This window comes from Planctomyces sp. SH-PL62 (assembly GCF_001610895.1).
GTDB lineage: Bacteria > Planctomycetota > Planctomycetia > Isosphaerales > Isosphaeraceae > Paludisphaera.
In genome coordinates this window covers 5,867,731-5,983,073 of sequence record NZ_CP011273.1, presented here as the reverse complement: position 1 = coordinate 5,983,073, position 115,343 = coordinate 5,867,731, and the positions used below count along the sequence as shown (strand labels likewise).

The 115,343-nt window shown below is 69.6% G+C and carries 83 protein-coding genes, 2 tRNA genes and 2 pseudogenes (2 of these 87 only partly in view); 40 read left to right on the top strand and 47 right to left on the bottom strand.

Features of this window, described 5'->3' with window-relative positions; translation table 11 throughout:
* On the bottom strand, nt 1-3,537 hold the 5' portion of the coding sequence (locus VT85_RS23395; RefSeq protein WP_068420396.1) for a ThuA domain-containing protein. Its footprint begins 624 nt before the window's first position; only the first 3,537 of its 4,161 coding nucleotides appear in the window; it begins with the start codon at nt 3,535-3,537; the stop codon falls past the left edge of the window.
* A 424-nt stretch (nt 3,538-3,961) separates the two neighbouring features.
* Nucleotides 3,962-4,255, bottom strand: coding sequence for a hypothetical protein (locus VT85_RS23390; RefSeq protein WP_068420394.1), 294 nt, complete (start codon nt 4,253-4,255; stop codon nt 3,962-3,964).
* Between the two features lie 518 nt (nt 4,256-4,773).
* Here VT85_RS23390 and VT85_RS23385 point away from each other — a divergent pair.
* Nucleotides 4,774-5,949, top strand: a complete 1,176-nt coding sequence (locus VT85_RS23385) for a ScyD/ScyE family protein (protein WP_068420391.1) — start codon at nt 4,774-4,776, stop codon at nt 5,947-5,949.
* A 621-nt stretch (nt 5,950-6,570) separates the two neighbouring features.
* On the opposite strand, the gene VT85_RS23380 is transcribed toward VT85_RS23385, so the two are convergent.
* From VT85_RS23380 to VT85_RS28775, 4 genes are all read right to left on the bottom strand, one after another.
* A complete protein-coding gene (locus tag VT85_RS23380) occupies nt 6,571-9,603 on the bottom strand; it encodes an N-6 DNA methylase (RefSeq protein ID WP_068420389.1) in 3,033 nt (1,010 codons plus the stop codon).
* Between the two features lie 236 nt (nt 9,604-9,839).
* Nucleotides 9,840-10,211 carry a DUF5681 domain-containing protein gene (locus VT85_RS23375; protein ID WP_068420387.1) on the bottom strand — a complete coding sequence of 124 codons (372 nt, stop codon included), beginning with the start codon at nt 10,209-10,211 and terminating at the stop codon, nt 9,840-9,842.
* A 38-nt stretch (nt 10,212-10,249) separates the two neighbouring features.
* Nucleotides 10,250-10,798: a terminase small subunit gene (locus VT85_RS28780; protein WP_068420385.1), complete on the bottom strand. Its 549-nt coding sequence runs from the start codon at nt 10,796-10,798 to the stop codon at nt 10,250-10,252.
* A gap of 35 nt (nt 10,799-10,833) precedes the next feature.
* On the bottom strand, nt 10,834-11,241 hold the full coding sequence (locus VT85_RS28775; RefSeq protein ID WP_197490965.1) for a hypothetical protein: 408 nt from the start codon (nt 11,239-11,241) through the stop codon (nt 10,834-10,836).
* Nucleotides 11,242-11,716: 475 nt separating this feature from the next.
* Here VT85_RS28775 and VT85_RS23360 point away from each other — a divergent pair, with 475 nt between their 5' ends.
* Together VT85_RS23360 and VT85_RS23355 are read left to right on the top strand one after the other, a co-directional pair.
* Nucleotides 11,717-12,562, top strand: a complete 846-nt coding sequence (locus VT85_RS23360; protein WP_068420379.1) for a hypothetical protein — start codon at nt 11,717-11,719, stop codon at nt 12,560-12,562.
* A gap of 168 nt (nt 12,563-12,730) precedes the next feature.
* Complete coding sequence (locus VT85_RS23355) at nt 12,731-13,036, top strand: hypothetical protein (protein WP_068420378.1); 306 nt, start codon at nt 12,731-12,733, stop codon at nt 13,034-13,036.
* A gap of 125 nt (nt 13,037-13,161) precedes the next feature.
* On the opposite strand, the gene VT85_RS23350 is transcribed toward VT85_RS23355, so the two are convergent.
* From VT85_RS23350 to VT85_RS23315, 8 genes are all read right to left on the bottom strand, one after another.
* Nucleotides 13,162-13,554 carry a hypothetical protein gene (locus VT85_RS23350; protein ID WP_156513048.1) on the bottom strand — a complete coding sequence of 131 codons (393 nt, stop codon included), beginning with the start codon at nt 13,552-13,554 and terminating at the stop codon, nt 13,162-13,164.
* An 81-nt stretch (nt 13,555-13,635) separates the two neighbouring features.
* On the bottom strand, nt 13,636-14,568 hold the full coding sequence (locus VT85_RS23345; RefSeq protein WP_156513047.1) for a hypothetical protein: 933 nt from the start codon (nt 14,566-14,568) through the stop codon (nt 13,636-13,638).
* Nucleotides 14,569-14,802: 234 nt separating this feature from the next.
* Nucleotides 14,803-16,665 carry a DNA polymerase gene (locus VT85_RS23340; RefSeq protein ID WP_082858834.1) on the bottom strand — a complete coding sequence of 621 codons (1,863 nt, stop codon included), beginning with the start codon at nt 16,663-16,665 and terminating at the stop codon, nt 14,803-14,805.
* A 3-nt stretch (nt 16,666-16,668) separates the two neighbouring features.
* Entirely contained in the window at nt 16,669-17,403 is a 735-nt protein-coding gene (locus tag VT85_RS23335) for a hypothetical protein (RefSeq protein WP_068420375.1), read from the bottom strand.
* A 77-nt stretch (nt 17,404-17,480) separates the two neighbouring features.
* Nucleotides 17,481-17,804: a DUF1580 domain-containing protein gene (locus VT85_RS30115; RefSeq protein WP_068420374.1), complete on the bottom strand. Its 324-nt coding sequence runs from the start codon at nt 17,802-17,804 to the stop codon at nt 17,481-17,483.
* A 97-nt stretch (nt 17,805-17,901) separates the two neighbouring features.
* Entirely contained in the window at nt 17,902-18,540 is a 639-nt protein-coding gene (locus VT85_RS23325) for a hypothetical protein (RefSeq protein ID WP_068420373.1), read from the bottom strand.
* Nucleotides 18,541-18,640: 100 nt separating this feature from the next.
* Entirely contained in the window at nt 18,641-19,846 is a 1,206-nt protein-coding gene (locus VT85_RS23320; protein WP_068420372.1) for a tyrosine-type recombinase/integrase, read from the bottom strand.
* Between the two features lie 111 nt (nt 19,847-19,957).
* Nucleotides 19,958-20,030 (bottom strand) — tRNA-Ala (locus tag VT85_RS23315).
* An 88-nt stretch (nt 20,031-20,118) separates the two neighbouring features.
* Here VT85_RS23315 and VT85_RS23310 point away from each other — a divergent pair.
* The gene (locus tag VT85_RS23310; RefSeq protein WP_068420371.1) at nt 20,119-21,027 is read left to right on the top strand and encodes a glycosylase; all 909 of its coding nucleotides are present in this window, start codon (nt 20,119-20,121) and stop codon (nt 21,025-21,027) included.
* On the opposite strand, the gene VT85_RS23305 is transcribed toward VT85_RS23310, so the two are convergent.
* The 4 genes from VT85_RS23305 to VT85_RS23290 all read right to left on the bottom strand — a co-directional run bounded on the left by VT85_RS23305 (nt 20,999) and on the right by VT85_RS23290 (nt 25,665).
* Complete coding sequence (locus tag VT85_RS23305; RefSeq protein ID WP_068420370.1) at nt 20,999-21,433, bottom strand: DUF6508 domain-containing protein; 435 nt, start codon at nt 21,431-21,433, stop codon at nt 20,999-21,001. The two genes, VT85_RS23310 and VT85_RS23305, sit on opposite strands and share 29 nt — an antisense overlap.
* Nucleotides 21,434-21,484: 51 nt before the next feature.
* Nucleotides 21,485-22,900 (bottom strand): hypothetical protein, encoded by a 1,416-nt coding sequence (locus VT85_RS23300; protein WP_068420369.1) that lies wholly within the window; start codon nt 22,898-22,900, stop codon nt 21,485-21,487.
* Nucleotides 22,901-23,031: 131 nt separating this feature from the next.
* Entirely contained in the window at nt 23,032-24,906 is a 1,875-nt protein-coding gene (locus VT85_RS23295; RefSeq protein WP_197490964.1) for a M6 family metalloprotease domain-containing protein, read from the bottom strand.
* Nucleotides 24,907-25,101: 195 nt separating this feature from the next.
* Entirely contained in the window at nt 25,102-25,665 is a 564-nt protein-coding gene (locus VT85_RS23290) for a DNA-3-methyladenine glycosylase I (protein WP_068422541.1), read from the bottom strand.
* Nucleotides 25,666-26,007: 342 nt separating this feature from the next.
* Between VT85_RS23290 and VT85_RS23285 the strand changes: the two genes are divergently transcribed.
* Complete coding sequence (locus tag VT85_RS23285; RefSeq protein ID WP_156513046.1) at nt 26,008-29,955, top strand: Ig-like domain repeat protein; 3,948 nt, start codon at nt 26,008-26,010, stop codon at nt 29,953-29,955.
* A gap of 3 nt (nt 29,956-29,958) precedes the next feature.
* Here the strand turns inward: VT85_RS23285 and VT85_RS23280 are convergent, their stop codons facing one another.
* From VT85_RS23280 to VT85_RS23275, 3 genes and pseudogenes are all read right to left on the bottom strand, one after another.
* Nucleotides 29,959-30,735, bottom strand: coding sequence for a sugar isomerase domain-containing protein (locus tag VT85_RS23280; RefSeq protein ID WP_068420367.1), 777 nt, complete (start codon nt 30,733-30,735; stop codon nt 29,959-29,961).
* A 133-nt stretch (nt 30,736-30,868) separates the two neighbouring features.
* Nucleotides 30,869-31,600, bottom strand: a pseudogene (locus tag VT85_RS30110) (SDR family NAD(P)-dependent oxidoreductase); the annotation flags it as partial.
* A gap of 7 nt (nt 31,601-31,607) precedes the next feature.
* Nucleotides 31,608-32,069, bottom strand: coding sequence for a RidA family protein (locus VT85_RS23275; RefSeq protein ID WP_068420366.1), 462 nt, complete (start codon nt 32,067-32,069; stop codon nt 31,608-31,610).
* A gap of 230 nt (nt 32,070-32,299) precedes the next feature.
* Between VT85_RS23275 and VT85_RS23270 the strand changes: the two genes are divergently transcribed.
* The 11 genes from VT85_RS23270 to VT85_RS23225 all read left to right on the top strand — a co-directional run bounded on the left by VT85_RS23270 (nt 32,300) and on the right by VT85_RS23225 (nt 44,246).
* Complete coding sequence (locus VT85_RS23270; protein WP_068422538.1) at nt 32,300-33,193, top strand: carbon-nitrogen hydrolase; 894 nt, start codon at nt 32,300-32,302, stop codon at nt 33,191-33,193.
* Nucleotides 33,194-33,395: 202 nt separating this feature from the next.
* Nucleotides 33,396-34,505 carry an agmatine/peptidylarginine deiminase gene (locus VT85_RS23265; protein ID WP_068420365.1) on the top strand — a complete coding sequence of 370 codons (1,110 nt, stop codon included), beginning with the start codon at nt 33,396-33,398 and terminating at the stop codon, nt 34,503-34,505.
* Nucleotides 34,506-34,546: 41 nt separating this feature from the next.
* Nucleotides 34,547-37,486, top strand: a complete 2,940-nt coding sequence (locus VT85_RS23260; protein WP_068420364.1) for a DUF5060 domain-containing protein — start codon at nt 34,547-34,549, stop codon at nt 37,484-37,486.
* Nucleotides 37,487-38,069: 583 nt separating this feature from the next.
* Nucleotides 38,070-38,279, top strand: a complete 210-nt coding sequence (locus VT85_RS23255; RefSeq protein ID WP_156513045.1) for a hypothetical protein — start codon at nt 38,070-38,072, stop codon at nt 38,277-38,279.
* Nucleotides 38,280-38,362: 83 nt separating this feature from the next.
* On the top strand, nt 38,363-39,409 hold the full coding sequence (locus VT85_RS23250; protein WP_068420362.1) for a DUF1559 domain-containing protein: 1,047 nt from the start codon (nt 38,363-38,365) through the stop codon (nt 39,407-39,409).
* Nucleotides 39,410-40,144: 735 nt separating this feature from the next.
* Nucleotides 40,145-40,351, top strand: a complete 207-nt coding sequence (locus VT85_RS27970) for a hypothetical protein (RefSeq protein ID WP_156513044.1) — start codon at nt 40,145-40,147, stop codon at nt 40,349-40,351.
* Nucleotides 40,352-40,522: 171 nt separating this feature from the next.
* Complete coding sequence (locus VT85_RS23245) at nt 40,523-41,566, top strand: DUF1559 domain-containing protein (RefSeq protein WP_068420361.1); 1,044 nt, start codon at nt 40,523-40,525, stop codon at nt 41,564-41,566.
* A gap of 210 nt (nt 41,567-41,776) precedes the next feature.
* Nucleotides 41,777-42,469 carry a M15 family metallopeptidase gene (locus VT85_RS23240; protein ID WP_197490963.1) on the top strand — a complete coding sequence of 231 codons (693 nt, stop codon included), beginning with the start codon at nt 41,777-41,779 and terminating at the stop codon, nt 42,467-42,469.
* A 79-nt stretch (nt 42,470-42,548) separates the two neighbouring features.
* Nucleotides 42,549-43,028 (top strand): fluoride efflux transporter FluC, encoded by a 480-nt coding sequence (locus tag VT85_RS23235; protein WP_082858833.1) that lies wholly within the window; start codon nt 42,549-42,551, stop codon nt 43,026-43,028.
* On the top strand, nt 43,025-43,756 hold the full coding sequence (locus VT85_RS27060; protein ID WP_082858832.1) for a DUF190 domain-containing protein: 732 nt from the start codon (nt 43,025-43,027) through the stop codon (nt 43,754-43,756). Before VT85_RS23235 ends, VT85_RS27060 begins: the two co-directional genes overlap by 4 nt.
* Nucleotides 43,757-43,787: 31 nt before the next feature.
* On the top strand, nt 43,788-44,246 hold the full coding sequence (locus tag VT85_RS23225) for an EamA family transporter (protein ID WP_231871431.1): 459 nt from the start codon (nt 43,788-43,790) through the stop codon (nt 44,244-44,246).
* 18 nt (nt 44,247-44,264) lie between these two features.
* On the opposite strand, the gene VT85_RS23220 is transcribed toward VT85_RS23225, so the two are convergent.
* Nucleotides 44,265-45,968 (bottom strand): ABC-F family ATP-binding cassette domain-containing protein, encoded by a 1,704-nt coding sequence (locus VT85_RS23220; RefSeq protein WP_082858831.1) that lies wholly within the window; start codon nt 45,966-45,968, stop codon nt 44,265-44,267.
* A 432-nt stretch (nt 45,969-46,400) separates the two neighbouring features.
* Here VT85_RS23220 and VT85_RS23215 point away from each other — a divergent pair, with 432 nt between their 5' ends.
* From VT85_RS23215 to VT85_RS23205, 3 genes are all read left to right on the top strand, one after another.
* Entirely contained in the window at nt 46,401-47,441 is a 1,041-nt protein-coding gene (locus VT85_RS23215) for a DUF1559 domain-containing protein (RefSeq protein ID WP_197490962.1), read from the top strand.
* Between the two features lie 1,247 nt (nt 47,442-48,688).
* Nucleotides 48,689-50,674 (top strand): pseudouridine synthase, encoded by a 1,986-nt coding sequence (locus tag VT85_RS29780; RefSeq protein WP_156513043.1) that lies wholly within the window; start codon nt 48,689-48,691, stop codon nt 50,672-50,674.
* Nucleotides 50,671-51,564, top strand: coding sequence for a dihydroorotate dehydrogenase electron transfer subunit (locus tag VT85_RS23205; RefSeq protein ID WP_068420358.1), 894 nt, complete (start codon nt 50,671-50,673; stop codon nt 51,562-51,564). Before VT85_RS29780 ends, VT85_RS23205 begins: the two co-directional genes overlap by 4 nt.
* Nucleotides 51,565-51,571: 7 nt before the next feature.
* On the opposite strand, the gene VT85_RS23200 is transcribed toward VT85_RS23205, so the two are convergent.
* Complete coding sequence (locus VT85_RS23200) at nt 51,572-52,342, bottom strand: UvrB/UvrC motif-containing protein (RefSeq protein WP_068420357.1); 771 nt, start codon at nt 52,340-52,342, stop codon at nt 51,572-51,574.
* 208 nt (nt 52,343-52,550) lie between these two features.
* Here VT85_RS23200 and VT85_RS23195 point away from each other — a divergent pair.
* Nucleotides 52,551-52,623, top strand: a tRNA-Lys gene (locus VT85_RS23195).
* Between the two features lie 1,205 nt (nt 52,624-53,828).
* Here VT85_RS23195 and VT85_RS23190 read toward each other — a convergent pair.
* Together VT85_RS23190 and VT85_RS23185 are read right to left on the bottom strand one after the other, a co-directional pair.
* Nucleotides 53,829-54,611 (bottom strand): Calx-beta domain-containing protein, encoded by a 783-nt coding sequence (locus VT85_RS23190; protein WP_068420356.1) that lies wholly within the window; start codon nt 54,609-54,611, stop codon nt 53,829-53,831.
* Between the two features lie 1,307 nt (nt 54,612-55,918).
* Nucleotides 55,919-56,521 carry a PEP-CTERM sorting domain-containing protein gene (locus VT85_RS23185; RefSeq protein ID WP_068420355.1) on the bottom strand — a complete coding sequence of 201 codons (603 nt, stop codon included), beginning with the start codon at nt 56,519-56,521 and terminating at the stop codon, nt 55,919-55,921.
* A gap of 684 nt (nt 56,522-57,205) precedes the next feature.
* Between VT85_RS23185 and VT85_RS23180 the strand changes: the two genes are divergently transcribed.
* From VT85_RS23180 to VT85_RS28770, 3 genes are all read left to right on the top strand, one after another.
* The gene (locus VT85_RS23180) at nt 57,206-60,157 is read left to right on the top strand and encodes a zinc-dependent metalloprotease (RefSeq protein WP_197490961.1); all 2,952 of its coding nucleotides are present in this window, start codon (nt 57,206-57,208) and stop codon (nt 60,155-60,157) included.
* A gap of 108 nt (nt 60,158-60,265) precedes the next feature.
* Nucleotides 60,266-61,030: a TolB family protein gene (locus VT85_RS23175; RefSeq protein WP_068420353.1), complete on the top strand. Its 765-nt coding sequence runs from the start codon at nt 60,266-60,268 to the stop codon at nt 61,028-61,030.
* A gap of 43 nt (nt 61,031-61,073) precedes the next feature.
* Entirely contained in the window at nt 61,074-61,547 is a 474-nt protein-coding gene (locus VT85_RS28770) for a ribosomal protein L7/L12 (RefSeq protein ID WP_068420352.1), read from the top strand.
* A gap of 12 nt (nt 61,548-61,559) precedes the next feature.
* Here the strand turns inward: VT85_RS28770 and VT85_RS23165 are convergent, their stop codons facing one another.
* Entirely contained in the window at nt 61,560-62,585 is a 1,026-nt protein-coding gene (locus tag VT85_RS23165; protein WP_068420351.1) for an SDR family NAD(P)-dependent oxidoreductase, read from the bottom strand.
* Nucleotides 62,586-63,013: 428 nt separating this feature from the next.
* Here VT85_RS23165 and VT85_RS23160 point away from each other — a divergent pair, with 428 nt between their 5' ends.
* Together VT85_RS23160 and VT85_RS23155 are read left to right on the top strand one after the other, a co-directional pair.
* Nucleotides 63,014-63,868, top strand: coding sequence for a response regulator (locus VT85_RS23160; protein ID WP_068420350.1), 855 nt, complete (start codon nt 63,014-63,016; stop codon nt 63,866-63,868).
* A gap of 208 nt (nt 63,869-64,076) precedes the next feature.
* Nucleotides 64,077-65,918, top strand: a complete 1,842-nt coding sequence (locus tag VT85_RS23155) for a diguanylate cyclase (protein ID WP_197490960.1) — start codon at nt 64,077-64,079, stop codon at nt 65,916-65,918.
* Between the two features lie 31 nt (nt 65,919-65,949).
* On the opposite strand, the gene VT85_RS23150 is transcribed toward VT85_RS23155, so the two are convergent.
* Nucleotides 65,950-68,241, bottom strand: coding sequence for a putative PEP-binding protein (locus VT85_RS23150; protein WP_068420348.1), 2,292 nt, complete (start codon nt 68,239-68,241; stop codon nt 65,950-65,952).
* A gap of 383 nt (nt 68,242-68,624) precedes the next feature.
* On the opposite strand from VT85_RS23150, the gene VT85_RS23145 reads away from it, so the two are divergent.
* Both VT85_RS23145 and VT85_RS23140 read left to right on the top strand, forming a co-directional pair.
* Nucleotides 68,625-69,749: a family 16 glycoside hydrolase gene (locus tag VT85_RS23145; RefSeq protein WP_082859041.1), complete on the top strand. Its 1,125-nt coding sequence runs from the start codon at nt 68,625-68,627 to the stop codon at nt 69,747-69,749.
* Between the two features lie 118 nt (nt 69,750-69,867).
* Nucleotides 69,868-70,311, top strand: a complete 444-nt coding sequence (locus VT85_RS23140) for a hypothetical protein (protein ID WP_068420347.1) — start codon at nt 69,868-69,870, stop codon at nt 70,309-70,311.
* 114 nt (nt 70,312-70,425) lie between these two features.
* Here the strand turns inward: VT85_RS23140 and eno are convergent, their stop codons facing one another.
* From eno to VT85_RS23115, 4 genes are all read right to left on the bottom strand, one after another.
* A complete protein-coding gene (gene eno, locus VT85_RS23135) occupies nt 70,426-71,721 on the bottom strand; it encodes a phosphopyruvate hydratase (protein ID WP_068422530.1) in 1,296 nt (431 codons plus the stop codon).
* Between the two features lie 735 nt (nt 71,722-72,456).
* Nucleotides 72,457-73,218 (bottom strand): serine aminopeptidase domain-containing protein, encoded by a 762-nt coding sequence (locus VT85_RS23130; protein ID WP_068420346.1) that lies wholly within the window; start codon nt 73,216-73,218, stop codon nt 72,457-72,459.
* 169 nt (nt 73,219-73,387) lie between these two features.
* Nucleotides 73,388-74,434, bottom strand: coding sequence for a DNA integrity scanning protein DisA nucleotide-binding domain protein (locus VT85_RS23125; RefSeq protein WP_082858827.1), 1,047 nt, complete (start codon nt 74,432-74,434; stop codon nt 73,388-73,390).
* Nucleotides 74,435-74,720: 286 nt separating this feature from the next.
* Nucleotides 74,721-75,536, bottom strand: a complete 816-nt coding sequence (locus VT85_RS23115) for a hypothetical protein (protein WP_197490958.1) — start codon at nt 75,534-75,536, stop codon at nt 74,721-74,723.
* 419 nt (nt 75,537-75,955) lie between these two features.
* On the opposite strand from VT85_RS23115, the gene VT85_RS23110 reads away from it, so the two are divergent.
* A complete protein-coding gene (locus VT85_RS23110) occupies nt 75,956-78,064 on the top strand; it encodes a hypothetical protein (RefSeq protein ID WP_197490957.1) in 2,109 nt (702 codons plus the stop codon).
* Nucleotides 78,065-78,160: 96 nt separating this feature from the next.
* On the opposite strand, the gene VT85_RS23105 is transcribed toward VT85_RS23110, so the two are convergent.
* The gene (locus VT85_RS23105; protein ID WP_068420342.1) at nt 78,161-78,589 is read right to left on the bottom strand and encodes a hypothetical protein; all 429 of its coding nucleotides are present in this window, start codon (nt 78,587-78,589) and stop codon (nt 78,161-78,163) included.
* A gap of 222 nt (nt 78,590-78,811) precedes the next feature.
* Here VT85_RS23105 and VT85_RS23100 point away from each other — a divergent pair, with 222 nt between their 5' ends.
* The 4 genes from VT85_RS23100 (at nt 78,812) to VT85_RS23085 (ending at nt 84,663) form a co-directional block, all read left to right on the top strand.
* Nucleotides 78,812-81,787 carry a DUF1549 domain-containing protein gene (locus tag VT85_RS23100; protein WP_197490956.1) on the top strand — a complete coding sequence of 992 codons (2,976 nt, stop codon included), beginning with the start codon at nt 78,812-78,814 and terminating at the stop codon, nt 81,785-81,787.
* Nucleotides 81,788-81,832: 45 nt separating this feature from the next.
* Entirely contained in the window at nt 81,833-82,441 is a 609-nt protein-coding gene (locus VT85_RS23095) for a hypothetical protein (RefSeq protein ID WP_068420341.1), read from the top strand.
* A gap of 113 nt (nt 82,442-82,554) precedes the next feature.
* Nucleotides 82,555-84,027: a DUF1501 domain-containing protein gene (locus VT85_RS23090; protein WP_068420340.1), complete on the top strand. Its 1,473-nt coding sequence runs from the start codon at nt 82,555-82,557 to the stop codon at nt 84,025-84,027.
* 57 nt (nt 84,028-84,084) lie between these two features.
* On the top strand, nt 84,085-84,663 hold the full coding sequence (locus VT85_RS23085) for a hypothetical protein (RefSeq protein ID WP_068420339.1): 579 nt from the start codon (nt 84,085-84,087) through the stop codon (nt 84,661-84,663).
* A 49-nt stretch (nt 84,664-84,712) separates the two neighbouring features.
* Here the strand turns inward: VT85_RS23085 and VT85_RS23080 are convergent, their stop codons facing one another.
* Nucleotides 84,713-85,948 carry a M14 family zinc carboxypeptidase gene (locus tag VT85_RS23080; protein WP_068420338.1) on the bottom strand — a complete coding sequence of 412 codons (1,236 nt, stop codon included), beginning with the start codon at nt 85,946-85,948 and terminating at the stop codon, nt 84,713-84,715.
* Between the two features lie 247 nt (nt 85,949-86,195).
* Here VT85_RS23080 and VT85_RS23075 point away from each other — a divergent pair, with 247 nt between their 5' ends.
* The 4 genes from VT85_RS23075 to VT85_RS23060 all read left to right on the top strand — a co-directional run bounded on the left by VT85_RS23075 (nt 86,196) and on the right by VT85_RS23060 (nt 93,027).
* On the top strand, nt 86,196-88,109 hold the full coding sequence (locus VT85_RS23075) for a DUF1549 domain-containing protein (RefSeq protein ID WP_197490955.1): 1,914 nt from the start codon (nt 86,196-86,198) through the stop codon (nt 88,107-88,109).
* Nucleotides 88,016-88,990, top strand: coding sequence for a DUF1553 domain-containing protein (locus VT85_RS28765; protein WP_068420336.1), 975 nt, complete (start codon nt 88,016-88,018; stop codon nt 88,988-88,990). The genes VT85_RS23075 and VT85_RS28765 overlap by 94 nt, the downstream gene beginning before the upstream one ends.
* Before the next feature lie 284 nt (nt 88,991-89,274).
* On the top strand, nt 89,275-91,254 hold the full coding sequence (locus VT85_RS23065; protein WP_082858826.1) for a S9 family peptidase: 1,980 nt from the start codon (nt 89,275-89,277) through the stop codon (nt 91,252-91,254).
* Nucleotides 91,255-91,362: 108 nt separating this feature from the next.
* Nucleotides 91,363-93,027, top strand: a complete 1,665-nt coding sequence (locus VT85_RS23060) for a SpoIIE family protein phosphatase (RefSeq protein ID WP_082858825.1) — start codon at nt 91,363-91,365, stop codon at nt 93,025-93,027.
* Between the two features lie 66 nt (nt 93,028-93,093).
* On the opposite strand, the gene VT85_RS23055 is transcribed toward VT85_RS23060, so the two are convergent.
* The 6 genes and pseudogenes from VT85_RS23055 to VT85_RS23035 form a co-directional block, all read right to left on the bottom strand.
* On the bottom strand, nt 93,094-94,185 hold the full coding sequence (locus tag VT85_RS23055; protein WP_068420334.1) for a hypothetical protein: 1,092 nt from the start codon (nt 94,183-94,185) through the stop codon (nt 93,094-93,096).
* Between the two features lie 80 nt (nt 94,186-94,265).
* Complete coding sequence (locus VT85_RS23050) at nt 94,266-97,535, bottom strand: AsmA-like C-terminal region-containing protein (RefSeq protein WP_068420333.1); 3,270 nt, start codon at nt 97,533-97,535, stop codon at nt 94,266-94,268.
* Between the two features lie 33 nt (nt 97,536-97,568).
* On the bottom strand, nt 97,569-98,873 hold the full coding sequence (locus VT85_RS29775; protein WP_068420332.1) for an ArnT family glycosyltransferase: 1,305 nt from the start codon (nt 98,871-98,873) through the stop codon (nt 97,569-97,571).
* A 317-nt stretch (nt 98,874-99,190) separates the two neighbouring features.
* A complete protein-coding gene (locus VT85_RS30105) occupies nt 99,191-99,394 on the bottom strand; it encodes a tRNA lysidine(34) synthetase TilS C-terminal domain-containing protein (protein ID WP_409999955.1) in 204 nt (67 codons plus the stop codon).
* Nucleotides 99,395-100,030: 636 nt separating this feature from the next.
* Nucleotides 100,031-100,623 (bottom strand): annotated as a pseudogene (gene tilS, locus VT85_RS30100) (tRNA lysidine(34) synthetase TilS); the annotation flags it as partial.
* 54 nt (nt 100,624-100,677) lie between these two features.
* Nucleotides 100,678-100,965 carry a hypothetical protein gene (locus tag VT85_RS23035; RefSeq protein ID WP_068420331.1) on the bottom strand — a complete coding sequence of 96 codons (288 nt, stop codon included), beginning with the start codon at nt 100,963-100,965 and terminating at the stop codon, nt 100,678-100,680.
* 191 nt (nt 100,966-101,156) lie between these two features.
* On the opposite strand from VT85_RS23035, the gene VT85_RS23030 reads away from it, so the two are divergent.
* A complete protein-coding gene (locus VT85_RS23030) occupies nt 101,157-102,116 on the top strand; it encodes a methyltransferase domain-containing protein (protein WP_068420330.1) in 960 nt (319 codons plus the stop codon).
* A 209-nt stretch (nt 102,117-102,325) separates the two neighbouring features.
* Here VT85_RS23030 and VT85_RS23025 read toward each other — a convergent pair whose 3' ends face one another.
* Together VT85_RS23025 and VT85_RS23020 are read right to left on the bottom strand one after the other, a co-directional pair.
* Entirely contained in the window at nt 102,326-103,513 is a 1,188-nt protein-coding gene (locus VT85_RS23025; protein ID WP_068411429.1) for a transposase, read from the bottom strand.
* A gap of 571 nt (nt 103,514-104,084) precedes the next feature.
* Nucleotides 104,085-105,095 (bottom strand): zinc-binding dehydrogenase, encoded by a 1,011-nt coding sequence (locus VT85_RS23020; RefSeq protein WP_068420329.1) that lies wholly within the window; start codon nt 105,093-105,095, stop codon nt 104,085-104,087.
* 161 nt (nt 105,096-105,256) lie between these two features.
* On the opposite strand from VT85_RS23020, the gene VT85_RS23015 reads away from it, so the two are divergent.
* Entirely contained in the window at nt 105,257-105,499 is a 243-nt protein-coding gene (locus VT85_RS23015) for a hypothetical protein (protein ID WP_068420328.1), read from the top strand.
* A 156-nt stretch (nt 105,500-105,655) separates the two neighbouring features.
* Here VT85_RS23015 and VT85_RS27955 read toward each other — a convergent pair whose 3' ends face one another.
* The 5 genes from VT85_RS27955 to VT85_RS22990 all read right to left on the bottom strand — a co-directional run bounded on the left by VT85_RS27955 (nt 105,656) and on the right by VT85_RS22990 (nt 110,592).
* The gene (locus VT85_RS27955; protein WP_156513042.1) at nt 105,656-106,174 is read right to left on the bottom strand and encodes a hypothetical protein; all 519 of its coding nucleotides are present in this window, start codon (nt 106,172-106,174) and stop codon (nt 105,656-105,658) included.
* Between the two features lie 7 nt (nt 106,175-106,181).
* Complete coding sequence (locus tag VT85_RS23005; protein WP_068420326.1) at nt 106,182-107,018, bottom strand: hypothetical protein; 837 nt, start codon at nt 107,016-107,018, stop codon at nt 106,182-106,184.
* A 168-nt stretch (nt 107,019-107,186) separates the two neighbouring features.
* Entirely contained in the window at nt 107,187-108,128 is a 942-nt protein-coding gene (locus VT85_RS23000; RefSeq protein WP_197490953.1) for an SMP-30/gluconolactonase/LRE family protein, read from the bottom strand.
* A gap of 41 nt (nt 108,129-108,169) precedes the next feature.
* Nucleotides 108,170-109,630, bottom strand: a complete 1,461-nt coding sequence (locus tag VT85_RS22995; protein ID WP_068420324.1) for a DUF1501 domain-containing protein — start codon at nt 109,628-109,630, stop codon at nt 108,170-108,172.
* Between the two features lie 152 nt (nt 109,631-109,782).
* Nucleotides 109,783-110,592, bottom strand: coding sequence for a PEP-CTERM sorting domain-containing protein (locus VT85_RS22990; RefSeq protein WP_156513041.1), 810 nt, complete (start codon nt 110,590-110,592; stop codon nt 109,783-109,785).
* 410 nt (nt 110,593-111,002) lie between these two features.
* Here VT85_RS22990 and VT85_RS22980 point away from each other — a divergent pair, with 410 nt between their 5' ends.
* Together VT85_RS22980 and VT85_RS29770 are read left to right on the top strand one after the other, a co-directional pair.
* Complete coding sequence (locus tag VT85_RS22980; RefSeq protein WP_156513040.1) at nt 111,003-113,015, top strand: arylsulfatase; 2,013 nt, start codon at nt 111,003-111,005, stop codon at nt 113,013-113,015.
* Nucleotides 113,016-113,539: 524 nt separating this feature from the next.
* Nucleotides 113,540-114,727 (top strand): transposase, encoded by a 1,188-nt coding sequence (locus VT85_RS29770; RefSeq protein WP_068414114.1) that lies wholly within the window; start codon nt 113,540-113,542, stop codon nt 114,725-114,727.
* 161 nt (nt 114,728-114,888) lie between these two features.
* On the opposite strand, the gene VT85_RS22970 is transcribed toward VT85_RS29770, so the two are convergent.
* A protein-coding gene (locus VT85_RS22970; RefSeq protein WP_068420321.1) for an NAD(+)/NADH kinase crosses the window boundary here: on the bottom strand, nt 114,889-115,343 show its 3' portion. It continues 448 nt past the right edge of the window; only the last 455 of its 903 coding nucleotides appear in the window; its start codon lies off the right edge, out of view; it ends in the stop codon at nt 114,889-114,891.

Here is a 115,343-nt window from a genome sequence, read left to right as displayed (position 1 = left end):
GAGGGGATAGTCGTGCTCGTCGACCCCGTGGTCCTTCGGCCCGGCGGCGAGCGTGATCCTCAGCGGCTTCGCGGCTGCGTCGGCCGGGGCCTTGCGGCCCTTCGTCGCGGCGTCCCACTCGGCGCGGCTGCGGGGCGGGAGGGCGTCGTCGCGGTGGATGGGGGCCGGGCCGGGGGGAGGAAGCAGGAGGAACGCCATCAGGTGTTTGAGGTCCTCGGCGCCGATCGCGGCGGAGAGGCCCTCGGGCATCGTCGAGATCCCGGTCGGCTTCAGCTCCTCCACGTCGTTCCGCGACAAGACGACCTCCTCGCCCGTGGTCAGTCCCACGTGGAGGCGGTCCCCCTCGGAGCGGAGCGAGCCGGTCAGGGCGCGGCCGTCGGCGAGGGCGACCTGATAGGTCACGTAGTCGGGATTGATCGCGACGCTGGGCTGCGAGACGTCGCGGAGGACGGACGCGAAGTCGCGCTCGACGAGGTTCGACAGGTCGGGGCCGATGCGCCCTCCCTCGCCCCGCACCGTATGGCACTTGGAGCACTGGCCGACCGCGCCGAGGAAGACTTCGCGGCCCTTGCGACGGTCGCCGCCGGCGAACTCGGGCGGGAACGTCGCCTCGCGCGAGGGCTCCGGCGTGCCGTCCTCGGACGCGCCGGCCCAGGGGACCAGGATCCGGCCCGGCGAGAGCAGGCGAGGCCGCGAATCCTCGTTGGTGTGGTAGGCGACTTCCAGCGTCGCGCCGGGGCCGGTCGGGCAGGTCACGACGATCGGGATCGGATCGTCGGAGACGGCGTCGAAGGTCAGGGCGATCTCGACGAGGCCGTCGCCGGCGTCCCGGGTCTCGACGCGGGCGCCGGGGGCTTCGGCCCGCGTGCCGGAGCGGCCCTTGACGGTCAATGTCGGCTGCTCGGCGGGCAGGCCGGAGTCGACGGTCGAGCCGGGCTGGACGGCGGGCCTCAGCAGGTCCTTGAGCCGGACCTGCGCGCGGAGCGTCAGGACGCCGGGGGCTTCGAGGTCGGCCCAGAAGTGGTCGTGCTCGGCGCTGGCGAGGGTCAGCCCGCGCGCGGCGGCCAGGTCGAGGTGGGGGAGCCAGAGGGTCGTCGCGCGTCCGTCCGCGTCGGCCTCCCAGCGGGCGTCGACGCCCGCCAGCGCGAACGCCAGGTCGGTCTCCGGCCGCTGGGGGAGGGCGCCCGTCCCGGCGACCGGATCGGTCCGTCCCAGGCCGGGGAGGGTGATCGCGTGGGGGAGGGGGGACGACTGGGCGTCGGTCGTCAGGAGGAGCGTCCGGCGGTCGGCCGAGAGCCCCACGCTCCGCACCGCCAGCAGGTCTCGCGGCGCGGCGAGCTGCATGGCGACGACGGCGTAGCCGGGGCGGAGGGCCTCGAAGCGGTCGGCCGGCGCGACGGCGCGGCCGAACTCGATCTGGACTCGTTTCGAGACGTCATGAAGCGTTTTCGGGTCGATCGGCCGGTCGAAAGCGATGCGGACCTCGTGCGGGCCGCTCGACCAGGCGAGCGTCGGCTGCGGCAGGTCGGGGGCGGCGTGGCGGATCTTGTAGAGCTTCCCCTTCCCCTCGGGGCCGCTCCCCCAGTCGGGCATGCCGCTGTGGGCGGCGACGACGAGCGAGCCGTCGGCCCCGACGCACGCGTCGATCAGCAGCATGCCGGCCGTGGCGATCTGGTCGGTCCGGGCGACGTACTCGCCCCGCACCTTGACGAGGTGCGTGCGATAGAGCTTCCCGCGCGAGTAGCCGGTGACGAGGGCGTCGCCCCCCCACCAGCTCGGGCCGAACCTCGGTTCGTCGCCCATGCCGTTGAACGTGAGGCCGCAGGTCGACTGGTGCTGGGGCGCGTAGTCGAACGTCGAGGGCTCGTCGATCACGTCGGGCAGGTGTCTGGCGTGCCGCGCGGGGAAGCCGTAATGCCGGCCCGCGCGGATGTGCAGCAGCTCGTCGAACGGGTTGCCGTTGGGGAGCCACGTCGCCCCCTCCTGGTCGGTCGCGAACAGGTCCCCCTCGGCGTTGAACTCCAGGCCCACCGAGAAGCGGACGCCCGTCGCCACGATCTCGCGGCTCTTAAAGTCGGGGGAGACCTTGAGGATCGCCCCGCGCTCGCTCCGCACGTCGTACCGGGCCTCGCCGGAGGGGTCGAGCTGGTAGGCGTTGACGAAGTCCTGACATCCCGTCCCGAGGAGGATCGAGCCGTCGGGGGCGAGGGCGACGCCCATCGCGTCGACGCTGTGGACCAGCTCGGGCCAGCCCTCGGCGACGACGATCTCCCGGTCGGCGCGGTCGTCGCCGTCGCCGTCGACGATCAGGACGCACTTCCCTTTGCAGGGGATGAACAGCCCCGCGCCCAGCGGGTATCCGGGGGGCGTGAGGGCGGCGTCGAGGGGCGAGACGATCGAGCCCCGACCGTCCCAGAAGACTTCCGCGCGGTCTTCCAGTCCGTCGCCGTCGGTGTCGGACAGGAGGTGGATCATTCCGTCGTAGCCGACGGCGAGCAGCTTGCCGTCGGGCCGTCGCCGCACGTTGTTCACGTTCTTGAGATCAAGGGGGAGTTCGAAGACCTCGAAGCCGGGGACGAGCATCTGGAACGGCGGGGGATTCTCGACCAGCTCCAGCCGGCGGCGGCCGTCGGGCTCGGGAAGCTTGCGGAGGACGTCGGTCAGGCCGCGATGCTTGGCGTCGAGATAGTCGCGGACGGCGTCGGCCTCGGCGTCGGGGAGCGCGCGGTCGTAGAGGAGGACCTCGGCGAGGTCGCCGTGCAGGAAGCCCTGGACGTACGGGGGCCTGGCTTCATTGCTGTAGAGCCGCGCGCCGAGCGTGAGGCGGTCGAGCCGCATCGGCTCGATCCGGCGCGGCCGGGGCTGCTGGGGGCGGCCGTCGATCGTCGTGGCGATCTCCGCGCCCGGAGGTCCGGTCCCGATGCGGACCATGATCGTGACGAACTCGCGAAAGTCGCGCGGGGCGTCGACGACGTTGAAGAAGCCCTGGAAGCCGCGGCCCTCCACATTGATCGCGTCGAGTCGCGTCGAGGCGAAGGGGCCGAGGTCGATCGTCAGGCCCGAGGTGTAGTCGTTGCGGCCCCGCTCCGCACCGGCCAGGAGCCCTCGAAACATCCCCAAATTCGTCGTGGGCGCGACGACGAGGAAGGCGGTGGCCTCGCTCGCCCCGGCATCCAGGCCCTTCGCCTCCAGGAAGTCGTCGACGCCGTCGAACCGGACGAACGCGCGGCCGTCGGCCTCGACGAGTCGGGGACGAGATTTCGCCTCGGGCTGTTCGAAGGAGCGACCCTCGCCAGAAGCGTCGGGCCAGGCCGCCAGGGGGGCATCGGAGGCGCTCGCGACCCCGTCGGGCCGCCTGCCGGCGTCGAGCCAGGCCCGCAGGCCGTCCCGCACCGGCAGCCCCGGGTCGGCCCAGGGCTCGACCCCGGCCCCGGACGCCGAACCCGCCGCCAGCGCGAACGCCGCCAGCGCCGACGCGACCCACCGACGCCATAGTCGCGGGCCGTGCGCCCGACCCTGGAATCCTTCGATCGTCATCGGCCCGGCCCCCCTTTCGAGACGAGGCCGCGCGATCCGCCGACGCCCGGCGACCGCCTCGACCCCGCCCGTCGATGTTATCCGCGAACGGACCGGAGAGGAATCCGCCGAACCGGCCGCGCCCGCCCCGGGCCTTGCGTCGACCCGACGCGACGGATCATGCCGGATCGCGACGCGCGCGGACGTACCGGCCAGGCGACGCCGTCACGGGGTCAACAATGCGTACGCGCCGGTCGAGCCGACCGGCTGGTATTACGACGGCCTGCGGGCCGGGGCCACGGTCGGGATCAACACGGCGAACCCGCGCAGCGGCAACGGGTCCATCCTGTTCAAATCGACCGTCGGCACGGCCAAGGCCGCCGTCTTCATTCCCGCGTTCCGATCGAGCGAACCGAGGGGGGCCGAGCCCCTTGGCGAAGGCGAATCAACGACGTCTTCGATCGGCGTCGGATCGGAGGCCCTGCCCTCGCTCTCGCAGGATCGCCCTCAGCCGCTCCGCGATCGGCAGCAGCCAGAGGATCAGCCGGAGCCGCGACAGAAGTTGCGTGAGCGCGAGCCCTCCCAGCAGCGCGACGACGGCCAGGAAGATCGAGATCCAGGCCAGGGCCCCCGGCCAGTAATACCAGCCGCCGAAGGCGCCGACCAGCGCGAGCCCGATCGAGGCGCCGTAGGCGATGCGGATCGCCCGGAGGATGAACGCGCCGGAAGGTTGCATCATGGCCGGTTTCATGGGTCGTCGCGGTGGAGGTGGAACGGCCCCCGAGGCCCCGGCGTCCACGGCCGCGGTGAGGAGCACGGGTCGAAAATCACGATCCTCGCGTCGGCCGATCACATTGCAAACCGTGTTCCGCGGGCGTTGGGCGGGATGGCTTCGGCACGGCTTACGAATCGGAGCCCCCTGCGGACCAAGCCCGAGGCTGTCCTGATGGCGCGGCTCGCCCTCCGGATGCGCTTCAGTTCCCGACAAGATTCGTCGCGTGCCTCCCCGGGATGATGCATCCTCGACGATCTTTCGGTAGAGTCGCTCCTCCTCAGGGGCCCCCCGAGGACTCGCCGGGATCGTCCGTCGCCGCGGATGCGATGGGGCGATCTCCGACGCGACCCGCAGGAGGACGTCGATCGGGCGGGGCGGGGGGCTTCGAGGCGGATCGAGCGTGAGCGAGGCAGGACGGCCCGCCTGGCTCGATCCGGAGCGGAAATGGAAATTCCGGAATTCAGCGTTAAGAGGTTGCTTGCATGATGCGCGGAAGATTCGGCTTCTTGGTTGGGATCGTCGGCCTGGCGCTCTGCCTCTCGCCGACGGGCGCCGGGGCGGGATACACGACTGCCGTGGTGATGGTCGGCCTGGATAACCCCCGGGGCCTCGCCTGGGGCCCGGACGGCAGCCTCTACGTCGCGGAGGCGGGCCGCGGGGGCGACGGCCCCAGCATCGTGTCCGGCGACGGCCAGACGGTCTCCTACGGCGCGACCGGCGCGCTCAGCCGGTTGCGCAACGGGGTGCAGGAACGCGTCGTGACCGGCCTGCCCTCGCTCGCGGCCGCCGGCGGCGGCAACGCGTCCGGCCTGCAGGACATCGCCTTCAGCAGCTCGGGCGAGCTTTACGGCGTGATCGGCCTGGGCGCCGATCCGGCCTCGCGCGCCCAACTCGGGGCCGTCGGCGACGAATTCGGCCGACTGGTCCGGCTGCCCCTGGACGGCGCGCCCGTCGCGGGCCTCGCGAACCTCGCCGACTACGAAGCCTCGCAGAATCCTGACGGGGGGGCCGTCGATTCCAACCCGTTCGGGCTGGCGGCCGCCCCCGGGGGCGGGTTCTTGGTCACGGACGCCGGCGCGAACGCCGTCCTCAGCGTGACCGATCAGGGGGTCGTCACGACGCTGGCGGTCCTGCCGCCGCGCCCGAACCCGCTGCCGTTCGGCCCGCCGGTCTACCAGTCCGTGCCCACCGGCATCGCCGTGGGCCCCGACCAGTCGATCTACTTCGGCGAGTTGACGGGCTTTCCGTTCCCCCCCGGGGCCGCGAACATCTACCGCATCGACCCGATGACGGGGCAGCCGATCGTCGCCTTCGACGGCTTCACGAATCTCATGGACCTGGCCTTCGGCCCCGACGGCGCCTTGTACGCGCTGCAACTCACGACCAACGGCCTGGCCTCGTCGACCGGCCCCGGGTCGGGGATCCTCAGCCGGATCGACCTGCTGACCGGCGAGCGGACCGTGATCGTCGGCGACGGTCTCGGCTTCCCGACGGCGATCGCCTTCGGCCCGGATGGCGCGATCTACGTGACCACCCAGGGCGCCTCGGCGGGCGAGGGCCAGGTCCTGCGGATCTCGGCCGTCCCCGAGCCCTCGACCCTGGTGCTGCTCGGCCTCGGCCTCGCCGGCCTGGTCGGCTGCTCGCGCCGCGGTCGCTAAGCTCGCCGGGGGGATCGACGCGTCGATCCCCCCTTCACCCGATGTCTGAAGCCCCCGGCACCGCTTCGCGCCGGGAGGCCGACCTGGATCGGCCGAGCGCGCCGTGGCCTAAGCCCGTTCCTTTGATGACAGGCGAGCGGGATCTTGAGGGCGAGGCACTCGGACCGTCGAGGTCGGGCGAGAGCTTCACCGGCTTCTTACCGACCTGGAGCTGGTCGACTAACGTGCGGCCCATCAGAACGGGGCCGGATCTCGGCGATTGCGGGGCATGAGCAGTTCCAAACGCCGCCAGATGACTCTGTCAGACGTCGGGAAGTGCCTGATTGCTCGCCGTGGATCCTTGCGGGGTGAGTGAAGTGGAGCGGAAGGGGATCGAACCCTCAACCTCAGCATTGCGAAGCGGCCGTCGGTGACAGTCAGAAAGCCGTGTAAACCCTGTCACTGTAGCCAGTTTACCCGCTTTCGAGCCTGTTGCAAAGGCTCTCAGACGCTTGCGGGAAAAGGCAGGGGATCGCGGTAGTGACAATCGGCCATCCGGTAGACACCCGGTAGTGTAAACGGTAGTGGACAAGGGCCGCCCCATGACGGACGGCTCGGGGCCGCCGCCGCCGCCGCCGTCGCTCAGCTCAGCAACTCTTCCACCAGCGCTTCCACGTCTCGGCCCGCCTCGCTCTCGGCAATGAACGCGCGGACGTCTCGCCTGACGGCTGCGAAGTGCCGACCGGGATCGATTTCGAGCGCCCCCACGGCCGCTTCCAGTTCTGCCCCCCGGGCGGAAAGGCGGGCATGGAGGTCGACGGTCGGATCGTACAGGGGAACCGGCACCTGCCAGATATGTTTGTCGAAGTGCCGCTCGTCCTTCCCGTAGCTCATGAACGGCCGCACGAGTTCCGTGAGGCTTGCGGAATTCAGGATGGCGCAGAGGTATTGAGCCTCGGCCGTCGAGGCGGCGGTCGCCCAGTAGAGCCCATGTTCGATCACGGCCCGACGATCGCTGAGCCGTGAGGCCACGAGGTGCATTCCCGAACCGGCGTACACGATGCGTTCCGGTTGGAGGGGGAATTGATGCTGGAATTTGTGTCGGTAGTCAAGCTGGCCACATAGCGTCAATCGGTCGCTGGATCGGTGCTTCTCCCAGATCGCTTCCGCACGACGCCACCAATTGGCCAATCCTTCATAAGCGTCGAGCCGATCGGATAGGCCGTCCATGAGCCCCTCTCGATCCCAGGGAAGCACCGCTTCGAATGCCTCCGCGATGCGGTAGGGGATGACGCTTTCGCCTAGCAGGACGGGCCGGATGAACTCCGTTTCGACGACGCCTTCCAGGGCCGGCAGGTCTTTCCAGGGTTTCTTGTCGTTGTTGCGTTGGAGCGAGCGAACGGCGACCTTGCCTGCAGGCATCCCCAGCGGCCCCGCGGCCTGGCGCGTGACGAAGAAGAGGAATCGTGGAAAGATCGTCGCTCCATTCCGGAAGCGTTCCGCCCACGGCGAGGTGGGGTCGTCGCCCGACGGACGAGATTTCCCCGAGGCTTGCATGAGACTGCTCGCGACCGCATCCCAGTTGGCGTTCTGCTCGGAGACTCGGCCGGACCAGATCGTCACGTCCGTCGGTAGCGGTCTCGGCTGGTCGGCCCGCGTCCCGAACAGCACGGCGGAGCCACGGGGGAAGAAGTGCGGTCGGATGCGGCGCAGATCCCAGGCCGGATCGAACGCGATGGATACGGGAGCCTGTGCGTTCGGGAGCTTGTACCTTCCCGTGCGCAGCCCCTGGAACTGTCCCCGGTCGACGGCCGCGTTCGGCATGACGAAGCCGAACCGCCCGCCGATCTTCAAATAGCGCTCGACCGCCCGCACCAGGAACAGTCCGGAAAGATCCTGATGCGTGGCCACCTTAGCCCCGTGCCAGAGGCCCCGTTCGTCGCTGTATTCGCGGAACGCCTTCTGCATCGCCTCGGTCATGAACCGGAAGGCCAGCCAGGGCGGGTTTCCGATCAGCGCGTCGACGCGGTTCTGAGGCAGGGCCAGCCACCAAGGCCGGGCCAGGTTGCGAACGTAGTAGCTCCAGATGTGGTCGCGACCCTCATCGTGGAGGTCGCACAGGGTCTGGAACGTCTCGTCCAGCGTCTTTTGGGCGGTGAGAGACACGGCGTATCTCTGGTAGAGCGCCGAGAGCTTCGGAACGGAGCTGCCCGGCTTGCGACCACCCGCCAGCTTCGTCATCGACTCGACGATCTGATTGAATCGCCCCGGGTCTTCGAGGACCTCTTCCGGGAAGCGGAGTTCCGATTCGAAGAGTTGTTTGCGGTCGTCGGTCTCGATGACCAGATTGCCGCCGGAGAACAGGTCCTGCGCCTCGCGTTTCCACTGCACGGCGTCGCCCAGGTACACGGGCACCTGGATCGGGCCGCGCTCCGGATGCGTGAGGCGATCGCGGCCGATGGCCAGCAGGTACGTCACGCGGGCCAGAGTCACGGCCACGGGGTGCAGGTCCATGCCCAGAACGTGGCGCGTGAGGCCGGACAGGGCCGTCGGAAGGGGGAGGCCCGCCGCCTCGGCGCTGGCGAGGTATCGCCGGGCGGCGTGGAAAAGGAAGGTGCCGGAGCCGCACGAGGGATCGAGAGCCCGTGTCTCCAAGGGCCGCTCGATCGTGGCCGAGACGACGCGCTCGGCGAGCCAGTCGGGCGTGTAGTATTCGCCGAGCCGCTTCCGCGTCGGGGCCGTGATGACGGACTCGTAGAGCACTTTGAGGACGTCGCCGCTCACATCCTGCCAGCGGAACCGGCCCACGCGACGGGCCAGGGAGCGCACGAACGGCTCGCCCCCCGGGACGTGGGCCACCCAATCGAAGAAGTCCGCTTCGACGACGCCGGTGATGCCGCTCTGTTCGAATTTGCCGCCGCTCAGCAGCGACGCCGGCGCGATGGATTCGAGGTCGAAGCCCACTAGAGCATGGGCGATGATCTCGGCCGTGTTCACCAGGTAGGTGTGTTCGACGAAGAGGTCGTCGCTGTCCTCGAATTGCGTCCCGAGGGCGGTTGTGAGCAACCGGGCCCAAAGCTGTCGCTTCATGAGCACGGCGGGGTGGTCGCGATGCCGAGTGAAGAGCGCGAGCAGCGTATCGCGGTCCAGGTCGTGGGCCGAACTCCCCGCCCCCAGCCGCCGACGGATCTCCCGTGGGGTCGCTGGGATGTCCCGCGCCGTGGCCAGCACGCCTTCCAGCCAGATCAGGAACGGCTCGGGGTCCGGTTTCGTGGCCGACAGCTTGTAGGCCGAAACCTCGCGCGGCGGACCCGCTTCCGCCTCGCCCGGCAGGCAGACGCACCGCCAGTCGGCGCCGTCGGTGAGGATGCCGACGTATCGACAGCCGGTCTCGATCTGTCGGGCCGCCAGGTAGCCGGCTATCTGTGAGATCGCATCGGGCAGGACGTTGCCCGCCGAGAGGTCCCGCTTGACCTCGATCAGACAGCTCCCGACCTCGATATCGATCCGTCGGCGGAGGCCGACCGGCGTTTCCAGGTCCGCGGTGACGACATCCTCCGCCCTAAGCGACAGCGGAGCCGTCAGGACGAGTTGTCGGATATCCGCCTGTAGAGTCGCCTCGGATCGAGTGTTGTCGCGCCGGGCGATCTGGGCGAGGAGTTCGACGACCGTCATGGAGCAACCACTGTTACCTGATGGAGCCGATTGTTACCTGACCGGGAACGGAACATATCATCGGCTCGACGGCCGTGGCAATCGGACGGGAGCCGCCGGCGCCGGTGGGAATCGGATTCGGTAATCCGGATTTTTCCGCGGCGGGGAGGTCGGGGCGGTCGGCGGAGCACCGCGGCCGAACATCTTGCAGCCCCCGGGGTGTCGAAGGAAGCGGCTGAGTTGAACTCATTCGCCGCTCACGTCTCGTCGCCCGAGATGGCTTCCCGCTCGGATGCCGAGGCCGCTCGGGCGACGCCCGGGATGTTGATCCGGGGGAATTTCTCGGCCATCCTTCTCGCGACGTCGGCCAGCGTGGTCTGCGGTTCTCCGGCTCCGGCCGGAGGCGACGCGCCTTCGAGCCACTTGAGTACGGCGAGCCGGTCCCCGACCGTGGTCGCGCCGTTCACGATCTCGGCCGCCCACGCGTCCAGGGTGGTCCGCTCCGGTGCCGTCGGGTCAGGTTGGGCGAGGACCCGCCGGAACGCGTCTCGGGCGCTCCTGGAGCCCTTGGGGCGGCCGGCGGGGTTGCCGCTCCGTCCGGCCTGGAATTGCGTGTCGGATGAAGGCATGGGCCGATCTCCTGTAATCGCCCTGCAAGATCAGGGCGTCATACCGCCGGGATGCGAGGTCCGGGGGTGGTCGGGTCGATTTCGGGGATGTCGTCGGCCAGCAGCGCCTCCAGGTCGAACAACGACGATTCCCGGCGTTCGCGGTACAGGCCGTGATAGCGGGCCAGTTTGTCCAGCGCGTCGAGCTTGTCGAGCAGTTCCAATTCCACGCGCGTTTCCACGGTCTCACCCTCCCGGGTCGTCGTCGTGCGGGTCGTGAGCTTGAACCGCTTGATCAGACGGAGCCGGTCTTCCCGCTTCGCCCTCACCAGGTCGAGCGAGACCCGACCCTCGTCGTCGAAGCGGAGGAAATGCCGCATGTCGCTGGTGGCGATCTCGGCGAGTCGGGCGAGGATCTCGTCCGCGTCCAGCGCTGCGGAGGCCGTCCGGCCCGAGATCGCGGCCCGGATTACATCATTCGCCATCAATCTCGGCCCAGCCATGTGGGGCTGCCGATATCCGGCGCGTCTCGCGGCCTCGGTCGAGTTGCCCAGCGCAGGGCCGACGAACGCTTCGACGAACAGGCGTCGACGATAGGTCAGGTCCATCGGGGAGTCTCCAAGTCTTGATCTTGCCTCATGATCTAGGCTTCGACGTCCAGGATCGTGACGACCGGAGACCGGCCCGGCGATCGGACCGCCGAGACCAGTCCGGCCCGCTCCAAGAGGTCCAGGCCCGGGGAGGCCGAGAATCGGGAGAGGCCGAGATCCGGCCAACCATCCAGGGCCAGTTCGAACTCGGCCGACCGTTCCCATCCGGCCAGCAACCAACAGACCGCGCCGACGTGGGGCGCACGCCGGGGGAGCCGAGACGCGGGGAGCCACCAACGCCAGGGGATCGGGCCGTACAACGGCCGACGGGCCGTTCCGGACCCCGGGGCGTCCGAGACCGAGACGGCGAGCTTGCAACCCGGCTCCCTTTCCACGTCCAGCAGCCCGGCCGATTCGGCCGCATGGAGGCCGCGTCGGGCCGAGTCGGACGATATCTGCAAACCTCTCGCGATGGCGTCCAAGCCCCATCGGTTCGGCGGTCGGTAGCGACAGCAGAGGAACCGGAAGGCCATCGCGACGTGGAAACCCGAGCCCGGGAGCCGACAGGCCGACGCCAGCCAAGGGTAGGGGATCGGCCCCTTGATGAATGGATCTCCCGGCCGATGGCGGGGAGGCCGCCTCCGGGCCGGAGCCTCGCCTGTCAGCTCAGGCGGGAGCCGGAGCCGCTCCAGATCCCAAGCCCCATCCTCCGACGCCGGGGAAGGCTCCATAGATCGCTCCTCAGAAAAGGGACCGCACTTTCCGAGTTTACAACCGAAGTAGAATATGCTCAAGCGAGGTGGCATGCGTGGGTACGGGGCGAATCCGCGAATTCCCAGAAGGCACAGCGGGAAGCAGGCGGCTCCTATGGACGCGCCTGGAGGCCGTCGAGTGGGGCGGCCGGGACGACGTGGGTTACGAAGCGGAAGGGCAGTCATGCACCTGAAGCGGATCGAGGGCCGGTACTACGCCTATGAGTCGGCACGCCGGGACGGGCGGTCCACCTCCCGCTGCTGGGGCCGCATGCCGGATCTCTTCGTCCCCGCGTGCCTGGAAGTGGCGAGGGACTGTCGCGAGACGCGGGAGGCCGACGCCGCGATAGAGAGACGCAAGCAGGCCCGTCTGCTGGCCCCGCTCGTGGCCTTGCGGGACGGGATCGCCGCATACGGCGCTGAGGTCGACGCGGCGGTCGCGGAGGCCCTGGGGTCGCTCGGATACCACCGCCGGAGGCGTGGGCCCTGGCGAAAGAAGAGGGGGGCCGACGTGGGCGAGACGACGACGATTCAAGTGACCCGGACCAACCTCGGCCAGCTACTCCATCTGGCGAACAAGGGGGATGCTCTGGCGGCCGAGAGGCTGCCGGCGGCATTAGACGCGGCGGCGAGGTCGGGCGGCGACATCGAGACGGAGACGGCTTCTCTGGTGCTGGACGTACTCCCGGCCCCGAAAGAGCCGGCCGAGGCTCGGGTCGAGCTGATGCGCCGCGAGCTGGCCCCGCCGGGATCGTCGCCGGTCGTGCGGCTGATGGCCTCGCGCGTGGTGTGCGACTGGCTGCACGTCCAGACCTGGGAGCGTTATCTAGCCCTGGCTTGGGGGAACAAACACCCGATGTCGGCGGGGACCTTGCGGCTCATCGAGAAGAACTTCGACCAGGCCGTGCGGCGCTACCAGGCGAGCTTGGTCGCCCTCGCCCGAATCCAGCGGCTGAGGCTGCCTGTGGTTGCCCAGGTCAACATTGCCGAAGCCGGATCGCGGCAGGTCAACCAAGCGGCGGTAAGGTAGGGCCATCCTTAGACGGGACGTCAGGTGGGTATTTCAGTGACGACGCCAGTACCGGAATTCCCGAGTCGCGGGGAACTAGGAGCCGGTTCCTGCTAGCAGCGAAAGAATCGGGGACTGCATCTAGGATTCCTGACCCGTCCCCGCCGCGTCACCTGGGAGAACGCAGCGATGAGCCGAGCCGACCGGCAGTTCCTCAAGCTCGTGTCGAAGATCGAACGGGCCCGACGGAAGCAGAAGCTCCCTCGCGTCCCGAGCCTCACCGAGAAGCAACGGGCGTTCATCGACGCGTACCTGTGGAAGACCACCGGCAACGCGACGGAGGCGGCCAGTCTGGTCGGCTACAAGTGGCCCGCCAAGGTCGGACCGGCGCTGGTGTATCACCCGCTCGTCAATCGCGTCCTACACGCCCAGGTCGATCTTATGGACGCCTCGCATCGGGGGCCGCTTCGGGTGGGACTGCTGACGTTCAGGTGAGGGGGTCGGAGCCGCTCGGCGCGGCCTCGACGAGAGTCCTGGACTCCGAGGAACTGGCTCCGCGATCAGGTCCGCTGGCTGACCGGCGGGGTCGGCATCCAGTGGGCGGCCTAGGGCGTGATGGTTCAGCCTACCAGTTCGGCGGTGAGTTCTTTGAGCGTCGCTTCGTCGAGGATCTCTTCGGCGACCTCCTGATTAAGGACGTCGGGACCCTTCGGAGAATCGGGATCGACGACGTCCTTCACCCGCTCGCGGAAAGCCTGGGCGATCTTCGTTTGGAGGGAAATGAAGCCGATCTTGCTCAGATGTGGTTCGTCGATGGGAATGGAGATGCTGAGGATCTTGCGACTGTACTTGCCTTCGCGGATCACCACCCCGTTGATCGACCTCGGGTTTCGCGAAGCGGGCTCGTTGTCGATGTACCTGAATTCGATCAGGAACGAGCCTTTGGCCTTCTCGTACCTTCCTACCGCCGCCTTAGGCATGCTGTAAGGCGAAACCTCGACGATCAACTCCATACCGTCGACATCGCGGACGGCTCGGCCGCGTTCCAGTCGATCGGAGTTGACCCAGACATGGCGAGGCATTTCGGATCTCCCTTACTTCAGGAAGGTGCTCAGGAGTTCCGTGGCGTGCTCAAGGCGTCCAGTTCGCTGCTTTTTCTGCTTCTCTCCGGGGGCAGCCTTCAGATCCGTCGTGTCGAGGACGAGGACGCCCCATTTCTCACCGTCGATTTTAATGCAGGTGGCCAGGAAAACGCAGGACCTCATCGATAGCCTGGAATACTCTTCGTCCGTCAAGAACGTCCTCCTCTTGTAAACGTTGCAAACCTCGTCGCGTGCCTCGGTATTTTCCGATGTAGCGACCTCTCCGCTTTCGCCGGTAAGCTCGATAGGTTCGGCGACGCAGACGATCGTCCGCGCCTTCCAGTAGCACGTCCCGGCGACGCCCGTGTTTCCTCTTTCGTCGTGGTCGTCCACCGAGAAGATGGATCGCATTCGACGGTGGTTTTGCCCCGAACGGTCGACGACGCCCAACCAGCAGCCTAGGCCCGGGAACCATCGTTTCTTGAACAGGGTCGCCCTAGCGCTGTGCGAGTTGAGATCCACCCCAGGGAAATGATTCTCCGCGATCGAGTCGAGCGCTTTATGAATTTTCTTTAGGTTCTGTTCCTCGAAGAATCCCAGAACCCAGATGGCCAGTTGACAGAGGGTCTGGAGGATGAGCAGGCCGAGAATGAAGACCGCTTGCCTCCCGGAGATCCACTCAAGAAAGGGATAGCCTCTGAAATCGCGGCCTTCGCTGAACTTGAAGTAAGGAATTGCTATTAATGTGGACCAGATCGTCCACGCAGCGACCACCCTGACCCAGTTTGCTAGGCGATTTGTGCTGAGCCACTTCAGCAGCCCGTTGACATGCCAACGAAGCCAGTGTTTCGGGTGATGTCGTTTCTTGGCCGACACTGATTCGCCCTCTTCCGTCTCGTCTGAAATCAGGCGCGCCAGGATAGGCGACGAGGCGGGGCGGAGCAAGCATGCAGGTCGGTGCAACGCATCAGAGGGCGGAAAAGGGACAGGCCGTCAGTTTATCGCGCCACGGCTTGGGTCCCCGCAGGGGCAGCCTGATGCGGAGGGAGGACAGGGCAACTACCAGTCCCCCTGCCAGAACCCCGATCAGGCAGCGGAAGCTCGACAGCCCCGGCCAAAACGATCACGCTGCCGACCGACCCTCCCTACATTCAGAAAAGGAAGATAGAAGAGTAAGAGTTAGGCGGGGGTGGCGATTCCGCACGGGTCCGCTTGCAATCCAACACGGCCCCCCCCGGCGATCCCGCTCGGGTCCCGGACCAACGGGAGCCAAGCCTGGCATGCTCGGACGGGGGGCCGGCGGTCGGCCTCCCGGCTCTCGGGAAGCAACGCCATGACGCGGCCCCAAAACTCCCGGCCCCGATCGTCCATGTAGCGTTCCGGCGATCGGACGATCTTGACGTCGGATCGGAGGCGGAACCCGTCCAGGACGACGGCCGACGCCTCCGCCATCGCCTCTTGAGTCTCGGCCGCGATTTCCTCGATCGATCCGGCCGGCCCCTCCGCCAGAATCGCGTCATGGACCGGAGCGATGATCGGGAGACTCCGATCCGTCGCCAGGCAGCAAGCCAACCGCAGCATCTCGGCCCCGTTCGCCTGGCATGGGTAGTTCCGGAGCGAACGCGGGTTGGCGTCGGGCCCGACGTGAAGGGTCCAGCCGAACACGGTATGGAGCCGGCCGAGCAGCATCGCGTGGGTCTCGGCCCCCCCCGACCATCGCCAATAGGCCGGGTAGGTTTCGCGATGGAGCCGCAACAGCTCCCGCCCGTAGGCCGTCGGTTTGCCGATCCTCCGGGCCAACGCCTCCGGGCCCATGCCGTACTGGACGCCCAGCACGCAAGCCTTGAAGAGTTCCCGATCGGCCCCGTGGGTTTGCTTGGTCCCGACCTTCGGAATCCGCCCGGCTTGCTTGCCGAACGCGAGGTAGGGGTCTCCGGATCGGTAGGCGTCCGCCATCGCCTCATCCCCGGAGAGGGAGGCCGCGATCCCGAACTCCTGTTGCGACCAATCGAGGTAGGCCACGGCCCGGCCCGGCCCTGGCTTGATGAGCCCCCGGAGCCATGTGGACGGTCCGAAGATGAAACGGGAGTTGGAGGGAGCGTTCCGGCCCGTCTTGGCCCGGTAGGGGCTCAGCAGGGTGCGGTTCCTGCCGTCGGACCCGACCGCCAACTCGCGGAGGCGCAGTTGGGAGAGGGAGATGCGGAGTTCCCGCATGAGGGCCACGTCGGGGTGGCTCCGGGCCATCTCCCGGAACGTGTCGTCGTCCAGCGCCAGCTCCCCGGATTCGAGCCTCGGCCACGACACGCCCGATCGGGCCAGCCAACCGGCCCAGCGCTCGGCCTTGAACGTCCGGCCGTCGAACACGCCGAAGCGGGAGTCGACCGACCGAATGAGCCGCTCCTGGACGGAGTCCCAACCCTCGCGGAGCCGGGAGAGGGTTTCCGTGTCGATCGGAACTCCGGCCCATTCCATCGTGGCCACGGCCCCCATGTATCGGCCCCGGCAGGCCACGGCCCGGGGGAGATCGAGTTCCGGCAGCATCCGAGGGAGCAATTTCGACAACGCCAGGACGTCGGATTCGCAATAGGCCAGCAACGCCTCCCGTTCCTCCGCCGTCCAGGGGCCGCCCCGGATCGCCAGCTCCCGCATGGCTCCCTTCTCGGTCGCGTCCATCGCGTCCAAGCCGTACCGCATCAGCGCCCCCAGCAGGCCGAACCCGTTGGGCGGACAGAGGCCGTTGGCGACGTTCCGGAACTCCGCGTAGAGATCCAGGACGCGGGCCGGGAGCGGCCAACCCAACGCCAGATGGCAACCCAGCTCGGCGGATGCGAAGTAGGCGACGAACAGCGCATCGGGACCGATCGGATAGGGCGGGAGCCGACGGCCCCGGAGGTCGTCTTGCCATAGCCGGATGGTCCGGCCCGACCGGAACTCCCGAGCCACCAGACAAACGGGGGTGGGCCGTTCGCCTGGTGGGGCCGAGAACTCGAAATCGGCGAGCCAGACCTCCCGGTAGGCGTCCAAGCCATGTCCGGGAGGCATCGATCAGACCTCCCCGCGCAGGCGTTGGAGGACGGGGTGGGACCAGTCGGAGACCATCTTGTCCCGGAACGCGATCTTGATGATCTCCTGGAACGTCGGGTCGGGCCAACTCGGCTCCGTCGCCGGGCCCGTGGCGACGGCGATGTCATAAGCGCCTGCGCTCATGTTGGCCGTGATTCGGACCCATCGAGACTTGGCCTCCTCGGCCGCGTCCAGGGCGGATCGGCTCCAATCGTCGATCTTGCCGTCGGGCCCTGGCAGACGGATCGGCCAGAGGAACAGCACGCCTTGCCGGTTGACGGCCGTCACCAGCAACCGGGGGGAGAACGTCGCCTCCGAGGCCAGCTCCGGCCAGAGGCCCTGCGCGACGAGGTAGACCTCCCGGTCCTCTTTCAGATCGAGGACCGACGTCGAAAGCCGATACGACGAATCGGGGTGGGTCCGGACGAACCACTCCCGGGATGGCTTCCGGACCGGAATCGTCGTAATGAGCCGTTTGACGCTGACGGCCGACGCGTAATCCTGAGAGAGCCGGAGCGAGGCCAGGTTGAACGGATCGGCCGAACCGGGCCGTAGCGTCTCCGCTGTGTCTGGGAGGCCGACGGAGGCCGCCTGGCCATCGGCCCCGACGTCCGGCGAGGTTTCGTCGTCGGCCCCGTAGCGGTCAAGCGGGAGGCCGTTCTGTCCATGATCCGCATCGCGGGATTCCCCGCGCGTAGGTCTCTTGCTAGGATTCATCTGGCTGAACTCCTTCGTTAGCGAGACGTGAGTCATGAGAGGCCGTCGGGATCACCTCCCCGACGGCCTCTCCCGTTTCAAGCCCCCAGTTCGCTCAGCTTGCGGTCGGCCTCCGCCGAGGCTCGCTGACGTTGGGCGAGAGTCCGGCCCAAAGGGCTCGGAGCGCTCCCGGCTCCGGCCTGGACGGGAGCCGAGAGGCGCTCGAAGAATCGTTGCAACGCCTCCCGACTCGTGCACCGAGTCGCACCGATCTGAATGGACTCCAACACGACGCCCCGACAACCGGCCGTTGCCCAACGGTAGATCGTGCTGACGTGGGTTTTCCGCCCCCGACGCCGACGGGGGAGTTCCTCCGCCGCTTGGGCGAGCGTGACGACGCTTTCGCACTGGGAATCAATCATGTGATGCCTCCGGCAGCGATACACAATCGTTCGCCGCTAGATCCATCACATCGCGAATCGCGGGGAGTTGAACCGGGAGTTGGGCGGGAGATGCGGGTTATCTAGGAGATGGGAACCGGGTTTCCAGTCGCCAAATGGCTCGATTAGGTCCGCAGATGAACCGCAGCGGCGCAGGCTTGGGCAGCTTGCGTCCGATATCCTTGATCGTCTGATTCAGCTGGAACACGCTGCGGAATGGTGACGGGATGGACTCTGGCCAGCGGGCTGACTCAAAGGCTTCCAAGAGTATGAATTGGTTGTCGGCACGCCTGGCGTATTCGAGACAGATCGCTGTTCCAAGGTACAGACGCCTCGACTCCTGGTCCCACCTCGGCCTAGCGTACCTCCCGCGCTCCTCGGGGTCGTCCTCCAGTTGCCACAGACGACGTTCCCATTCGTGGTATGTCCCGAAATCCCCGAACTCGCGGTACGGTTCGAGTTCGGGACAGAGGCGCCCCCTATTGGTCACGTCTTCTAGCAAGGCGTGCGCGACCTCTTCGGGACGTGTTTCGAAGTAGGATCTGGTGATGCCGAAAACCGGCCCACGCGTCGACTCATCGATCAGGTCTTCTTCCTCCTCGCAGCCGATCCATCGGCCGTCTCGTGTCATGTAGTAGGATAGGCCGGTGGCGCCGACATCCGGGTCGAAGGATCGGACGTGGAACCATCGACATTCATGCAGATCGATCGCCAGCATCCCGAATCGGTCGAGTGGGCGATACCAGATATAATCGGACATTCATGCGACCCCTGTGCAACGGCCGGCCATGCTCGGCCGGCCGCTCGGATGTCCCCGGTTATCCAACTCGTTCCATAGCCTCCGCCGCCTTGGCCCCATCCAACTCCGCATACAGTTCCGTCACCACCGGGGAGCTATGGCCGAGGACGGCCCTCGCCACGTCCAGGCTGAACTCCTTCCGGAGCCGGGTCGCGGCCGAGTGGCGGAGTTGGTGCGGGTGCCATGACGGGATCTCCGGCTCCCCCCGTTTCGCCCGATCCGCGTTGGCCCGCTTGACCCCGTAGGCGATCGCCCGGCGGTAGCTCTCCGTGGTGTAGACCTCGCCCGGCTCTTTCTCCGGCCTAGCCTTTGCCCGGTTCCGTTGCGAGGGCTGGACGCGAGTTGTGCGCCGCTCCCGCATCGCGGCCCGCCGCTCGGCCGTCGCCTCCGCCGGAGAGAAGAGGTAGGCCGTCAGCTCGGTCCGGAGCCACGGTCGGAGGATTGCTTGGGCCGCCGGGCCGAGATAGATCCGCCGCTCCCGGCCGTGGTGCTCGGTCTTGTGCCGCTCGGGAGTGTAGGTCCAGACCTTGCCCGAAGTGTCGATGTCGGCCGTTCGCATGACGCAAACCTCGCCGGGTCGCATGCCGGTGAGACGCTGCAACTCGACCAGCGCCCAGACCTGTCGCGAGACGTAGGGCTTGATGGCGTCGACGAAGGCATCGGGGACCGGCCGAACCGGCTCCGACTCCCGAACGTCGGCCCGGCCGCGCCGGAGGCCCGGGACGGTCTGCAGGGCTTGATGGACCGACGGGGGGACCATCTCCTCCGAGACGGCCCACTTGAAGACGCGAATGATGCGGCCGATGCGGCGGTTGATCTCGGACCGGCAAATGTCGGCCTCCGCCATAGCCCCCCGGACCGCCTTCAAGGCCACGGGGCCGAACTCCCGGGCCGGGGTGTGGCCGTAGAGCTGCCGAAGCGGCCGGACGGCCAACCGGATGTTCCCCGGCTCGACGGTGGGCCTGCCGTTCTTGACGTAGTATCCGTCGGCATGCCGGAGGTAAGCCAGGAGCAGTTCGTTGACGGAGAGATCCGCCTCGGCCGTCGGAGTCGCGAGCCGACGGCCGTTGGAGAGCCATTCGGCCAAAAGGCGATCGTACTCCCCCCGACTTTCGGGGGAGCCGTGCCGGCCGAGGTAGAAGTCTCGGCCGTCGAAAGTGACGACCGCCTGGCCGGAGGGCTTGTGATGCCGGTAGGTGGGCGTCCGGCGGGTGGGCGTGGACATGGGCCAAATCTCCAAATCCGGTAGACTACCGGCTTTCTTGGAGTCATTCGGCCGCACCGCCGAGCGACGGCGGGTATCCTAACGCAAGGATTCGGCGAGAGTTAGGACTAGTGGAGCGGAAGGGGATCGAACCCTCAACCTCAGCATTGCGAACGCTGCGCTCTCCCAATTGAGCTACCGCCCCGATCTGCTTCGGGTTAGGAATAGAGTAGCGACGGCGGGCCGTCGTTGCAAGGCGAACCTGGGCGATTCAGGGCGAGAGGATGATCGGAATGCGGAAGTCGCTGGTGCGTTGGGTTTTGGGGATGGGATGCCTGGTCCTCGGCGGGGCGGGGCGGGTCGCCGGCGAGGAGCCCTGGCGGTTCACGTCGTGGCGTCCGGTCGCGGGGAACCCGGTGTTCCAGGGGACGGGGGAGGGGACCTGGGATCGAAATATTCGCGAGCGCGGGTTCATCCTGCCGGAAGGCGACGGGTACACCCTCTGGTACACCGGCTTCGATTCGGAGCGGTCCGGGGGGATGGCGCTGGGGAGGGCGACCTCGCGCGACGGCAAGGCCTGGAGGCGAGACCCCGGAAATCCGGTGTTCGCGAAATCGTGGGTCGAGGACGTCTGCGTCGTCCGGGCCGACGGGACGTACCAGATGTTCGCCGAGGGGAGGGGCGACATCATCCACCGACTGAGCTCGCCCGACGGCGTCCACTGGACCGACCACGGGTCGCTCGACGTCCGCAAGGTGGACGGCTCGCCGATCGGGCCCGGCTCGTTCGGCACGCCGACCGCCTGGTATGAGGACGGCGTCTGGCATCTCCTCTACGAGCGCCGGGACGACGCGATCTGGCTGGCGACCAGCCGCGACTTCAAGGTCTGGACGAACGTCAAGGACGAACCCGTCCTGGCCCGGGGCCCCGAGCCCTTCGACCGCGGTGCGGTGGCCGTCAACCAGGTCGTCCGCCGCGACGGCTTCTACTATCTTTTCTATCACGCCCTCGCCGAGGCCGGCGGCCGCGACTGGACCACGAACGTCGCCCGCTCCAGGGATCTGATCCAGTGGGAGAAGTATCCCAGGAATCCGATCATCGGCGACAACTGCTCGAGCGCCGTGCTCGTCCCGACGCCCCAGGGAGACCGCCTCTACACGATGCACCCGAACGTCAAGGTGTTCGAGCCGGCTGGGGACTGAGCCGGGTTTCTCGGATCGCGCGCAGGCGTCGCAGGAGCCTGACCATGTGGCCCTCGGCGAAGACGACCGCCAGGTGGTCGTCGCAGAAGCGGTCGTAGCGGACGTGGGTTGTGAGCAGCTTGCGGATCGTCTCGGCGTCGGCGGCCTCGATCGCGCCCGGCGTCTCCGTGAGCTGCTGCGCCGCGTCGATCCAGCCGCCCCAGTCGAAATCGGTCGCGATCCATCCGTGGTCGTAGAGGGCCCGGAAGAACGCCCCGGCCGTCTCGTCGAAACGGAAGCGGGGCAGGGTGATGACGTTCGGGTCGCTCGACGGCTCGTATCTTATCCCATAGCTCGGGCCGGCCGCCTCGAAGTGGTCGAGGTACGGCAGGATGGCGTCGATCTGCTCGTCGGTGATGGGCGACATGAACGCAGGCCTCGCGAGACGAGGGGGGCTGGAGGGACGGCGCGACCGGGCTCACCTCGCCTGGATCTTGAGGACGAGGTCCTCGGCGAAATCGGGCGATTCGAGGCTGGCGACGGCCTCCGCATCGGCGAGGATCAAATCGCCGTGCGCGAGTTCGTCGCCCGACCTCGGGTCGATCCACTCGAAGTGGTAGGACGCCGGGGGGAGTCGGAGGGCGAGCGCGGCTTTCGGGCCTCGGTCGATGTAGATCGCATACACGCCGGGGCGGGCCAGGGTGCTGGCGCGGGCGCCTTCGGCCAGCTTGCTCTCCTGGGGGCGGAGGATCTCGGGCGCGGGCTTCATCGTCCAGACTTCGAGGGTCCGGAGGAACTCGGCCAGGATGGCCAGTTGCTTGCGGAGCGCGAGGCCGCCGCCGCCCGGGGTCGGCTCCTTGACCTCGGCCGAGCCGTCCGGGTGGGCCGGGGTGAACGAGTAGTCCAGGTTGTTGTAAAGCGCCCCGCCGGCCAGGAGGAACTCCCAGGCCTGCGTCCGGTAGACGCGGTCGTCGTTCCCCTTGAATCCGGTCTCGTTGTCGCCGATCGGCCGGTTCAGGTGGGCGTTCGCCGTCACCGCCTCCGGGACGGCGTAATGGAAGTTGTAGAACGACACGTTGGGGTCGGGACGCTCGATCTTCCCCTTGTCGTTGGCGAAGTTCTGCGAGATCAGGTGCTTCTTCGGCAGCGTCCGCTCGGTCTCGACGATCGTCGCGGCGATCTTCGCCTGCCATTCGAGGCTCGCGCCGAAGTAGGGCTCGTTGCAGATCTCGTAATAGAGGTTGTCGAAGTCGTTCAGCTCGGTCACGGCCTTCTTCACGAACGCGAGCTGACGCGCGGTGAGGTCGTCGTGCCGGAGCGTGAGGACCTCGCCTCGCGGGCAGCCGCCGACTCCGTTGACGTTGTTCGCGGCGTTCATCGGGTTGATCGCCCAGAGGCCGTCGTCGTAGAGCACGCAGAAGAGGTTGTACTCGACGACCACGCCGCGCTCGGCGGCCAGCGTCAGGAAGTCCTTGAGCCTTGCGAAGTAGGCGTCGTCGTAGCGGTCGAGGTCGAACTTCTCGGGCTCGCCCGGCTGCTGGACCTGGAGCCAGGGAGAGGCGAACCGGCCCGGTTTGGGCGCCAGGGTGTTGTCGCGGATGTTGAACGAGCCGGGGGTCTCCCGGTACGTCCCCGCGAAGGTCCGGGTGTTGTTCAGGCCGTGGCGATGCAGCTCGTCGAGATACGCGCGATAGTCGAAGTCCAGGTTCAGGACCGCGCCGTAGTGCTCGCCCGAGGTGATCAAGAGCGTCGGCCGACCCCGGAATTCGAAGTACCGCGGGTTCTCGGCCAGGAGCTTGATCGGCTCGTCGGCGCGGGCCGGCGTCGGGGCGAGGGCGAGCGCGGCGGGGATCGCGAGCACGACGAACATCGACGCGACGGTCGGTCGGCGCATGGCAAAAGCTCCAGGGGCGTTCTCGTTGGGGCCTCGCGGGCGAGGAAGGGTCCATTGTCGAGGGGCGGCGCGGGCGTGGCAATCGTCTCGATCGTTCGCGCGTCCGATCCTCGCCCGCGTCGCGGCGGGCCTCAGGCCGAGGCGGTCTCGGCCTCCAGGCTCCATTTCACCAGCCGGCCGACGTCGCGACGGGCGCGGTCGGAGACGCGGAGCACCCAGTTCCCCCGCAGCGGCTGGCCGACCAGCGAGGCCAACTCGCCGGGGCGCTCGGAGTCGAACGAGGCGATCAGGTCGTCCTGCGCCCCGCCTCGTCGCGAGTGGAGGATGGAGCGGGTTCCCGAAGGCGCGAGAAGCTCGACGACCAGGTCGCCGATGAAGGGGTGGCGGATCTCCAAGTCGACCTTGATGCGACGGACGATCCCCGAGGCGGTGATCGAGATGATGCTGGAGACGCCGCCGGTGTTGTTGTCGGGGATTCGCACTTCCGTCGCCTGTTCGCCGCGGACGCTCTGCGACGCGGCGCGGCCGCCGACGCGGAAGCGAATCCGATCGTCGTCGTCGAACTCGATGTCCGAGAGGATCAGGCCGGACTCGCGGCCGTCCCACTCGCGGGAGTGCGGGTTCGACATGCTGGAGACGACCACGCCTCCCATCGGCCCGAAGAGGTCGCCGCCGTCCCCCTGATTCCCCCCCACTCTCGGGTTGGCCTCCAGGTCGCGGCGGCCGTCGGCCTGGAGCAAGGCGCACTGGTAATGCCGATCGGCCGTCCCTTCCTGGCGCTCGTTGGAGCCGAGGATGTCGCAGTGATAGATCGCCAGGCCGCTGGAGGGGCAGGCCCGGTCCAGCCCCACGCGGGTCCGGTTCTCGACGAGGAAGTACTCGTTGCGCTTGCTCGTCCGATACTTGAAGACGACGTCGTACCGGCCGGCCTCGGCCACCTGCGCGCCGGGGGCGTTCAGGTCGACGACCGTATCGACCCAGCCGGCCAGGTCCCGCAGGTAGGCGCAGACCGGCGCCGGGCTGCGGCCGTCGTCGAGGTGGTTGCCGGCCCCCATCAGGCAGTAGTAGCCGATCCCCGAGCTGTTCTGCGAATCGCCGTCGCGGCTGCCGTAGTCGTACATGTCCGGGAACCGGCAGAGGAGGTGGCCGTTCTCGTGGCAGAAGGTCCCGATGGTCAGCTCCGAGGGGTTCCGTCCGAGCCCGGTCAGCAGGTACAGATTCGTCCGTATCGGGCCGAACTGCAGGTCGATGAGCGAGTTGTGCGGCCAGAGCATGTTCTCGTAGAGGCTCTGACCCGCGTACAGGATGTTGATCGCATCGATGATCCCCTCGCCCCGGGAATCGAATTGGCGGAGGTCGAGGCCGCTGGCGACGGCCAGCCGGAGAGCCTCCTCGACCAGCAGCGTGTTGACGTAATCGCGCCGATTCCGGCTCAGGGTGAACGGGCCGACGACGGTGTTGGTGTAGTCCAGCATGCCGTTGGAGACGCGGAGGAAATACTGCCGAACCGAGGAGATGTTGCCGTTCTCGGTGTAGTCGTCGCCGTTGAGCATCTCCTCCACGTCGCTCGCGGTCGTCGTGCTGGAGACGTCCTGGAAATTGACGAGGATCGTCAGCCCGCGCACGGTCCCGATCGAAAGCTGGCGTCCGTTGAGCAGCCCCTGGTTCGGCCCGAAGGTGCGGACCACGCTCTCCATGGCGGCGGCCTCGGGCGGGTGGTGGAGCATCTCCCGCTCCTCGATCCGGGCCTGTCGGACCGTCAACGACTCCTGGAGGTGTCGGACGACCCCCGGAGGGGGAGGCCCGTCGATCGTCACCCCGGTCGACACCAGGCGATTGCCCGCCAGGTCGGCGTAGCAGAAGCGTCCCAGCGCCTCGTCGTAGACCACCGTGTAGCCCTCGACGTCCTCGTAACGGGCGTAATGCTCGTCGCCGAAGACCCGAAGCTGGACCTCGGGGCCGTTCGCCTGCGGAAACGTCAGCATCTCTCCAAAGATCGCGCTCATGGCCGAGTCCTCAGGTCCCTCGCCGTCAGGCGGGTTCGACGTTCGCCGCGCGACGCCGATTCGCCTGATCAGGAAGAATCTGGAGAGTGCTTAAAAGGACCGGCGTTCGCAAGGAAATTCGCAAACGATTTCAATGGAAATCAGATCAGGCGGGAAGGCGTCGTCCGAGAGCCCTGGCGACGACGCGGCGGCGGGCTAGTGATCGCCGAGGTTCCCGTGCCGGAAGCAGTCGACGAGGTGGTCGTCGACCAGGCCGGTGGCCTGCATCATGGCGTAGCAGATGGTGGAGCCGACGAAGTTGAAGCCGCGCTTCTTGAGGTCCTTGCTGATCGCGTCGGAGACGGGGGTGCGGGGCGGAACTTCCTGGAGCGAGCGCCAGGCGTTGCGGATCGGGCGGCCGTCGACGAATCGCCAGATGTAGGCGTCGAATGTCCCGAATTCGTCCTGGACCTTGAGGAAGGCCCCGGCGTTGCGCACGGCGGAGGCGATCTTGAGGCGGTTCCGCACGACCCCCGGATCGGCCAGGATTCGCGCGAGCCGATCGGCGTCGAACCGGGAGACGGCTTCGGGGTCGAAGTCGGCGAAGGCGCGGCGGTAGTTCTCACGCTTGCGAAGGATCGTATCCCAGCTCAGGCCGGCCTGCGCGCCCTCCAGGATCAGGAACTCGAACCAGCGGCGATCGTCGCGGACCGGGACGCCCCACTCCTCGTCGTGATAGCTGATCGCCAGATCGTTCCTCGCCCACCCGCAGCGTTCCATCGGCCCCTCCCACCCTCGATGCTCATTCGGACGACGGATCGCATCGCCCGGTTCGGCATCGTATCCCCGGGGCCCGCGGGGCGCCATGATGCCGCCGTGGATCATGCTGGAGGCGACGGTCGAAGACGTGATAAAATCGCCTACTCGTCGTCGCTGGGGTCGAACCGCCACGTCGGCCGCGAGCGCTTCCTGGAAGCCGTCTCAAAGGAAGAGAGCCTGGCCATGCCCGCCCCCCAGCCGAAGCGTACGGGCCGCGTCCCGACGAGTCCGGATCGTGCCGCCCGCGGGAGGGGGAAGCGAGCGAATCGGCTCCGGCCGGCGCTCGACCGGCTGGAGGGACGCGTGGCGCCGGCCTCGGGCTTCGCGGCCGACCTGCCGCTCGCGGCCCGGTACGCCGTGTCGGAATCGCTGGGTCGGGGCGACGCCTCGTACGCGGCCCGGGGGGCGGGGGACGTCGGCTTCGCGATCCAGAACCCCGCCAACGCCTACGCCGCGACCGTGGCCGCGAGCGGCTTCCGGATCGCGTCCGGGGCCGAATCCTGGTCGCTGACCGTCCAGGGGCTCGGGTACGGCGAAGACGTCCGGGCGCTGGGCTCCGGGGTGGCGACGGCCTTGGCCAACCGCGTCGAGTACGACCACGGCGCGGTGACGCAATGGTTCGTCAACGGCCCGCTCGGGCTCCAGCAAGGTTTCACGCTCGACGTCCGTCCCGAAGGCTCCCCGGCGGACGGCCCGCTCACGATCCGCCTGGCCGTGGAGGGCCTGACCGCCCGGGCCGAGCCCGGCGGGACGTCCATCGCCCTGGCCCGCGCCGACGGGGCGAGGATCGCCTCGTACGGCGGCCTGATCGCCTACGACGCCGAAGGCCGCGCGATCCCCGCGACGATGACCGTCGACGCCTCGGCCGGCGGCCCGACCGTCTCGATCCGGGTCGACGACGCCGAGGCCGTCTATCCCCTCGTGGTCGACCCCTACGTCCAGCGGGCCGCGCTGCCGGTGAACTCCCCGAGCTTCGCGATGAGCGCCGACGGCCGGACCCTCGTGGTCGGGGTCCTGCAGCACACCGAAGGGGACGGCCCGTCCTGGGCGGGGGCGGTCTTCGTCTACGCCCGATCCGGCGAGTCCTGGGTCGAGACCGCCCGGGTCCAGGCCGACGTCCCGATCGAGGGGGCCTGGTTCGGCCTCTCGACGGCGCTGAGCGGCGACGGCCAGACCCTCTTCGTCGGCGCCGCGCGCGCGTCGACCGACGTGATCGAGAACGGCGTCGTCTACGTCTTCGTCCGCTCCGGGTCGGGCTGGGAGCAGGTGCGGACCATCGAGCCGGAGACCGACGCGCCAGGGGGCTTCGGCGTCTCGATCGCGACGAACTCCGACGGGAGCGTCCTGGCGCTGGCCGACGTCCGCGACGTCCAGCAGTACGACCTGTACGGCCCGGACGAGGTCCGGATCTACTCTCGCGACGGGTCGACCTGGGACCTCGACGCCGTGTTCGTCTCGCCGGCCGGCCCCTCGTTCACGTCCAACGGCCCGGCGATGGAGTTCGACGCCTCCGGCCGGACGCTGCTGGTCGGCGCTCCTTATGAGAGGAGCTTCGCCGGCCAGGTCTTCCTCTTCACGAGTGGCCCGGAGGGGTGGTCGCGGCATCTCCTGACGGACGTCGACCCCAACGTCCAGTTCTCCCACATGCTCGGCCGCGGCGCGGCGCTCAGCGGCGACGGCGGCACGATGCTGGTCTCGGGGGCCTGGGCCTTCGACGCGAACGGCTTCCCTCGGTACTCGGCGCTGATCTACGAACGATCCGGGGACGACTGGGTCCGCGCCGGCGAGCTTCCGCTGCCGACCGGATTCGGGGTGGTGGGGGGCGACGGCCCGGTGGCCCTCAACGCCGACGGCACGCTCGCCGTCGCACTGGCCAGGCCGGCTCGCGAGGTCGGCCCGATCCCCGTCGCGCTCGCGCACGTCTTCGAGAAGGAGGCGGGGGCCTGGAGGCTGCTGTCCACGTTCCTCTTGCGGGGGGCGGGCGATTTCACGCTCGCCTTCGCGGCGGACGTGCTGGCCGTCGGCTCGGACGGCGGCCTCGCGACCGACCCCGTGGCCGGCCCCGGAGGGCTGCGGATCTTTTCTTATGAGCCGGGCTTCGAGGTGACGGCCCCCCCTCGGGACCTGACGACCGTCGGCGGACGCCTCGCGACGTTCACCGCCGAGGCGGGCGCCCCGGGGCTCACGGCCGCCTGGCAGGTGAGCACCGATAACGGGTTCACCTGGGCCGATCTCGACGGGGGCGAGGTGGTCGCCACGGTCGACGGAACCACCCAGAGCTGGATCGCCGCGACGACCCCCCCGGCGGACGGCCCCCAGTACTATCGGGTGGTCTTCACGGACCCGGAGACGGGCCAGGTCCAGGCGAGCTTCCCCGCCGCGCTGAAGAGTCGGGCTGCCGAGGTGACCGTGGAGCTGGAAGCCCCCGGCGCGCCGATCCGGGTCGGCGAGTCGACGACCCTGGCGATCCGGGTGAGGACCAACTCGGCCGGCCTCCCCGCTCCAAGCGGGAGGATCGAGGTCGGGGTCGGGAGTCTCATCCTCGAAGCGACGCTGGTGGACGGGCGGGCCGTCGTCACGATCCCGAACACGCTGAAGGTCGGCGACTACGACGTCTATGCTCGATATTTCGGCGACGCCTATTTCCAGCCGATGGTCTCGACCCAGTTCATCGTCGTCGTCGAGCGGCGGGGGAGCCTCCTGACGGCCGAGATTCCGGCCGAGACGGTCGCCGGCCTCCCGACGACGCTCACGGCGGTCCTCTCGCCTCGGGACCTCCCGCTGGAGCCTTCGGGGGGCGTCGTCTTCCTCGACGGCGGGCGGCCGATCGCCTTCATCCCCGTCGTCCGGGCGGGCGGGCGGTTGACGGCCACGTTCTCGACGGCGGGCCTGGCGGCGGGGAATCATTATTTCCAGCTCGTCTTTCTGGGCGATGCCAGGACCGCCGCGGCGTCGTCCGGGGTCTACCGGATCACGGTCAAGGCGAAGGGGACGACGGCCGCCCCCGGACTCGCCCTCCCCCTCGCCCTCGGAGCCCTGTCCTCCCCCGCAACGGCCGAGGCCCCGTCCGGGACGACCGGGCCGGTCGGCTCGATAGATGCGGACGCGACCCACTTCGTCGACGTCGGCGACGAGGTCGCCCTCGCGATCCCGGACGGCGGGACGTTCGCCTCCATCCAGTGGCAGACCAGCGACGACCAGGGGGCGAGCTGGCGGGACGCGCCGGGCGCGACCGGTGCCTGGTACCGGCTGACGGCCCTGGCCGACGACTCAGGCCGATGGTTCCGCGCCCGGCTCGTCGACGGCGAAGGGACGACCGTCTTTTCCTCGCCCGAGGTCCTCGAGGTCGCCCTCCGGCCGGTCCGCCTCTTCCTGGAATCCTTCCCCTCGCGTCCGATCATCGGCGACGGCTTCACGATCGCGGTCCGCGCGACCCCCCTTTTCTCGCATGGCGAGCGACCGCCGGAGGGGAACGTCACCCTGACGTTGGGGACGTTCACGCAGACGCGCCCGCTGGTCGACGGCACGGCCCGGTTCGACATCCCCGGCACGACCCCGGCGGGATATCGAACGGCCCGCGTGACCTACGAGGCGTCCAGCCCCGAGTTCGCCGCGGCGTCGATCGAGGCGCCCGTGGCCGTCGGCCGGGGCGCGGCGGGCTTCACCGCCGCCGTGCCGCTGGACGTCCGCCTGCCCAACGCCCTGGAACTCATCGTCAACGTTCGGGCGCTGGAAGGGAGGGAGATACCGACGGGGGGCGTCATGGTGCTGGACGGCGGCCAGCCGATCGCCCTGCTCCCGCTGGGCCCCTACGGCTATTACGCCACGACCGCGGCCTCGTTGCGGCTCACGGCCGGCGATCATTACCTCCAGTTCGTCTACCTGGGAGACCCGAAGACCCAGATGGTCTCCTCGGGCGTCTACCGGGTGGTCGTCTCGCCGGAGCCGACGACGAGAGGTGGGGCGGCCCCCGCTCCCGCCCCCGTCTCGCTCCCGGTCGCGGTCGCGGGGCCGACGAGTCCCCAGCCGGGCCGCGCGGATTCTCTCGCGCCGACGACCTCGACCGCCGTCGTCGCGGACTCCCCTGCGACGCCGTCCCGGCCGCGAGGCGTGGCGTCGGCGTTCGCGGCTCGCGCGACGCGGGGCCCACGGTCGATCCCGACCGCGGCGCCGATCCGCCCACGCCCTCGGGCCGTCGATCCGACGCTCTTCGCCTCCGGCCGGCTCGGCAAGCGGCCCGGCTCGGCGTGAGGGTCAGCGGTAGAGGACGCCGATCCGGCGGCGGTAGTCGTCGTAGGTTTCCTCGAACAGGCGGCGGGCGGCCTCGGGGCCGAGGTGGCAGGCGGAAGTGAGGACCTTGGGGGGCTTGCCGGCCTCGGTGAGCAGCCGGGCGACCTCGGCCTTGATCAGGTTGACCAGGGTGCAGCCGGTGACGGTCGAGACGGGGGAGACCGGGGTCGGAAGGCCGTCGATCCAGACCGCCGAGTCTCCCGGCGGGGCCTGCTGGTCGACCACCAGGTCGGCGATCTCGTGCAGCTTCCGGCCGGATTCGTGCCGGGACGTGGAGACGTCGGCGTTGGCCCGCGAGGTCAGGGCGACGACGGCCATGCCCAGCCGTTTGGCCTCGGCCGCCACGTCGATCGTCACCGCGTTGCAGCCGCTGCTGGAGATCGCCAGCAGTACGTCGGCGGGGCTGGTCGCGAAGTTCCGCCACAGGACCGGGCCGAAGCCCTGGACGTTCTCCAGGAACATCGCCTGCCGCTGGCCGTTCGCGCCGACGACCGGGTTGTGGAAGCTCATCGAAAGTTCGACGATCGGGTGGAAACCGGGGAACGACCCGTAGCGCGGGAACATCTCCTCGACGGCCATCCGCGAGTGCCCGGTGCCGAAGACGTGGACCAGGCGGTCGGCCAGGATCGCATCGGCGAAGAGCTTCGCGGCCTGGCGCACCGCCGGGAGCTGCGTGGACTCGATCGCGTCGAGCCCCGCGCGGGCGGCGCGGAGGTACTGGGAGAGGACGTCGTCGCTCATGTCGGCTCGGTGTTCGGGGGGGAGGGAGAGGGAGAAGGGGAGGGGGGGCGTCCGGGAGGCGGCCTTCGGAGACGCTCCAGCCGCCGTCGACGCTCAGGACGACGCCGGTCGTGAACCGCGAGGCGGGCTCGCAGAGGAACAGCGCGGCCTCGGCGCAGTCCTCGGCCGAGCCGGGGCCGCCGGCCATCGGCTGCTTGGCCGCGAGGTAGCCGAGGATGGCCGGGTCGCCGCAGGCCCTCGCGGCCATCGGCGTCTCGATCAGGCCGGGCGCGATCAGGTTGAACCGGATGCGGTCGCGGGCGTACCGCGAGGCCGCCGCGCGGGTCATCGCCTCGACGGCCCCCTTGCTCGCCGCATAGGCGATCGTCCCGAAGAAGTCGGGCGCGGGGGACCGGGCCAGCACGGAGCCCATGTTCAGGACCGTCCCCCGCAGGCCGTGGACGTCGACCTCCTGGCCGAGCATCCGTTGCGTCGCGGCGCGGTTGGTCAGGAACGTCGAACGGGCGTTGGCGGCGAGCACGGCGTCCCAGCCCTCCACCGAGCATTCGTGGAGCGGGCCGTCGCCGAACCGCCGGCCGCTGATCCCGGCGACGTGGAACAGCAGGTCCAGGCGGCCGTCGAAGAAGTCGAGCGTCCGGTCGAAGAGGCCGTCGACCTCGTCCGGCGCGGTCGCGTCGGCCGGGATCGCCGCGAAGTTCGGCGGGGGCGAGGGGCCGAGCGTCGCGAGCGCGGCGGCGCACGAGCCCGCCGAACGTCCGCAGACGACGACCGCCGCCCCCTCGGCGAGGAACCGGCGGGCCGACGCCAGGCCGATCCCGCTGGTCCCGCCGACGATCAAGCAGCGCGTGCCGTCGAGGCGCCCCATGATCCGGTCAGTCCTTCACCTGGAAGATGGCCTCGATCTCCACCGCGATGCCGCCCGGCAGCGAGCCCGCGCCGACGGCGCTCCGGGCGCCGACGCCGGCCTCGCCGAAGACGTCGCGCATCAGGTCGGAGTAGCCGTTGATGACCTTGGGCTGGTCCTGGTAGTCGGCCGGGCAGTTGACCAGGCCCAGCGTCTTGACCAGGCGGACGACCTTGTCGAGCGAGCCCAGGTGGTCCCTGAGCGTCGCCAGGATCGCCAGGCCGGTCTGCCTCGCGGCGACGACGCCGGCGGCCAGGTTCAGGTCGACTCCGACCTTCCCCACGATCAACGAGCCGTCGGACTTCAGCGGCCCGTGGCCCGAGACGTACAGGAATTCGCCCACGCGCAGGGCCGTGACGTACGTCGCCACCGGCTTGGGGGCGGCGGGCAGCTCCAGCTTCAAGGCGGCGAGGCGTTCTTCGGCTCCCATGGGCGGCGAGTTCCTTCGTCTGGCGGCTGGCGGTCGGGGGGAAACCCCCGGGGCGGCGGTCGCGGCCTCGGGGACATCGAACGAGCCTAACGGCGCGACGCCCGCGATTCAACCGGGCCCGCGCCGGGAACCCCGCCGCCGGCTGGCCTTAGCCCCCCCTCGATCGTTCTGTTACCATGGCGTCGAGGGGATTTTTCGACCGCCAACCGCAGAAATCGAGGCTCGACGCCATGAGGGCGAACCGCCCGCCGTTCCGCGTGGGATTGATCCAGATGAAGTGCTCCACCGACCCGGCCGAGAATCTCGACCGGGCCTCGGAGATGCTGCGCGAGGCGGCGGCGAAGGGGGCGCAGGTCGCCTGTCTCCCCGAGCTGTTCCTCACGCAATACTTCTGCCAGACCGAGGACGCCGCCACCTTCGACCTCGCCGAACCGATCCCCGGCCCGACCACCGACGCCCTGGCCGCCGTGGCGGTCGAGACCCGGATGACCATCGTCGGCTCGATCTTCGAGCGGCGGACCGCCGGCGTCTACCACAACACGGCCGTCGTCCTCGAAGCCGACGGCTCGGTCGTCGGCAAGTATCGCAAGATGCACATCCCGGACGACCCCCTCTACTACGAGAAGTATTACTTCACGCCCGGCGACCTGGGCTTCAAGGCCTTCGACACCAAGCACGCCCGCGTCGGCACGCTCGTCTGCTGGGACCAGTGGTATCCCGAGGCCGCCCGGTTGACGGCCCTGCAAGGCGCAGACGTCCTCTTCTACCCCACGGCGATCGGCTGGCACCCCAGCGAGAAGGCCGAGTTCGGCGAGGCCCAGGCCAGCGCCTGGGAGACCATGCAGCGCGCCCACGCGATCGCCAACGGCGTCTTCGTAGGCGCCGTCAATCGCCTCGGCCACGAAGGCGCGCCCGACGGCGGCATCGAATTCTGGGGCGGCTCCTTCCTCGCCGACCCGTTCGGCCGCATCCTCGCCCGAGCCTCCCGCGACCGCGAGGAAGTCCTCGTCGCCGAATGCGACCCCCGACTCCAGGAAGAGACCCGCCGCAACTGGCCCTTCCTCCGCGACCGCCGCATCGACGCCTACGCGCCGATCACCCAGCGATTCCTGGACGGGGGGTGAAATCCACGATCGCAACCCTTCCCCCCTTGCGGGGGAAGGTGGCCCGCAGGGCCGGATGAGGGGGAAGACGAGCATGAGAAGCGTCGGCGTTCCAGTTCGTCCGCCTTGATGGTCCCGCTCATCCGCCGCTGCGCGGCACCTTCCCCCAGCGGGGGGAAGGGATCAACGAAGAACCCGAACCACCCCACGCCCGGACGCCGCCATGACTTTCACGCCCGCCCAGCTTGGTTTTCGGATGCCCGCCGAATGGGAGCCGCACGAGGCGACCTGGATCGCCTGGCCGCACAACCGCGAGGACTGGCCCGGCAAGTTCGCGCCGACCCCCTGGGTCTATACCGAGATCGTCCGCGTCCTGAGCGCCCATGAGACCGTCGTGATCGTCGTGGCCGACCGCGACATGAAGCGCCGGGTCTCCAAGCTGCTCGAGAAGGCGGCGGCGGATCTGGACCGCGTCCGGTTCTTCAGGGCCGCGACCGACCGCGTCTGGCTCCGCGATTCGGCGCCGTCGTTCGTCGTCCGCGACCGCGCGCCGATGGGCGTCGAGGGGGAGCCCGACTCCGCCGTGGCGATGGTCAACTGGAAGTTCAACGCCTGGGCCAAGTACGACAACCATCATGAGGACAAGCGCCTGGGCCGTCGGATCGGCCGCAAGACGGGCCTGCATCGCTGGGCCCCGCGCGCCGAGATCGACGGCGCGTCGCGCCGCGTCGTCCTGGAAGGCGGCGCGATCGACGTCAACGGCAAGGGGACGCTGCTGACGACCGAGGAGTGCCTCCTCAGCTCCGTCCAGGCGAGGAATCCGGGGCTCGGCCGCGAGGGGATCGAGCGGGTCTTCGCCGACTACCTGGCGATCTCGAACGTGATCTGGCTGGGCCGCGGCGTCCTCGGCGACGACACCCACGGCCACGTCGACGACATCGCCCGGTTCGTGGACGCGAAGACCGTCGTCGCGGCCGTCGAGGGCGACCCGGACGACCCCAACCACGAGCCGCTCCAGGACAACCTCCACCGGCTCCGCGCGGCCCGCGACCAGGACGGGGAGCCCCTCCGCGTCGTCACGCTCCCCATGCCCGGCCCGGTGATCTTCGAGGGCGAGAACCTGCCGGCCAGCTACGCCAACTTCTACATCGCCAACGGCGTCGTGATCGTCCCCACGTTCAACGACCCCAACGACCGGATCGCCCTGAACACGCTCGCCGAGCTGTTCCCCGACCGCCGGGTCGTCGGCATCCACTGCCTCGACCTCGTCCTGGGCCTCGGCACGCTCCACTGCCTCTCCCAGCAGCAGCCGGCCGCCCCGGCCGTCGACTGACCGCGTCCCTCCCTCGTCCGTCCGCGCGAAAGGGTCGTCTCATGAAGACCGCGTCCTGGACCGCCTTCCTCCTGTGCCTCGTCCCCGCGATCGCGCGAGCCCAGCTTTCCGTGGAGGCCGACGCCCGAGGGGTGATCGAAGCTCGCGTGGGGGGGACGGCGTACCTGTCAGACCTGGCGGTCTCCGTGGTCGCGCCGGGGTGGAGCGGCGACCTGGCGAACCAGCGGGCGGTCGACCCGGCGGCGGTGAAGGTCCACCGGGAAGGCGCGACGACGACCTACACGATGCCGCTCGCCGGGGGGGCCCTCTCGGGCCTCCTCATCGAGCGGATCGTCCGGGACAAGGACGGCGCGACCCTGGAGTTCGAGGTGATCCCCGACCGCGAGGTCGAGCTTGAAGCGGTCCTGCTCCGGGGATCGCTGGCGACGGCCGAGCACGCCGGCAAGACCGCCTATCTCGTCGACGACCCGGACGGCGCCCGCGGCGTGTTGCCGGCCTCGCTCGACGCCGACCGCCACATCGCCTGGTCCGGCGAGCCGGACTGGCTCGGCCTGGAACGGCCCGGCGCCGGGGGCCTGCGAATCTCTCCCCAGGGCGCGCGGCTCCAGCTCCAGGACGACCGCAAATGGAACGCGCCCCACTTCAGCCTGCTGGCGATGACCAGCGGCGGAGAGGTGCTGGCGCGCAAGCCGATCCGGCTCGGCGTCGCGCTCCGCGCCGAGGCCGCCGGCGCGCTCGCGCAGGAGGCCGCGAAGCCGGTTCCGGCCGCGGGGACGGACGACCGGCCGCTGGCGATCGTCGCCCCCCGGCTCGATCGCGATCGGGTCGACGTCTTCGCGACCGTCACGCTCGACGCCGACGTCCACGCCCGGTACGACAACCCGTTCGATCCCGAGCAGATCGCCGTCGACGCCGAGATCCTCGCCCCCGACGGCCGCAAGGTGGACGCGCCGGGATATTATCACGTCCCGTTCCGGCTGGAGACCCGGGGCCGGGCCGAGTCGCTGAAGGTCGCCGGGGCGCCGGGCTTCCGCGTCCGCTACGCGCCGACCGTCGCCGGGGCGCATCGAATCACGCTCAAGGTCAAGGACGCGAGCGGCGAGGTCCGCGCGGAGCCCTTGACGTTCACGGCCGTCGCGTCGAAGTCGCCGGGGTTCGTCCGGGTCGCGCCGAAGTCGCCGCGATACTTCGCCTTCGACGACGGCTCGTCGTACTTCGCCGTCGGCGAGAACGTCTGCTGGGCCAACGGCCGCAACCCGCTGGCGACCTACGGCGCGTGGTTCGAGGGCCTGGGCAAGGCCGGCGGCAACTGGGCCCGGCTCTGGCTGGCGTTCAATGAGAAGGGGCTCGAATGGAGCCCCGCGCCGACGCCCAAGGGGGGGATCGGCGCCTATCAAGGGCTCGGCCGCTACGCGCTCGACAACGCCTGGCGGCTCGACGAGGTGCTGCGGATCGCCGAGGCGAACGGGATCCGCCTGATGTACTGCATCGGCACCTACGGCGAGTTCAAGGACGGCGGCTTCTTCAACGAGGGAAGCTGGATCAGCAACCCCTACAACGCCCGCAACGGCGGCCCCTGCGCCCGTCCCGAGGACTTCTGGACCGACCCGACGGCCCGCAAACTCTACAAGCAACGCCTGCGGTATCTGACGGCGCGCTGGGGGCATTCCCCGTTCGTCTTCGCCTGGGAGTTCTGGAACGAGGTCGAGCCGAGCCCGGTCGTCGAGGCCTGGACGAGCGAGATGGCCGCCTATCTCAAGGCGATCGACCCCAACCGCCGTCTCGTCAGCACCAGCTACGGATCGCCGCCGATCTGGAACGATTCGAACGTCGATTTCACGATGACTCATATGTACGGACAGGGGGGCGGCACCCTGGATTTCACTGATCGGATCCAGGGCGAAACGCACGCCAACCTGAAGTTCGGCAAGCCGTACCTGCTCGCCGAGTTCGGCATCGACTGGCAGGCCGGCGACGAGAAGTGGGACCCCGAAGGCCGGGGCCTGAACATGCACAACGGCGCGTGGGCCTCGATCGCCTCGGGCGCGGCGGGCACCTCGATGCTCTGGTGGTGGGACGGCTACGTGCATCCCAAGAACGTCTATCACGTGCTGACCCCGGTCCGGTCGTTCGTCGACTCGATCGACTGGGCCAGGAACCCCATGAAGCCCCTCGGCAAGATCGCCGTCGAAGCCCCCGCCGACGCCCCTGAGACGTTCGCCGACCTGACCATCTCCTCGTCGCAGGGCTGGGGGCGTACCCCCTCGAACCGCTACACGGCACTCCGCGACGGCACAATCGAAGGGGGGCCGGTCGCAACGACGCTCGGCAGCCCGAGGCGCGGGGGGGACGGCAAGGAGCTGTATTCCGAGGTCGCCTGGACGCTCGACCTGCCCGAGGCCGGAAAGGTCCTCGTCCGCATCGGCGAGGTCTGCACCGCCGCCCGCCTGCGGATCGCCCTCGACGGCCGCGAGGTCGTGGACCGGGCGCTCCCCGCCGGCGAGCCCGGCAAGGGGCCGTGGAAGGGGGCCAGGCTCCTCGAACCTTACAAGGTCTGGGTCGCCGACTACGACGAGGACGTCGCCGTCGAGGTCCCCGCCGGCCGCCATGCGCTGACGATCGCCAACGCGGACGGGGACTGGATGCAGGTGAAATCGATCACCCTCCCCGCGTACCGCTCCAGCCGCTTCCCCGACGTCGACGCCCTGGGGATCGCCGGCGACGACCTGATGGTGCTCTGGGTCCACGACCGCCGCAGCACCTGGCGCGACCCCTACGCCGGCGAGCCCCCCGTCCCCCGGAAGGGCCTGAAGCTCGCCGTCCCGACCGACTCGACGGACGCCTGGCGCGTCGAGTGGTGGGACACCTTCCGGGGCGTCGTCGTCCGCACCGACGAAGCCCGCGCCGGGGCGGGGGCCTTGACCCTCGCCCCCCCCGACTTCGAACGCGACCTGGCCGCCCGGATCGCGCGCACCCCCTGAACGGTCGCCGCGCTCGAAGCCCGACCAGCGTCCTGCCGCCGACGGACCCGGCCCCGCACGGGCGCTCGAACGTACGCCGCCGGCCGGATCGGGTCGGGGCGGGCGGGGCGTCACGCCTCGACCTCGGCGAGAGCCGAGGACGGCGACGGCTCGCCATTTCCGCGGAGGGGGATCTCCGGCTTCGGGCCGGGCGGAAGTGGGCTTGGAACGGAAGTTGCGTTAACGAACCTCGTCGTTGTGACTCGGCTTTGAGTCAAGGTTCGCCCCGGAAACGAGTTAGGTAGCTTCCTCCGCCCCGCTCCTCGCATCGACGTCGATTCGTTGGGCCCAACCTGCCCGAAAGCGCGTCAGCCGACCAGGCCGCCTCGCCGAATCCTCCTCAGACCCCTTGTTCCGACGTATACACGCCTTTAGGCTGTGCGAGCTATTTCGTGTGGCGTGCTGGCTGATGGCGTGTTCATGAAGCGGTGCCAGCGAGCCTTGCGTTTCAGGTCGGGCGAATTCGCATGCAGATATGTTCGTTCGATCACTACGTTCCAAGAAAGAAGGAGTCCTGATGCTCGGTCGTCTGAGAATCGTTTCGATGTCGTGCATGCTGGCCGCTTTCGCCGCCGCGGGCTGCGGGTCGGGGGGGTCCACGTCAGAGGCCGCCGCGCCTCGGGATGAGAAGAGCTTCGGCCCCTCGGGGGCGCAGCACGCCCTGGGAGCGGACCCGAAGGAGGAAGTGAATCGGATCAAGAAGGCCGGGGCCGCGGCGGCGGCGCCCACCCCGGGCCACCTGCCGGGCCGCTGAGCCTCGCCTTCGCCTCGCACCCGTCCCTTCTCCGACCCCGTCGGTTTCCAACCTTCGCGATTTCAGTTCAAGGAAAGTTTCGTATGAATTCACGTCCGTCCCGCGGCTTCACGCTGATCGAACTGCTGGTCGTCATCGCCATCATCGCGGTCCTGATCGCCTTGCTCCTCCCGGCCGTGCAGGCGGCCCGCGAGGCCGCCCGCCGTTCCCAGTGCATCAACAACCTGAAGCAGATCGGCCTGGCGTTCCACAACTACGAGAGCACACACGGCTCGTTCATCCCGAGCTGCATCTACCCCTCGCCGACCGACAACTGGGGCTGGGGCCCCAGCGGCATCCTGAGCATGCTGCCGTTCATCGAGCAGGGGACGCTCTGGAACGCCTATAACGTCGGCCCGGTCTCCAGCAACGCCAGCGGCTTCGCCGAGTACAACAAGAACACCACGGTGTTCAACACCCAGGTGGCGTCGTTCCTCTGCCCGTCGGACGGTCCCGAGCGGAACGTCACCCTGTGCAACTACGTCGGCAACTACGGCGGGCCCTTCCAGCTCCAGGCGTTCAGCGGGACCTTCATCCCGACCCCCCACACGGATTTCCCCGGCTCCGTCCCGGTCAAGATGGCGTCGATCACCGACGGCACGAGCAACACGGCCCTGTTCAGCGAGGTCCTCACCGGGACGCCGAACACCGCCCAGACGACGCCCGGGGCCATGCCCAAGGCCAAGCGGGTCCACTTCATCGCCCCCTCGATGTCGAATTTCGCGGCCACGGCCGACGCCGTCAACGCCAACATCGCCGCCTGCCAGAGCCTGCCGCCCACCACCACGGGCGCCGGCGGCGAGCGCGGCGACTGGTTCCGCGCCTATCCGTTCTACGTCAACTTCTGCGTCTACAACCACGTCTCCCCGCCCAACTCCATCGCCTGCGCCTCCTCGCAGACCGGGGCCGGCAACACCTGGGGCCAGGACTACTATGGCACGGCCCCGCCGAGCAGCAACCACTCCGGCGGCGTGAACATGGCCCTGGCCGACGGTTCGGTCCGGTTCGTCAAGGACTCGATCAACCGCACCGCCTGGTGGGCTCTCGGCTCCCGGAACGGCGGCGAGGTCCTCAGCTCCGACCAGTTCTGACCCCCCCGCCTCTCGAATTTTCCAAAATTTCCCAACCGCCCCGCCCGGTCCTCGCGACCCGGCGGGGCTTTTTTCGTGGCCGGACCGCGCGACCGATGGGCGGGCCGCCGCCACGAGATCGGGCGGCCGTGCCCGGAATTTGATCGCGAGCCGCCCGCGCGGCGCAGGATTCCAGAGCTGCCGCAATCGCCTCCCAACCGTCCCGCGCCCCGATTCGCCCACGACCTCCGGCGGCGTCCGGGTCGCCGTCGAGGGCGGGGGACGACGGCCTCTCCGGGCGTCGGCGCGATCGGGGGCGAGCCGCAAGACGGCGTCCGTGTAAGACTAGAAAATCCGAATGACTTCATGGGTAGGAGGCCGGACGGCCCGCGCCGCTGACGCCGGCCCGACGGTCGCCGCGGCCCGCCGCCCCCTCGATCTCGCGCCGGCGGCGCGGCCCCGGGGGAGGGGCTCGGCGGCGTCGGAACGACGTTTGCTGAAGGAGCGGGCTTGCAACGCCCGACCGGTCGGCGAGCCTGCGTCGGGCCTCGAAAACGGGCCGTCGTCGTCGACGAGCCTGCCGACCGGAAGGCCCGAAAAAATCGGAGAAGTTGGATCTTGGCATGTCCGGTGGGACGGGATATATCTTGAGTCAATGTATAAGCGAATGCAGATCGGCGCGGGGGCTCGCCGGCTTCCGGCGTCCCCGACGATCGGCGTTCCCGCCATCTCGTCCAGGCACCCAGGAGGAATCGAATGTCCGGTCGCCTATGCCGTCGCCTCGCCTTGATGTGCGCCGTCCTTCCGATCGCGTCGATGGGCTGCGATTCCGGGACCACCCCCTCCCAGGGGACCGGCTCCTCGGTCACGGCCGACGGCTCGCCCACCCCCGAGGCGCTCAAGAACGCCACCCCGCCGGCCGGCAAGAAGGGCGGGGGCGCCCCGATCATGCCGGGACGCTGAGCCCGAGGCCCGGCTCCGACGCCGGTCTCGAGTCGCCGTCGCAACGCCGCCTGGCCGCGGTCGCCGCGGCCTCAGACTCTCCTCGCACGTCTCTCGGGCTCTCAAGTCCCACGCCTCTCCACGTCGAATGCACCTCCGCTCGAGCGTTACATCTCATAAGGAAGTCGATCCATGGACAAGAAATCGTCCCGAGGCTTCACGCTCATCGAATTGCTGGTGGTGATCGCCATCATCGCGGTCCTCATCGCGCTCCTGCTCCCGGCGGTCCAGGCGGCGCGCGAGGCCGCCCGCCGCTCCCAGTGCACCAACAACCTCAAGCAGATCGGCCTGGCGTTCCACAATTACGAGAGCACGCACGGCTCGTTCATCCCGAGCTGCATGTATCCCTCGCCGGTGGACAACTGGGGATGGGGGCCGAGCGGCCACCTGAGCATGCTCCAGTTCATCGAGCAGGGGACGCTCTGGAACGCGTATAACGTGGGACCGGTCGCCTGCAACGCCAACGGCTGCGGCCAGTACTATCAGAACACCACGGTGTTCAACACGCAGGTGGCGTCGTTCCTCTGCCCGTCGGACGGGCCGGAGCGGACCGTGAGCCTGTGCAACTACGTCGGCAACGTCGGCGGCCCGCACCAGCTCCAGGCGTTCAGCGGGACCTTCCTCCCGACCCCCAACACGGACTACCCCGGCTCCGTCCCGGTCAAGATGGGGACGATCACCGACGGCACCAGCAACACGGCCCTGTTCAGCGAGGTCCTCACCGGCGCCAACAACGTGGCCACGGTGCTCGCCGGCTCCCCGCGCTCCCGGCGCGCCCACTACAACGCGACGGGGATGACCAACTTCGCCGCCACGCCGGTCGCCGCGAACGCCGAGGTCGCGGCCTGCCAGGCCGTCCCCCCCACGACCGAGGGCTGGGGAGGCGCGCGGGGCGACTGGTTCACGGCCTTCCCCTGGTACATCAATTACGCGGTCTATAATCACATGGGCACGCCGAACACCCGGACCTGCGTCACCAGCCAGATCTGGGCCGGCAACACCTGGGGCGTGGACTACTTCGGCTCGGCCCCGCCGAGCAGCAACCACCCGGGCGGCGTGAATCTCGCCATGGCCGACGGCTCGGTCCGGTTCGTCAAGGACACGGTCAACCGCACCGCCTGGTGGGGGATCGGCACCCGGAACGGCGGCGAGGTCGTCGGCTCCGACCAGTTCTGACCCGCGCCCGGACCACGTCCCCAGGGCTCCTCGGACGGCCCCGCCCGGTCCTCGCGACCCGGCGGGGCCGCCTCGCGCCGGGGTCGGCCGCCGGGGCTGGAAATTGCGGCGGGCCCGCCGGGTCGGCTACACTGGACGCGGCTCGACGGGGCCTCGTCGGCGCGGCCGACGGCCGCCGGTCGACCGCCGGCCCGACCTGGGGGGGACGACGTGGGAACGACGAGCGGAACGGCCCGCGCCTGCCGCATGGGGATCATCGCGGCGGCCCTGTTCGGCGGACTCGCCGCCGGGAGGGCGATCGCCGATCCCCCCGCGGGCACGATCGACGACCCCGTGATCGACAGCGCCATGACCGAGGCCGAGGCGTTCGACGGCCTCCGCCCCGGCTGCCCGGACGCCATCCGCGACGCCCAGCGGCTCTTCGACGTCCTCTATCTCGGCTTCGACGGCAAGGTCCACAAGGGCCAGATCGTCGCCCACCAGGACCTCGTCGACGACATCCGCCACGCCTTCGCCGTCGCCCTCCGCGAGAAGTTCCCGATCCAGTCGGCCGTCCCGGTCTCCCACCCCAGGTTCCGCAAGAACGGGTTCTGGGATGATGATCTCTCGATGGAAGCGAACAACTCGTCGAGCTTCAATTACCGCCCGATCACCGGCGGGACCCGGATCTCCAACCACGGCTACGGCCGCGCCATCGACCTCAACACCGTCCAGAACCCCTACGTCAAGGGGAAGCTCGTCCTGCCGCCGGGCGCGACCTACGACCCCAGGGCCCCCGGAACCCTGACCCGAGACCACCCCGTCACCCGCGCCTTCGTCGAACGCGGCTGGACCTGGGCCGGCGACTGGAAGTCCCCCAGCCCCACCGATTATCAGCACTTCGAGAAGCCCGAGCGCCCCTGACTGATCGGCGAGCGGCCCGAACCCCGCCTCGCCTCGCCTCGTTCCTCACCCTCTCGCAACGATCGTCGGGAGCCGCGCCGTGGAAGTCTGGAGCCGTGTCCTGGTGTTGTCGCTGGGGGGGATGCTGGGCGTCAACGCCCGCTACTGGGTGGGCGTGGGCCTGAGCCGGTGGGTCGCCTCGCACTGGGGGACCTTCGTCATCAACGCGAGCGGCTCGTTCGCCATCGGCTTCCTCACCACCGCGCTGACGCACTGGCTGCCGCATCCCCACGCCCGGCTGGCGATCCTGACCGGCTTCCTCGGCGGCTACACGACCTTCTCCACCTTCGCGTTCGAATCGGTCACGCTCTGGCAGCGCGGCGAGCGCGGCGCGGCGGCGTTCAACATGGCGGGGAGCGTCGCGACCGGATTCCTGGCCGCGTTCCTGGGCATCATCCTGGCCCGAGACCTCTTCCCCTCTTACGGGGCCTCTCAGGCGAGCGCCGACGCCCCCCGGTCGGCGGCGTTCGAGCAGGGCGCGAACGACGCGACCGCGACCGTGGACGAGGAGGGATCTTGATCCCGCCGGACGCCGTACTCCTGCGGCTCCTCCTGAACGCGAGCCGGCGATGGCGCGGTCGGCCCGTCTACCGGGCCGTCGTCGAGACGGCCCGTTCGCGGCAAGTGGCGGGGGCCTCGGTTTTCCTCGTGGACCTCAGCTACGGCGCCCGCCGCCGGATCCACGACGCCCGCAGCGAGTATCAGGGCCTCGACGTGCCGGTCGCCGTCGAGGTGGTCGACGGGGCCGACCGCGTCGACTCCCTGCTCGGCGACCTCTCCGCGATGGAGCCCGCCGGGCTCGTCACGGTCGAGCCGGTCCGGGTCGTCGTTTATGCATCCCATGCCGGCGTCGCGGGCGTCGGAAGTCCCGCCGCCGTCTCTCCGCTCCCCGGAGTCTCGTCGATGACGCTCGAAGGCGAAGCGCGGCGCGTGACCCTCTACCTCGGCAGCTCGGATCTGTGGCGGGGCCGCAACCTGGCCTCGGCGATCGTCATGCGGTGCCGCGAGCTGGGCCTGGCCGGCGCCACGGCGAGCCTCGGCGTGATGGGGTTCGGCCGCACCTCCGTCATCCACCGCGCCCACCTCCTCGGCCTTTCCGAGGACGTGCCCGAGAAGGTCGAGATCGTCGACCGGCCCGAGCGGATCGACGCGATCCTCCCGATCCTGAAAGAGATGGTCGACGGCGGCCTGATCGTGGTGCAAGACGTCCGGGTCGTCGACTTCCGGCCCTCGTCCCCCTTGAAGTGAAGCCCGCCCGACCCTGCCGGAGTCCTTCGCGATGATGGACCTGAACTGGCCCGCCTGCGCCGCGCTGTCGGCCGTCTTCGCCGGGCTCACGGCGCTGCTCGCGAAGATCGGCGTGAGCCAGGTCCCGTCGAACCTGGCGACCCTCATCCGCACCCTCGTCGTGGTCGCCTTCGCGACGGTCCTGGTCCTGGCGCGGGGCGAGCTGCGCGGCCTCGGCGCGCTCACCGCCCGCGACTGGACGGCCCTGGTCCTCTCGGGGGTCGCGACCGGGCTCTCCTGGCTTTTCTACTTCGCCGCCCTGAAGACCGGCCCGATCTCGGGCGTGGCCCCCATCGACAAGCTCAGCTTCGTCATCGCCATGTCGCTCGGCTTCCTGATCCTCCGCGAGCCGATCAAGCCCCTCACCCTCCTCGGCGCCGCCCTCATCGTCGTGGGCGTCCTCCTCACCCTCCCCACGATCCAGGAGAGCCTCAAGCGGGCGTTCGGGTGAGGTTTCCTCGGCCCGACCTCAGCCGACCGAAGACGCCCGGCGGCCGGCCTTGGGATCGGCGCCGTTGGGGGAGTCTTCGGTCCGGGGCTTGACCCTGCGCGTGAGCACGGCGAAGGGGCTGTCGGCCTCTTGCCGCTTGAGCTTGGCGTAGAGGTAGTCGTCGTAGCTGCAGGGGTAGACCGTCAGCTTGCCCGCCTCGACCTCGATCACCTTGTTCGCCACGGCGCGGATGAAGTGCTCGTCGTGCGAGATGAAGCAGAGCGAGCCCGAATACTCGTTCAGGGCTTCCTCGAGCACGTCGCGGCTGGCGATGTCGAGATGGTTGGTCGGCTCGTCCATCATGATGAAGTTGTGGGCGACGGTGAGGATCCGCGCCAGGCAGAGGCGGGTCTTCTCGCCGCCGGAGAGCGACCCGACGGTCTTCTCGACGGCGTCGCCCGAGAAGAGGAAGGCGCCGAGCATGTGCCGCAGGGCGCCTTCGCTGGCGCCGGGGTGGACGTCGCGCAGGTTGGCGATCACGGTCGACTTCATGTTCAGGCCTTCGACCCGGTGCTGGGCGAAGTAGGTGGCGAGGACGTTGCTGCCGAACGCGACCTCGCCCCGCGTCGCCGCGTGGACGCCCGCCAGCAGCTTCATGAGCGTCGTCTTGCCGGCGCCGTTGGGCCCGACCAGCACCACCTTGTCGCCTCGCTCGATCTCCAGCGAGAGGCTGCGATAGACCTCCCTGGCGCCGTAAGAGAACGCGACGTCGACGAACTTGGCGACGATGTGGCCGCTCCGGGGCGGCTCGGGCAGGCGGAATCGGGCGGTGGCGTTGTCGGTCCGGGGCGCGTCGATCCGATCGATCTTGTCCATCGCCTTCAGCCGGCTCTGGGCCCGCGAGGCGGTCGCCGCGTTGGCGCGGTTGCGATCGACGAAATCCTGCATCTGGCGGATCTTCTTCTGCTGCGTGTCGAACGACGCCTGGTGGACCGCCAGCCGGTGCTCCTTCTGCGGGATGTGGGCCGAATAGTTGCCGGGGTAGGAGTGGAGCTTGCCCAGCTCCAGCTCGAACGTCTTGGTGATCACCCGGTCGAGGAAGTCGCGGTCGTGGCAGGTGATCAGGATCGCGCCGGAGTAGGAGCGGAGGAAATCCTCGAACCACTTGACGCTTAAAAGGTCGAGGTGGTTGGTGGGCTCGTCGAGGAGCAGCAGGTCGTGTTCGAAGGCGAGCAGGCCGCCGAGCGCCAGCCGCATCGCCCAGCCCCCCGAGAGGGTGGCGACCGGCGCGTCCAGCTGGGCGACCGAGAATCCCAGGCCCAGCAGGATCGCCTTGGCGCGGGCTTCCATGTCGTAGCCGCCGGCCGAGACGAACGCTTCCATCGCGTCGTCGTAGTCGTCCAGGGCCTGCGGGTCGCCGTCTTCCAGCCCCTTCATGACCGCCTTGAGCCGAACGTCGGCCTCGGTCCAGGGGCCGAGATGGTTCAGCATGTTCTCGAAGACCGTCCCCTCGCGGAGCGGGTGCATCTCCTGCGAGAGATAGCCGATCGAGCACTTGCGGTCGCGGAGCATCTCCCCGGAGTCCAGCGACTCCTCGCGCATCAACACCTTGAACAGGGTCGACTTGCCGGTGCCGTTCTTCCCGAGCAGGCCGATCCGCTCGCCTCGGGTGATCGAGGCGTCGATGCCGTCGTAAATCGTCTGATGGCCGAACTTCTTGTGGGCGTTGACCAAACGGATCATCGGGGGGTTCGTCTCGCGGATGGCGGGCAGGAAGGGGGGGACCGAACGCCGAATCGAAGTCCGGCCGGTCCCGTCGTCGAAATCAGGCGTCGAGAGTCGGAATAAAGTTCATAAGAGTAACTTTATCGATGGTCTTCGGCAAGGGACGTTCGCGAGGCCACGATCGGCCAGGCGCCGAATTTGGGAGGGCGGGGCGTTCCGTCGGCGCTTCGATTCCACCCATATCACCTCGCTTTCCCTCTTCGAGCTCCCAGCCGACGCTTGCCGAAATTGTGGGCGAGTCGAGCGTTCCGCACGGTCGGGGCCGGCGACCAGAAGTCGATCGTCCCGGCGATCTTCGCCTCAACATCGATATTGCCACGCCGTACCTCATCTCCGATGCTTGTCATGGGTTCGTTGGCGTCGTTCTCATGCCCGGGCGGGGGATTTGTCATGGCGGATACCAACCCCACCACAGTCCGCCGTGGTTTCAGCTTGATCGAGCTACTGGTGGTGATCCTGATCATCGCCGTGTTGATCGCGCTCCTGCTGCCCGCCGTGCAAGCCGTGCGCGAGGGGGCCCGGCGGGTCCAGTGCACGAACAACCTCAAGCAACTCGCCCTGGCGGCGGCCAACTACCACGACGTCAACGGCGTCCTCCCGGGCAGCCAGTACGGGGCGGCCACGCTCGGCCAGTTCGTCCGCCTCCTGCCCTACCTGGAGCAGGGCCCGGCCTATGCTTCGGCCAACTTCGACCGGCAGGCTCTCTACCCGGAGAACAGCACGATCGCGGGTCAGGCCATCGGCGGCTTGATCTGTCCCAGCGACACCGATTCAGCCCCGGTGTCGGTGGACGCGGGCGAGTGGTTCGCACCTTCCATCGGGTTGTGGCGGCAGTGCTTCTCCAGCTACGCCGGGTTCTCGGGCACCTGGACGCTGAGCCTGGGCAGCGACGGATTCGCCCAGCGATATGCCAGCATGAATGGCGTGATCTATGGCGAGGGCGCGGTCGGGCTCTCCGGGATCACCGATGGCGCGAGCAACACCCTGCTCTTCGGCGAGTGCGCCCATGGCGTGCTGACCGGGGGGAAGGTGAACACCGACGGCCTCACCCGGCCGCCGTCCGGCTACCACTGGTGGCACCTGGGCGCGGGCAAGCATTCGCAGGTCGAGACGTTCTTCCCGCCGAACGGGTCGGGGAAGATCGGCCCGACCACGGTCAACCATGTCCCGAGGAACCCGGCGAGCTTCCATCCCGGCGGGGTCAACGCGGCCTTCTGCGACGGCTCGGTGCGGTTCATCAAGGAGACGGTCGACAGCTGGCGGAACGACCCGGCGACCGGCTACCCGCCGGAGGTCGGCCGTGACGGGACCGGCGAGCCCGACATCGACGGCATGAGCCTGTACACGATCGCTCCGGGGACGTACTTCGGCGTCTGGCAGAAGCTCTCGACCCGCAACTTCGGCGACGTCGTCGCTACCGACGAGTTTTGACCCGGCGGGCGGTCGACCAGGGCTCGGGGTGCCTTGGCGCAAACCCCCTCCCGGGGTTTCGTCAGTGCTTGCAAGACCGTCGGCGCTTGGGGCCGTCCGTCAGGACGACCTACATCAACTTCTCCAGCAGATCCTCCGCTCGTCTCAGGGCCCGTTCTCGAACCGGAAGGAACACGTGTCTCACCCAGTCTGGGTGAGGTGGCAAGGCCTTGCCGTCCCGGACCTTGGGGACGAAGACGGGACGAAAACCAGGCCAGTGTGCATGTGCGCCGGTTTCCAGGAACTCGCGCCCCCTCGCGATGGCGTTCTCCAGGGCCTTGATGCGTTCAAGTACGGCCTTTTGCTTTGTGTTCATGGTCGGAGGCTCACCGTCGTCGACAGGGAAGGGACGCTCGACGACGACATCCTATGAGGCCGTACCAGGATGACGGACGCCGAGGCGGCTCGCGATCCGTCGACGGATTCCGCAGATCCCTGCGATCAACCCGCGCATCCGGTCGTACAATCTAAATTGGGATGATGTGCCGATCCCGAACCGGGACGAGGCACCGTGGGATGACATGACGGCGAGCGTCTTGACGGCGTGACGCGCCGAGGTCCATCAAAAGCGCCGAACGAAGCCAATTCCGGAATGCTCCTCGTTTGACTCCACTACCTCAAGGGGGGCAGGAGACGGCGATCGATGTTGTGACGTAAGGGATTTGCCTGGTTAAGGATGCGTGAGTCGAATCCGTCCCCGGCCCGAGCGATCGAACCCAATCGCGTTGCGACGCCCCGAGATTCATCAAAAGCGCCGAACGAAGCCAATTTCGACGGCCGAGGTTTTGACGAAAGAGCTTGTCTTGTCAGGGGATGCATAGGTTGGGTCCGTTTGTGGGCGGCGCGATCGAACCCAATTGCGGGAGCGATCGAACCCAATCGCGGCGGCGTCCCGGAGCGTTTCGCTGAGCGGTTTGGGAGCAGTCGACCGGAGCCCCCCTTTAGGGCCGGAGCCGGTTTCGCAACCTGGGACGTCGACGAAATTTGCAGGATGGGGAGTTGGACGGGGCGCCGGTTTTCGGGGGGCGCCCGGCGGCGAGGCGAAAGTCGGATCCAATCGCACGCCCGTGCTGGTCGAATGGGCCCCGAAAATCGTAAGATGGAAGGCTATCCAACCGCCCTGAGCGCGAGCAGCCTCGGGGGGTGGTCGAATCGGTTCCGGTGGCCCGTTCGCTGCCGTGCAAGAGAGAAGACGAGGAGCGTGGGCCATGGCGGAGCGACGATCATTCCAGGGAGGCGGAAAAGGCCGACCGGCGCGAAAAGAAGGGGGCGGACCCAAACCGCCCGGCGGCCCCCAGCGGAGCCTTTCCGGGTCAGGACCTCGGCGATTCAACAAGGGGGCCAAGCCGTTTCGCCCCGGCCAGCCTCAGGGATCGCAGTCCAACTACGGCGATCGTCGGCCCCCTCGGCCCGGCGGACCGGGGCAGGGGCCGGGGTCGAATTACGGCGACCGCAAGCCCTCTCGCGGCCCCGCCGGCGGTGCCCCGCGCCAGCCCCGACGGTTCGAGGCCCAGGGCGGCCCCGAGAATGAGAAGGGCGACCGCCTCCAGAAAGTCCTGGCCCAGTCCGGGTTGGGGTCGCGCCGCGCCTGCGAGGAATACATCCTCCAGGGCCGTGTCACGGTCGACGGCAAGACCGTCAAGGAGCTTGGCGCGCGGGTGCACCCCGGCTCCTCCGTGATCGCCGTCGACGGCGAGAGGCTCAAGGCCGAGCGCCACGTCTACTTCGCGGTCAACAAGCCCAAGGGGTACGTCTCCACTAACGAAGACCCCGCCGGGCGTCCTCGGGTCGTCGACCTGCTCTCCGAGATCCCCGAGCGCGTCTACACCGTCGGCCGGCTCGACGAGGACAGCACCGGGCTGATGATCCTGACCAACGACGGCCAGCTCGCCAACCGCCTCGCCCATCCCAGGTTCGGCGTCGAGAAGGTCTATCGCGCCGTCGTCGCCGGCAGCCCCGGGCCCGACATCCTGGCCCGGCTGACCGAGGGAGTCTGGCTCTCCGAAGGCAAGGTGCGCGCCAAGCGGAGCCGCATCGTCGGCTCCCAGGGCGAGGCGACCATCCTGGAACTGGTCCTGGCCGAAGGCAAGAAACGCGAGATCCGCCGGATGCTCGCCAAATTCGGCCACAAGGTCATGATCCTGACCCGGATCGCGATCGGCCCGATCACCCTCAAGGGGATCAGCGTCGGTGAGCACCGGCAGCTCACGCGGACCGAAGTCGACATGCTCCGCAAGGTCGCCGCCGGCGTCGCCATCTCCCCCACTCGCTTCCTCCCGGACAACGCCCGCCCCCCCGGCAAGGGCCCGCGGCCGAATCAGGGCTACGGCCAGAACCGCCCCAATCAGGGCTATGGCCAGGGCAGGCCGAACCAGGGCTACGGCCAGGGTCGCCCGAATCAGGGTTACGGCCAGAACCGTCCCAACCAGGGCTACGGCCAGGGTCGCCCGGCCGCCGGACCGCGAGCGGCCGAAGGCCGAGGTCCGGGACATGAGATCGACATCGAGGCCCTGGGGCCGCCCCCCTCCCAGCGCCGGGCACGCCCCGAGGGACGGCCCAATGACGACCGACAGAATCAGCCGGTCCGGTCGCCCAGCGGCGTCGTCCCGCCTCGCTCGCATTACAGCGAAGGTCCCCAGGGAGGCCCGCCGTCGCGTCCCTCCGGTCGAGGCCGCCCGGGAGCGCCGGGAGGCCGTCCCCAGGGCTATCGTCCCGAAGGGCCGTCGTCGCGTCCCCAGGGCTACCGCCCCGAAGGAGGTCCGTCGCGACCCCAGGGCGGCTATCGCGCCGAAGGTGGCCCGCCGCGTCCCCAGGGAGGCTATCGTGCCGAAGGGGGCCCGCCGTCGCGCCCGCAGGGCGGCTATCGTGCCGAGGGAGGCCCGCCGTCGCAGCGGCCCCCCCGTCCCGAAGGTGGGGGTCGCCCCGAGGGGCCTGGCCCGCGTCCGCCGGGTGGTCCGGGGCGAGTGCCTCGTCCGGCCGGGCCGCCGCCGTCGCAGCGACGGAGCACGGAGCAGGGACCGCCGCCGGGACCCGCACCGAAGGGGCGTCGGGTCATCGGCCTCGATGCCAAGATTTATCGCGAGACGACCGAGGCCGTGAACGAAGGCCAGGCCCCCAAGCGGCCCATGCCGAAGCGTCGGCCTTTGCGTAAGGCGATGGGTATCAAGAGGAAGCGACCGGGCGGCAAAGCATGAGCGACGCGACCTGCCAGAGTCGGGCCGTGATGCGTCCCACCGCGACCATCCTGGAAAACCAGGAGGTCGCGCGGGGCACGTTCCGCCTCCGGGTCGCCGACCCGGAGATCGCCCGGCGCATCCTCCCCGGCCAGTTCGTCATGGTGCGAGGCGTGGACGAAGGGACCGACGATCCGCTGCTGGGTCGGCCGTTCGCCCTCTACGACGTCCAGCGCGACGGCGAGGGCGAGCCGGTCTCGTTCGATGTCGTCTATCTGGTCATCGGCCGGGGGACCGCCGCCCTGTCGCGCCGGAAGCCCGGCGATCGGGTCGACGTCTGGGGACCGCTGGGCAACGGCTTCGGCCCCTCGCCCGGGCCGGGCTCCGCCCTTTTCGTCGCCGGCGGGATCGGCCAGACCCCGTTCGTTGCCCTCGGTCGAGAATGGCTGGGACGAACGACTTACGGCGACCAGGCGGGCGAAGATCGGCGTCCGCCGGTCGATTCCGCGACCCTCCTTTACGGCGTCCGCTCGGCCGGGCTGCTGGCCGGGGTCGAGGATTTCGAGCGGGCGGGCGTCGGCGTCGAGATCGCCACCGACGACGGCTCCGCCGGCCGTCACGGTTTCGTCACCCAACTTCTGTCTGATCGGCTTCAGGCCGGGGAACGGCCCGCCAAGATCGTCGCCTGCGGTCCCCCGCCGATGCTCGCGGCCGTCGCCCGACTGGCCCAGGAGTACGCCGTGGCTTGCGACGTATCCCTCGAAAACCACATGGCTTGCGGCTTCGGGGCCTGCTTCAGCTGCGTGACCCCGATCCTCCAGGACGACGGCCGGCCCGACCTCCGGCGCGTCTGCGTCGAAGGGCCCGTCTTCCCCTCCCACCGCGTCGACTGGTCGCGACCGTCGCACTGAGCGACGGTCAGCGGTGGGTCCGGGCCTGCTCGCGGATCTGGTCGCGGATCCGGGCCGCCTGCTCATAGTCCTCTCGCGCGACGGCCTCATCGAGCTGCTCGCGCAAGGTCTTTTCTACGGCGAAGTTGCGGCGAATCTCCTGCTCGTTGAGCCGAAGCTGCTCGATCAGAGAGGGGTTGGGGGAATCGGTCGCGTCACGTTCCTCCCACCAGGCCCGCTGATGACTCAGGAGCCTCTCGACGCCGTCGCGGAGAGCGTCGATCGCCTCCTCCGGACGCCTGTGTTCGAGGGAGAGGGCCGCCTGGGCCTGGGCCCGGTGAAACTGGACGAGCCCCCGGAACTGCTCGTGCGAGGCGATGTAATCCTCGTCCGATCCATGCTTTCGCACGAAATCCATGAGCGCCAGCGTGTGGTCGGAATCGCGGATCGCCAGCTCATAGCGCCGGAGCGACAGCCAGGCCATGCGGCGGTGGTAGAACTGGACGAACTCGCGATCCGCCTCGACGCAATGATGCTGCGACATCAGCCAGTCCGAGCCTTTATCGCCGTCCGTCGCCTGGTTGGCGGCGTGGTAACGCAGGTAGTCCAGGTAGGTGGACGCACCGTGCGGCCGCGATCCGTCGGGCCGGCCTGCGACCTCAAGCTGGAGTACGCCGAGCTCGATCCGGATCTGCAAGACGTTACGGCCATCCCGCGCCCGGACCTCGCGAGCCAGGACCTCGCCCGGTTCGGGATCATAAGGCCACCCCTGGATGACGTCGTCCAAATCCTTCCGCATCCTCGAGCCCCCCGAGCGCGTCCCTGACCGCCTCGTTCCCGTTTCCTCTGAAGGATTATAGCCCCTCGATCGCCGGAATTCTAACTGCCGCGACCCGTCCCCCACCCGCGACGCGCCAGGAGACGAATTCCCGAAATCTCGCCCGCCACCCCCTTGCAAAAGAGCCGGAAACCGGTCATGATACCCCAGTCAATCACACCTGCCACTCGCCCTCCTAGCTCAATTGGCAGAGCAGCTGACTCTTAATCAGCGGGTTGATGGTTCGAGTCCATCGGGGGGCACTTCCAACATCGTCCGCCACAGGCCGTCCCGGCCCGTCGGACGCTGTCTTTTCTCGGGTGAATTTCACTTTGCCCATCGGCTCGTCCGGGCCGTCCATGGCGACTCCAGTCGATCAAGTTCGACCCATGTCGTCCGTTGTGTGCGACGACCAGGCCGCCACCGGCCTCGAGTCTACCTGGATTTCCAGGCTGGGCTTGCGCGATCTCCCGAATAAGGGTCCTGGTATCGCGGTCGCTCAAGTTGGGCGAGTTAGGATCCAGGGATTCGCCCGCACGATACGGGCGATGGATGAGCGTCCTCGACCGATCCAGCCGACGGTGCGAGGACGGGACGTCCCACCGCATTCTGGGCCGGGACGTCCCGATCGCGGAGTGGATCCTCGCCAGGTTCGGCTCGCGTGCCTGGCACCTATTCCTGCGGGGCCATTCCGGTGAGGTCGGCGCGGAGGGGGTTGAACGGGCCGCCTCATGCCTCGGTCAGCACGAACACGGGAGGCTCGTTAGAACGATCCCTACGGGCTACCCAAAGTGTGGACCGGTCGCTGGCTACCTGGCGGCCCCGGAGCAATTTCACGAAACCGCCGGGGGCCCGACGGAACGGGTCGTGAGGGAACCCGCGCGACTCGGGATCGAGGTCGTCGACGCGGTGGGCCGGGGCCTCCTGGGCATCGCCGACCGCGTCATGCTCGCAATGCCGCGAGTCCGATGGCAGGCTTCGTGCTACGACCGCTGTTCACGATGCCGTTCGGCCCCACCCTCGACAACAGGGCCGCTTTCCCTCCGGGATGCTTTGAGGAACGACGCGCGAAGGCACCAGTCCGATCCATCGCGATGTTCGGGCCGCCACGCGGTGGCAAGGCCGCCTACCTCGCTACGCCCTACATGGGTCGAACGCGAACGGTGGAACGCCAGCGGCCGGGTGTTGCGCCGCCTCGGCGGCTTCGAACTCGGGGCGGGGCCGAGCGTGTCGGATTTGTGTCGCGAATGAGGCCTGGAGCCTCACCACGTTCCGTCGGTCGCAAGCCGAGATGGCGTTTCAGCTTCCCTGGAGATCACGAAGGCGTCCGCATGCCGGGCGGGCGCGATCGCGAGATCTTGATGATTGCGAGAATGATGATGATTGGCTGATGCGAAGGTGTTGGGTCGATGGATGCGACCGGGGACGTCGAGGGACGTCCCCGGCCGGGATTTGGCGGGACCCTGGGTCACGCGCCGTAGGCCATCGTGCCGGCGGCGGTCCCGCGGGCGAGCGACGCGCTCGTGCCGCTCAGCGTCACGAGGAACTTCTTGTCGCTCGTCGCCGTGGAGGTCCCGAAGATCGTCACGGTGAACGACTTGGTCGTCTCGCCGGGGGCGAACGTCAGCAATTCCGCCTTCGCCGTATAGTCCACGCCCGCGACGGCCGACCAGTTGGACGTGGCGGCCTTCACCGATACGGAGGTCCGCTGCGCCGAGTTGAGGGTGATGTTGAAGGTCATGGTCCGGGGCCCGGTCATGCCTCGCAGCATCCGGACGTCGGCGACGGCCAGCTTCGGGGCCAGGACGGTGTCGTCGTCGACGATCTTCCCGGTGGCCGACTTCGTGAAGATCGTGCCGTTGGTCGAGTTGGACAGATTCAGATTGAAGAGTTCGCTCAACTCGGGGGTGGCGTCGGGGACGATCGAGACCGGGACGACCTTGGTCTTCTCGCCCGGGGCGAACGTCAACGTCCCGGAAGCGGCCACGTAGTCCGAGCCGGCGTGGGCCGTCCAATCCGCGGTGTCGTAGTCGACGGAGACCGACTGCGTGGAGGGGGCCGAGAGGCTGACCACGAAGTTCGCCGTGGATGTGCCGCCGGTCCCCTCGGTCATCGTGACGTTGCCGACGGTGATGTAGGTCGCCAGGAGCTGACGCTGCTCCATGAGCTCGACGGCGGGGCGGCGGGACCGGACGTTGGCGCGGACGGCGGCCTGGCGGCGACGCCGGGCAATGAATCTGTCGAAGAACATACGTTGTTCTCGCTCATATCATGTTAGAGGGCCGGGTGTGGTCCGTCATGAAGCTGGAGCTGGCGCCTGTGCGAGAATCCGCGGCGGCACCGGTCGACCACCCAGAACATAGTTCAGGGATCGAACGAAGGTTGGCGATCGTGTCGAATTGGATCTGAAAAAGCTTGGGAGACGTTCAAGTCAGTGCGTGGAGGCGCCAAACGTCGGCGCGTCCGCGGACGTCCTCGATGCGTCAGGTACGGATGGTTGGAGTGGAAGGCCGTCGAACGGCCCCCCTCCGATTCATTGCAGTCGACCACGCTCAACGTGGTCTCGGCGGGATGCGACTCGAACTGATCGGCGAAGTCACATCTAAAGGTCGACACGAACCTAGCGGCTTTCGACGGCCGCGTCAAGAATCTGATCGAAGATATGTCGGTTTTTTTACGGAATGCTTCTGTGCCTGAATGCACCCTTGGCGCCGTGCGCCGGCTTGATCGAGCGGGCTCGATCAAGCCGGCGACGCGATGATTCTCCAGGGTTTTCGTCGATCGAGGCATGCGAGCCGCAGCCTGCCCTCTATAAAGAATAAGCAGTGAAAATATGCGGATACGGATGTCGTGTCAGTCGACGGACGGTTTCGGTCGTCTCGATCGCTCTGGTCGATATGTGCATGAAACGTGTTGAGAACGGCGGCGCGAGGGGCCGATCGGGTCTCTTCAAGAGAGAGCCCGGCCCGGTCGCGGCCGCGATGCTTCCGCGTCGAAGTCGGGCGACGTGCGGGCCGCCTCGGCGGGGCTCCTGCAGGGGGATCCGGTGGATTTTGGCGGCTTGAACGGCTTCCGGCGCGCGAATGGGGGGCGGGCCGGGAGAAGGATCGACTCGCGTACGACAGGGCGGGCGGAGCGTCGGAGCGAGTTTGGGCTCGTGGAGCTCGGCCGGGAATCCGCGAACGCTGGCGACGGGAACGGTCGCGCCGGACGATGGGGGGAAGTGATCAATTTCGTGCGTAAGGAGACGTCTGGATCCAGGACGTCGACCCTGGCGATCGCGATCAGGAGGCTCGCCGTTCCTCCCCGAAGTTCGAGGTCGAGCCTGCTTTTCCGTGGCGAGCAGTGGCGTCATCGGTCGAGGAGGGCGACGAAAGGCCACCCTCCATCGTCGACGGACGCGGTCCGATGCGGCCGAGGGGTGGAGCCCTGAGGGGTTCGGCGGCAGGAAGTGTGGTGAAAGTCGGCGTCTCATCGTCTCAAGAATCGAAAAGGCACGCTCCCGGACCTCCGGGAGCGTGCCTTTCACGCTGATCGGCGAGTGAGAGAGGTCTGTGGTCAGGCCACCGTGGCGGTGCGCCGACGGTAGAGGAACGCCGCCGGGGCGGCGAGGCCCATCAGGATGAAGGCCGACGGCTCGGGGATGGCCGTGATCCGGGCGTTGATGCTCGTCAGGCCGTTGTTGATCTCCGGAGGAGACAGGACGAGTGTGCCGGCGCCCAGGTCGGAGGAGAGGATCTCATACTTGATGTTCCCGATCATCACGGCCAGCGGCGAGGTGAACGTGAGGACCACGCCGCTGCTGGAGACGGTCAGGTTGCCGGCGATGGTGCCGATGAACTGGGCCTCGCCGAAGGTCGGCGCCAACTGGCCGATGGTCAGTTCGAAGCCGGTCGTGACCGGGGTTTCGATGTCCGTCGTGAAGCCGCTCGTGTCGAACTGGCCGAAGGTGGCGAAGGTGAAGGGGTTGGGGTTGGCGGTGTTGAACCCCTGGCCGTTGAACGAGATGGAGTTGCCATTCCCCAGGTCGAGCGTGCTGGTGCCGCTCGACGTGAAGACGCCGTCGGTGCCGAAGAGCACCGTCTCGGCCTGGACGGCGGGGGCGACCGCGACGGCTGCGGCCAAGGCGGCGAGCAGCGCGAGGGGACGAAGAGTTCGCATGGTGTGGGCCTCGAGAGAATCCGTTGTTTGTTGCATCCTTGACCAATCGGAACGACCACTGCGGATTCGGTGTCTCAATCAGCGTGTGTCGCGTCACTCGCAGGCGGGTTGCATTCTTGGAAGTGCGAGGGACGCTGCTATAAGACACTTGCCCATGTGGTGTTGTCAAGGATCATGTCGGTTTGTGGAGTGTTTCGATTGGATTTGCGAAGGCGATGTCGACAAATGGAAACATAAAGCTTTACGCTATGATAAGCAGTGGCATTTTCGGCGGCTTTCTTGTCCTCCTCAGTATCGATATTTGTCTTGGTAAGCCTGGTTGTTTGCGTAAGGCTGATGCCTGGAGATTTCGCTGCAGGATCCTCCGGGATACGGGAATTCGCTGCTATTCAAAGCGTTCTTCGTCGGGTCGAAAATGGGGACCTGAGCTCGATGTAAGTGGCGGGGGGCCTCCTCGGGGGTTGGGGGGATCGACGTGGCGGCCGCGATCGTAGGCGAACGAAGCGGAGGCCGGGGAAGGAGGGTCGTGCGGAAGGACGCCGGGACCGAGGTTAGGTTCTTGCAATCGACTTGGACTTTTGTCAAAGATCGGAGATGCGCGGGCTGCGGGGGTTGTGCGGTCGCCGGGGCGCCCGCGACGGGTCGCTGATTCCTCGGGCTTCATTCGGGAGGCGATGTATGGACGTGTCGAGGCGATTGTCGGACTCTGCGCGGGCGTCGGCGTTCCTGGCCGTGTTGCTGGGGGGGGTGGGCGCCTGGGGGCAGGAGGCGGCCAAGCCGCCCGACGCGGCGGGTGAGAAGACGCCCACGGCCGCCAAGCCGGCCGAGCCGAAGAAGTTTCAGGACTTCGCGGAACTGACGAAGGACTCGAAGAAGTACGAAGGGTTTCTCACGCTGCATGAGAAGGAGCAGCACCTTTACGCCGAGATCAAGCCGAATCAGCTCGATCAGCCGATCCTGGCGCCGATCGTGATCGCGCGTGGAGGGGCGAGCGCGGGGAACCCTTTGAATTTCGGCGACGAGTGGGTGCTCTCGTTCCGTCGGGTCGACGACAAGTTGCAGCTCGTCCGCAAGAACATCCACTTCACGGCGGCGGCGGGGACGCCGCTTGAGAAGGCGGTCAAGCAGAACTACACCGACTCGATCCTCATGGCGCTGCCGATCCTGAGCATCAGCCCCAACGGCGGCGGCCTGGTCGTGGATCTGGGCGATGTTTTCTTGAGCGATTTCGCCCAGGTCGGCATGGGAGGCTTTGATAAAAATCGGTCGCGTTGGTTTAAAATCCGCGCGTATCCCAACAACGTCGAAATCCAGGTGGAGGCGACGTTCTCGGGTGGGCGATCCGGCTACTACTCTTTTGGTGGCGGTTCGTCGCCGGTGGTCGACCCTCGGGGGACGACGATGGTCATCCATTACAGCCTCTGCAAGGCGCCCGACTCCAGCTACAAGCCCCGGACGGCCGACTACCGCGTGGGGCACTTTCTGAACGCCGTGACCGACTACAGCCAGGCGAACCCGGACACCGACTCCAGGCGGATGATCAATCGCTGGCGTCTGGAGAAGGCCGATCCCAAGGCCAAGCTCTCGCCGCCGAAGAAGCAGATCGTCTGGTGGATCGAGGACAACGTGCCGCTGGAGCACCGGCCGTACGTGGAGCAGGGCATCCTGGAGTGGAACAAGGCGTTCGAGAAGATCGGCTTCGCCAATGCGCTGGCGGTCCGCTGGCAGAACGATCAGGACGACTTCGATCCCGAGGACATCAATTACTGCACCTTGCGCTGGATCACGACCGGGTCGACTTACGCGATGTCGGGGCTGCGGAGCAACCCGCTGACGGGCGAGATGATCGACGGCGACGTGATCTTCGACGCCAGCTGGATCAAGACGTGGAAGGAGGAGTACGCGATGCTCGTGGGCGTGCCCACGCCCGTCGCCCGTCCCGGCGAGCCGTCCGCCGACGTGGTCCCGCTGGCGATGGTCGAGGTGATCAGCCCGATCATGGCGGGCAAGCAGGGCTTCGGCTTCTCCGTCCCTCCGCCGGGCTCGCGCCGGGACGCCATCCGCAAGGCGGCGGCCGTCGGGCTGCCGATCGCCCCCGGGGGCGTCGCGCCGATGGCCCTCGACGTCGTGCCGATGGGCTGGGACCCGATCCAGGCCCAGCTCCAGCGCCGGATGAGCCAGGGCCGCCTGGCCGCCTGCAACTACTCCGCCGCCAAGTCGAGCGAGATGCGGTTCGCCTCGCTGGCGCTGGCCGGCCTCGCCCTCGACGACGCCAAGAAGGACGGCGACGACAAGGACAAGGATAAGGACCAGGCGAAGAAGGACGAGCCCAAACTCCCCGAGGAGTTCCTGGGCCAGGCGATCAAGGAAGTGGTGATGCACGAGGTGGGCCACTCGCTGGGCCTCCGCCACAACTTCAAGGCGAGCGTCATGCTCAGGCCCGAGGAGATCAACGACACGGCGGTCACCCGGGTGAAGGGGATGGCCGGGAGCGTGATGGACTACAACCCGATCAACGTCGCCCCCAAAGGCCAGAAGCAGGGGGATTACGCCTCCACCACCATCGGCCCCTACGACTACTGGGCGATCGAGTACGCCTACAAGCAGGTCGAGGGGGACGAGGCGGCCGAGCTGAAGAAGATCGCCGCGAAGTCCCCCGATCCCGACCTGACCTTCGCCACCGACGACGACTTCAGCAACAACGACCCCCAGGTCAACACCTACGACCTCAGCAACGACACGCTCGCCTACGGCAAGCAGCGCATGGAGATGGCGGCCGAGCTGCTGAAGGATCTCGACGCCAAGGTCGTCCGCGACAACGAGTCGTGGAGCCGCCTGCGCGCCGCCTTCGGCTCGTGTATCAGCCAGTTCGGCAACGGGGCGTATCTCGCGGCCGAGCACATCGGCGGCCAGTCCGTCCGTCGCGACTTCAAGGGGACCGAGAAGGCCCAGGACCCCGTCATCCCGGTCGCCGGCGACAAGCAGCGCGAGGCGCTCAAGCTCCTCGTCGAGCGGATCCTCTCGGACAAGGCCTTCCAGTTCTCCCCGGCCCTGCTCCGCAAGCTGGTCCGCGAGTCCTGGCAGGACAACCGCTACTTCTCCGGCGGGAGCGCGGGCTATCCCGTCTACAACGCGATCCTGAACATCCAGGAGATCGCGCTCGACGAATGCCTCGCCCCGGCCACGCTCCAGAGGCTCCAGAACCAGGAGGCACAGAGCGACCCCGGCTCGAACCCGCTGAAGATCCAGGACGTCTTCCGGGCGTTCACCGACGGCATCTTCACCGAGCTGGCCCCGCCGCCGGCCGGGCCGTCCCCCGCCGCCGTCTCGACCATCCGCCGCAACCTCCAGCGCGAGTACGTCAAGCGGCTGGGCGCGATGGTCCTCGGCCCCAAGAACGACAACAACTTCGGGGCGCTTTACGGCTACGTCGTCATGCTCGGCGGCTCAAGCTCGACGCCCCCCGACGCCAAGAACCTCGCCCGGCTGCACCTCGAAGAGATCGGCCGCAAGATCGACGAGGCCGTGGCCCGCGACCAGGGCAAGATCGATGACACCTCCCTGGCCCATCTCACCGAGATGCGGCATCGGATCGACCAGATCCTCAAGGCGAACCTCTACGCCAACGAGCCCTGATCGAGATCGACGACGGCCCTCTTCGGCCGGCCCGACCGCCTCCTTCGGCCCTCGCGGCGGGAGAGGGCCGAGGGCCGGGCGGGGGGGGCCCCCCGGGGGGATCGCTCCATGAGAGGGTTCGCGTGGTTCGCGGCGCTTCTTACGGTCGCCTTCGTCGCGGGCTGCGACCGGGGGGAGGACGACTGGGGGCGTTTCCTGGAAACGGGGCGTTACGAGGGCGGATCGCCCTCGATCTCCCCGACCACCGGGCGGATCGTCTTCTCTTCCCCTCGGTCCGGTCGCGGCGACCTCTATGTGTGCGGCGAGGGGATCGAAGATCCGGTCCCGTTGACCCGCGATCCCGCGTTCGAGAACCAACCGTTGTTTTCCCCGGACGGGAAGACGATCGTTTACGCAAAACAGGTCGGCGGGTGGACCCATCTCTGGTCGATGTCGAGCGAGGGGGCGAATCCGAGGCCGTTGACGAGCGGCGCGTTCCTGGACAGCCCCCGCGAGTTCTCGGCGGACGGCTCTTTCCTCTACTTCGTCCGCGTCTCTCCCTCGACGGGCCTCGCCCGCTCCGCCGACTGGTGGCGGATCGACGCCGACGGCAAGAATCTCCAAAAGCTCCCCCCCGGCGCCCCAATCCCGACGACCCTCCAGCAAGGCCCGCTGGTCGTCGACCTCACTTCGTTTCGCGGCGGCCAGGAGGCCTCGCGCGAGCTTTCGGTCGGTTCTTCGGTCGATCCTCCCCCGCCGCATGCTTCTCAATCCCAGCCGCGCCTGTCGTACGATCGCAAAAAGCTCGCGTTCGCGGTGAACCCTCCCGGCGGGCTCGACGTCGAGGTCTACGAGTTGGATCTCGACACGGGCGCCGTTTTCAGGAGGCACTGAACCGCGGGGCCGGGCTGAAGTCCCATGAATCGAGGGGGGAGTCATGCCGCGATGTCCGTCCTGTGAGCGCGGCGTCTCGGCCGAGGCGTCGTTTTGCGAGGGATGCGGAGCCCAGCTCGCCCCGAATCCGCTGGAGGCTCGCGTCCGCGCGATCGCGGCGCAAGGGAGGATCATCGAGGCGATCAAGGTTTATCGCGAGGCGACGGGCGCGGGGTTGAAGGAATCCAAGGACGCCGTCGAGGCCATGATCCGCGGGGAAGGAGTCCCGACGCCGGGCAAGGGCTCGCGGGCGATCGAGCCGGAACTCCTCTCGCTTCTTGGACGAAACGAGAAGATCCAGGCCGTCAAGCTCTACAGGGAGCGGACCGGCGTGGGTTTGAAGGAGGCCAAGGACGCCGTCGAGGACCTGGGCCGGCGGCATGGGATCGCCGCGAAGGGCTCGGGGTGTGCGGGATTGCTCCTCGCGGCGATCGTCCTGTGCGGGGCCCTGGCGGTCGTGCTCCAGGGCCTCGCCTGATCGCGGCGTCCCTCACGTCTCGTTGTTGCGCAGCGCCGCCTGGTCGCTCAGGTAGGTGGCCCAGTGGGGGGTGAGGGCGGACCGACTGTCCTTGCCCTCGACCTTGGCCCGGCCGATCCCGCCGGGGGCGGGGAAGACGAAGCGGTTCATCACGCCCATCGTCTCGGCGAAGAGACCCGGCGCGAGCCCGTGGGCCGTGGCCATCAGCTTGGCGGGGAGCGAGAGGATGGCCTCGGCGTCGCCGTGGCGGGCGGCGTCGACGATCTTCCGCGCGGCGGCCTCGGCGCTGATGGAGAGGCCGGGGAGGGAGTCGCCGATGGCGAACCAGGCGAACTCCTTGTGGTTCTGGCCCTTGAACGTCGCCTTGTGGATGCTCCCGGTGCGCATCAGGCCGGGGGCCACCGTGGTGACGTACACGCCGTCCTTGATCAGCTCGGCGCGGAGGCCCTCGGACAGGCCGACGAGGGCGAACTTGCTGGAGCTGTAGGGGAGCAGGTGGGGAGCCGAGACCTTGCCGCCGATCGACGAAATGTTGACGATCCGGCCCTCGCCCCGCGCTCGCATCGACGGGAGGACGGCCAGGGTCGCGTAGAGAGGGCCCCAGAAGTGGGTGCGCATCGCCTCGTCGAAGTCGTCCAGGGTCGTCTCCTCGAACGGGCCGACCTGGATGACCCCGGCGTTGTTGACCAGGACGTCGAGGCGGCCGAATCGTTCCAGGACGTCGGCGACCGTGCGGTCGACCTGATCCTGGTCCGTCACGTCGCAGACGAACGTCGCGACGTCGGCGCCCCGCGAGGCGAGGTCGGCCCGGGCGCGGGCCAGCTCGTCGGCGTCGCGGGCGCAGAGGGCCACCCGCGCGCCCTCGCGGGCGAACTCCCGGGCGGTCACCAGGCCCAGGCCGCGCGAGCCGCCGGTGATCAGGACCGTCCGGCCCCGGAGCGGGATCCGCCGACGATTTCGGACGAAGGCCCGCGCGGCGACCGCCGCGCCGACGCCGGCCGCCGTGAGGGCGAGGGCTTTCTTCAGGCCGCTGTGCATGGCTTGGGCTCCTTTCCGTCCGGACTCGCGAGGCTCGAACCAGCCGACTCCAGATCCCCGGCTGCAACTCCGGCGCCGGGGCCCGGCGGCCAGGGGGCTGGACAGGGAGGCCCCCGGGCTCCTAAATTATTAGGGAGACGGCGGGCCGATTTCGAGGGCGCCGGGAGGGTCACGAATCCGACGACCCTCGCATAGAAAACGTAGGGAAGGGCGATCCGTCGCGATCGCGATCGCGATCGCGGCCGGGGATCGAGGCTCGGGCGAGACGCGAGGACGACGCCCCGGCGCGTCCCGGCGGAGAAGTCGAGCCGATCAATCCCTTGCCACGATCGGGGCGGCGCGGGACAATAAGCCCGACCTTCCGCCGACGTCCCGGGCGACGTCGCCGGACCTCATCGCTATTCCGTACGTCCTTTCGAGTTATGCCCATGCCGCGCACGGTTTTGATCGTCGACGATGAGCGCGACACCAACGACATCCTGGCCAGCTTCGTTCGGTCTCGCGGCTTCGAACCGATCCAGCTGTACGCCGGTGCGCAGGTCAAGGCCGCCGTCGCCGAGCATAAACCCGCGCTGATTCTGCTCGACGTGATGTTGCCCGATCTCGACGGCTTCGCCATCTGCGACGACCTGAAGCGAGACCGCGAGACGAACCTGATCCCGATCGTCATGGTCACGGCCTTGCAAGAGGACCACCACCGGGTGACCGGCGTCCGGGTCGGGGCCAATGGCTACCTGTCCAAGCCGTTCACGCCCGAAGCCCTCTTCCGGACGATGGACGAGGCGCTCGCCTGGAGCGACGAACACCGCAAGCGGGGCACCTCGGGCGAGATCAATTTCGACATCCGCAGCGAGCTGACCTATCTTCAGCAGGCCAACGACATGCTGGCCGACATGTTCGCCCATACCCCCCTCACCGACCGCCAGATCAAGGATCTGAAGCAGGCCGTCATGGAAATGGGGGGCAACGCGATCGAGTGGGGGCACCGTAAGAACGCCGACCTGGTGCTCCGGATCACCTACCGGATCGACTCCGAGGCGATCACCCTGATCATCCAGGACCAGGGGCCGGGCTTCAATCCGGGCGACGTCCCGCACGCCGCGTCCGACGAGGACCCGATCGGCCACATCGACCTCCGCAACGAGCTGGGGATTCGTGAAGGCGGCTTCGGGATCATGCTCGCCCGCGGCCTCGTCGACGACTTCCGCTACAACGCCCGGGGCAACGAGGTCACGCTCATCAAGCGCCTCGACGCCCCCGACGTCGACGCGACGACTCGCTGACCCGGCCGGCGAGTCGACCGCCGCTCGAGATTCGGTCGATTCCCTGGAAGAAGCGGCTTTCAGATTCTAGTGTTGAGGAAGAGGAGAGGGGGGGCCGTCGGCGCGGGTCGAGGCGCCCCCGGCCCTCGAATCTTCGCCGCCTGGGGGCCGAGGCTTCGCGCCTGAGACGCCCCCTCGGGGTACGGGCATGGAATCCCGAGGAGTCGCCGTGACCGTGCACCGGGGAGCGGGTCGAGACGACGTGGCGTCCACGCCGCGCCAGGCTTTCGGGATCGTTCCGGGCGAGCCGGCCGTCGTGCTGGTGGTCGATCGCGATCCGGCCCGACGCTCGCGAGCGGGAGTGGTGATCGCGAACCAACTCGGCCGCCGGGTCCGGTACGCATGCGGCCCCGAGGAGGCGACGGCCGTCGTGCGCGGCGAGGACGTCGCGGCGGTCCTGGCCGGCTTGCAAACCGATGATGGAGTCGGGCTGGAGCTGGTCCGGTCCCTGCGCCGCAGTCGTCCCGAGATCCCCGTCGTCGTGATCGCCGGCGACGAGGGGGATGAGAAAAGCGAGGCCGAGGTGGCCGAGGCGCTCCGTATGGGCGCGACCGACTACGTCGCCCGGGATCGCCTGGAGGCCGAGCTGGGGCCGACCCTGGATCGACTGCGGCGGCTCACTTCGCCCGTCCCGCCGCGGGGCTGCGAGGGGCTGGTCCGGCAGGAATCGCGGTTCGTCGTGGCCGACGACCCCGAGGCCCTCGCCGTCGCGATCGCCGCGGTTCGTGAGCAGTTCGAGGTCGTGGGGGGCTGGGACCCGGCCGACTCGCTGCGGATGGCAATCGCGCTGGAGGAGGCCCTCCGCGCGGTCGTCGGCCCCGACCGCCGCGCGGCTCTGACGGTCGTCCACGAACCCGACGCCTCGCGATTCACGCTCCGCAAGGACGGAGAGGGAGCCGCCCCTCCCCCCGCCGCCGGCCCCCTCGCGGCCGAGCCGTCGCGACGGTTCTCGACGCGGGCGCTGCGACTCATGCGGTCGTTCATGGACGAGGTCCGGTTCGACCGCGACGGCGACGGGGTCACGCTCGTCAAGCGTCTGGCCTCCCGACAGGGCCGCCCGGCGGGCGAGGCGACGGACCACGATTCCGCTAGGCGACTGATCGAAGCGTTCCCGGACGCCGCCTACATGGTGGACGCCACCGGGCGGATCCTCTACTGGAACGAGGCCGCCGTCCGATTCACGGGCTATTCGCGCGAGGAGATGATTCGTCCGTTCGCGACGGTCGAGCGGATCGCCTTCACGGACAGTTTGGGCGTGCCGCTGAGCCGGGAGAAACGCCCCGCGGCCTGTTGCCTTCGGGAAGGCCGCTCGGTCGAGCTCCATCTGTTCTTCCACCATCGCGACCACCGCCAGCTCTGGGTGGAGGTCCGCGGCTCGCTCGTGCGCGACAATTCGGGCGGCGTCGCCGGGTGCCTGGTCGTGCTCCGCGACGCGACCTCCTCGATCGTCGTGGAGCAGGCGCTTCGGCAGGCCCGCCGCGAGGCGGAGAGCGACCCGCTGACCGGCCTTGCGAACCGCCGGACCTTCGACCGCCTGCTCGATCTGCACCTCCGAATGCAGGCCCGCGAGGGCCGGCCCTTCTGCCTGATCATGGCTGACATCGACCACTTCAAGTCGATCAACGACGGTTGGGGCCACGCCGTCGGCGACCGCGCCCTGACCGCGTTCGCGAGGATGCTCCAGAACCAGAGCCGGGCCGAGGACGTGGTGGTCCGCTTCGGCGGCGAGGAATTCGTGATCCTCCTGCCCGACCATTCGCTGGACGTCGCCGCGCGGATCGCCGAGCGGCTCCGGGCCGCCACGCCCTCATCCGCCCCGCCCGAACTGGGAGACCGCCGGCTCACCGCCAGCTTCGGCGTCGCCCAGGCCCTCGCCGGCGAGTCCGCGTCCGAGCTCATCCGCCGCGCCGACGCCGCCCTCTATCGCGCCAAGGACCGCGGCCGAGACCGCGTCGAACTCGACCAGGTCGGGGGTGCCGGCGAGGAGCCGGGGGCCGCCGGACGAGGTTGAGCCCCGTCGAATCGCGGCTTCCCGCACTCGGCTAGGAGGCCTGGGAGGCGGCGGGGAGGAACGATCGCACCGCGACGCACGCGTCCGCGGTCGAGCGGGCGCGGAGGAGGAGCTCGCGGAGGCGGGGGCGGGCCTCGGGGGTGAGGGGGGCGAGGTGCAGGCGAACGGCCCGGAGGCGGTCGACGGCGACGCTCAGCGAGTCTGCCCCGAGGGCGGTCAGGACGAGCGAGCCGGCGGGGTCGGCGGCCATCTCGCCGCAGGCGGAGACGGGCCGGCCGGCGGCGTGGGCGGCGTCGATCACGGCCGCCAGGATGCGGATCAGGCCGGGGTGCAGGGCGTCGTCCGCTCGCGCGCCGACGGGGTGGTCGCGGTCCTGCCCCAGCGCCGAGGCGATGAGGTCGTTCGTCCCCAGCGAGAAGAAGTCGACCCGCTCGGCCCAGTCGACGATCAGGGGGGCGACGGCGGCCACCTCGATCATCGCGCCGACGGGGACCTCGCGGCCGAACGCCAGGCCCTCGCGGGCCAGTTCGCCGCGGGCCTCCCGGATCGTCTTCAGCGCGAAGTCGAGCAGGGCCGTGCGGTCGACCAGCGGCACCAGGAGCCGCACCGGGCCGTTCGCCGCGGCGCGGAGGATCGCCCGCACCTGCTCCTTGAACAGCCGCTGCAAGGCCGGCGCCTCCAGGACCAGCCGCCAGTCGAGCGCCTGCGAGGCCGTCGAGGCGGCGACCGAGCCGTGCGCGAGCTTGTCGGGCCGGAGGTCGAACGTCCGGATCGTGACCGAGCGGCCCTGGACCCCGTCGACGAGCTTGCGGTAGATCTCGACCTGCTCCTCCTCGGTCGGCAAGGTCCGACGCGCGAGGAAGATCATCTCCGAGCGGTACAGCCCCACCGCGGCCGCCCTCTCGTCCACCACCCGGCCGATCTCCCCCAGCAGGTTGACGTTGGCCTCGATGCGGGGCGTTTCGGCGACGGTCGCGACCTCGCCCGCGTCCTCGGCCGTGGCCGCGATCCGCAGGGGGGGGGGCGAGGGGACGTCCCGGTCCGGGGGAGGGTCGAGGGTCAGGGAGCCGTCGTCGCCGTCGATGGCGATGCGGCGGCCCGACCGGACCTGGTCGAGCAGGCCGGAGACCTGTCCGATCATGGGGACGCCCAGGCTCCGGGCCATGATCCCGGCGTGGCTTTGCGGGCCTCCGTGCTCGACGGCCACGCCGGCCAGGCGGTCGAGGTCGACCGTGAACAGGTCGAGCACCGAGGCCTCGCGCGCGATCAGGACGATCCGGTCGCCGGCGACGACCTCGGCGTCGCGCGGCCGGAGGTGCCAGAAGATGCGCCGGAAGACGTCCTTGATGTCGAAGATCCGCTCCTGGAAGAACGGGTTGGTCATCCGGGCGAACGTGGCGACGTACTTCTCGAGCGTCCGGGACACGGCGGCCTCGGCCGTGTCGCCGCCGTCGAGCCGGGCGTCGAGGTCGCGTTCCACGCTCCGATCCTGCAGGATCATGAGCTGCGCCTGGAGGATGGCCCCGTGGTCTTCGCCCACCAGCAGGGAGATCCGGCGGCTGAGCCGGGCGATCTCCTCGCGGGCGGCCTCGACGGCCGAGGCCAGCCGGACCTTCTCGGCGGCGGGGTCCTCGGCCGGGCGGTCGGGCAGGGGCCCCAGGGCCGACTGGTCGTCGATCACGTAGGCCAGGCCCGAGCCCCGGCCGGAAGAGAGCCCGCGGCCCTGGAGCTCCCGCGCCGGCGCGGCGTCGGGCTCGGCGGGCGGCTCGGGAGTTCGCGAGGCCCCGGCGGCGGTCACCTGCTCCAGCAGCCTCGCCCCCGTGACCAGGGGCGCGAGCTGCGAGGCGACCGTCACCAGCATCCGGCACTCGTTGGGCTGGAACGGTCGCCGTTCACGGGTCTGGACGACCAGCACCCCTTCGACCGCGCCGGCCTCGATGATCGGCACCCCGAGGAACGAGCGGAACTGGTCCTCACCCGCCTCGACGAAGTATTTGAACCGGGGGTGGACCGACGCGTCGGCCTCCATCACCGCCCCCATCCGCTCGGCGACCAGGCCCGTCAGCCCCTCGTCGAACCGCATCCGGACGTTCCCCACGCTCGACGGGTCCAGCCCCACCGTCGCCGCCAGCACCAGGTCGCCCCCCACCGGGTCGATCAGGTAGACCGAGCAGACGTCGGTCTGGAATCGGCCCTGGATGAGCCGGACGGTGTTCGTCAGGGTCTCTTGCGGGTCGTGGGAATGCGAAACCAGCCGGCTGATCTCTTCCAAGGTCAGCAGCAGCGAGTTCTCCTGATTCGCGGCGGTCGCGGCTTGCGGCATGGCGAAAGGTGTCCGGTTGGCCTTGTCGGGCGAGATGGGGACGCCGCCGTTCCGGGCAAGGTCGGCCAGGCGGCTGGACGGAGCATAAATCGTGCCATGAGCCCAAAGGTCCCTCTCGCGGGCTCCCCCGCCGCAATGACGCCCGACGTTCAGGCAAGCCGTGCACGACGATCGGGCAAGGCCGGGCGAGCGGCGAAGAGGGCCTTTTTCGCGAGGGACTCGTTTCCGAACCGATGAGGAGTATACTGAGCCTCGACATTTTCTGCTCCGTTTTTTCCGTCCCGCCGGATGTCGCCGCGCGGGCCGGCGGGGTCCTCCGACGACGGGTCGTGGTCGCGGCGGGGGCCCGCTCCCGCGCCGACCTGGATCGAGGATTCCGCATCATGAGCGCCCGCAAAGTCCGGCTTGGTCGCATCGTCCTGGGAGGCTCGGCGGTGGTCGCGGCTTCGCTGGCGACGGCCGGGGATCAGCCCCGCGTCGCCTCGATCCCGACCCCCAGCGGCTGGCGTCAGCACGACGTCCACCGGCCCAAGCCGACCGTCGCGGAACCGGCCGACTGGTCGCTCGCCGCCCCCGCCCCCCCGGACGCCGTGGTCCTCTTCGACGGCCGCAACCTCGACGCCTGGGAGTCGGCGTCGGGCGGCCCGGCCGAGTGGACCGTGGCCGACGGCGGCTTCGCGGTCGCGCCCGGCAAGGGGGCGATCCGCACGAAGGAGGAGTTCGGCGACGTCCAGATCCACCTGGAATGGGCCTCGCCCGACCCGGCCGTCGGCACCGGCCAGAACCGGGGCAACAGCGGCCTCTTCGTGATGGGGGCCTTCGAACTCCAGATCATCGACTCCTACAAGGCCGACACCTACGCCGACGGCATGGCTGGCGCCCTCTACGGCCAGTATCCGCCGCTCTACAACGCCACGAAGCCCCCCGGCGCGTGGCAGGCCTACGACATCGCCTTCCGCGCCCCCCGGTTCAGCCCCGACGGCGCCCTCCGCGAGCCCGCGCGGGTCTCGGCGTTCCTCAACGGTGTCCTCGTGCAGGACAACGAGTCGCTCGTCGGCGGGACCTCGTGGCTGGAGGCGGTCGCCTACGAACCGGGCGTCTCGACCGGCCCGATCGAGCTGCAAGACCACGGCCACCCGGTCAAGTTCCGCAACATCTGGCTCCGCAAGCTCCCCGAACGCCGCCCTCCCACCGACGCCGAACGCCAGGAGCCGAAGGTCGTCGCCCTCCCCGCCGCCGAGCTGGACGCCCTGGCCGGCTCCTATGCGGAGCAGGCCGAGGAGCGCGGCCTGACGATCGAGGTGACCCGCCAGGGCGACGACCTGCTGATGAGGCTCCCCTTCCGCGCCACCCCGCTGCGGATCGTCCCCATCGCCCCGCTCCAGTTCGTCCTCCCCTACACCCAGGGGGGCCTGACCTTCGAGAAGGACGAAAAGGGCCGCGCGAAGGCCGTGCAACTCACCATCGGCGACGGCTCGCCCCGGCCGCTGAAACGGGTCGAGAAATGAGCAAACGACGACGGCCCGCGTCGAGCCGAGTCGCGGGCCGTCGTCGCTGATCGGGACGCCGAGGGCATGCTGTCTCGCATGACCCTTCGTTCGACAAGACCCCCTGATGGACACGCCCATGAACCGCGCGATCCAAATGGTTGTGATCGGTCTGGTGGCCTTCCCCTCGCTCGCCGTGACCGCGCGGGCCCAGGAAAAGCCGGGGCCCCTCGAAGGGGCCTGGAGGCAGGTCGGGCAGAGGAACGGCGGAGCCCAGGAATATCAGGGGTCCCCCGACGGCGCGGAGATGATCGACTACATCGTCGGCGGACGGTTCGTCTGGACGGTCGCCCAGAACGGTAAGGTTCTCGCCCTCGCTGGCGGTCGCTACAAGGCGGAAGGGGGCAAATTCACCGAGACCATCGAGTATGCGAGCGGTGGAGCGGTCGTTGAATCGTTCGTGGGCAAGTCGTTCGAGTTCACCATCGAACTCGACGGAGATACCTTCACGAAGGTCGGGACGATCCGCCTGGACGGACGGGACTTCAAGATCGACGAGAAATGGGAGCGGTGCAAGCCCTGATGGGCGAGGCGGTCGTCCCGGACCAACCAGAGCAGGGCGTGGGGGTCGGGGAGGCCGAACTCCCCGGCGCGACTTCGGGATTTCGCGCCGGGGCGTCGTTCAAACGGGTTCGGCTCAGCCGCGGGCCTTGGGGCCGGGGCCGTAGACGGCGTCCTGGCCGAGCTCTTCCTCGATGCGGAGGAGCTGGTTGTACTTGGCGACGCGGTCGGAGCGGCTGGCGGAGCCGGTCTTGATCTGGCCGGCGTTGGTGGCGACGGCGATGTCGGCGATGGTGGCGTCCTCGGTCTCGCCGGAGCGGTGGCTGATGACCGACGTGTAGCCGGCGCGGTGGGCCATGTCGATGGAGGCCAGCGTCTCGCTCAGGGTGCCGATCTGGTTCACCTTGATGAGGATGCTGTTGGTCGCCCCTTCGGCGATGCCGCGGGCCAGCCGCTCGGTGTTGGTGACGAAGAAGTCGTCGCCGACGATCTGGACCTTGCCGCCGAGTTCCTTGGTGAACTCGGTGTAGCCGGCCCAGTCGTCCTGGTCGAGCGGGTCCTCGATCGAGATGATCGGGTACTTGGCGACCCACTCGGCGAACAGCTCGATCATCTGCTTGCTGGAGAAGAGCTTGTCCGGGGCGGACTTCCAGAACTTGTAGCCCTTCTTGTCCCCCTCGTCGAACAGCTCGGAGCTGGCGCAGTCGAGGGCGATCGCGATGTCCTTGTCGCGGCCGGGCTCATAGCCGGCCTTGGCGGTGGCGTCGAGGATGTACTTGATGGCCTCTTCGTTGTCGAGGTTGGGGGCGAAGCCCCCTTCGTCGCCGACGTTGGTGTTGTGGCCGGCCTTCTTGAGCACCGACTTGAGGGTGTGGAAGATCTCGGCGACGACCTGGATGCCCTCGGAGAAGCTCTTGGCTCCCACGGGCATGATCATGAATTCCTGGAAGTCGATCTTGTTGTCGGCGTGCTTGCCGCCGTTGATGATGTTGGCCATCGGCACGGGGAGGACGTGGGCGTTGGCCCCGCCGATGTAGCGATAGAGGGGCAGGCCGTGGGCGGCGGCGGCGGCCTTGGCGGCGGCCAGGCTGACGCCCAGGATCGCGTTGGCGCCGAGGTTCCCCTTGTTGGGGGTGCCGTCGGCCTCGATCATGGCGCGGTCGAGGCCGATCTGGTCGGACGGGTCGCGGCCGACGACCACCTTGGCGAGCGCGGCGTTGACGTTGGCGACGGCCTTCTGGACGCCCTTGCCCAGATACCGCTTCTTGTCGCCGTCGCGCAGCTCGACGGCCTCGTAGATGCCGGTGCTCGCCCCGGAGGGGACCGCCGCGCGGCCGAGGGTCCCGTCGGCCAAGACGACGTCGACCTCGACGGTCGGGTTGCCGCGGCTGTCCAGGATCTCGCGGCCCTTGACCTGGGCGATCGCTGCGATCGACTTACTCATAATGCTCCTCGGATTCCTGTATTGGGATGGGCTTCTCGGCCGGGTGGTTCGCCCGGAGATCGGCCGGCCTCGACTCGCGCAGGCTCCGGCTCCGATCTCGGTTCGGCCGCCGTGGTCGGCTCGGCCGGAGTCCGGGCGGGCCCCGGCGGGGCGTCTTTCGGGATCGCGACGGGCGGGGGCCCGGTCGGCGATCGCGCGGTCCGGGCGCCTTCGCGATCGCGGAGGGCCGGACGAGGGGCGCCGTTGGCTCCCTGTTTTATCCGACAACCACCCCCAGCGGTCAAGACGCTGGTCGGCCCGGGCGGGGCCGGCGTCCGCGTCGGGGGCTCGGCGTCCGTTCGGGAAGTCGCGATCTCTTGGGTGTTTGCGCCGGTTCTTCGGGGGAAGGCGAGTGCGGGCGGCCCCCGCCCCTCGGATGCTTAGAGGGGGTCAAGGGGTGGTCGTCTCCTGGAGAGGAGGCGGAGGCCGCCGCGCGGTGCAATTCCCCGGCGCTAGTTCTCGTGGAGCGGTCCGTCGGCGGCGCGCCGGTCTGTGGAAGACCGGCCGGGGGCCGCGACGGCGCGAGCGTCCGGAGCGGGGGCCGTCGGCAGGGGCCGAGGGACCGCGTTCCCGACGCTCGCGGAGCCGTCCGCGAGGGAGGGGGCCGCCGGGGCGGAGGAGCCCTCTGGCGGCCCTATGGATATCGGCCCGGCCCTCGCGACGGCTTGATCGCCGGCCCCGGATTCAAGCGTCTTCCGCCCCTTCGATCCGCAACAAGGGCACGACGTATTTAGACAGGAAGCGCGGCGAATCCGGCCCCAGATGGCCGCCAAAATAGCCCGTCGAGCTCATCTTCGGGGACCAGCGGACCTGGCGGAGCTTGCGATAGGCCTCGACCCGATGGGGAGCGTCGGTGGGCCCCGGCGGGCGGAAGCCGACGAGCCCGGCGCCCCGGCCCCGGACGCGGTCGGACGTGCCGAAGACGCCGGTGCCGAGCCCCAGGAAGAAGACGTCGAGCGGCGACCAGAAGACCACGGCCTCGCGCCGGACGCGTCCCAGGGCGCGGGTCAGGTCGTAGCCGGGGGAGAGGGCGGGGGCTAGCAGGACGACGCGCTCGACCAGCGGGGCGTCGAGCCGCTCCAAGGCTTGCACCATGACCGCGCATCCCCCCGACTTGCCGACCAGGAAGATGGGGACGTCCGGGCGCTGGTCGTGGAACAGCCGCACGGTCTCGGCAACGTCGCCGGCGCGGGCGGCGCAGTCGGCCGCGTTGGTCAGATCGGCGTACCAGCGGCCGACGCCGTGGCCCCAGCGGACGATCCAGGTGGTGTAGGCCAGCCCCGCACGCCGGACGCATCGCGAGAGAGCCTTTCCGCACAGGTCGAAGCCGCCGATGCCGTCGGCCACGAGCACCAGGCCCTCGCACGGGGTGGCGGGATCGGTGATCGCGGCGACGGCGGCGGCGGCCGAGGTGCGATCGGCGTCACGCTTGCGGAACCAGCTCATGAGGCCCCTTCGTCGCCGGGACTGGACGGCCGCCGCCGGGTCGTTCGCGGCTCCGCCATGACCGAAACCGTTGATTGGCGCATGGGATCGCTCCTGGCGGCGTGATCGCCGGCGGCGGGGCCCGCACGGCTCGGGCGCTCGTCGAGGATGCGGCCTCGCGGGCGCCAGGTCAAGCCGATTTGGGGGGGGCGTTCTCGGGGGGCTTCTCGGCCGCTTTCTCGGCGGCCTTGGCGGATTTCTCCTTGTCCCGTTCCCGATCCCGTTCGCGAGGGCGCGGGGGTTCGCCGGGTTCGCTCTCGGCGTCTTGCCACTTCATGGCGCGGGCGTGACGCATGGGGGCGATGCGGAGGATGACCTCGCCGTCCTGGAAGATGCGGACGGTGCCGTTGGACTGGCTGACGACCACGGCGATGGCCTTGGTCACGCTGGTGATGGCGGCGGCGGCCCAGTGGCGCGTCCCCAGCCCCTTGGAGAGCGTGAGGCCGGCGACCGGGGCGTCGACCAGGCGGCAGGCGGCCTCGACGGTGCCGTCGCGCGCGACGACGAAGGCGCCGTCCATCTGGGCGATCTCCTTGATCGCCTCGCGGACCCGCAGGTCGCGGACGTTTCGTTCCTTGCGCTTGTAGCCCTTGAAGGGGTCGAAGCCCAGGGGGCGCGTGCGGGTCAGCACGTTGCGGACGTCGCCGACGACGATGAGCGAGCCGACGGCCTTCCCCTCGCGGCCCTCGCGGCCGATCTCGACGGCGGTGTCGACCACGGCCTTGAGCGTGTCGAACGGGACGGAGGTCTCCAGCGCCCGGAGGTCGCGGGCGGAGAGCCGTTCCAGGTGTTCGCCCAGGCGGATGACGCTGATCGAGTCCAGCGCCTCGGCCTCGAACGCGGAGTAGACCACGACCACGCGGGCGCCCGCCTTGACGTGGTCGTTGGCGACGGCCTCGATCAAGGCCAGCGTGATCCGCTCGGCGATGGCCGCCTCGCTCGGCTCCAGCTCGATGGCGACCAGCCCCGCCTTGCGGACGGCCTCGAGCTGGCGAGCGGAGGAGCTGGCGATCAGGAATCCGGTGCCGTGGTTGGCCACCGGGCGGAGGAGGTCCCATTCCAGCGGGCCCTCGGGCATGACCAGGACCGCCGACGCCCCCAGGCGCTGCGCGGACCCCGACGCGATCGAGAGGATCGGCAGTGCGGCGGTCCCCTTGGACGTGTTGGGCGGCGTCACGAAATCCTGCCTCGGTCAGTCGGTCGGGATGTCGAAAGAACGGCGCCCGGAAGGACCTTCCGGGCGCGGCGGACCTTTGCGGATGCGGTTGGGAAGCGATTCGATCCGGGGCTCGTCCGCCCTGGCGGGGGAGAAGGGGGCCGTCAAGGTGGTCGAACCGAGGACTCCGACGGGTTTCGCGCCCGTCTTCCCCCTCATCCGTCCCTGCGGGCCACCTTCCCCCGCGAGGGGGAAGGGGTTGCGAGACCGGATGGCAAGGCAGCGACGGCTTACCGTCGCTTCCTGATCAGTCCTGCTTGGGCTCTTCGGCCTTGGGCGCTTCGGGCTTGGCTTCTTCGGCCTTGGGCTCCTCCTTGGGAGCTTCGACCTTGGCCTCTTCAGCCTTGGGCGCTTCGGGCTTGGCTTCCTCGGCCTTGGGCTCCTCCTTGGGGGCTTCGGGCTTGGGCTCTTCCTTGGGGGCCTCGACCTTGGGCTCTTCCTTGGGGGCTTCGGCGGGGGCGGCGGCGGCCTTTTCCTTGCGGACGGCTTCGATGGTCCGGTTCAGGATGGCGGCGCGCTGGTCGTACCAGGCCTTGAGGCCGGCGTTGGGGTTCACGATCCGGACGTCCTTGACGTAGTCGACGCCCTCGACCTTGCCGTAGCCGGTGAACCAGGCTCCCAGGACCTCGGGGCTGACGGCGTAGGGCTTCTTGCCGTCCTTGTTCTTGAGGAGCTTGCCGTCGTTGGCGTAGCCCTGGATGAGGATGTCGAGGATCGGCGGCGGGTCGATGGAGGAGTCGACCAGGCCGGCGTCCTGGGCCGCGACGATCGCCTCGGCGACGGCCTTGCGGGCGGCTTCAAGCTTGGCCTCGACCTCGGGGGGGATCGTCGGCGGGGCGGTGTCGGCCGGGGTTTCGGCCGCCTTGGGGGCCTCGGCCGCGGCCTTGGGCTCCTCCTTGGGGGCCTCGACCTTGGGCTCCTCGGCCTTCACCTCGACCTTGGGCTCCTCCTTGGGAGCCTCGACCTTGGCCTCCTGGGCGAGGCCGCGGCCCAGGCCGAGGACGCTCAACGACATCACGAGGCCCGCGGACCATGCAAGCAAGACGTTGCGGCGCAACACCATCGTTCTCCTTTGTTTCGACTCGTCGCCGGTCTCGGCGCGTCGGCGGGAGCCGGCCGCGTCCGGGGAATTCGTCGTTCCCGACGTCGACTTCGTTTCCATTCCCGCTACCAGTACGTCCCGGCGGAAACATCCCGCCAATGTAACGGGCGTGATTGTCGGCCGCTAGGGGACGTCGGGGTCGGAAGGGGTGGGAATCGCCTGAGCGATCTTCCAGATTCGTCGGCCTCCAGACCCCCTGAATTCGTTGTTTCCCCCAGCTTTTCCAGATTTCAACTTTCCGGGTTCGCGTTTCGCGAAGGTCGTTCGGGAAAGTCGAGTTATGCGGGCGGCCGGGATTGCCGAAATGAGAGGAGGAAGCCGTCTGATCGCGAGATCAAGACGAATCGGTCGTCGCCCGGAAGGTTTCAGGGAGGAATGCGATGGGACGCTCGCCGTCGGACACCAGGAGGAGCCTGATGCGTCGGGTTCGGCCCATCATGGAGGGCCTTGAAGCGCGTCAGGTGATGAGCGCCGACCCGATGGGCGCACTCGCCGGGGGGACGGGCGTGGACCCGATGACCCTGGCGCAGGTCGACGTCGCCGCGACCGCCGACCCGGGCGACGCCCCGTACGATCCCCGGATCGCCGAGACGGCGGCGCCGCTCATGGCCCGCGGCGGCGCGGCGATCCCGGCCCAGGGGTCGAGCGGGGGGTTCTCGAACAACTTCCAGAAATTCTCGTACACCACGCCGAGAGGGACGCGGGTGGTGCTCTCGATCCAGGGTCGCGGGAGCCTGGAAGGGACCTACGTCGACTCGGCCGGGGCGCTGAACCTGCGGTACGACCTGAGCAACGCCTACACCAAGATCGTCGCCAACGTCCACGGCGGGACGGGCCGGGCGGACCTGGCCTCGGTGTACAGTCGGGACCAGGCGGAGAGCGGCGCGTTGAACAGCGTCAGCGGCATCGGCTCGCCCCTGATCGGCATGATCAACCTGAGGCAGTTCGACCTGGTGCCCAACGGCACGGTGAACGTCACGGCGGGCATCGGGGTGATGGGGCTGCGGTCGGCCGGGCCGAACTCGCAGATCCAGCTTCGCGCCCTGCCCGAGAGCGTGACGCTGCCGGCCTCCGAGCGCAGCGACACCCGGGGCAACACGCCGACCTACAACAACAGCCTGGCCAACATCATCGACGTCGGGTCGAGCAGCTCGACCGATTCGACCAACATCCAGAACAACGTCATCAGCGACATCTTCTTCGTGCAGTCGCTGGCCGGCTCCGACGGCGAGTTCGTCTCGGCGGGCGACATCGCCCTCCAGACCAACGAGAGCCCGGACCCCGGCCCGCCGCCGCCCCCCCCGGGCGTGGTCCTGACGATCGACCGGGTCCAGGGCCGCCTGCCGGTGGTTCCGGACGTCCAGACCGACGCCCGGATCTTCGGCTACGACCCGGTCACGGGCCGGGTGCTCCGCTTCCAGATCGACCTGAACCAGGGGACCGGCGTCGTCGACGCGGCCTTCGCGCCGATCGCCGTGGCGGGCGCGCCGGCGGACGTGGGCGTGGCCCTGGGACGGGTCGGCCAGCGTCAGGTGCTGCTGGTGAACGCGGCGTCGAACGTCTCGGTGTACGACGCGACGTTCGGGACCGGCCTGGGCTCGTTCTCCGTCCCGGCCGGCTTCAGCGAGATGGGCTCGACCGACTCGGTCACGGTGATCGGCAGCGTCGCCGAGAATCAGCTCCGGCAGGTGGACGTGGCCGCCAGCCTCGCCGCCGGGACGGCCGTCGCCCCGCCGGCGAACCCCGCCCCCTACACGCCGCCGGCGGGCCTCTCGCTCCTGGGCGGGCTCACCGGCCTGCCCGGCTCGTTCCAGGTCTACTCGACGGTCGCGGCCCCCTTCAACACGCTCCAGCCCCTGGAGAACCAGCTCGGCTACCTGAACGTCGCGGCCGCGACGACCACGGCCGACCCCGAGGGGGGCCTGAATCTGGTGAACCGGTTCAGCACCGTGCAGCAGCAGGCGTTCACGCCGGGAGGGACCTTCGTCCCCATCCCCGCCGGCAACCCGAACGACGTGGCCACGGCGGTCGGCAGCATCGACCGCAACCTCGCCGTGAACACCGGGACGACCAACGGCGCCCCGGCCCCGAACACGATCCAGCTCTTCAGCCAGCAGACGCAGAGCCGTCGCGGGACGGTGGTGCTGGCCTACGGCAACCAGCTCTCCGACCTCAGCGAGAGCTTCCGCCCCGACATCGCCGGCTCGGTCCTGATCGACGTCCAGGGGACCATCCAGTCGATCCGGGGGACGACCGCCGACGGCATGGTCGTCAACAACGCGGGCCTGCTGAACCTCGTCTCGTTCCAGCAGGTGACGAACTCGGCGATCGTGGGCGAGCCGGTCGCCCACGTCCGCATCAACCGCCGCGACAACGTCGTGATCTCCTCGACGGCCCGCTCGGCGGGGAGCCGCGGCGGCGTGACGTTCGTCCCCAAGCTCCAGCAGATCGGCCCCCTTTCGCAGCCCCACGACCGCCCGCAGGCGTGAACCTCGACGCGACGGGCGAAGCGCGAGCGACGGCCTCGGTCGGGTCCCCACGGACCGTCGACCGAGGCCGTCCGCCGTCCCGGGCGGGATCGAAAATCAATACGCGTACGGCGACATGGTGCCGTCGACGTTGGTGATGTAGTTCACGCCGCCGTAGTTGATGATGTAGCCGGGGGCGACGCCGACGTACGCGCTCGGGATCAGGTAGCGCTGGACGACCACCGGCGGCGCGTAGCGCGGCGGCCCGTAGCGCGGCGGCGGATACCAGCGGCCGCGACCGTAACGGCTCCGGGGACCCATGGGATAGCCGCCCGGCTGCCCGGGGACCACGCGGCCTCCCGGCCGACCCGGATCATACCCGGGGATGAGGCGGCCCCCCGGGCGGCCCGGATCGATCATCACGCGCCCTCCCGGCCGGCCGAAGTCGAGCACCCTCCCCGATTGGGCGCGGGCCACTCCCCCGACGGCCATGATGCCGACGAGCCCCGCGACCGTCGCGGCGAAGAAATGCCTGGAAGTCTTCATATGCGTCGATCTCCTTGGGTCGTTCCTCGGGGACGGGCGATTCCCCGCCCGAAGGTCATTGAGCCAGGTGCAACGCCCATGCCGGCCGCATCCGTCTTTGAGAAAATTCAGGGTCGCGGCGAGCCGCCCCCGACGGGGCGCCCCCTCGCCAGGGCCCGGCGGGGGAGCTATGCTGAAGAGGACATTGTGGCTTGTGGAAAGCGGCCTCCAGGAACGCACGACATGGCTCGATCGGCCCTGATTCTGGCGATGGTGCTCGGGTTCGTCCGCCCGGTCGCGGGCGAGGACGCCGTCCCTCCCGCAATCGACCGCCGGATCGATTTCGAGGCCGAGGTCCGCCCCCTGCTCACCGCGCGCTGCACGGCCTGCCACGGCTCCGAGACGCAGAAGTCGGGGCTCCGGCTGGACCGCCGGAAGTCGGCGATGCGCGGCGGCCACGAGGGGGCGGCGATCACCCCCGGCGACGGCGCCGAGAGCCTGCTCGTCCAGCTCGTCGCCGGGCTCGACGAGTCCCGCGTCATGCCCCCCAAGGGGGGGCGGCTGACGACCGAGGAGGTGGCGATCCTCCGCACCTGGATCGACCAGGGGGCCGACTGGCCCGGCGACGACGACCCCCGCTCGTGGTGGTCGCTCCGGCCCCTGGAGCGGCCCGCCGTCCCCGCCCGGGCCGAATTCGCCGACGCCCCCCCGGCGCGGAACTCGATCGACGCTTTCGTCCGGTCCAGGCTCCAGGAGAAGGGGCTGAAACCCTCGCCCGAGGCCGATCGCCGCACGCTCGCCCGCCGCCTCTGGTTCGACCTGACCGGCCTGCCGCCGACCCCCGAGGAGGTCGCCGCGTTCGCCGCCGACCCCGATCCGCTGGCCTACGAGAAGCTCGTCGACCGGCTCCTCGCCAGCCCGCGATACGGCGAGCGCTGGGCGCGGCACTGGCTGGACGTGGCCCACTACGGGGATTCGCACGGCTACGACAAGGACAAGCCCCGGCCCAACGCCTGGCCCTATCGCGACTACGTCGTCCGCGCCCTGAACGCGGACATGCCGTACGACCGCTTCGTCGCCGAGCAGGTGGCCGGCGACGTGCTCTTCCCGGACTCCCCCGAGGCCGTCGCCGCACTGGGGTTCCTCGCCGCCGGCCCCTGGGACTTCGTCGGCCATGCGGAGGTCCCCGAGACCAAGTCCGACGGCAAGGTCGCCCGCCACATGGATCGCGACGACATGGTGAGCGTGACGATCAACACGTTCCTGGGATTGACCGTCAGTTGCGCCCAGTGTCACGACCACAAGTTCGACCCGATCGCCCAGAAGGACTACTACAGCCTCCAGGCCGTCTTCGCCGCCGTCGACCGCGCCGACCGCCCCTTCCACGACGATCCGGCCGTCGCCCGCAAGGCGCTCGTACTGGCCGCCGGGCGTGCGAAGGCCGATCGCGAGCGTCGGCGTCTGCACGACCTCGTCGCCGCGCAGGGAGGCCCCGCGCTGGCCGAGCTGGACCGCCGCCTCGCCTCGGCCGCCGAGCCCGGCGCCGAGCGTCCCGAGTACGGCTACCACAGCGCCCTGGCCGCTCGCGACGACGAGGCCCGATGGGTCCAGGTCGATCTCGGCCGTTCCGTCGAGGTCGCGCGGGTGGCCCTCTGGCCCTGCCGCGACTCGTTCAACGGGATCGGCGACGGGTTCGGCTTCCCCGCCCGCTACAAGATCGAGACGTCCGACGACCCGACGTTCGCCCGGGGCGTGGCGATCCTCGCCGACCGCACCGGGGCCGACGAGCCCAGGCCGGGCGTCGCGCCGCTGGTCTTCCCCGCGAAGGCCGTCGGCCGCTATGTCCGCGTCACCGCGACCCGACTCGCCGAAAGGCAGAACGACTACCATCTGGCCCTCGGCGAGCTGGAGGTCTTCGATCCGTCGGGCGCGAACGTCGCCGCCGGGTCGAAGGTCTCGGCGCTCGATTCGATCGAGGCCCCGCCGCGATGGCGCGCCGACAACCTCGTCGACGGGATCGCGCCGGGACGCGAGTCGGCGGACCTCGAAGGCCTCAAGGCCGAGCGCGAAGCCCTACTGGCGAGGGCCGTCGAGCCGGCCGTCCGCGACGACCTGGCGAAAGTCGACGAGACGATCCACCGCCTCGACGCCGAGAAGGCCGCCCTGCCGGCCCCGAAGATGGTCTACGCCGCCACGATCCACGACGGCGGAGACGGCCCCTTCCGGGGGACCGGGCCCGACGGCGGCCGTCCCAGGCCGATCTACATCCTCGTTCGCGGCAGCGTCGACAAGCCGAGCGACGAGGTCGGCCCCGGGGCCCTGAACGTCTTTCGCGAACTCCCCGGCGACCTGCACGTCTCGCCCGACCGCCCGGAGGGGGAGCGTCGCGCCGCGCTGGCGAAGTGGCTGGTCGACGACCGCAATCCGCTGACCTGGCGGGTGATCGTCAACCGGGTCTGGCAGTACCATTTCGGCCGGGGGATCGCGGCGACGACCAGCGACTTCGGCAAGATGGGGCAGGCCCCGACCCACCCCGAACTGCTCGACTGGCTGGCCGTCGAGTTCCGCGACGGCGGCCGGTCGCTCAAGACCCTGCACCGGCTGATCCTCACCAGCGCCGCGTATCGCCAGGCGTCGACCGGCGACCCCGCGGCCGAGGCCGTCGACTCCGAGGACGCCTTCCTCTGGCGGTCCCCCCGTCGCAAGCTGGAGGCCGAGGCCGTGCGCGACTCCGCGCTGGCCGTCTCGGGCCTGCTCGACCCGGCGATGTACGGCCCGGCGTTCCGGGAGTTCGTGATGGAGCGGCCCGAGCACTCGCCGCATTATGAATACGACCTGATGCGTCCCGACGACCCGTCGATCCGACGCCGGTCGATCTATCGGTTCCTGGCCCGCTCCAGGCCGCAGCCGTTCATGACGGTCCTCGACTGCGCCGACCCGTCGATGCAGGTCGACAAACGGGGCGAGTCGGTCTCGCCTCTCCAGGCCCTGGCCCTCTACAACAACGGCCTGATGCTGACCTGCGCCAAGGCCCTCGCCGCCCGCGTCGAGCCGGCCGGCGACCGCCGCGCCCAGGTGTCGAAGGCGTTCACGCTGGCCCTCGCCCGCGAGCCCTCGGCCGACGAGCTGTCCGGCCTCGACGCCCTGGCGGCCGAGCATGGCATCGCGAGCGCGTGTCGGGTGATCCTGAATATGAATGAATTTGTGTTCGTGGATTAATCGGCCGATCAGCCGGACGGTCGTCGGGACGGCGGGGGGGCAAACGTGCTGGGGCGGATCATCTCAGGCCTCCTCGGCCGATTGCGACGACGGGCGGAGGACCCGGAGGCCTACCGGATCCCGCTCGACGACGCCAATCACATCCTCGCGACGTTCGGGATCACGCGGTCGACGTCCACTTACGAACGGTGGGTCAAAGAGGGGGAGGGCGATGGGAAGGTGGACGGCTTCGACTTGAAGGATTTCGACTCGGTGCTCTTCGATAGCCCCTACATCATCACGGTCGATTGGCGTTCTCCGTTGGAAGCGGGGCTTGGCTACGCAGCCGACGCGCTCGGCCTTCTGGGCGTCCCCCTTCGGGTTGAACTGGAAGAAGACGCGGATGGCGGGGATACGGGGCGACTCTCCTGCGGCGATGGGCCCCCGGTTGTCGTAAGCTATGGGCCGAGAGACGATGACTTCGATCATGTGGTTCGGGGCGTCCAACAAGTCGTCCCCTCGGGGATCGAGTTCCGATCGAGCCGATGGAATCACGGCTCGGACACTTGGTGTTACGCCGTCCTCCCGGGCGATGAATGGGCCGACCTGGAGAGACGCTCGCCGAAGGTGATCGAATACTTCTTCAGTCCTCCGTCGACGGGCCCCAACGCATGAATCGGGGCGGCGTGCGGAAGGGCGACCTGGATTCTGGTCGCTCGCGGCCCGCGTCGCGGCGGTTATCGTGAACGGCCACGTGGAGCGGAAGACGACCCCGTCGGAGGGCTTGAATGCACCGTCGTGAATTCTTATGGCAGAGCGGGGGGGGCCTCGGCGGGCTCGCGCTGGCGGGGCTGCTGGGTGCCGACGGCCTGCTCGCGGCCGACGCGGTCGGCGGCGGGCTGAAGCTGCGGCCGGACGGCGGGCTGCATCATGCGCCGAAGGCGAAGCGGGTCGTGCAGCTATTCATGGCCGGCGGGGCGAGCCACGTCGACCTGTTCGATTTCAAGCCCGACCTGATCAAGCTCCACGGCCGGCCGTCGAGCTTCGGCGAGAAGGTGGAGACGTTCCAGGACGGGCTCGGCCCCTGGCTGCGTCCCATCTGGGATTTCAAGCCCTACGGACGGTCGGGCAAGATGCTCTCCGAGGTCGTCGCGCCCCTGGGGGCGGTGGTCGACGACATCGCGTTCATCCACAACATGGTCGGCAAGACGGGCGTGCACAGCCAGGGGACGCTCCTGCAGACCACCGGCTTCAACCGGCCGGGGTTCCCGTCGATGGGGAGCTGGGTCTCCTACGGCCTGGGACGGCTGAGCGACGACCTGCCGTCGTTCGTCGTCCTCCCCGACCCCCGCGGCCTGGCGTCGAACGGCTCCAAGAACTGGGACGCGGCGTTCCTCCCCTCGCGGTGCCAGGGGACCGTCGTGAACCCCGGCGCGAAGACGCCGATCGCCGACCTGTTCCCCGACGAGCGCGTCGCCTTCGCCGGCCGCGCGGGGGACGACGCGGGCGTCGCCATTTTGAATCGGCTCAACCGCGCCCACGCCGACGCCCGGCCCGGCGACGACCGCCTCGAAGGCCGCATCCAGAGCTACGAACTGGCCGCCCGCATGCAGCTCGCCGCGCCCGAGGCGCTCGACATCTCGAATGAGCCGCCGGAGGTCCTGAAGCTCTACGGGCTCGATCACATCCCGTCGTCGTTCCCGGCCGAGATCAACGCCGAGGAGGAGACGATCGTCTTCGGCCGTCGCTGCCTGGCGGCGCGTCGGCTGCTGGAGCGGGGCGTCCGCTTCGTCCAGATCTGGAGCGGCAACGACAACGGCTTCCCGCGCCGGAACTGGGACTCGCACGAGAACGTCGAGCAGGACCACGGCCCGCTCGCCCTGGGGATGGCGCGGGGGGCGTCGGCCCTGATCCAGGACCTCAAGCGGACGGGCCTGCTGGAGGATACGATCGTCCTCTGGACGACCGAGTTCGGCCGGATGCCGTCGAGCCAGGGGGGCAAGGGGCGCGACCACAACCCCCACTGCTTCACGAGCTGGATGGTGGGGGGCGGCGTCAAGCCTGGGGTGAGCTACGGCCCCAGCGACGAGACCGGCTTCAAGCCGATCGACCGCGAGCACCCGACCGAGGTCTACGACCTGCACGCGACGATCCTCCACCTGCTGGGCGTCGACCACACCCGTCTGACCGTCCGCAACAACGGCGTCGACCGCCGCCTGACCGACGTCCACGGGCATGTGATCACCGACCTCCTGGCCTGACGAATCGAAGCCGATCCAGACGCCGAAACCGTCGCCTAAAGGGGCCCTCCCGTGTCCATGATGAAAGACGCAGACGCTCTCCAGGGCTCCACCCGAACCGCGCAGATCATCATCGCCGCCCTGGTGATGGGCGTGGTGATGTTCTGGGCGATCATCACGCTGGTCCTGCCCGCCGGCGTCGGCCCGCAGCCCGCCCCCGGCGCGGCCGGGCCGGACATCCTCGGCCTGCCGATCCTGACGGCCCTGGCCGTGGGCTTCGGCGCGGTCAGCGTGGTGATGTCGCTGGCCCTGCCTCGGGTGATGGTCGACGGCGCCCTCCGGGGGATCGCCAAGGGCCTCTCGCCCGACTCCACCACCGACGCCCCCCCGGGCGCGAAGCAGATCTATCCCGCCGGCGACGTCGAGAAGCTGCTGCCCGTCTACATCTCCCAGCTCATCGTCGCGTCGGCCCTGAACGAAGGAGCGGCGTTCTTCGCGGGGATCGCCTACATGATGGAGCATCACGCCGCGTCGATCCTCGTCGCCGGCGTCCTCCTCGCCCTGATGCTCACCCGCTTCCCCACCGCCGACCGCATCCAGATCTGGCTCGAAGCCCAGCTCCAAAACCTGGCGGGCAAGCGTCGCGACGACTTCTGATCCGTCCTGGGCGGCCCCGGCCCCGGCCTCTCGTGTCACGAGAGGCGAATCAAGGCCGGACGGCGTCGAAGTACTCGTGGAAGACCCGCGCCAGCTGGCCGCCGTAGAGTTCCCAGTGAGCGGCCGAGGGGTAGTCCTGGAGGCCGGCGATCCAGTTGACGTTCAGCTCGTGGACCGCCGCGTCGACGCCGTATCGCTGGAGCCAGCCTTCGCCCAGAGTCCCGGCGTTTCGGAACTCCGCCGTCGTGCTCCCCTCGGTGAACCAGGTGTGCTCGCGGAGCAGCGCCTCCAGGGTCTTCATGCGGTCCAGGTGGCGCTCCAGCCCTTCGACCGGCGGGCGGCTGACGTGCAGTCGGCCGTCGCCGTCGTTGTGCAGCTCGAGCGCCAGGTGGGGCCGCTCGCCGCGCCGGATCATCTCCTCCAGCCAGGCTTCCAGGGCGTGATTCTCCGGCGAGAGCCCCGGGTCGGCCGGCCGCCCCCAGTCCCGGTTCAAATCCTTGCCGCGAAGGTTGAACCGAGTCCGGCCCAGCGCGACGCCGTCCTTGTTCGCCATCGGCAGGATGTAGACGCAGTACCGCTCCAGGTGACGCTTCGCCTCGTCGTCGCCCGAGAGCAGCCGGGCGACGAGCCCCTGGACGACCCAGTTCCCGCCCGGCTCCCAGGGGTGCGCCCGGGCCCTGAGGAAGACCCGATAAGGCGCGTCGGGGCGGCCGACCCGGACGATCTCCAGCTCGCGCCCCTCCGCCGTCCGCCCGATCGGCGCGATCTCCACCAGCGGATTCGTGGCGATCGCCTTCAGCCATCGGTCGAGGTCCGACAGGCGATAAGGCTCGACGCGCGCGACGTAAAGCACCGGGCCGGGCATCGTGACGGCGAGGCGGACGCGGTCGCCGGGGAGCCGCTCCAGCGCGACCGGCTTCCAGGCCTTCCCGTCCGGAGAGACGACCGCGACCTTCAACTCGCCGGCGACCGACGCCTTCCGGCCGTTCCAGACGTTGTCCAGATTCCGGAACTCCAGGGTCAGCGAGGCGCCCGGACGGGCGTGGAGGCGGAAGTGGATGTGCCCCGCCGCCCGGTTCGGCGACGACCGCTCGTGGTCGTAAAGCAGGTGCACGAGGATCGCACCGTCCGGCCCGGTCTCGTACCAGAGCGGCGAGGCGTTCTCGAAGCCCGTGTCAATGTACTCGAAGCCGTCCGCCTCGGGAGCGGCTTCGGCTGCCGGCGCGACCGCCGCGAACAGGAGCGCGAGCAGCCATCCGGATCTCAGGGGGCTCGTGAGACGCATGCGACGGATTCTCCCCTGACGGTGCGGGACGCCCGGAAGTCGAACGAGGACCGCCGTCGGCCGCGCCGATCGTACGGCAGGGAGGGCCGATCCTCAAGCGCCCATCCGCTTCGGCCTGGTCACATGATCGCGCCAGCATGAGACCCATGGGACGCCCCCGCGAGATCGACCTGCTACAATCCGGCGGTCATCGCCGCTATCATGTTGGAGATCGGTTGAAGATTTTCCGCCTCCCTCCAGGAGCGTCATGATGCGGACATGGATCGCGGCCGCGGGAGTGCTCTGGGCGACATCGGCCTCGGCCGAGGACGTCGCGACGGCCGCCAGGGCCGAGGCCGTCCTGGCGAACTCCTGCGTGCGTTGCCACGGGGCGGACGCGAAGAAGGGGGGGCTGGACCTGAGCACGCGGGCCTCGACCCTGGAAGGGGGCGACAGCGGCCCGGCGGTCGAGCCCGGCAAGCCGGAGGAGAGCCTCCTGGTCGAGAAGGTCGAAGGGGGGGAGATGCCTCCCAAGACCCCGCTCAAGCCCGACGAGGTCGAGGCCCTCCGCGCCTGGGTCGCCTCGGGCGCTGCGTACTCCCATGAGCCGATCGCCCCCCCGAGGGCCGGGGCCGACTGGTGGTCGCTCCGGCCGATCGCGAGCGTCTCGCCGCCGACGCTCGACCCCGAAGCCGAGGCCCAGGTCCGCACGCCCGTCGATTCCTTCGTCCTGGCGAAACTCGGGGAGGCCGGCCTGACCCCGGCGCCCGAGGCCGACCGCGCGGCCCTGATCCGCCGCGTCTCGTTCGACCTGGCCGGCCTGCCGCCGACGCCCGAGGAGGTCGCCGCGTTCGTCGCCGACCCCGATCCGCTGGCGTATGAGAAGCTCGTCGACCGGCTCCTCGCCAGCCCGCGATACGGCGAGCGCTGGGGGCGGCACTGGTTGGACGTCGTCCGGTTCGGCGAGAGCGAAGGGTACGAGACGAACATGCCCCGGCCCGCCGCCTGGCCGTATCGGGATTACGTGATCCGGTCGTTCAACCGCGACACGCCGTTCCCCCGGTTCGTCGCCGAGCAGCTCGCGGCCGACGCCCTCCCCCCCGAGCCGGGCGACGATTGGCTCACCCAGGCGGCCACCGGGTTCCTCGTCGGCGGCACCCACGACATCGTCGGCAACCTGGCGATCGAGGGGATGAAGCAGCAGCGCGCCGACGACCTGGACGACATCATCACGGCGACCAGCACCGCGTTCCTCGGCCTGACCGTCAACTGCGCCCGGTGTCACGACCACAAGTTCGACCCGATCTCGCAGAAGGATTACTACGGCCTGCAAGCGGTGTTCGCGGGCGTGAACCACGGCTCGCGTCAGGTGGAGGCGGCGGACGTCGAGGAACGCCGATCGCGGGCGGCCGTCGTCCGCGAGGAGATGTCGAAGGTCGACCTGGAGCTGGACGGCCTCGAACCCCTCGCCCGGCCCGACGCCGACGCCCCGACTCGGCCGATGGTCGACCCCCGGCGCAACGTCGAGCGGTTCGCGGCGGTGAAGGCGCGGATGGTCCGCATGACGATCCTGGCGACCGGCGACTCGAACGAGCCCTGCCTCGACGAGCTGGAGGTCTATTCCGCCGGGCCTTCCCCGAGGAACGTGGCCCTGGCGACGGCCGGCGGGACCGCCTCGGCGTCGTCCGAGTACCCCGGCGCGGCGATCCACAAGATCGCCCACCTGAACGACGGCCGGCTCGGCAACGGCCGGAGCTGGATCTCGCACTCGCCCGGCCGGGGGGTGGCGACCGTCGCCTGGCCCGAGGCCGTCGCGATCGACCGCGTCGTCTGGGGACGCGACCGCGAGGGGGCGTATCGCGACCGTCTGCCGGTCCACTACGTGATCGAGGCCGCCGAGACCCCCGACGCCTGGCGGGTCGTCGCCACGTCGCTCGACCGCGCCACCCCCAGCCGGGAGCCGCCGAAGCGCCCGCCCCGGCCCTCGCGGCCGACGACGCGGCGCGTCGCGACGAGCTGCGCGGCCGACGGGCCGAACTGGCCGCCGAGCTCGGTCGGCTGGGCGACACGATCGCGATCTACGCGGGGATGTTCAGCCAGCCGGGGCCGACGCACCTGCTCCGCCGCGGCGACCCGATGCAGCCGGGGGCCGAGGTCTCGCCGTCGGCGATCGCCGCCGTGAATCCGGGGTGGGACTGGGACGCCTCCCCCGGAGCCCCCGAGGCCGAGCGTCGGCTCGCCCTCGCTCGATGGATCGGCGATCCGGCCAACCCCCTCCCGGCGCGGGTGATGGTCAACCGGCTCTGGCACTACCACTTCGGCCGGGGGATCGTCGCCACGCCCAGCGACTTCGGGTTCAACGGCGGGCCGCCGTCCCATCCCGAGCTGCTCGACTGGCTGGCCTCGCGCTACATCGCCGAGGGGAGTCGGCTCAAGCCGATCCATCGCCTGATGGTCCTCTCGGCCGCGTACCGGCGGTCGTCCCGGATCCATCCGAAGGCCCGCGAGGTCGACGCCCAGAACCGCCTGCTCTGGCGCATGACCCCCCGCCGCCTGGAGGCCGAGGCCGTGCGCGACGCCGTCCTTTCCGCCAGCGGCCTGCTCGACGCCCAGATGGGAGGCCCCGGCTACAACATCTGGGAGAAGAACTCGAACTACGTCGCCATCTACAAGCCCCGCGCCGAGCTGGGGCCGGACGCCTTCCGCCGGATGGTCTACCAGTTCAAGCCCCGGAGCCAGCAGGACCCGACCTTCGGCTCGTTCGACTGCCCCGACGCCGCGCTCGTCGCCCCGCGCCGGAACACCTCGACCACGGCCTTGCAGGCGCTCGACCTGCTCAACAGCGGCTTCGTCGTCCAGCAGGCCGATGCCTTCGCCAGGCGGATCGCCGCCGAGGCCGGGCCCGACCCCGAGAAGCAGGTCGAACGGGGGTTCGCCCTCGCGCTGGCCCGCCCGCCGACCCCCGCCGAACGCGCCGCCGGTGCCGCCCTGATCCGCTCCCACGGCGCCCCCTCGTTCTGCCGGGCCCTCTATAACGCCAATGAATTCGTTTATGCTCCCTGAGCTGGTCGCCGGTCCGAATTGGGTTCGTTCGCGCCGGCCGGTGTGTTGGGGGTGGCGGCGTAAAGCCTTGGTGGGGAGTGTGTTGGGTGTGATTTTTGGGTTCGGCGATTGGCTTCGTTCGGTGGTTTTCGTCATGTCCGATCGCCTCGCGTCGACTGCTTCGAAGCCCTTGCAGGTCATCTCCGCGCGCAGCATCCCCTCCTGAAGAGAGGATGCGCCGAAATGAGGAATGGCGCGCGCCGCGTCTTGAAAAGCCGCCAACGACTTTGCCGGAGTTCAGGGACATGCATCGAGCCTCGCTGATCCTCGCCCTCCTCGCCGTCGCCCCTCTCGCCCCGGCGCAGGAGCCGACGATCCCCGTGCCGGATTCGATCCGGTCCGAGGGGACGCCGGCGATCCCGAAGTCGACCGCCGCGGCGCTGGGCCGATATCAGAACATCCGCGGGGCGGGCTTCCAGGGGTGGGACCGGGGCAAGCCTCGGGCGGTCTACGTCACGACTCGGTTCGCCGACACGTTGCAGGTCCACCACGTCCCGGCCCCCGGCGCGGCGCGTCGGCAGTTGACGTTCTCGCCGGAGCGCGTGCTGGGAGTCTCGCCGCGACCGAGGCGCGACCAGTTCCTGTTCGTCATGGACGAGGGGGGCGCCGAGAACTACCAGCTCTTCCTGCAGGATCGGGCCGGCGGCGAGCCCGTGCGGCTGACCGACGGCAGGAGTCGGCACGAATCGGCGAAATGGTCCCCCTCCGGCGAGCTGGTGGCCTGGAGTTCCAACGCCCGCAACGGCAAGGACATGGACCTGTACCTCGCCTCCCCGGCCGAGGTCTCGTTCCGCAAGCTGCTCAAGGAGGTCTCCGGCCAGTGGAACGTCGCCGACTGGTCGCCCGACGGCAAGAGCGTCGTCGTCGAGGAATATATCTCGATCACTGAATCCTACGTCCACATCGTCGCGATCGCCGACGGCGCGGTGCGGACGATCACCCCGAAGCCGGCCGAGGGCGAGCCGAAGGTCGCCGTCTCCGGGCCGAGGTGGTCGAAGGACGGGAAGTCGATCTTCTACACGTCCGACAAGGGGAGCGAGTTCCGCCGCCTCGCCCGCTACGACCTGGCGACCGCCGCCGAGACCTGGTACAGCGCCGGAACCCCCTGGGACGTCGAGGCGTTCGACCTCTCCGACGACGGCACGCTCATCGTCGCCGCGACGAATGAGGACGGTTTGAGCGCGCTGCACGTCTACCAGACGGCCACCGCGACCGAGCGGGCCGCGCCGACGATCCCGACGGGCCGGATCACCGGCCTGGAGTTCCGCCCCGACTCGCACGAGTTCGGCTTCACGCTCGATTCGGCCCAGACGTCGTCGGACGTCTTCTCGATCGACCTGGATCGTGGGCTCGCCACGGGGGGCGTCGGCTTGCTCGAACGCTGGACCGAGAGCGAGATCGGCGGCCTGGACGCCTCGACCTTCGTCACGCCCGGGTTGATCCGCTATGCCTCGTTCGACGGCCGGCAGATCCCGGCCTTCGTCTACCGCCCGGCCGCGCCGGCGTCGGGACCTCGTCCGGTCCTGATCCAGATCCACGGCGGCCCCGAGGCGCAGGCCCGTCCCGGCTTCATGGGGCGGCTCAACTATCTGATCAACGAACTGGGGATCGTCCTCATCGTGCCCAACGTGCGCGGGTCGGACGGCTACGGGAAGTCTTACCTGAAGCTCGACGACGGCTTCCTGCGGGAGGACTCGGTCAAGGACATCGGCGCCTTGCTGGACTGGGTCGCCCGTCAGCCCGACCTGGACAAGTCCCGCGTGGCCGTCGCGGGGGGCTCGTACGGCGGTTTCATGTCGCTGGCGGTGCAGACCGACTACAACGACCGGATCAAGTGCGGGATCGACGTGGTCGGCATCTCGAATTTCGTGACGTTCCTGGAGAACACCCAGGGCTACCGCCGCGACCTCCGCCGCGCCGAGTACGGCGACGAGCGCGACCCCAAGATGCGCGAGTTCCTGGAGAAGGCCTCGCCGCTGGGCAAGGCCGCGAACATCAAGACGCCGATCCTGGTGGTCCAGGGGGCCAACGACCCCCGCGTGCCGCTCTCCGAGTCCGAGCAGCTCGTCGCGAAGGTCAAGGAGAACGGCGTGCCGGTCTGGTACGTCGTCGGCGCGAACGAGGGCCACGGATTCGCCAGGAAGCCGAATCAGGACTACCAGCAGGCCGTGGAGGTCTCGTTCCTGAGGGCCTTCCTGCTGGGGGAGGGGGCCGGTGGGGAATGAGCCGGATCGGTCCGGATTTTTCGACGCGGCTGCGGTAGGATGAGCCGGCGGATTGCAGATGTGTCGGGCCCATGTGTGCGAGGGCGGCTCGGATCGGGGGCGTAGTCGATGAGATCCAGGGAGAGCGTCGGCGCCACGCTGGAGATGGTCAGCCAGGGGCGGACGGAGCGGGTCATCGAGTTGCGAGGGACCGACCTGCACATCGGCCGGCATCCGATGGTCGGGGTGCCGCTCGACCATCCCAAGGTGTCGCTCTACCACGCCCGGATTGAGCGGCGGTTCGACGGCACCTATCGCGTGGTCGACCTGATGAGCAAGAACGCGACCCACCTCGACGGGGTGCGGCTGAAGCCGTACGAGCCGACCGAGGTGCGCGAGGGCTCTCGGATCCGGATCGTCGACTATGAGTTCATCTTCCACGAGGCCGCGGCGCGGGTGGGCGCGCCGGGCGAGGTGGCGAAATCGACCGTCCTGGGCTCGCTCGCCGATCTCAGCTCGTCGGGGCTGGTCCAGCGCGCCGTCGACCCGGCCGGTGCGCTGCTCGGCGTGATCGAGGTGGTCCGCGCGCTGGGGGGGGCGTCTAACCTGGACGAGCGGCTGTCCCGGGCGCTCGGCGGCCTGATGACGATCCTGCCGAAGGGCACGCGCGGATTCGTGGCGACCCTGGAGCCCGACGGATCGCTGCCGCTGCGGGCCCATCGCGACGCCAGGGGCCCGGCCGGCCCCCCCGTGCTCAGCCGTACGCTCATCGAGGAGGTGCTGCGGAAGGGGCGGGCGATCCTGATCAAGGACGTCTACGTCGACGAGCGGTTCAAGGACCACGAGAGCCTCTCCGCCGCGATCCGCACGGCGATCTGCGCGCCGCTGCTGGGCCACGACGGCCGCCCCGTCGGCATGGTCCAGCTCGACGGCGTCTCGCCCCACGAGCAGTTCCGCGAGGAAGACCTGGACCTGCTGGCGGCGCTGGCCGTCCCGATCGCCACGGCCGTCGAGAACGATCGGCTGGTGCGGGAGCAGGCGTCGTGGGCCGCCGCCGCCGAGATCCAGCGAGCCTTGCTGCCCCGCGCCCGGCCGGCGATCCCCGGCTACACCTTCTGGGAGTTCTACCGAACGGCGCAGGAGGTCGGCGGCGACCTCTACGATTACATCCGCGTCGAGGACCCGGACGTCCCCGCGTCGGTCCCTTCGCGCTGGTGCGTGACGCTCGGCGACGTGACCGGGCACGGCATGTCGTCGGCGATCCTCATGGCCGGGGTCTGCCCGGAGGTCCGCCTCCTCGCCCGCGCCGGGTACACCCCGGAAGAGATCCTGACGGACGTCAACGAGCATTTCTACGACTCGGGGATCTCCAACCACTACGTCACGATGATGCTGATCGAGGTCGATCCGGCGGCCCACCGGCTCACGGTCGCCTCCGCCGGCCACCCGGCGCCGCTGGTCCGCCGGGTCGACGGCCGCGTCGACCTCATGGATTGTCCCGGCGGCGGCTCGCCGATCGGCGTCGACCGCGACGCAACTTATCGATCAGCCGGCGTCGACCTGGCCCCGGGCGAGGTCGTCGTCCTCTACTCCGACGGCCTGGTCGACGCCGTCGACCACCGCCTCCGCCCGTTCGGGCTCGATCGGCTCAAGAAGGTCCTCGCCCAGACCGAAGGGGCCGCCGACCAGGTCGGCGAGGCGATCCTGGCCGTGCTCAGCGAGCACATGAAAGATCAACGTCCGCTCGACGACCTCTCCATCGTCTGCTTCGGCCGCGCCGCCGAGCCCTCCTGACCCGCGCCTCGCCCGTCGGCCGTCCGGGTCGCCTTCGCGCGAGGAGCGAGCGGGATGCGTCGAGGCTCACGGTTGTTTCGCGGGCGGTTCGGCGTCCTCGGCGGGGTGCGCTTCCTCGGGTTCTTCCAGGACGCCGGAGACCTGGCCGCGGTCGTTGATGGCGGTGGCCCAGATGAAGTCGGGGCCGTGCTCGTCGAGGATGCGGAGCTTGCCGTCCTCATAGATGAAGGCGCGGGGGCCGGGAAGCCCTCCGTGGGGGCCGTCGATCTGGCCGACCACGGCGCCGGCGTTGTTCACGGCGCTGGCCTGGGCGTGCTGGAATCCCTCGGGGATCCCAAGCGTCTGGAGGCCCTGCTCGCGGGTCCAGATCACGGCGCGCAGGGTGCCGTCGGGATCGTTGCGATGGCCGACGACCACGCCCGAGTCGTTCACTCCGCGAGGGATCATGGCGTTCCGGTCCTGGGAGAGCGGCTCGCGCTTCCAGACGCCGGGCTCGGCCTCGGTCCAGAGCGAGGTCTCCCCCTTCTGGACGGCGGCCAGGCGCTTGCCGTCGGGGCTGACGGCCAGGACGTTCGAGCTGAGCTGGTCGGCCTCGGGGATGACGACGGCCTTCCAGGCGTCGCCGTCGCGCTCCCAGACGACGCCCCGGAGGCGGTAGTCCCCGACGCTGAGCCCGCTGATGCGACGGCCGTCGCGGCTGATCCCAGTGGCGAACGAGGCCGCGTCCCCCTCGGCGGCGCCGAGCCCCTTGATCCCCTGGTCGGCCGTCCAGACGAACGCCTGATTCCGCAGGGGGACGAAGGTGTTCGGGGGCGCGGGCTTGCTCGATCGGCCGACGACCACGCCGTCGTCGCTGACGGCGGCGGGGAAAGTCGCGGTGTAGGTCTTCAGCAGCGGCAGGCGGGTGATCTTGTCGCCCTGGGCGAGGAACGGCGCCTCATACAGGATGTCGGGGTTGCCGTTCTCCGGCTCCCAGTGGAAGCCGACCACGTCGCCTCGGTCGTTGATCCCGGTGATGTTCAGCCCCTCCTTCATCGGGGCGACCAGGGGATGCGGCTTGGGCGCCGGCGGCTCCTCGCCTCGCGACGCCGTCGCGAGGGGCCAGGCGGCGGAGATCAGGGCGAACGTGAAGGCGGACGCGAATCGGCTCTGGCGCATGCGAGGTTCCTCCCGCATCCGAGGATACTCCGCGCGGCGGGCGTCCGGAAGGACGGACGGGGATTTCGGTTCCGGCGAGGTCAGGGGCGGTCGCCGCGGTTGCCGATCCTCTGAAGCCTGGGGACGTACTTGAGGTCGGGGCGGGGCTGGGCGAGCGTCCCCTTGATGTTGACGTTGATGAACTCGCCGCTGGCCTCGCGGATCATCGGGCTGAGGAGGGGGACGTCGAACCGATTCCGGCCGTAGAGGACCCGGAGCGTCAGGTCGATGTTGTCGAACGGGTCGCGGGTCCCGTCGCCTTCGAGGCTGATCGGGCTGCCGGTGAGCCGGATCTTGTCGAAATGGGTGGTGCCGTTGACGATCCGGAATTCGAGGTCGGCGGCGTCGAACATCGACTTGCCGTCGTCGTTGCGGCCCCGGAGCGTGAGCGGGTTGAGGGCCTTGGCGAACTTCAGCACGAACGGCAGCTCGCCGAGGTCGCCGTCGACGACGTGGCCTTCGCCCCTCGCCTGGAGGCCGCGGAAGTCCGTGCCCAGGCCGTTGAATCCCACCCGGGCGTTGACAAGCCCCCGGAACGCCTGGCGGCCGGGGAGGCTCCGCGCGTACTCCTGGAGCTGCGCCCCGGAGAGCTGGGCCGATCCGCTGTAGCTCGGGGTCTCGGCCAGCGTGATCGCCCCTTCGCCGTACAGCTCGCCCCCCAGGAAGCTCCCCTTGAGGCTCTCCAGCCGCGCCTTGCCGTCCTTGACGACCAGGGGGCCCTGGAGCCGCGTGACCTGGAGCCCGGCGACGCTGGCGCTCTGGATGTCCAGGACGCCGTGGACTTCCAGGTACTGGCCGTCGGAGCGGCCCCAGACCTCCTTGAGCTGGCCGTTGAGGTGCTCCATGGGGATGCCCGCCTTGAGCTTGTTGTCGACGAGGAAGACGCGGGTGTTCTCCCACTGGCACCAGGCGGGGACGCCGGCCTCGCCGCTCCAGCCGATCTTGAGGTCCCCCCGCGCCGTGAACGGCCGGCCGTCGTCCAGGCGCATCGCGAACTGGGCCATCAGGGTGGGCATGATCCGTCGCAGGTTGGCGCCGAAGAGGAGGTCGCGGACCCACACGTCGCGGACCGCCAGGTCGAACCGGCCGCTGTCCTCGACCACGACCGTCCCCTCGGGGAACTCGACGGGGGCGCCGTGGAACGTGAACCGGACGTCCCGCATCGCGACCTTGCCGTTGACGAACTCGAACGCCCCCAGCGCGTTCTGCATCTTCAGCTCGATCGTCGCCCCCGGCTCGACGCCCGGCCCGGGGGACTTCGGCACCACCAGGCGGACGTGCGACTCCGGCCTCGGGGAGATGGTCACGCGGGTCTGGTCGGGCTTGCCGGTCTCGACGGCGACGTCGGCGTGGACGTCGCTGGCGCCGTCGGGATTGATGAATTCCCAGGACTTCCGCCAGGCGTCGGGGAGGGCCTCGCGCAGCTCCGGGCTGAACGGCAGGTTCTGGGCGTCCAAAGTCATGCCGATCTTCAGCGGCGGGTCGCCGTTGGGGAGGTTGGGCCCCGGCAGCTTCTCCACCTTGCCGGAGCCGGTGATCACGGCCTGGCCGTTGCGGCCCCGCAGGTCCTTGAAGATCCAGAGGTCCGGGTGCAGCTCCAGCCGGCCCGAGAGGTTCCGCACCGGGAACGGAAGCTCCACCCAGGTGATCTCGCAGCGCCGGGGGTCGAGGTCGAGGTCGGCGTCGATCACGAGCCGGCCCACCTCGGTTTCAAGGTTGGCCTCGACCATGCGGCCGCCCTCCTGCTTCAGTTGCGGCGGGCCGACCAGCGGCGCGCGGAAGATCCGCGCGTCGGTCTTGACCGACCCGGCCGGCTTGAAGCGGTCGACCCAGCGGCGGACCTCGGGCTGAAGCGCGTCGAGGAAGGCCGCGTCGACCGGCACCGACTCGGCCTCGACCTTGAGGTCCACCAGGGCGTCGGGGCCGGGGTCGTCGACCGTCCCGTGGAGCCGGGCCGGCTTGTCGCCGATCGGACCGTTCAGGTCGACCGTGAGCCGCCGGCCCTCCAGGGCGAGCGTCCCCTTGAGGTTCTTCAGCGGGTAATCGAAGTGGCGGTAGCGCGCCGAGACGTCTTGCAGCTCGGCCGAGGCCGAGAACTCCACCGGGCCCCCCTCGACGGCCCTGGCGACGTTGGCCTTGACGTTCACCCGCCCCTTGGGCTGGAACACGTCCCACAGCTCGACGAATTCCGGGGGGGTCCGGTCCTTCAGCCGCTGGTCCAGGTCCAGGTCGAAGATCTCGACGCGGAGATCCATCGGCGTCTCGAGCGAGGCCGAAGCGCGGAGGGCCCCGGAGGCCCGGACCCGGGTCGCGCCGTTGAAGCCCTCGGCGTGGACGATCGTCAGGACGCCGTCGCGCAGGCCCACCCGGGCCGACAGGTCGTTGAGCGGGAACGGGAGATGTGGGCAGGCGCAGACCCCGCGCAGGAGCTGGGCCTCCACGTCGTAGGAGAGCTGCGCCTCGGGAGGCAGGCCGGGTCGGAAGGCCAGGTGCTTCAGCTCCACGTCGACGTCCCCGCCGCTCAGGGACAGGGCGTCGAAGCCGGCGGCGAAGTCGGCCGGCAGGCGGCGGCGGAGCGTGTCCGAGAGCGTGAGGTCGACCAGGCCGCCGGTCAGGTCGACGTCGCCGGTGGCCGGGTCGACCGACCCGCGCAGGTCGACCCGATCGAAGAGATCCCCCCGCGCCGAGCCTTTGAACTCAAGCCGGCCTTCCTCGGTCGGCTCGATGCGCAACGTGACCTCGCGGAGGATCGCCGCGGACACCTTGTCGTCGCCCGCGGCGGAGGCCGGCTCGTCCACCAGGGAATTCCCGCCTCGGCTCCGCTCCACGACCAGCTCGACGGTCCCGTTGACGATGTCGATCGGCGGCGGATTCTCGATCGCCGCCCGGGGCCAGGGATGGGCCGGCAGGTCCAGGAGGTTCCAGCCGCCGTCCTTCTTCTGGAGGAGCCGGAGCGTGGGCTGCGTCACCACGACCTCGCTCGGCGACTGCTCCCCCTGGAGCATCCGCCAGGCGTTGAACCGCACTTCCAGCCAGGGGAGGTTCAGCGTCCGGAACATCCGGCCGTCGACCTTCTGGATCGCCGCGACCTGCTTGAGCGTGGCCTTCCCGCGCAGGGGACGGAAGTCGACGCTGCCGAACTCGAACTCGGCGTGCGGGAAGAACCGCCGCAGCTCCGCCCGGATCAGCCGCGTCACCGTGTCGCCGTCGGTGACGAACGCATAGGCGAACCAGGTCGCCGCCGCCGCCAGCCCCAGGCCGACGACCCCACCCCAGATCAGGAATTTCGCCAGGCGTCGCCCGAACCCCATTCCGCCACCCCCCACGCCCGGCCTCAGCCGCGCTTAGGCCTGCTTCGAACGCCACGAGGCCCCGTCGACGACCCGCAGCAGGCCGACGGCCGCCAGCCCCATCGCGGGGATCTCGCCCGGCGTCCGATACCGCATCGAACTCGCGAACACCGCATGGATCAGGCCGAAATAGAGGATCGGCCCCGCCAGGATCACCCAGGCCCGGCCGTCCCGCCGAAGCGTCCACAGCCCGAGGCCCGCCAGCCCCAGGACCGGCCCCATCACCAGGCCCGCCGCGACCGTCAGCCAGGGCGACCGCACCCCCTCCGCGTTGGGCCAGGGGCTCCAGTACCGGCCGAGCTTCGCCAGCGCCAGCTCCAGCGCCCGCCCCGGCTGCTCGCGGACGAACGCGAACGCCCGCCGCTTCAGCAGTTCGTCCTGGTCGCGCTCGCTGTTCGGCCAGACGTCCGGGTCGTTCAGGAACCGCATGTCGCTCGCCCCAGTCGCCTGGGGGTTCAGCCCGTCGTAGAGGCTCGCCCCCATCCAAAGGGCCGTCGGCACGAACTCGCCGTACACCCTCGCGTTGCGGACCCACCAGGGCGCCATCACCCCCGCGAATCCCGCCGCCGCGACCATCGTCGCGACGATCGCCGGGCGGATCGACCGGCCCGAGACCGCACGATGCGCCAGCCACGCCGCGATCGCCGCCGGAAAGAAGAGCAGGCACGACGGCCGCGTCAACACCGCCGCCCCCGCCGCCGCCCCCGCCCCCAGCGCCGGGCCGAGCATCGCCCTGGCCCCGTCCCGATCCCAGAGGACCGCCAGCGCCCAGAGGAAGCCCAGCAGCAGCGGCGCGAACACCGCCTCAGACAGGAGAACGACCGACATGATCACGAAGTACGGATGAATCGACGTGAACGCCGCGGCGATCGGAGCCGCTCGCCCCGTTCCCGTTTTTTCCGAACCGCCGAGCACCACCCGCGTCAGCCGGAAGACCAGCCAGACGCAGACCGCGCCGAGCCCGGCCTGGACCAATCTCGCCCCGAGGGGACGATCGCCCAGGAGGGTCCGGCAGGACGCGAGGAAGAGCGGATAACCGGGCGTGCGGAGGGCGAAGTGGGGGATGTCGCCCCATTCCACGATCTGGAAGACCTCGCCGTCGCGGATCGTCCGCGCGAGTTCCCAGTAATACTCCGCGTCCGGGAACAGGCAGACCCGCTCGCCCCCTCCCCGACGGACCCACCACTCGACGAGGTTCGCCGCCGCCACCCGCAGCAACAGCCCGACCTCGACCGCGATCGCCAGGGCGGGGATCGGAAGCTTCCCGATCCGATCGATCCGACCCGGCTCTCCAGCCATCAGCGGCCATCCTCTCTCGGGACGTGGACGGACTCCATCCCCCGGTGGGACCGGCCGAAGTCGGCGCGGATCCTAAGCCAAACCGCCGGGATCGTCAACTTCAGACGAGCCCGCCCGTCTCCGCATCCTCAGGCCGGCGTGGGCCATGAAGCCATCTCGCGGCCCCTTTCAACAGACAAGGGGGAAGGCGAGCCGGTGAGCCGTCGGGATCCGCAATCCGGCCGGACTTTACAGCGCCGGCATCCGCGCTCAATCACGGTCTTCCCCCCTCGCGGGGGATGAGGGGGTGACGAGTCGAGTTCGTCGGGCTCTCGGGATCAGGGCTGCGGCTCGCGGCGAGACCATCGGAGGCCCAGGCGTCGCGACGTTGCTTCGGTCGTCTTGACGCGTTCGGCGATTCGATGGCCGACGACCCAGAGGATCCCGTGCGGGTCGGCGACCACCGGGACGGCCTGGCGGCGTTCCGACGGCACGCGGCGAATGCGCAGGAAGTCGACCAGCCGCTGACGGCGTCCCCCCATCCCGAGCGGGTCGAAGCTCTCGCCCCGCATGGGCGTGCGGACGACCAGCGGGAAGGTCACGCGGTCCAGGTCGACGACTTCGTCCCAGCCGGACGCGTCGTGGACGATCTGGACCTCGAAACGGGCGTCGGCCCAGGGGACCTGGACCGTCCCCGGCGCCTCCAGCGCGATGGGCGCGGCGGTCGGGGCCGGGGCCAGCCGGGACGAGCGGTCGAGGGTCGCCGCGTCCCCCTCGATCCGCAGCGCGACCCCCGCGCCGACGTGGGGCTCGGCCTCGCCCCGCGCGAGGCCCCTGGCGAGGCGTCGCCAGCGTCGCGCCGTCATCTCACCCTCGGGCCAGCCGGCCGATCGCCAGGCGCGTCGGAGGGCCTCGACGGCCAGGAACGGGTCGAGCGCCGCGAACGCGAGGCGGTCGATCGCGATCCGCTCCGGCCCCGCTTCGCGGACGGTCGCGGTTTCCGTCGAGGCGACGAGCGCGTCGAGCACCCTCCCGTTCGCCGCCGCAAGCTCCCCCAGTCGCACCAGCGCGTCGACCACCTTCGGGTTGTAGTCGGCTTCCAGGCGTGGGATCAGGTCGTGTCGGATTCGCGCGCGGGTCTGGGATACGTCGCGGTTCGTCGCGTCTTCGCGGTAAGCCTGGCCGATCCGGGCCAACTCGTCGCGGATCTCCCGTCGCGAGACCCCGAGCAAGGGCCGGACGAGCGCGACCCCCGGCGCCAGGGGGCGACGCGCAGGGATGCCGGCGAGCCCTCGCGGACCCGTGCCCCGGACGATCCGGTGGAGGATCGTCTCGGCCTGGTCGTCGCGGGTGTGGCCGACCGCGACGGCCGACGCCCCCGCGATCGCGCGACCTCCGCGAGCCACGCATAACGAGCCTCGCGAGCGTCGGCCTCGAAATGCCCGGCGCGGCTCGACGACCAGACGCCCCCCTCGAACGGCAAGCCGAGGGAATTCGCCAGCGCGGCGACGAACCGGGCGTCCTCGCCCGAGGCCCCCTCGCGCGTGCCGTGGTCGAGATTCGCCACCGTCAGCCGGAGGTCGAACTCTCCGGCCAGCAGGTGCAAGGCCCGCAGCAGGCCCACGCTGTCGCTCCCCCCCGAAACGGCGACGACCCAGGCGGTCCCGCGCTCGGGGTCGGCATCGGGCTCGACCCAGCCCGACAGCCGTCGCCGGACGGTCCCCAGCCAGGCGGGGAGGGGGGGCTCGTGATGCCTCGGATCGTCTCGCATCCCCGAAGGATACCAGGATGCCGAGCCCGAGAGGATGGCGGCCGAGGCGGGGGTTCAGTCCTTCTGGGCCTGGCAGTAGCTCAGGGCCGAGCGGAGGTCGGGCCGCACCACCGGCGAGCCGAGGACCCGCCACCACTCCACCTGCCCGAGGTCGGTCTCCGAGAGGACGGGGACCAGGACCTGGGAATCCTCGGAGATGAGCCGGATTCGGGGGAATGCGCCGCGCCTGCCGATGATGCCGACGACGGCGAGCCAGTTCTGGGCGAACCACTCTCCCGGAAGGTCCGCGAGGGGATGCTCGCGGCGGCCGTCGTCGTAGATCAGTTCGAGTTTCCATCGCATGGCGGGCTTCCCTGTGCCAGGTGGGCGTTTGACCACTGGGAAGTATACAACCTTACCCCTGATACGCCAGCCCGTCCCGTCGAATCCTTCGACGAGGAGCCGGGGCGGTCGGGGCGTCTCGTGCGTCGGGGAGGGTGGCGGTATATATTCGTAGGGGAGATCCGATCCGCCCCCGACGCGGCGAGAGAACGATGACGGAGCCCGCCTTGAATCCCGACCTGATCGCCCTGCTGCGCTCGCCCCGGACGAGGTCGTCCCTGCATGTCGAGGGGTCTGAACTCGCCTCTCCGGACGGTTCCGAGCGTTATCCGATCGTCGGCGGCGTCCCCCGGCTGGCGGGCGAGTCCTACGTCGGCAGCTTCGGCCGCCAGTGGAACCGCTACGACGTGGCGAGGACCGAGGAGGACGAGGCGACCTTCGAGGCCAAGACGGGCGTCGCGCCGCGAGAGATGGCGGGCAAGCGGGTGCTCGACGCCGGCTGCGGCGGCGGTCGGTATGCGAAGCTCCTGGGGGATCACGGCGCCGAGGTGCTGGGCGTGGACCTCAGCAGCGCCGTCGACAAGGCCGCCGCGCTGTGCGCGGGGCTCCCCGGCGTCCAGATCGTCCAGGCCGACCTCCTGGACCTGCCGGTCGTGGAGGAGGCGTTCGACCTGGTCTTCTCGATCGGCGTGCTGCACCACTCGCCCGACCCGCGCCGGGCGTTCGCCGAGATCGCCCGCCGCGTCAGGCCCGGCGGCCGTCTGGCGGTCTGGCTCTACCGCCGGAACACCCCGCCGCAGGAGTGGCTCAACACGGGCGTCCGCGCCCTGACCACCCGCCTCCCCGCCCGAGTGCTGGAACCCCTGTGCGCCGGCCTGGGCGCGCTTGGGAGCGTGCCGGTGCTGAACCGCACGCTGAACAAGCTGGTCAACTTCTCCGCCCACCCCGACTGGACCCTGCGCGTCTGCGACAACTTCGACTGGTGGGCGCCGGAGCACCAGTCGCACCACACGCTCCCCGAACTCTCCTCGTGGTTCGTCGAGGAAGGCTTCGAAAACCTCGTCGAACTCCGCCCCATGAAGTCGGGCCGACTCTACGGCTGGGCCTACGACCGCGACCTCATCATCGGCTCGGGCGTAAACGTCGCGGGTCGCAAGCGGCTTCGGCCGTAGGGCGACGGCTGGAAAAGGCCCGGCGAACTCGGCCCATCCCCTAACGTCCTTCTCCCCTGGCGGGGGAAGGTGGCCCGCAGGGTCGGATGAGGGGGAAGACCAGGGCCGTCAGCGTTTCAGGCGGCCGGACTGCGAGCTCCGACGGCGCTCGTGCTGGTCCTCCCCCTCATCTGACCCCTTCGGGGTCTGTCTTCCCCCCTCGCGGGCTTTCAGGGGGAGGTATCGATTTTCATCAATACTTCGGGGGGCGGGGCGGCGTCGCGCGGCGGGCCGGGCCAGGGCTCCGGGAGGAAGCGGCCGGCGGGGTCGGCCCCCCCGATCCAGGCCCGCAGGACGGCGGCGCCCCCCAGCAGGAAGGTCGACCAGCGCCGGGGCTTGGGGGCGGCGGCCGGCCCCGGCCCCGGCTCGGGCTCGGGTCGATCGGCGGCGTCGGCCGCGCCGCCGACCTCCAGCGTCCACAGGGTCGCCAGGGCCATCGCGGCCCACAGCCGGGCCGCCCGCGCCGGGTCGGCCATCCGGCTCCGCTCCCACCGCCAGCCGTCGCTCTTGATCTTCTTGAACGAGCACTCGATCCAGGCCCGCACGGCGTACCAGGACGCGTCGGCCTGTTCCGGCGGCAGGTCGGTGAGGATCAGCCAGGGGTCGGCGCGGCCCTCGTCCCACCGCGCCAGCAGCGTGCAGTCCAGCCGCGCCTCCTTCGTCTTGAAGGCCTGGCCGCGGGCCCGGAACCGGGCCCCGTGCCGCGGGGCCAGCTCGGGCATCCGCGCCCATCGGCCCCCCTGGGGCCGGAAGCAGCCCCGGGCCCTGGCCCGCATCAGCGGGTGCCAGCCCAGCTCGACGATCGCCCGGAACAGGCCCGACGACTCGATCCCCCGGTCCGACAGGACGAACACGCGTCGGTCCGGCCCGACGTGCTCGCGGAGCAGGCCCAGGAGCCGCTTCCAGTGCGGGTTCCAGGCCCCCGGCTCGTTCCCCGGCAGGACCGCCCAGGCGACCGGCACGGCGCACGACCGGTAGAGCGCCGCGACGCACAGGACCGTCATCCGATCGCCCAGCGCGGTGGCGTCGACGGCCAGGGCCAGGGGGCCGTCGCCCCAGCTCGAGAGGACCCAGCCCAGCAGCGGGCCGAAGCAGGCCTCGGGATCGAGCTCGCGGCGGGACCGGCCCCGCTTCGAGGCGGCCGGGCGGTAGAACTCGCGGAGCCGCTGGCGGACCGTGCCGGGCCCCACGTCCAGCAGGGCCGCCAGGTGGACGGCCACCCGGTCCAGCCCGCCGCCGCGTGCCAGGATCATCCCGAGGCTGTACCAGGCCAGGACCCGGGCCTGGCATCGCGACAGCGTGGGGAACCGAGTCGCGACGCGGTCGGACCAGCGGTACAGTAGTTCGGGGCGGGGCATGGCTCCTCCCGGTCGAACAGCGGTCAGCCCTGGTAAGCCGTCCGCTATAAACCGGGACCGTGCCCCGTTCCATACCCCTCTCCCATAAGCCGGACGAAATACCTCCCCCTGAAAGGGAAGGTGGCCGAAGGCCGGATGAGGGAGACCGTCATCGCGGACGAACTCAGGAGGCGACGGCCCTCGCGCTCGTCGCCCCCTGATGCGCCCCTGCGCGGCCCCTTCCCTCACAAGGGCGCTCCGTCGAAAACTCCCGGCGTCGCTCCGCTCGCCGTCGAGACGTTGACTGGACAAGCCCCTTCAGTGCAAAGGACGTGGCGGCGGTCGGAAATTGGCTTCGTTCGCTCCGCCATACAAGCGAAGCCGATTTCCCTAATCGATTTGACACCAACACATTAAACAAGATACCATCTCCGCGGAATTGGCTTTGTTCGGCGGATTTCGTCGATCTCTCCGCAGGTTCGATCGGGCCGATTGGATCGTCCGGGGGAGAGGGAGGGGGCCGGTTCCGGGAGTGCCCCCTACCTGGACGATTTGACCGGATCGCCGATCCGGGACGGTGACGCGTCCCGTTTCAGGGGATTTCCAGGACGATCTTGCCGAACTGCCCCGCCTCGTCCATGTGCTGGTGGGCGGCCGAGGCCTCGGCGAGCGGGAAGGCGCGATCGACGACGGGGCGGAGGGAGCCGTCGGCGAAGAGGTCGAGCATGGCGGCGAACTCGGCCGGCGAGCCCATCGTCGTGCCCAGCAGGTTGAGTTGCTTCCAGAAGACCTGGCGAGTCAGGAAGTCGGGGACCGGGCCGGTCGTCGCGCCGAAGGTCGCGATCCGGCCGCCGGGGCGGAGGAGGTCGATGCAGGCGGCGTAGGTCTCGCCGCCGACGCCGTCGATCACGACGTCCGGGCCCTGGCCGTCGCTCAGTTCGCGGATCTTGTCGACCCAGCCGGCGTCCTTGTAGCAGGCCCCGCCGTCGGCCCCGAGCGCGCGGGCGCGTTCGAGCTTCGCCTCGTTCCCGGACGTGACCAGGACCCTCGCCCCCAGCTTCTTGGCGAACAGCAGGGCGAACGTGGCGACGCCGCTTCCGATCCCGGGGATGAAGACCGTCTCGCCGGCCTGGGCCTTCGCTCGCGAGACGAGCGCCCGGTAGGCGGTGAGCCCCGCGAGCGGGATCGCGGCGGCCTCATTCCAGCTCAGTCCGGCGGGCCTGGCGTGGACGTTCTCGGCCGGGACCTTCACGAACTGGGCGTAGGTTCCGGCGTCGGGGAGGCCGAGGATGCGGAAGTTGGGGCCGAAGAACCGCTCGTCGGTCCCCCAGTCGAGGCTCGGGTTCACGACGACCTCGCGACCGACGAGTGAGGCGTCCACCCCCTCCCCCACCCTCTCGACGATCCCCGCGCCGTCGGAGCCGAGGATCGCCGGCAGCTTGATCCCCGCGTACTGCCCCTTGCGAATCCAGACGTCGCGATGATTCAAGGCCGCCGCCTTCAGGCGGATCACCGCCTCGCCCGGCCCCGGCGTCGGATCGGCGACGTCCTCCAGCCTCAACAGTTCGGGGCCCCCCAGGTCGCGCAGCAGGATCGCTTTCATGGTGACATCCTTTCGTCTGGTCTGGCGAGAAGTCGCTCCGTCCCGGCCGAACTTCGGCGGGACGCGGCGAGATCCCTTATCATTGTCATGATGCGGGCCGGATCAAGGGGTGGCGAGGGCCGACCCCGTTCGCCGGCCCGATCACCGGGAAGGAGCCGAGGATGAACGATCCCGTGCGGCGTTCAGACGGAGACGCGGAGCCGCCGCCGTCCGGGGCGATCGACGACGGTCGCGAGGAGATGGCCCGGATCGCCGAGAGCCTCTCGGCCCTGATCGGGCGGATGATGGAGTTTCAGGAGGAGTTGGAGCCGTTCCTGAGGATCCTGGCCGAGCCGGAGCCGGAGCCGGAATCGGAGCCCCCGGCGACCGGCCCGAACGACGAGGCGGTCCCGGAAAGGGGCTGACGGATCGAACGACGGCCTCTCTCCCCGGCGAGGCAAGGCGGCCCACACGGACGGATGAGGGGAAGACGAGTACGAAAGCCGTCCGGGATGGCGGTCCCCCTCATCCGTCCGTGCGGGCCGCCTTCCCCCACCAGGGGTAAATACATGATCGCGCCATCATGTCTTAATACGTTGAGGCGTCTCGGCGAAGGCCTCGAGGGTTACTCGGCGTGATCGCGACGGCCCGCAATTCGACCTGCTGGGGCCGTCTCTCAGGCTTCGCGGCCCGGTCGCATGTTGTCGTCCAGGTCGTCGAGCATGGCTTCCAGACCGTCGAGGCGGGGGGTGGGGGGGAGCCGCCGGGCCGGGGGATGCGGGAAGGCGTGCCGAGGTCGATGCTCTCGATGTAGGTCGTCGGCGCGGCCGCGTCGGCGCGCGGGGGGGACCGGCGTGCTTCGCTTCGAGGCGGTCCTGGATCATGGAGATCGCGTGGACGATCTGCATCAGGCCGTCGTACTCGTCCTGCTCGGCGGGTTCGAGCCCGCCCTGCATGATCTTCTCGACCAGCGCGTCGATCCGGGCCTTGACGTCGTCGGGCGCGTACAGATCCAACACCGCCCGCGCCCCTTCGGGCGAGAGCTGATCGACGATCGCGTCCAAAAGCCGTTCCAGCGTGGTGGGGGGATTGTTGGCCATGGGGGCATCATAATTCGGTGGCGGATGGAAGGGAACACCGATCGGCCTCCTCCCGCTCCCTCGCCGCGCGTTCGGCAGCTTCCCGGTCACGGCGCGCCTGGCGGCGATCCAAGCGGTGGGCCGTCAGCAGCAAGATCCCGAACCAGGCGACGCAGCCGACGATCGCCAGCGCCTTCGGATGGGCCGGCCGAGGCCAGAGGCGGTTGAAAGCGAAGATGCCGACGGCCCCGACGACGCCCCAGGCCGGGAAGAACGCCAACGGGCCCATCAGGTCCGGGTCGGAACGCCACGAAATTTCTCGCTCGACTTTCCCCTCGGCCGGGGTCATCGCGCGGAAGAGCGACCACATCCCGGCGACGACCGGGACGACGGCGAACACCGACGGATGCCTCGTCCACCACCAGGCGACGGCCGCGACCGCGGCGGACGCGACGAGCGCGGGGGCGAAGATCCGCGTCCAGCGCGCGCGGGTCGCCAGGATCTCTCCCGGGCCGGGGACCGCTCGGGGCTTCCCCCCTTCCCCGAAGCGGGTCTTGTAGGCGAAGAGGTCCCAATCCGACTGGATCTCGGGCCGGATCGCTTCGCGGAGCCTGGCCACGATGGCGTGGCGCTGGTCGCGCCCGAGCTCGGCGAAGTTGACGACGAGGCGGGTCGCAGGGTCCCGGACGACGAGGCTCCCGCCGACCGGATGGATCCGCCATCGGGCCTCGACCGCGTCGGCCAGGTCGATCTCCACCCGTCGGACCACGCCCTGCGAGACGACCCGCGAGCCCTGGAACGTCAGCGAGCCCCGATGGTAGTCCAGCAGCATCCAGGCGGAGAGCCCCGCCATCAGGAACGGCACCGAGACGACGGCCGCCAGCGCGAGTCGATTCGCCGCCGGGGGCGACTGCAGGACCAGGACGACGAAGCTGAAGACGCCCCACGCCAGGAAGCCCAGCAGGAAACCGACCCCCTGACGCCACTGCGAGCGCGACCGTCGGTACGTCGCCTCGATGGCGGGCCTCCTTCGTCAGCGCGGGGAGACGTGGTATCCCGTCATGGTGGTCGGGATGCGGTAGAGGCTCTTGCCGGCGAGGATGTAGAGCACCCGACCGCCGTCGCCGCCGAATTCGACGTTGGCGGCGGGTTCAGGGGTGGGGATCAGGGCGATCCGACGGCCTTCGGGGGTGAAGACGGCCGCCCCCTTCGCCGTGGCGCCGACGATCCGGCCGTCGACGGTGATGGTCATGCCGTCGATCCCCGACTCCTCGCCGAAATCGTGGATCACCCGGATTTTCGAGTCTTTATCATCGTCGTCGTCGTCATCGTCGTCGATGTCGACGGCCAGGAGCGCCCGGCGGTCGGGCCCGTTGTCGGCGACGTAGAGGGTTTCGCCGTCGGGGCTGACGACCAGGCCGTTGGGCTTCTTGGCGCCGGTCTCCAGCCGGGTGACGCGGCCGTCGGGGTCGATGCGGAAGACGCCCTCGAAGTCCAGCTCGCGGGGTTCGTCGCCGACGTAGCGGGGGTCGGTGAAGTAGACGCGGCCCTTGTCGTCGATCGCGACGTCGTTGGGGCTGTTGAATCGCTTGCCTTCGAAGCGGTCGGCCAGGGTACGGCAGTCGCCGTCGGGGTCGGTGATCGAGATCCGACGGCCGCCGCCTGTGTTGGCGCCCTCGGCGACGATCAGCCGGCCCCGGCCGTCGATGATCATCCCGTTGGCCCGGCCACTCGGCTCGCGGAAGACCTTGGTCTCGCCGGTGCTGGGGTTGAACCGCATGATCCGGTCGCCGATGTCGGAGAACAGGATCGAGCCGTCGGCCGCCGTCGCCCCCCCCTCGGTGAACGTCCCCTGGTCCCAGAGCCTCTCGACCCGCTCCAGCGGCTCGACCACCTGATCGAGATCATCGTCGTCGTCGACCCCGCCGACGCCGAGGGCCGTCAGACACATGAGCATAAATGCGGAAGCGAACATGGCGGGGAAGCTCCGTGAGAGGCGGTCGGGCGGGCGACGGGTCAGGTCAGGACGTCCCGGATGACGTGGCCGTGGACGTCGGTCAGCCGGCGCTGGGCGCCGTTGTTGTAGTAGGTCAGGCGCTCGTGGTCGAGCCCGAGCAGGTGGAGGATGGTGGCGTGGAAGTCGTGGACGTCGACGACGTTCTCGACGGCCTGGTAGCCGAACGGGTCGGTCGCGCCGAAGCTGTATCCGCGCTTGACCCCCGCGCCGGCGAGCCAGGCGGTGAACCCCTTGGGGTTGTGGTCGCGGCCCTGCGTCCCCTTCTGGAAGGTCGGCATCCGGCCGAACTCGGTGGACCAGACGACCAGGGTGTCGTCGAGCAACCCCCGGTCCTTCAGGTCGATCAGGAGGGCGGCGGCGGGCTTGTCGAGGATGGGGCCGTGGCGGTCGTAGTCCGACTTGATGCGCTTGTGGCCGTCCCAGTTGAGCGCGCCTTCGCCCATCGCGAAGGCCCCGTTGAACAGGGTGACGAACCGGACCCCGCGCTCCAGGAGCCGCCGCGCCAGCAGGCAGTTGCGACCGAAGCCGGCGAGGATCGGGTCGGGGTCGTCGAGTCCGTAGAGCGAGCGGACGGCGGGGCTCTCGCGCGAGAGGTCGCCCACCTCCGGCGCGCTGAGCTGCATCCGCGCGGCCAGCTCGTACGCCGCGATCCGGGCCGACAGCTCGTCGTCGCCGGGGTTGCGCGCCAGGTGCTCGTCGTTGAGGATGCGGATCAGGTCGCGGGTGGCGCGGTCGTCGTCGGGCGAGACCTTCTCGGGCCGGGCCAGGTGGCGGATCGGCTTGTCGGCGTTGAACGACGTCCCCTGGTAGACCGCCGGCAGGAAGCCGTTGGTCCAGTTCGCCGGCCCCTGCTGCGGGTCTCCGCGAGGGTCGGGGATGGCGACGTACGCCGGGAGGTCCTGGTCGTCGGTCCCGAGCGCATAGCTGACCCAGGCGCCCATGCTGGGGAAGCCTTCGAGCGTGAACCCGGTCGACATGAACATCTCGCCGGGGCCGTGCGTGTTCGTCTTCGAGGTCAGCGAGTGGATGAAGCACATGTCGTCGACCCGCTCGGCCAGGTGCGGCAGCAGGTCGGACGCGTACTTGCCGGATTCTCCCCGGGGCTTGAATTCCCAGGGGCTCCGGGCGAGGGCGCCGTTCTCCCCCTGGAACGTGAGCAGCTTGTCGGCGCCCGGCATCGGCTCGCCGTGGCGCTTGATCAGCTCGGGCTTGTAGTCCCAGGTGTCCAGGTGGCTGACGGCCCCGGTGCAATAGATGTGCACGACCCGCTTGGCCCTGGCGGGGAAGTGGGGGGGCCGAGCGGCGAGCGGCCCGGCCTTGGGCCCGTCGGCCGCGAGCAGCCCCTTCTCGGCTAGGATCGCGCCGAGCGCGATCCCCCCGACGCCCGTCGCCATGTGCGACAGGAACCCCCGACGGTCAAGCAAGTGCCGCCCCAGCGGTGCGTCGTGTGCGTGGCTCATAACCGTTCATCATGCCCGACGGCCGAGGCGTTCGCCAGAGCATCGTCGACGAGCAAGCCGAATCAGGTCCGCGACGCGCGGCAAGGCGGCCCCGCTCCTCCGTGGAGCGGGACCGCCCTGTGATGCGAACCGGGTGAGCCGAGGGGGGAGAATCAGGCGGCGCGACGGCTGCGGGCGCGGCGGGCGGCGAAGAGGCCGGCGGCGCCGAGGGCGAAGGCGGCGGAGATCAGGCTCGCCGGCTCGGGGACGGCGGCGGTGCTGTTGGTGCTGGACAGGTTGTCCCAGTAGATGCCGCGGTTCACGCCGGTCGTCGTGTTGTGGCCCTGGAGGATGATGTTGCTCAGGGCCACGGTCCCGTTGCCGCCCCCGCCGCCGATGACGTCGCCGTCATAGGTGTAGACGAAGTCCCCGCCGACCAGCCCGAAGCCCAGGGTGTGGAACCCGCCCAGATCGGCAGCGGTCAGGGCCTTTGCCAGGGTGAACCCGCCGTTGATGGTGTCCCACACGTAGACGCCGAGCTCGCCCCGGGTGTAGCGCGAGATCTCGATGATCGGGTAGGCCGAGACGTCGTCGGCGGCGTCCACTCCGGTCCCCCAGAACCCCGCGAAGCGAAGCGCGTCGGAGCCGTCGTCCTGCCATTGCGCGTCGATGTAGAGGTCGATGCTCGCCGCGAAGGTGCCGGGCTCCAGGTCGAACTTGCGGCCCTGGGTGTTGTAGAACGCGTTGGCTTGCGCGTCCGAGGCGCTGATGGTCTGGAGGAGGCGGTCGTCCCCCAGGAACGACTGCTGGCTGACGAAGCCGGCCGGCACGTAGCGGTCTTTGTACCACACCCCCGGGGCCTGCGTGTTGCCAAGGACGACCGGGTCGCTGAAATCCATCTGCATGTCCGCCCGTGCGGCGGCGCCAACGCTCGTGGTCAACAGGAAGGCGAAACCCAGGATGCGGTGAACGGAGGACTTCATCATCAATTCTCCAAGACGTTGCGCTTAAGATTCTCGCCATGCATCGCGAAGGCCGGCGTCTTTGCTCGTTCCTCGTCCCATCCTTGCGTTGATCATCAAAGACGTGATCTTTCGCTGATGTCTTGCGACCGTGGGGTGGAGCATAAGATCGATGCAGGCGCCCACGCAAACCGGGTTGAGGGGTTTCATCGCATGACGCGATTCCGCCACGCGCCGGCGCCGCGCGGGCCGGCCCGCGTGCGGCCTGTGCATCGCGACGACGCGCCGGGGCATCCCGTCGCCTCGCGAGGACGCCTCCAGGCCTCGCGGGCCGGGCGGGACGCCGCCGGCGTTCGCTATCGATTTCCCGAGGAGTTCGCTACGATCGGCCGTCGGGCCTGGGGATCGAACGTGACGAGGGAGGGGATGGGATGAGGATTTCGCCGGGGGTGCTGGTCGCCGGGTTGGTGCTGCTGGGTCGGATCGGTTCGGGGTCCGCGGCCGCGGCCGAGGGAGCGAAGCGGCCGAACGTCGTGCTCATCATGAGCGACGACATGGGGTTCTCGGACCTGGGCTGCTACGGCGGCGAGCTGACGACGCCGAATCTCGACGCCCTGGCGGCGGGGGGCGTGCGGTTCACCCAGTTCTACAACGCCGCGCGGTGCTGCCCGACGCGGGCCTCGTTGCTGACCGGGCTCTACCCCCACCAGGCTGGCGTCGGCCACATGATGGAAGATCGCGGCCGGGACGGCTATCGCGGCGTCCTCAACCGGAATTCGGCCACGATCGCCGAGGTCCTCAAGCCGGCCGGATACCGGACCTACATGACCGGCAAGTGGCACCTCACGCGATTCACCGGCCCCAACGGCGACCGCGCCACCTGGCCCGTCGGCCGGGGGTTCGAGAAGTTCTACGGGACGATCATCGGCGCGGGGAGCTACTTCGACCCCGGCAACCTCTGCCGCCAGGAGACCCTCATCACTCCCGCGAACGACCCGGAATATCAGCCCGAGTCATATTATTACACCGATGCCATCTCGGACAACGCGGTCAAATACATTCGCGATCATGAGGCCGAATCGCCCGACAGGCCCTTCTTCCTGTACGTCGCCTATACCGCCGCGCACTGGCCGATGCACGCGCCCGAAGACGCCATTGCAAAATACAAGGGGAAGTACGACGCCGGCTATGCGCCGGTCCGCGAGGGTCGCCTGGCGCGTATGAAGGCCATGGGCCTCGTCCCCGAGGACGCCGAGATCACTCCCGCCTCCGACGACTGGAACGAGGTCGAGGACGAGGCGCGCGAGGCGAGCTGCAAGGAAGTCTACGCGGCGATGATCGAGACGATGGACGCCGGGATCGGCCGGATCGTCGCGCAGTTGAAGGCGGCGGGAGAGTTGGAGAACACGCTCATCCTCTTCCTCCAGGACAACGGCGCCTGCGCGGAGGACATGGGCCGCAACAAGCCCCAGCCGCCGGTCGACGGCCTGAAGCCGCTGGGACCGGACGACCTCCAGCGCCGGGGCGGGCCGCCGATGCAGACTCGCGACGGCCGCCCCGTCCGCACCGGGCCGGGGGTCATGCCGGGCCCGGCCGACACCTACGTCGCCTACGGCCGGGGCTGGGCCAACGTCAGCAACACGCCCTTCCGCGAGTACAAGCACTGGACTCACGAAGGGGGGATCTCCACGCCCCTGATCGTCCACTGGCCGTCGGGCGTGAAGCCCGATCGCAACGGCAAGCTGGAGCCCCAGCCCGGCCACCTGATCGACGTGATGGCCACCTGCGTCGACCTCGCCGGCGCGACCTATCCCACCGAGGTCGACGGCCGTCCCATCAAGCCTCGCGAGGGCGTCAGCCTGCGTCCCGCGTTCCAGGGCGAGCCCCTGAACCGCCCGGGGCCCCTCTTCTGGGAGCACGAGGGGAACCGCGCCGTCCGCGACGGGGACTGGAAGCTCGTCGCCAGGTCGAACGAGCCGTGGGAGCTGTACGACATCGCCGAGGACCGCTCCGAGCTTCACGATCGGGCCGCCGAACACCCCGACCGCGTCCGGGCCATGGCCGCCGCGTGGGACGCCTACGCCGCCCGCGCCGACGTCCTCCCCCTGGGCGCCTGGCGAGGCGGCGAGCAGGCCGCGCCGAGCCGGAATCGCCGGTTCGAACTCAAGGCCGACGCCGATCTTCGGCGCGGTTCGGCGCCCGCCGTCGAGGGCAGGCCGATCAGCCTGATCGCGAAGTTCACCGTCCCCGAGGAACAGCCCGACGGCGTGATCGTCGCCCACGGCGGGACCGCCGCCGGCTTCACGCTGTTCATCAAGGACGGCCGCCCCTCGTTCCTGGTCCGCGACGGCGCGGGGCGCGGCGACGCCGCGAGGGTCTCCGGCCCGCGCTCGCGCCCGGCCCCCACGCGCTCGTCGCCGGGATCGACAAGGCCGGCAAGCTGACCCTGGAAGTCGACGGTCGCCCCGCCAAAACCGCCCAGGGCCGCCTCATCGGCCGCCAGCCCGTCGACGGCCTTCAAGTCGGCCGCGACGACGACGGAGCCGTTGGCCCCTACATCTCCCCCAACACCTTCCGAGGAACCATCGAGTCCGTGGTCGTCGAACTCGGCGACTGACGCCGCAAAGACCTCGACGCGCCGGCACGGAAGCCTTTCCTTCTCCCCTGGTGGGCGAAGGATCGCGCCGACGGCCTCCGTCATCGCGGGCGGGCCGGAACGCCCGACGGTTTCCGTGCTCGTCTTCCCCCTCATCCGGCCTTCGGCCACCTTCCCCCGCGAGGGGGGAAGGACTTTACGGCCCGGATTCGGACTGCGACGGCTTTCGCTCCATCACGGTCTTCCCCCCTGGCGGGCTTTCAGGGGGAGGTATTTCGTCCGGCTTATGGGAGAGGGGTATGGAACGGGGCACGGTCCCGGTTTATAGCGGACGGCTTACCAGGGCTGACCGCTGTTCGACCGGGAGGAGCCATGCCCCGCCCCGAACTACTGTACCGCTGGTCCGACCGCGTCGCGACTCGGTTCCCCACGCTGTCGCGATGCCAGGCCCGGGTCCTGGCCTGGTACAGCCTCGGGATGATCCTGGCACGCGGCGGCGGGCTGGACCGGGTGGCCGTCCACCTGGCGGCCCTGCTGGACGTGGGGCCCGGCACGGTCCGCCAGCGGCTCCGCGAGTTCTACCGCCCGGCCGCCTCGAAGCGGGGCCGGTCCCGCCGCGAGCTCGATCCCGAGGCCTGCTTCGGCCCGCTGCTGGGCTGGGTCCTCTCGAGCTGGGGCGACGGCCCCCTGGCCCTGGCCGTCGACGCCACCGCGCTGGGCGATCGGATGACGGTCCTGTGCGTCGCGGCGCTCTACCGGTCGTGCGCCGTGCCGGTCGCCTGGGCGGTCCTGCCGGGGAACGAGCCGGGGGCCTGGAACCCGCACTGGAAGCGGCTCCTGGGCCTGCTCCGCGAGCACGTCGGGCCGGACCGACGCGTGTTCGTCCTGTCGGACCGGGGGATCGAGTCGTCGGGCCTGTTCCGGGCGATCGTCGAGCTGGGCTGGCACCCGCTGATGCGGGCCAAGGCCCGGGGCTGCTTCCGGCCCCAGGGGGGCCGATGGGCGCGGATGCCCGAGCTGGCCCCGCGGCACGGGGCCCGGTTCCGGGCCCGCGGCCAGGCCTTCAAGACGAAGGAGGCGCGGCTGGACTGCACGCTGCTGGCGCGGTGGGACGAGGGCCGCGCCGACCCCTGGCTGATCCTCACCGACCTGCCGCCGGAACAGGCCGACGCGTCCTGGTACGCCGTGCGGGCCTGGATCGAGTGCTCGTTCAAGAAGATCAAGAGCGACGGCTGGCGGTGGGAGCGGAGCCGGATGGCCGACCCGGCGCGGGCGGCCCGGCTGTGGGCCGCGATGGCCCTGGCGACCCTGTGGACGCTGGAGGTCGGCGGCGCGGCCGACGCCGCCGATCGACCCGAGCCCGAGCCGGGGCCGGGGCCGGCCGCCGCCCCCAAGCCCCGGCGCTGGTCGACCTTCCTGCTGGGGGGCGCCGCCGTCCTGCGGGCCTGGATCGGGGGGGCCGACCCCGCCGGCCGCTTCCTCCCGGAGCCCTGGCCCGGCCCGCCGCGCGACGCCGCCCCGCCCCCCGAAGTATTGATGAAAATCGATACCTCCCCCTGAAAGCCCACCGGGGGGGAAGGCATGATCGCGCCGGCATTCTTCTCATTAAAGGGGCGAGCTGAGCGCGCTCGTCCGGCCTTCGGCCGCCTTCTCCCACAAGGGGATAAGGCATGAAGGCGCCAGCAGGTTTTGTGGGTTCGAGGGGAGGAGGGGGGCTCAACTCAGGAGCGGGGGCCGCGGTCGCCGGCGGGGTAGGCGCCCCAGCCGAGCTTGTCGCGGAGGGTGCTGTAGAAGCTGTGGCCGGGGAGGCGGATGATGGGGAAATGGGAATCGCCGCGGCGGACGATCACGCGGTCGCCCGACTGGAGCGGGATCTGGATCTGACCGTCGATGACGAGGATCATGGCGATCCCCTCGCCCCGGACCACCAGCTCGTAGGTCTTGTGGCCGCTGTCGACCAGCGGGCGCTGGGTGAGCGTGTGGGCGCAGATCGGCGTGACGACGAACATGTGGGCGCTGGGGGGGAGGATCGGGCCGCCGGCCGAGAGGCTGTGCGCGGTGGAGCCGGCGGGCGTGGCCAGGATCAGGCCGTCGCCCCGATAGGACATCACGCTCTCGCCGTCGATGGACAGGCCGATCTCGACGATTCGGAAGTAGGGCGCGGCGCGGAGCACGG

What these genes read in the sequence shown, in the direction of transcription:
- VT85_RS23110 (WP_197490957.1), top strand. Translation starts at nt 75,956, where the DNA reads ATGGGACGCTCGCCGTCGGACACCAGGAGGAGCCTGATGCGTCGGGTT.
- VT85_RS29780 (WP_156513043.1), top strand. Translation starts at nt 48,689, where the DNA reads ATGGCGGAGCGACGATCATTCCAGGGAGGCGGAAAAGGCCGACCGGCG.
- VT85_RS23310 (WP_068420371.1), top strand. Translation starts at nt 20,119, where the DNA reads ATGCGGAAGTCGCTGGTGCGTTGGGTTTTGGGGATGGGATGCCTGGTC.
- VT85_RS23350 (WP_156513048.1), bottom strand. Translation starts at nt 13,554, where the DNA reads ATGGAGTTGATCGTCGAGGTTTCGCCTTACAGCATGCCTAAGGCGGCG.
- VT85_RS23375 (WP_068420387.1), bottom strand. Translation starts at nt 10,211, where the DNA reads ATGCCTTCATCCGACACGCAATTCCAGGCCGGACGGAGCGGCAACCCC.
- VT85_RS23130 (WP_068420346.1), bottom strand. Translation starts at nt 73,218, where the DNA reads ATGAGCTGGTTCCGCAAGCGTGACGCCGATCGCACCTCGGCCGCCGCC.
- VT85_RS23360 (WP_068420379.1), top strand. Translation starts at nt 11,717, where the DNA reads ATGCACCTGAAGCGGATCGAGGGCCGGTACTACGCCTATGAGTCGGCA.
- VT85_RS23280 (WP_068420367.1), bottom strand. Translation starts at nt 30,735, where the DNA reads ATGAGCGACGACGTCCTCTCCCAGTACCTCCGCGCCGCCCGCGCGGGG.
- VT85_RS23165 (WP_068420351.1), bottom strand. Translation starts at nt 62,585, where the DNA reads ATGCACAGCGGCCTGAAGAAAGCCCTCGCCCTCACGGCGGCCGGCGTC.
- VT85_RS23295 (WP_197490964.1), bottom strand. Translation starts at nt 24,906, where the DNA reads ATGAGCGCGATCTTTGGAGAGATGCTGACGTTTCCGCAGGCGAACGGC.
- VT85_RS23145 (WP_082859041.1), top strand. Translation starts at nt 68,625, where the DNA reads ATGAGCGCCCGCAAAGTCCGGCTTGGTCGCATCGTCCTGGGAGGCTCG.
- VT85_RS23055 (WP_068420334.1), bottom strand. Translation starts at nt 94,185, where the DNA reads ATGCGCCAGAGCCGATTCGCGTCCGCCTTCACGTTCGCCCTGATCTCC.
- VT85_RS23205 (WP_068420358.1), top strand. Translation starts at nt 50,671, where the DNA reads ATGAGCGACGCGACCTGCCAGAGTCGGGCCGTGATGCGTCCCACCGCG.
- VT85_RS23270 (WP_068422538.1), top strand. Translation starts at nt 32,300, where the DNA reads ATGAGGGCGAACCGCCCGCCGTTCCGCGTGGGATTGATCCAGATGAAG.
- VT85_RS23020 (WP_068420329.1), bottom strand. Translation starts at nt 105,095, where the DNA reads ATGAAAGCGATCCTGCTGCGCGACCTGGGGGGCCCCGAACTGTTGAGG.
- VT85_RS22990 (WP_156513041.1), bottom strand. Translation starts at nt 110,592, where the DNA reads ATGAAGTCCTCCGTTCACCGCATCCTGGGTTTCGCCTTCCTGTTGACC.
- VT85_RS23065 (WP_082858826.1), top strand. Translation starts at nt 89,275, where the DNA reads ATGCATCGAGCCTCGCTGATCCTCGCCCTCCTCGCCGTCGCCCCTCTC.
- VT85_RS30105 (WP_409999955.1), bottom strand. Translation starts at nt 99,394, where the DNA reads ATGGGGGGACGCCGTCAGCGGCTGGTCGACTTCCTGCGCATTCGCCGC.
- VT85_RS23250 (WP_068420362.1), top strand. Translation starts at nt 38,363, where the DNA reads ATGAATTCACGTCCGTCCCGCGGCTTCACGCTGATCGAACTGCTGGTC.
- VT85_RS23085 (WP_068420339.1), top strand. Translation starts at nt 84,085, where the DNA reads ATGATGAAAGACGCAGACGCTCTCCAGGGCTCCACCCGAACCGCGCAG.
- VT85_RS28765 (WP_068420336.1), top strand. Translation starts at nt 88,016, where the DNA reads ATGTTCAGCCAGCCGGGGCCGACGCACCTGCTCCGCCGCGGCGACCCG.
- VT85_RS23190 (WP_068420356.1), bottom strand. Translation starts at nt 54,611, where the DNA reads ATGTTCTTCGACAGATTCATTGCCCGGCGTCGCCGCCAGGCCGCCGTC.
- VT85_RS23150 (WP_068420348.1), bottom strand. Translation starts at nt 68,241, where the DNA reads ATGCCGCAAGCCGCGACCGCCGCGAATCAGGAGAACTCGCTGCTGCTG.
- VT85_RS23265 (WP_068420365.1), top strand. Translation starts at nt 33,396, where the DNA reads ATGACTTTCACGCCCGCCCAGCTTGGTTTTCGGATGCCCGCCGAATGG.
- VT85_RS23275 (WP_068420366.1), bottom strand. Translation starts at nt 32,069, where the DNA reads ATGGGAGCCGAAGAACGCCTCGCCGCCTTGAAGCTGGAGCTGCCCGCC.
- VT85_RS23050 (WP_068420333.1), bottom strand. Translation starts at nt 97,535, where the DNA reads ATGGGGTTCGGGCGACGCCTGGCGAAATTCCTGATCTGGGGTGGGGTC.
- VT85_RS23100 (WP_197490956.1), top strand. Translation starts at nt 78,812, where the DNA reads ATGGCTCGATCGGCCCTGATTCTGGCGATGGTGCTCGGGTTCGTCCGC.
- VT85_RS23090 (WP_068420340.1), top strand. Translation starts at nt 82,555, where the DNA reads ATGCACCGTCGTGAATTCTTATGGCAGAGCGGGGGGGGCCTCGGCGGG.
- VT85_RS22980 (WP_156513040.1), top strand. Translation starts at nt 111,003, where the DNA reads ATGAGGATTTCGCCGGGGGTGCTGGTCGCCGGGTTGGTGCTGCTGGGT.
- VT85_RS23325 (WP_068420373.1), bottom strand. Translation starts at nt 18,540, where the DNA reads ATGCTGGCGATCGATCTGCATGAATGTCGATGGTTCCACGTCCGATCC.
- VT85_RS23080 (WP_068420338.1), bottom strand. Translation starts at nt 85,948, where the DNA reads ATGCGTCTCACGAGCCCCCTGAGATCCGGATGGCTGCTCGCGCTCCTG.
- VT85_RS23060 (WP_082858825.1), top strand. Translation starts at nt 91,363, where the DNA reads ATGAGATCCAGGGAGAGCGTCGGCGCCACGCTGGAGATGGTCAGCCAG.
- VT85_RS23385 (WP_068420391.1), top strand. Translation starts at nt 4,774, where the DNA reads ATGATGCGCGGAAGATTCGGCTTCTTGGTTGGGATCGTCGGCCTGGCG.
- VT85_RS23140 (WP_068420347.1), top strand. Translation starts at nt 69,868, where the DNA reads ATGAACCGCGCGATCCAAATGGTTGTGATCGGTCTGGTGGCCTTCCCC.
- VT85_RS27970 (WP_156513044.1), top strand. Translation starts at nt 40,145, where the DNA reads ATGTCCGGTCGCCTATGCCGTCGCCTCGCCTTGATGTGCGCCGTCCTT.
- VT85_RS23255 (WP_156513045.1), top strand. Translation starts at nt 38,070, where the DNA reads ATGTCGTGCATGCTGGCCGCTTTCGCCGCCGCGGGCTGCGGGTCGGGG.
- VT85_RS28780 (WP_068420385.1), bottom strand. Translation starts at nt 10,798, where the DNA reads ATGGACCTGACCTATCGTCGACGCCTGTTCGTCGAAGCGTTCGTCGGC.
- VT85_RS23300 (WP_068420369.1), bottom strand. Translation starts at nt 22,900, where the DNA reads ATGCGCCGACCGACCGTCGCGTCGATGTTCGTCGTGCTCGCGATCCCC.
- VT85_RS23335 (WP_068420375.1), bottom strand. Translation starts at nt 17,403, where the DNA reads ATGAATCCTAGCAAGAGACCTACGCGCGGGGAATCCCGCGATGCGGAT.
- VT85_RS23015 (WP_068420328.1), top strand. Translation starts at nt 105,257, where the DNA reads ATGAACGATCCCGTGCGGCGTTCAGACGGAGACGCGGAGCCGCCGCCG.
- VT85_RS23390 (WP_068420394.1), bottom strand. Translation starts at nt 4,255, where the DNA reads ATGATGCAACCTTCCGGCGCGTTCATCCTCCGGGCGATCCGCATCGCC.
- VT85_RS23320 (WP_068420372.1), bottom strand. Translation starts at nt 19,846, where the DNA reads ATGTCCACGCCCACCCGCCGGACGCCCACCTACCGGCATCACAAGCCC.
- VT85_RS23200 (WP_068420357.1), bottom strand. Translation starts at nt 52,342, where the DNA reads ATGCGGAAGGATTTGGACGACGTCATCCAGGGGTGGCCTTATGATCCC.
- VT85_RS27955 (WP_156513042.1), bottom strand. Translation starts at nt 106,174, where the DNA reads ATGGCCAACAATCCCCCCACCACGCTGGAACGGCTTTTGGACGCGATC.
- VT85_RS29770 (WP_068414114.1), top strand. Translation starts at nt 113,540, where the DNA reads ATGCCCCGCCCCGAACTACTGTACCGCTGGTCCGACCGCGTCGCGACT.
- VT85_RS23355 (WP_068420378.1), top strand. Translation starts at nt 12,731, where the DNA reads ATGAGCCGAGCCGACCGGCAGTTCCTCAAGCTCGTGTCGAAGATCGAA.
- VT85_RS23030 (WP_068420330.1), top strand. Translation starts at nt 101,157, where the DNA reads ATGACGGAGCCCGCCTTGAATCCCGACCTGATCGCCCTGCTGCGCTCG.
- VT85_RS23075 (WP_197490955.1), top strand. Translation starts at nt 86,196, where the DNA reads ATGATGCGGACATGGATCGCGGCCGCGGGAGTGCTCTGGGCGACATCG.
- VT85_RS23290 (WP_068422541.1), bottom strand. Translation starts at nt 25,665, where the DNA reads ATGGAACGCTGCGGGTGGGCGAGGAACGATCTGGCGATCAGCTATCAC.
- VT85_RS23160 (WP_068420350.1), top strand. Translation starts at nt 63,014, where the DNA reads ATGCCGCGCACGGTTTTGATCGTCGACGATGAGCGCGACACCAACGAC.
- VT85_RS23245 (WP_068420361.1), top strand. Translation starts at nt 40,523, where the DNA reads ATGGACAAGAAATCGTCCCGAGGCTTCACGCTCATCGAATTGCTGGTG.
- VT85_RS23115 (WP_197490958.1), bottom strand. Translation starts at nt 75,536, where the DNA reads ATGGTGTTGCGCCGCAACGTCTTGCTTGCATGGTCCGCGGGCCTCGTG.
- VT85_RS23225 (WP_231871431.1), top strand. Translation starts at nt 43,788, where the DNA reads ATGATGGACCTGAACTGGCCCGCCTGCGCCGCGCTGTCGGCCGTCTTC.
- VT85_RS29775 (WP_068420332.1), bottom strand. Translation starts at nt 98,873, where the DNA reads ATGGCTGGAGAGCCGGGTCGGATCGATCGGATCGGGAAGCTTCCGATC.
- VT85_RS23305 (WP_068420370.1), bottom strand. Translation starts at nt 21,433, where the DNA reads ATGTCGCCCATCACCGACGAGCAGATCGACGCCATCCTGCCGTACCTC.
- VT85_RS28770 (WP_068420352.1), top strand. Translation starts at nt 61,074, where the DNA reads ATGCCGCGATGTCCGTCCTGTGAGCGCGGCGTCTCGGCCGAGGCGTCG.
- VT85_RS22995 (WP_068420324.1), bottom strand. Translation starts at nt 109,630, where the DNA reads ATGAGCCACGCACACGACGCACCGCTGGGGCGGCACTTGCTTGACCGT.
- VT85_RS30115 (WP_068420374.1), bottom strand. Translation starts at nt 17,804, where the DNA reads ATGATTGATTCCCAGTGCGAAAGCGTCGTCACGCTCGCCCAAGCGGCG.
- VT85_RS23340 (WP_082858834.1), bottom strand. Translation starts at nt 16,665, where the DNA reads ATGCCTCCCGGACATGGCTTGGACGCCTACCGGGAGGTCTGGCTCGCC.
- VT85_RS23025 (WP_068411429.1), bottom strand. Translation starts at nt 103,513, where the DNA reads ATGCCCCGCCCCGAACTACTGTACCGCTGGTCCGACCGCGTCGCGACT.
- VT85_RS23105 (WP_068420342.1), bottom strand. Translation starts at nt 78,589, where the DNA reads ATGAAGACTTCCAGGCATTTCTTCGCCGCGACGGTCGCGGGGCTCGTC.
- VT85_RS23000 (WP_197490953.1), bottom strand. Translation starts at nt 108,128, where the DNA reads ATGTTCGCTTCCGCATTTATGCTCATGTGTCTGACGGCCCTCGGCGTC.
- VT85_RS23175 (WP_068420353.1), top strand. Translation starts at nt 60,266, where the DNA reads ATGAGAGGGTTCGCGTGGTTCGCGGCGCTTCTTACGGTCGCCTTCGTC.
- VT85_RS23380 (WP_068420389.1), bottom strand. Translation starts at nt 9,603, where the DNA reads ATGACGGTCGTCGAACTCCTCGCCCAGATCGCCCGGCGCGACAACACT.
- VT85_RS23220 (WP_082858831.1), bottom strand. Translation starts at nt 45,968, where the DNA reads ATGATCCGTTTGGTCAACGCCCACAAGAAGTTCGGCCATCAGACGATT.
- VT85_RS23260 (WP_068420364.1), top strand. Translation starts at nt 34,547, where the DNA reads ATGAAGACCGCGTCCTGGACCGCCTTCCTCCTGTGCCTCGTCCCCGCG.
- VT85_RS23215 (WP_197490962.1), top strand. Translation starts at nt 46,401, where the DNA reads ATGGCGGATACCAACCCCACCACAGTCCGCCGTGGTTTCAGCTTGATC.
- VT85_RS23185 (WP_068420355.1), bottom strand. Translation starts at nt 56,521, where the DNA reads ATGCGAACTCTTCGTCCCCTCGCGCTGCTCGCCGCCTTGGCCGCAGCC.
- VT85_RS23035 (WP_068420331.1), bottom strand. Translation starts at nt 100,965, where the DNA reads ATGCGATGGAAACTCGAACTGATCTACGACGACGGCCGCCGCGAGCAT.